The following is a 113,577-nucleotide window of genomic DNA, read 5'->3' as shown; positions in this document are numbered from 1 at the left end:
CTGAACGGGTGGTGGTGGCGACCGATGATCCGCGCATCATCGAAGCCTGCAAAGGTTTCGGCGCCGAGGCGGTGCTGACCCGCGAAGATCATAATTCCGGCACCGACCGCCTGGCCGAAGTGGCCACGCAACTGGGCCTGGCACCGGACGCCATCGTGGTGAACGTGCAAGGCGACGAGCCGTTGATCCCGCCAAGCGTCATCGACCAGGTCGCCGCCAATCTGGCGGCCCATGGCGAAGCGCGCATGGCCACCCTGGCCGAACCGATCGAAGACAGCGAAACCTTGTTCAACCCCAACGTGGTGAAGGTCGTCAGCGATATCAACGGCCTGGCCCTGACATTCAGCCGCTCGATCCTGCCCTGGGCGCGGGATGCCTTCGCCAGCAACCCCGACGCACTGCCGCAAGGTGTGCCGTACCGCCGCCATATCGGCATTTATGCCTATCGCGCCGGCTTCCTGCATGACTTCGTCAGCTGGGGCCCGTGCTGGTTGGAGAACACCGAGTCCCTGGAGCAGCTGCGGGCCCTGTGGCACGGCGTGCGCATCCACGTGGGCGATGCGTTGGAAGCGCCGCCTGCAGGCGTCGATACCCAGGAAGACCTCGAGCGCGTCCGTCGCCTGCTGGGGGCTTGATGGAGGTCCTGTTTGTCTGCCTGGGCAATATCTGCCGTTCGCCCACCGCCGAAGGCGTTTTGCGCCATAAGTTGCGCGAAGCAGGTTTGTCCGGCCAGGTTGAGGTGGCGTCAGCGGGGACTGGGCAATGGCATATCGGCAACCCACCGGACCAGCGCAGCCAACGTGCGGCGCTGGCGCGGGGTTATGACTTGTCATCCCAGCGTGCCCAGCAGGTCTGCCGCGCCGACTTTGCGCGCTATGATCTGATCCTGGCCATGGACCACAGCAACCTGCGCCATCTCAAAGCCATGCAGCCTGCACAGGGTAAGGCGCAGTTGGATATATTCCTGCGCCGCTTCGGCGGTGAAGTGGACGAGGTGCCAGATCCTTATTATGAAGGCGAACAAGGTTTTGAGCGGGTCCTGGACCTGATCGAGCGCGCCTGTGATTTATTGGTGATTGAATTGAAGGGGCGGTTATGACCTTGCAAGTACTGGCGCAGGTCTCCCTCAAGCCGTTCAACAGCTTTGGCATCGACGTGCGCGCCCAGCTATTTGCCGAGGCCCGCAGTGATGCCGACGTGCGGGAAGCCTTGGCCTACGCCGAGGCGCACAGTGTGCCGCTGCTGGTGATCGGGGGCGGCAGCAACCTGCTGCTGACCCAGGACGTGCCTGCCCTGGTGTTGCGTATGGCCACCCAAGGCATTCGCGTGCTGCACGATGATGGCCTGCAGGTGGTGGTCGAAGCCGAAGCGGGCGAAGCCTGGCACCCCTTTGTGTTGTGGACTCTGGAACAGGGTTTCTGCGGCCTGGAAAACCTCAGCCTGATCCCCGGCACGGTCGGTGCGGCGCCAATGCAAAACATCGGTGCCTACGGCGTGGAGGTCAAGGATGTGTTTGCCGGACTCACTGCACTGGATCGTCAGACCGGTGAACTGCGGGATTTCAGCCTGCAGGAGTGCCGGTTTGCCTACCGCGACAGCCTGTTCAAGCACGAAGTCGGCCGCTGGTTGATCCTGCGGGTACGCTTTGCCCTGAGCCGCGCCAGTCACCTGAAACTCGACTACGGCCCGGTGCAGCAACGTCTGGCCGGGCAGGGGATTACTGACGCCACGCCGATGGATGTGAGCCGGGCGATTTGCAGCATTCGCCGCGAAAAATTGCCCGACCCGGCGCAGCTTGGCAATGCCGGCAGTTTCTTCAAGAACCCGCTGGTACCCCAGGCCTTGGCTGCCGAACTGAAAAGCCAGTACCCGGACCTGGTGGCCTACCCGCAGGCAGACGGGCAAACCAAGCTCGCCGCCGGTTGGCTGATCGACAAGGCGGGTTGGAAGGGCTTTCGTGATGGCGATGCTGGCGTGCATAAAATGCAAGCGCTGGTGCTGGTCAACTATGGCACCGCCACCGGCCGTGACATTGCCAACCTGGCGCTGCGTATCCAGCAAGATATTGCCGAGCGCTTCGGAGTGGAGCTCGAGATGGAACCCAACCAGTACTGATCGTCCATAAGCCCCAGAAATGAAAATGCCCCGTATCTCGCGATACGGGGCATTTTTTATAGCGTTAACAATCAGTCGTCACGGCTCATGATGCCGAAGATCTGCAACAGGCTGATAAACAGGTTGTAGATCGACACATACAGGCTGATGGTCGCCATGATGTAGTTACGCTCGCCACCATGGATGATGGCGCTGGTCTGGAACAGGATGCACACTGAAGAGAACAGCACGAAACCTGCGCTGATCGCCAGTTGCAGGCCGCTGATCTGGAAGAACATGCCGGCTACCACCGCCGCCAGCAACACGAAGAAGCCAGCGGTGATGAAGCCGCCCAGGAAGCTCATGTCCTTACGGCTGATCAGCACGTACGCCGACAGGCCACCAAACACCAGCGCGGTCATGGCAAATGCAGAACTGACCACTTCCGCGCCACCGGCCATGCCGAGGTAACGGTTAAGGATCGGGCCAAGGATAAAGCCCATGAAACCGGTCAAGGCAAAGGCCGATACCAGTCCCCAGGCCGAGTCACGCAGCTTGTTGGTCAGGAAGAACAGACCATAGAAGCCGATCAACACGACAAAGATATTGGGATAACCGACGCGCATCTGCTGGGCCACGTAAGCCATCACGCCGCTGAATGCGAGGGTAAGGGCGAGCAGGCCGTACGTATTGCGCAAGACGCGGCTGACTTCAAGCTGCTCAGCCTGCGCGTTGCCATTCACTGCGTAATTCTGTTCGCGCATGGCGACTCTCCTTCAGTTTTGAAACGTTCAGTCGCAAAGATCATAACAGACGCTCTGTAACAAGCTATGCAGAGAGTTTGACAGTGTGTTTCATTCGGGTATTATTGCGCCCGCTGACGCAGGATGAGCTACTATAATCCTGTAACGCACAAGGGAAATTGGCAGAGTGGTTGAATGCACCGGTCTTGAAAACCGGCGAACGTTAATAGCGTTCCCAGGGTTCGAATCCCTGGTTTCCCGCCAAGATTCACACGAAAGCCCCGCTATTGCGGGGCTTTTGCGTTTCTGGGGTCAGGCGCAATTTCGTGGCGCGGCGAATTCAAGGGTGGCAGGCACTTAGCTGAGCCCAGCGCATGAAGGTGATGAATCATCAGCGTCATCGCCTCACTCTGCTCAGTAATGCCTGACCATTCCATCAGAGCGGCCAGGGCCTGCCGAGTGCCTGGGCTAACCCTGAGCCTCAATTCCTCTTCGGCATTCGCCACGCGCGTCCTGGCAGACTTGGTCAAGCGATCTTTCTGCGGTACTGCTGCCATGGCCTACCTCTTCTATTCCGTCATACTAACCAATAAGGTGGTTTTTAAATCCCTGCTCAATTAAGTACTTCCAGGCCGCTAGGACTTTTTTCGGTAATTCTTCTTCGATCTGAAATCCCTTTTTTGGATACAGCATAATACGCTGTATATCTCCCACCATTTCATCGATTAATCCGAGCACCCCCACCTGATTGGAAACTTGCTCAGGGAAACAATACCTCGGCGCATCAACCCAAGCGTCAAGGCCCGCCCACTGGATAGGTAAAGTCAACCTTACTCGGCGGATTGAGTTTGGCTTGGTAAGAAAAGTAGCGCTCTTTATTTGTGGAAACATTTCTTTGGTAAAGGCAATATTTTCAGCAAAGTTAGTGGCTCGTTTTTCTAAGCTGAATTGCTCATGTAAAACTCCGAGATCTAGCGCGCGCTGAGCAAAAATTTCGGCTTCAGTCTTGTCCCATAAATGTCTAGTCCAGTTGCCGGTATTGCCTGTGAACAATAAATGTCCAGCTACTCCCTTGCGAAGCAATTCGCAAGCGTAATCGCAGACACGAAGATCATATGATCCACAGACTACTAACAAATCACAGTTCTCATGCTGACGTCCTTCAGATAAGAACTCCCAAAGAATAGCGGCGTACTTTAGTGTTGATGTCATTAAGAAGGTAATCCCCTAGAGCTATGGTTGCCGAGAATCAAGAATTTATCATTAAAAAGGGAGGTTGGTGTCAAACGTTCGATTGTTGGCAGAGTGTTAAAGTCGGTATACACAGCCTTAGCGCCGTAGTTGCTTAGCGAAACGTCATTGCCGATACCGATACACCATGCGCCACTGCTTACCGCCGACTGCACACCGCTTACAGAGTCTTCGAAGACCAGGCACTCATTTATGGGGGTGTTTAGTTTTCGAGCCGCTAGCTGATAACAATCAGGAGCTGGCTTGCCATTGCTGACGTCCTCGCGTGAGACTCTACAGTCAAAGCTAGTTTCCAAGCCATGTTGTTCGAGCACGTAGGCGATACGAGCGGGCCAACTGCTAGTCACCAATGCCAACGGAACTGAGCGTTCCCGCAATTGAGAAATTAGCTCTCTCACCCCAGGTACCAACAAACAGACTGCTACCTCTTCAGCAGCATCTACTTGTTTTTTGATAATGCTGCGGGTGGGCTGATTAAAGTTAGGAAAGAGTGCGTGAAGCGTATACTCCCCTGGTCGGCCATGGATGTGTTCATGGATAAAATCTTGGCCAATTTCAATTCCGTATTCCCGTGCCACGCTCGTCCAGGCATGCTCAATAACCTGCCGTGACTGAATAAGAACACCGTCCATATCAAAACAGACCGCTGTAAACGTGTGTGTCATCATGTTTAGAGTTCCGCATTTTTTGATGAGCGATTAAAGCTAGCAGCGCGCCGAGTAAGGCTATAATGGCCATTACATAAAAAGAGCCATTGGGTATTATCTCGTAAAGGTAGCCGGAAAAAGGCGTGGCCACCCCCATCGGTATTGCTACTGCGAAAGAATAATAGAATCCCTGCGTTAAAGTCTGTATGTCTTGCGGAGCGTGATCTCGGATAAAGCGCATAATCGCCGTGTGATAAGCAGCAAAACTCAGCGCGTGCATGCATTGCCCTATAATGATTAGTGATAGGGCATCGCTATTAGAGAAAAACGCCCAGCGAAGGGATGCACATATACTGGACAGAACTACAATGGATAGCGGAGAGAAAAAGTTTAAAATTTTATTTGAGAACGCAAAGTATGTAATTTCAGCAATTACAGCGACTGACCAAAATAATCCAATTGTAGTTGATGAGTAACCTTTGATTCCCCAATTTATTGAGGCTGTGGCAAAATATAGTGTGTGGCTTAATTGAATTATACTGGCAGAGGCGATTGCAAGTAGCAGTATTTTGTTTTCGAATAGCCGTCTCCAATCTGGTTTTTTAACGATCTGAGTATTGCCGGAGAAGTTTATATTTGGAATTCGATATCTCAACCATAAGCAACTTAGCGCTGTAAAAATCATGCTTGCGGCAACGATGACAGGCACCCAGGAAAGCCCATAAACAGTAAAAAAAACACCACCAAGTGTTGACGTTAAAATAAAGGCTGAAGAGCCAACTGCTCTTACCCAGCCGTAATTTTGAATGGACTGTTTGTCTCGTTTGAGCAGATACGACTCGGACAGAGGCAGCACGACCATCCATAGTCCGCCAAACGAAATGCTTAGCGCGATAAAAGTGAATAGAGAGGGGGGTAGAAAATAAAACAGCAGAGTACTAATAGCTGCTGAAAAACTTAATAGTGCAGCCAAGTAAATTTGATCTACGCGCCAGTCCGCGACGTAAGTAATTAATACCCCTGTTACAATTTGAGGCCAATAAGCTGCCGCGATCAGCAAACCTATCTGACTGGCGCCAAATCCTAAAGTATCCAGCCAAGTTGGCCAGAACGGATAGATAATGCCCTCGGCTGCAAAAAAACCAAAAAATATCATGTACATCGGGTCACCAAATAAAACAGTTGAACACCAATCTTGAAAAAAAGGGGCTTCAGGAAGCCCCTAAGCGCGTCGGTTTTACTCAAAGCGCTGTAATGCGAAACTGTTCTTGTTTTTACGCCATATGATTAACGACTCGCTCATAACTACCAAATCGACCATACCGTCTTTAAGGGCAGCCAAGGCATCTTGTGAAGAGCATACAATCGGCTCTTCATGACGATTGAAGGAAGTGTTTATCAAAGCAGATTGCCCTGTTCGGGAGTGCCAGGCATTTAGAAGCTTGTGCATAAAACCATCCGCTTCAGGACGAATTACCTGTGGTCTAGCAGTACCGTCAATATGCACGACAGCAGGGCTAGCCTCGATAAACTGCGGATGGCAATCATATGTCATCGTCATGGTATCAGCGGCAATATGCTCTTCGGACCAGTCGATATAGCATTCGGCGGCCTGCTCGACAGCTGTCACTGGGCCAAACGGCATAAATTCAGTTCGGTGCATCCGTTTGTTGAGCCAGTCGTTCACATCAGCATCTTTGGCATGGTAAACGATACTCCTGTTGCATAACGACCTCGGGCCAAATTCCATTTTTCCTTTAAACATTCCTAGAACCTGGTTTTCCATTAAAGCATCTACGAGCGTTTCAATGATATTAGTCGGATTGTGATAACCCAATTCAGGGTAGTCACGATTTATCAGGTTTATGTTTTGTGAAACACTACGTGCCGCTGGGCCCAGCGTCATCGCCGGGTTTTTGAATCGTGTACCCTGTTCTAAGTAAGCAGCCCCCACTGCAGCAGCCAGAGCCAGGCCGCCGTCTCCCATGCATGGCAGCACATAAACGTTACGCACGTCAGGGATTTCTCGTAACCGCTGGTTAAGCTTCACGTTGCCAAATACACCACCCGCCAAGCAAAGGTTACTACTCCCTATCTTTTCTAGATGGTAAGTTACAACTTTAACTAGCATGTCTTCGACATGGCGTTGAACGGCGGCTGCGATATCTTCCGGTTTTTCCTTGGCCAGTAAACTTTGTAATATATCGCTATAACCATTATATGAAGGCAGGAAAAGATCTCCGCATTTGGCTCTAATTCGCCCGTCCTCAACATTGATCATTTGTTGCATTACGCCAAGCAATTTCTCAGGATCGCCGAATGCAGCTAAGCCTGTGATCTTGCCTTCATGACGATTAGGTTTGTAACCTAGCAGATGGGTGATGCGTCCGTAGAAGTACCCCAGGCTATCAACGCTTGTTTCACGCTGTAATACCGTGGTTTCGTTGGGTGTGTAATGTGTTAGCGTCAGTGATTGAAAATCACCTCGCCCATCACATGTTAGGGTTAAAGCTTCATCAAAGGGGGAGCATACATAAGCACCCAGAGCGTGACATTCATGGTGGTCTATGTAGTATGCGGACAGCGCGTTATCTGCGATAAATTTATCGAACTCAGCTCTTTTTTCTTTGTCGTTGGTGATTTCGTCAGTAATACGTTTTCGAAAAAGAGGTAGCCCATTAGGGTTGTTCTTAACTTCATCTACAATGCGATCGAAATATAAAGGTAAGTGCTTTTCAGCTGTGAAGCCTGCGTTCCAGCCATAGGCGACATAGTCTACGTCCTCTAAACTTATACCCGCCTCACCTAGTACAAATGAAATAGAGTGCGCAGGCCAGACTTTGTCATCTTTGATGCGGGTAAAACGTTCTTCACTCACCGCAGAGAGGATTCGGTCGTCGCGGACCAGGCAAGCACCTGATAAATCATTGTTAGTAATTCCTAAAACTATCATAACAACTCCATGTTTTGCAGTTCAGTGATTATCAGAGATCACTGCATCAGTACCGCCCATAATTCTGTCCTCAGAATATTCCCTGGCGTCCAGTGGGCCGTTTAATAGCTCCCAAGTGGGCGATCCTGCCCTCTGACACAAACAGCGTAGCAGTGGATTGTGACACCCATATGAAGATTTTTCGTAAAGAAAAATTTTGCATGGATTTTGCTTATAAGTATTGATCGTCCGAGAACGCAATTAAATTCTTGTAGCTGTACATGCTGAATATGAGCTTTGCCAACGCGAGACGCTCGGACTCAATCCCGCCAAGCCCTGCTTGATGTGCCCAGCGTTTTCACCTATTAGGAAAAAGAGCACCACGTACGTTATTACCAACCTCATTCAAGTCTTGCTTTTCGCTGTAGAGAGCCATGAGTCGACCTACCTTCCGCTTCGAAGGTAGTTGCCGTCGGGCACGACCTCCACCGCCTGCTTAGCGGCTCCATTGGTCTAAAGCCAGATCTGAGACTCTCCACCGCGACTATGCTGAATTCACCAGCAATCGAGATAGAGGCTCCCATGAGAGAGGCGCAGCGAAGACTGACCCTGACAGCATGGCGCGAGCTTTCTGCACTGGGCGGAAATCGAATGGATGCGGAAGTTAAATACTTCGAATTGCTGCGGCGGGCTGACGCCATGGAGCGAGCCGACCTCATCTCGAGTGATGAGTGGCGAAGCCTTGTCAAACACGCCGGAGCATTACTCTGCAGTACTGCGCAGTGTATGGGCGGACCGGGGTAGGCCCGAAAGACGTAGTCCGTCGCCGCGCCGGAACTGGCTGCGATCGCGCTGCTGGTCACCGGTATCGCCTAGTGTCTGAATTGCCATCGCAACCCTCACCGTACGCCAGTGAACGGCTAGTCTCCTGACGTGACGCCCCCATCGATATCGATATGAATGCCCAAATCCTGACGGCCGGGCGCAAGATGCGGTTTGAGTGTCAATGCCGGAATGTCATAGTCACCGGCATTCTGGCGACGAAATGCCAACGGCTGATCAATGAACAGGTTGTCCAACCGAGCAGCATAGGCCGTGCATAGCTGTTCGAACCGGGCGGCGTCCATTTTGCTGGTTTTATAGATGGGGAAGGGCGGCACAACGGTGAATCCAGGATAGAAGAGCATCCCATGCTGGATAGGGAATAGCAGGTCATCCAGCGCACCGTTCACCCCTCGACCACTGTAGTGGGACTCCCAACCGCCCATGCTGACCACCAGCATCGCGCGCTTTCCAGTCATGCTGCCTTCGCCGTAGCGGTCGCCCCAGTGACTTTCGCTGTGTTCGCCGACACCGTAGGCAAATCCGTAGGCGTAGACGCGTTCGACCCAGCCCTTGAGGATCGCGGGCATCGAGAACCACCACAGTGGAAATTGAAAGATCACGGCGTCCGCCCATCGCAGTTTGGCCTGCTCTTGCTCGATGTCTGCCGGTTGGGTGCCGGCGGCAAATACACGTTGCGATTCCATGGCCGGATTGAAGGGGTTTGCGTCGTCATAGCCTGGGGCGTCGTCCGTATCGATGGGCGCTTTCCAACGCATGGCGTATAGATCGGAGACCTTGACCTCGTGGCCTGCGGTTTGCAGGTGGGCGATCGCGAAATCCCTGAGAGCGCCATTGAGCGAGCGAGGTTCAGGATGGGCGTAGATCAGTAGCAGCTTCATGGTGGGCTCCGAGTGGATGTATACCTCACCGTAGCGACCCACGCGGTATGATAGAAATGAATTTCCGAAACATATGGTATTTACATGCACAATACCTTGCGACGTCTGGATCTCAATTTGCTGGTCACGCTGGATGCGCTGTTGTCTGAGCAAAACGTGACACGGGCAGCGCGCTTGCTCAATCTCGCGCAATCGACCGTCAGCCTGCAATTGGGTCGGCTGCGAGAACTTCTCGACGATCCATTGTTGCTGCCCGGCCCCCGAGGGATGTCGCCTACCGAGCGTGCCCGTGAATTGCGCGGGCCGCTGCGTGACGCGTTGGTCGCGTTGGAAGGCGCGCTGAGTCCTGGCGGCACGTTTGAGCCCGCGCTGTCTGATCAGACATGGAAGGTGGCGGCCAGTGACTACGCCGCGACGGCTTTGGTCTGGCCGTCACTGGCCCTGCTCAGGCGCCTGGCTCCGAATACCCGCTTGGCATTGCTGAACAAACATCCCGTCAGCCTCGCTAACGATCTGGAAAGCGGTCAGCTCGATCTGGCCTTGCACACGCGCGATGATGCTCCGCCAAAACTGCGTCAGCGGTCTCTGGTTCACGAACGCTATGTGCTGGCCGGGCGGCGCGGTCATCCCGCTTTGGCGACGAAGCTATCGCTCAAAGCGTTCTGCGGCCTTGAACATGCCGTGATGTCACCCAATGGCGGCGGGTTCGTTGGGAGTACCGACCAGGCGCTGGCCGCTAAAGGGCTGGAGCGACGCGTCGTATTGTCAGTGTCCAATTTCAACTCGCTCGTCTCGGCACTGGTGCACAGCGACCTGGTTGCGGTGGTGCCGGAAAGGCTGGTGCGGGATGAGCCAGCGCTGCACGTACAGGTACCTCCACTGGCCATTCCGGGTTTTGAAATGCTCATGTTATGGCCCGAGCGGCTGCACCGCGATCCCGCCCATCGGTGGCTGCGCGATCTGATTGCCTCGACGTTGCAAGCGGCTCCCGACCCCGAGGTTTGATGGGGTCGTTACTCAACCGTGCAAATCCAGCGGTGATTATGCCGATAGGGCGCGCGGGTGAAGTGCACATCTGAAACCAGATTCAGGCCGCGCTTTTTCAGCGCTTCGGTCAGCTCTACGAGTGTCTCTGCCTGGATAGTCATTGCGGTTACCTCGTCAGATTTACCGTATTCATAATTCTTGACCGAGGGGGCAACTCGCTAATTCAAATTTTCTACACGTTTAATAGTTGAAGGCCGGGCCTGTAGTCCGATGCTTATCTGGCCCCCAGGGCTGCACTTTTTTCCATTCTCCTGATCTACCTCTGTCCCAGCCACCCATATCCTGCGGGTGGCCAACAGCCACAGACCCGGTACCGATGCATCGAACGCTAACTGTTTTTATCACCCGATGGCCGCGGTGGCTGGTTGCGATACTGGCGCTGTGTGCCGTCGGTTGCAGCCAGCAACAGGGGCGCGACATTGCCAGGCAGTTCAGCGATGGCAAGCCCGATGAGTTTTTTCAAACCAGCGTTGATCGCATGGCCACCCTGGGCATGCGCGACAACCTGCAAAGCCTTTATCTGTTGATGAGCAAGCTTTACCTGCGTAACCCCAGCCAGTGGCGCCAGTCCGGTTATCCGGATGCGGTAACTGCTGCGCGCACTATTCGCCAGGCTATCGAAAACCGTCAGCCATTGCCTGCGCTGGGGGAACGTCGTGATCTGGCGGCCTTGAGTTACTCCCTGAGCCCGGAGTTTCGGGGTGATCGGGTGGGGGCGTTCATCTACGCGATCGGCAGCATGCTGGTGACCGCACACGGTGGGCGCACGCAATTTTATGTGACCGACTCGATCAATCCGCAGTTTGTCAGCAACGCCGCACGGAATATCGAGAAAGCCACCTGGTTGCTCGGCCAGCGCCAGGACGCCAATGGCGTGTTGCTGCTGTTTTCCAATGAAATATCGGAGGAGGGCAGCAACCTCAGTTTCGCCGTCGAATTCGGCAAGATCGTCGCGCGCTTGGATCTGCTGACCCAGATACTCGATGAGCGCTACCGACGCATCGGCCTCAATTATGCGCAAAGTCTGTTGCTGATGAATTTCCTGCCTGTGCAGTGACAGGGCCATTGGGTGCGGTGTTTCCCTTTCCTCTGTAGGAAACTGCCTTTCATGCCCTGGACCGCTTGAACCACGCACCGGTCAGCCCTAGCCTCGGACTTTTCTTAAACATGAGTGCCTACCTTGGGTAAGCGAAAAACGGTTTGGCCTACTGATCGCGAAATCCGTCTGCGATTCATCCTGTTTGCTGTAATCGACGCCGCGAGCGCTCAAGGAGTCGCTTCGGAAGTGTTGTTACCCGCGCACAAACTGCTGCGCGGCTCGCCTACGGAGATGCAGCTGCGCGACACGCTTGCCGAGATCCTGGCCACCGATGAAATGTATGGTTTCAGATTCCCCATCGGCTCGGATGCTGACGACTTGATGCAGACGCTGGAGTTGCCGGGCAACCAGGAGCGCACGTGACCTGACGGGTGTGGGCGTCTTCCCATGACTGTTCGCGTGCCGGCGCTGCCGTCCACGCCCCCGTATTCCAAGGACCTGCCCATGCTGTTGCGACACCCTGCGCTACTGTGCACCGCCCTGACCCTCAGTTCGCAGGTACAGGCCGAAGACCTGCAATTGGCGCCGGTCGAAGTCACTGCGTCTGAAGCCAGCGCCGGCGAAATCGCCCAGGCACAGCTCAAAAGCGTGCCCGGCGGCACTAATTTTATCGACATGGACAGTGTGCAACAGGGCCGGGTGAGCTCCAATGAGGACGTCTTCAAATACCAGGCCGGGGTGTACGCCAAGGCGGCGAACAATGAAGGGGTCAAGCTGTCCATTCGCGGTTCGGGCCTGAACCGCAGCCCCGGTGCCCACGCCTCCGGGTTGTACGAAATGTTCGACGGCCTGCCGCTCACCGGTCCTGGCGGTACGCCTTACGAACTGAAGGACCCGCTCTGGCAGAGCCGGGTGGAAGTGCTGCGCGGCGCCAACGGTTTCGATCAGGGCGCGTTGGCCTTGGGCGGCGCCGTCAATTACGTCACCCGCACCGGTCTTGACGCGCCCAAACTGCAACTGCGCTATGAAGCGGGCAGCCGTGGTTACGCCCAGCGCGAGATCAGTTCCGGCCAGGTGCTCGGGGATGCCGATTACTACATCAGCCTCACCGATTCTGCGTCCGACGGTTACCAGCACCAGAGCGCTGGCACCGGCAAGGGCGTCGCGGCCAACTTTGGCTATCGCTTCAACCCGGACCTGGAAACGCGCTTCTATTTTCGCTACCGCGAAACCACCAACGACACGCCGGGCAAGCTCACCCGTTACCAGATCAGCCATGACCCGCGTGCCGCCAACAGCCTCAACGCTGCCCGCGACTCCAAGCGCTTGCAACCGGGTTCCACCTGGATCGCCAACAAGACCACCTGGCAATTGGATGACGCTTCGCGCGTCGAAGTCGGGCTGGCCTATCACGACTACCCGATGGACCTGCGTGAAGGCACCAACCGCCTGAAAGTCGCCTACACCGACATCAGCGGCACCCTCAATTACATTCGCCAGGACAGCCTGTTCGGCCACGACAGCAAAACCACGCTCGGCCTGCGCACCACCCAGGCGATGCCGAACAACGGCGCCTCGGAGTATGTGCGTATCCCGGCGGGCAACACGGCCGGCTACGCTCCGGGCACCAAGACCCGTGACTACACCTACCTGGGTTCCGACACCGTGCTGCATATCGGCAACGAACTGGAGCTGGTGCCTGACCTATGGCTGACCAGCGGCCTGGCGGTGATCTACACTCGCCGCGAAACCCAGGTCACCTATCCAGACGGCCAAGCCCCGACCAGCCAGCACGATTGGGACTACGCGCCACGTATCGGCCTGCGCTATGACTTCACCCCGCAATTGCAGTTGTACACCAACCTGAGCCGCTCGGTAGAGCCGCCGCACGCCTGGTCTATGATCTGGGGTTCCAACAAGTATTTCGGTACCGGCAGTGGCGCGGCCACCGGCTTGCAGCGCGAAGGCGTGAAGTTGCGCAATCAGACGGCGACGACGCTGGAAGTCGGTGGGCGCGGTGAGGCGTGGCTCGGTCAGTGGGACCTGGCGCTCTACCGCTCGGAAGTGCGCCACGAGCTATTGACCGTGGAAACCCAGGCCCAGACCGCAACCAGCAATGCCATCGTCGCCGAAGCCAACGCCAGCCCCACCGTGCATCAGGGCGTGGAACTGAGCCTGCTCAGCCCGCTGTGGGAGGGCGGTCGCAACGGCCAGCTTGCGCTGCGCCAAGCCTACACCTTCAGCGATTTCCACTACCGCGATGACGAGCGTTTCGGTGACAACACCTTGCCCGGCATTCCCAAGCATTATTATCAGGCGCAGTTGCGCTACAGCCATCCGAGCGGTTTCTACACCAGCCTCAACACCGAGCATGCCTCGCGGGTGGCGGTGGACTACGCCAACTCTTACTACGCCGCGGCCTATACCACCCTTGGCGCGACGTTTGGCTTTGATGCGCCCAAGCAGGATTGGCAGGCCTGGGTCGATCTGCGCAACCTGACCAATCGGCGTTATGCCAACACCGTTACCCCGGGCTATGACGACAAAGGCCTGGATGTCGCGCGCTCCACACCGGCCGATGGCCGGGGCCTCTACACCGGCGTGTCGTGGCGTTGGCGCTGAAGCGGCATCTGGCTGACTGACGTGCTCGTTCAGCCTTCGTTCTGGCGCAGGCGCTTGTACAGGGTATTGCGGCTCACCCCGAGTTCGCGGGCGAGGTGCGAAATGTTGCCGCCTGCCGCCTTCAAGCGTTGCGTCAGGTCGATGCTGTCATCCAATCGCTCGCTGGCGGGCTGCGGTATCGGCCCCTGCAAATCCACAAAAAAGTCATCGGGCAGATGCTCCGGGCGGATCGGCTGTTCCTCAGCCATCGCCAATGCCACCTGCAACACACTGCTGACCTGGCGCAGATTGCCCGGCCATGGATGCTGTTCGAACAGCTTCAGCACCTCGGCACTCAGGCCGGCCCACTGCGTGGGGTCGCGGTGTCGCTGCCACAGTTGCTGGAACAACGCCTGCTTGTCGCTGCGCTCGCGCAGCGGCGGCAGTTCCAGGGTCAGGCCACCAATGCGGTAATACAAATCCTCCCGAAAACGCCCGGCTTGCACCAGCTCCCGTAGCGCGCGGTTGGTCGCCGAGATGATGCGCAAGTCCACCGGGAACACCTCACTGCTACCCACCGGTTGCACGCAACGCTCCTGCAGTACCCGCAACAGCCGCGCCTGGGTGGGAAGAGGCATATCGCCGATCTCATCGAGAAACAGCGTGCCCTTGTCGGCCTTGCGGATCAGGCCGATGCTGCCCTTTTGATTGGCGCCGGTGAACGCGCCTTTTTCATAGCCGAACAGTTCCGATTCCACCAGTTCAGCCGGAATCGCCGCACAGTTCACCGCGATCAATGCCTGGCGGCTACGGGAACTGGCCTGGTGCAAGGCTTTGACGAATACCTCTTTGCCCACGCCGGTCTCGCCGTGGATCAACAACGGAATGTCCTTCTCCAGCAGGCGCTCGGCCTGGCGCACGGCTTTCTCCACACGCATATCGCCAAAATGCAGGGTGGTGAGGCTCACGGCGCTCGGCTTCGACGGCGCCGGCTCATTGAACATCCGCGCCTGTACCGGCGTCTGCCTGGGCCGCTTGAGCAGGCATTGGAAGCGATTGCGTCCCGCCGCTTGCAGGGAAAAGGGCAGCCCCTCCGGCTGATTCAACAACTCCAGCAGCGACACCTTGAACAAGCTGTCGATCATCACCCTCGACAAGCTGATCCCCAGCAGGTTGTCCGCGCGCCGGTTGGCCGACAGCACCTGGCCGCTTTCATCAAAGATCAGCAGGCCCGCCCACTGGCTGTCGAGGTTGCTCAGGCCGGTGTTGAACGTCAGTTGGAAATGCTCGCCGCGAAACAGGTTGAGGATCAGCCGGTTTTCCACGGTCTGGCTCATCATCTTGACCATGCCCAGGGTGTGGGAGGGCGGCAGGTAGCTGTCGCTGGAGACATCCAGCACCGCGATGATTTCGCGTTGTGCGTCGAAAATCGGCGCCGCCGAACCGGTCATGAAGCGGTTGGCCTTGAGGAAATGTTCGTCGTGCTCGATATGCACCGCCTGGGCACAGGCCAACGCGGTGCCGATGGCGTTGGTGCCGCTGGCGTGTTCCATCCAGCTGGCGCCCGCGCTGAAACCACGGGCCAGCCCAGGCTCGATAAAGCGCTGGGTGCCCCACGACGTCAGGACCTGGCCCTGGTTGTCGGCCAACATGATCAGGCAGTTGGAATTGCTCAGGATGTTTTCGTAGTAGGGCAGCACTTCCTGATGGGTGGTCTGCACCAGTGAATGCTGACTCTCCAACAACTGCCGAATGCCCTCGGCGGGCAGTTGGTCGAAGCTGGGGACGCTCTGGTGATCCAGGCCGAACGCGCGGCAACGGCGCCAGGAGTCCTGGATGATGGTGTCGTGAGTCAGTGGTTCGGCCATGTATTGACCTTCATTCTTATTGTTATTAACCCGGTAAATGTGGGAGGGGGCTTGCCCCCGATAGCGGTGGGTCAGTCAGCACGTTTTTCACCGATGTACCGCCATCGGGGGCAAGCCCCCTCCCACATTTGGCCTTTGTTGGGATCTGAAGAGTGTTGTTCAGAACTGTTCATTGTCAACCCCCCTGGCTGTTCAGTTGCGCAGTCAAATTGTTCACTCCCGAACAGCATATTTACCCATTCTCTTACGAATCAACCACCTGCCATTTCTGGCACGAAACTCGCTCTGATAACTGGCCAGATTCATTCCAATAATAAAAAGGTCGTGTCATGTCATTGACCCTGGAACATGTCTCCCGCGTTGTCGAAGGTCAAACCTGGATCGACGACGCCAACCTGCGCTTCGAGGCGGGCTCCTTCAACGTGTTGCTCGGTCGCACCCTGTCCGGCAAGACCAGTTTGATGCGTCTGATGGCCGGCCTGGATAAGCCCGACAGCGGTCGCATCCTGATGAACGGTGTGGATGTCACGCAAAAACCGGTGCGCCTGCGCAACGTGTCGATGGTGTATCAGCAGTTCATCAACTACCCGACCATGACCGTGTTCGAGAACATCGCCTCGCCTTTGCGTCAGGCCGGTGTGTCCAACGAGCTGATCCAGAGCAAGGTGCTGGAAACGGCGCGGATGCTGCGCATCGAGAAATTCCTGCAGCGCCACCCGCTGGAACTGTCCGGTGGCCAGCAGCAGCGTACGGCCATGGCCCGGGCGTTGGTGAAGGACGCCGAGCTGATCCTGTTCGATGAGCCGTTGGTCAACCTGGATTACAAGTTGCGCGAAGAACTGCGCCAGGAAATGCGCGAACTGTTCAAGGCGCGCCACACCATCGCCATCTACGCCACCACTGAGCCGAACGAAGCGCTGGCGCTGGGCGGTACTACCACCATCCTGCACGAAGGCCGGGTGATCCAGAGCGGCAAGGCCGCCGAGGTCTATCACCAGCCACAAAGCGTATTAGCGGCCGAGTTGTTTTCCGAGCCACCGATCAACCTGATGCCCGGGCGCATCAGTGGCAACGAAGTGAGTTTCGCCAACTTCGTGCATTTCCCGCTCAATGTCGACCTGCGCCCCATCGGCGAAGGTGAGTTCCGCTTTGGCGTGCGCCCCAGCCATATCAGCCTGGTGCCGAGCAACGACGATGACCTGGAGCTGGCGGTGACCGTGGAAGTCGCCGAGATCAGCGGTTCGGAAACCTTCCTGCATGTGCGCAGCGAACACTTCCTGCTGGTGTTGCACCTGCCGGGGGTGCACGAGTACGACGTCGATGCGCCGATCCGCGTTTACATCCCCACCCATAAACTGTTTGTGTTCGATGGCCAGGGACGTTTGGTCCAGGCCCCCGGGCGCCGTGTCGCGAGGGTTGCCTGATGGCCGAGATCCATTTGCAGAACCTGGCGCACAGCTATAGCGCGACCCCGAGCGGCCCTGAGGATTACGCCATCCGGGAAATGAACCATGTGTGGGAGCAGGGCGGAGCCTACGCCTTGCTCGGGCCGTCGGGCTGCGGCAAGTCGACCTTGCTCAACATCATTTCCGGCCTGCTCAGCCCGTCCGAGGGCCAGGTGTTGTTCGATACCCAAGTGGTCAACGACCTCACCCCGGAAAAGCGCAATATCGCCCAGGTGTTTCAGTTCCCGGTGGTGTACGACACCATGACAGTGTTCGATAACCTGGCGTTTCCCTTGCGCAACCAAGGCATGGCCGAGGCGAAAATTCACAGCAAGGTGCAGGAAATTGCCGAGGTTCTCGACCTGCAAAACCTGTTGAGCAAAAAAGCCCGCAACCTCACCGCCGACGAAAAACAGAAAGTCTCCATGGGCCGTGGCCTGGTGCGCGACGACGTGTCGGCCATCCTGTTCGATGAACCGCTGACGGTGATCGACCCGCACCTGAAGTGGAAACTGCGGCGCAAGCTCAAGCAGATTCACGAGCAGTTCAACATCACCATGGTCTACGTCACCCACGACCAGCTTGAGGCATCCACCTTCGCCGATAAAATCGCCGTGATGTACGGCGGGCAGATCGTGCAGTTCGGTACGCCGCGCGAATTGTTCGAGCGGCCGAGCCACACCTTTGTCGGTTATTTCATCGGCAGCCCTGGGATGAATCTGATCGAGGTGCAGGCCGAGGCGGGCGGGGTGCGGTTTGCCAACACGCTGTTGCCGTTATCCGAGGCGTTGCAGCAACGCCTCGCTGCCACCGATTACAAAAAGCTTCAGGTGGGTATTCGCCCGGAATTCATCCATGTGTGGGACGAGCATAACCCTGACGCCTTGCAGGCCGAAGTCACACACCTGGAAGACCTCGGCACCTACAAAATCATGACCCTCAACCTCGACGGCGCCACCCTCAAAGTGCGCCTGGCCGAAGACAAACCGGTGCCCGAAGGCCGCGCCTGCATCAGCTTCCCCGCGCAATGGCTGATGCTCTACGCCGACGATTACCTGCTGGAGGAACTGCCATGAACAAGGTGCAGAACAACAAGGCCTGGTGGCTGGTGTTGCCGGTGTTCCTGCTGGTGGCGTTCAGTGCCGTGATCCCGATGATGACTGTGGTCAACTACTCGGTGCAGGACATTTTCGACCAGTCCAGCCGCTATTTCGTCGGCGCCGACTGGTACAAACAGGTGCTGCTCGACCCGCGCCTGCATGACTCGCTGCTGCGCCAGTTCATCTATTCGGCCTGTGTGCTGCTGATCGAAATCCCGCTGGGCATCGCCATCGCCCTGACCATGCCGACCAAAGGCCGTTGGTCGTCGCTGGTGTTGATCGTGCTGGCGATTCCCTTGCTGATTCCGTGGAACGTGGTCGGCACCATCTGGCAGATTTTCGGTCGCGCCGATATCGGCCTGCTCGGTTACAGCCTCAACGCCATGGGTATCAGCTATAACTATGCGGCGAACACCATGGATGCCTGGGTCACCGTGCTGGTGATGGACGTGTGGCACTGGACTTCATTGGTGGCGTTGCTGTGCTATTCGGGGCTGCGGGCGATCCCGGACGTGTACTACCAGGCTGCGCGCATCGATCGGGCGTCGGCCTGGGCGGTTTTCCGACACATCCAGTTGCCCAAGATGAAAAGCGTGCTGTTGATCGCGGTGATGCTGCGCTTCATGGACAGTTTCATGATCTACACCGAGCCGTTCGTACTCACCGGTGGCGGGCCGGGCAATGCCACCACCTTTCTGAGTCAGACCTTGACCCAGATGGCCGTAGGCCAATTCGATCTCGGCCCGGCGGCGGCGTTTTCGCTGGTGTACTTCCTGATCATCCTGTTGGTGTCCTGGCTGTTCTACACCGCCATGACCCACTCCGACGCCAACCGCTGAGGCCACCAACATGAGCAAGCGCAAGCTGATACCGCTTTTGATCTACATCCTGTTCCTGCTGGTGCCGATCTACTGGTTGCTGAACATGTCGTTCAAGAGCAACACCGAAATCCTTGGCGGGCTGACCCTGTTTCCGCAGGATTTCACCCTGGCCAACTACAAGGTGATCTTCACCGACCCCAGCTGGTACACCGGCTACCTCAACTCGCTGTACTACGTGAGCTTGAACACGGTGATTTCCCTGAGCGTGGCATTGCCGGCAGCCTACGCGTTTTCGCGCTACCGTTTCCTGGGCGACAAGCACCTGTTCTTCTGGCTGCTGACCAACCGCATGGCGCCGCCGGCGGTGTTTCTGCTGCCGTTTTTCCAGTTGTATTCGTCCATCGGCCTGTTTGACACGCATATCGCGGTGGCGCTTGCGCATTGTTTGTTCAACGTGCCGTTGGCGGTGTGGATCCTGGAAGGGTTCATGTCCGGGGTGCCCAAGGAAATCGACGAAACCGCCTACATCGACGGCTACTCGTTCCCCAAGTTCTTCGTGAAGATTTTTATCCCGTTGATTGGCTCCGGTATCGGCGTCACGGCGTTTTTCTGCTTCATGTTTTCCTGGGTCGAACTGTTGCTGGCGCGCACCTTGACCTCGGTCAATGCCAAGCCCATCGCAGCGGTGATGACCCGCACGGTCTCGGCCTCGGGTATCGACTGGGGCGTACTGGCGGCGGCGGGGGTGTTGACCATCCTGCCGGGCATGCTGGTGATCTGGTTTGTTCGTAACCACGTGGCCAAGGGCTTCGCCCTGGGCCGGGTCTAGAGGAATCGATGATGGAATGGATGGCCTGGACCACCCCGACTGCACTGTTCTTTGGCGGCATCGCGCTGATTCTGGCGGGCATGACCACCTGGGAGTTGCGCGCGCCGAGTATCCCTCGGCGTGGTTTTCTGCCGATCAGCACCACCCGTGGTGATCGCTTGTTTATCGGTCTTCTCGGCAGCGCCTACCTGCATTTGCTGGTAATCGGCGCCACCGGCTGGAGCATCTGGGTGGCGACTGCGCTGTCCCTGGTGTGGCTGTTGAGTGTGATGCGCTGGGGCTAGGTGTGCACACCCTGTAGGAGCGGGCTTGCTCGCGAAAATCGTCAACGATAACGCGGTGTTCCTGGTAGCCCGCGGTGTCTTTGAGTTTTTCGCGAGCAAGCTCGCTCCTACAAGAGAGGGGTGTCTGCGAGTCCCGTCTTGAAATTAACCAGGAGGTCTCTATGTTGAATAAAAACAATAAGCTGCGACATAGCATTTCATTGGCCGCCGTACTGGCCCTCAGTGGTTTGAGCGCTACGGCCTGGGCCGATGCGTATGAAGATGCCGCGAAAAAATGGATCGGCAGCGAGTTCAAGCCGTCCACCCTCACGGCCGAACAGCAATTGGAGGAATTGAAGTGGTTTATCAAGGCCTCGGAGCCGTTCCGTGGGATGAAGATCAACGTGGTGTCGGAAACCCTCACCACCCACGAGTATGAATCCAAGGTGCTGGCCAAGGCCTTCAGCGAAATTACCGGGATCAAGCTGACCCACGACCTGCTGCAGGAAGGCGACGTGGTGGAAAAGCTGCAAACCCAGATGCAGTCCGACAAGAATATCTATGACGGCTGGGTCAACGACTCGGACCTGATCGGTACGCACTTTCGCTACGGCAAGACCGAGTCCATCACTGACCTGATGGCCAACGAAGGCAAGGATTTCACCTCGCCGACCCTGGACCTCAAGGACTTTATCGGCCTGTCCTTCACCACCGCCCCGGACGGCAAAATCTACCAGTTGCCCGACCAGCAGTTCGCGAACCTTTACTGGTTCCGCGCCGACTGGTTCGAGCGCCCGGAGCTGAAAGCCAAGTTCAAGGAAAAGTACGGCTATGATCTCGGCGTGCCGGTGAACTGGTCGGCCTATGAAGACATCGCCAAATTCTTCAGCGAAGACGTCAAGGAAATCGACGGCAAGCGCATTTACGGGCACATGGACTACGGCAAGAAAGATCCGTCCCTGGGCTGGCGCTTCACCGATGCCTGGTTCTCCATGGCCGGCGGCGGCGACAAGGGCTTGCCCAACGGCTTGCCCGTGGACGAGTGGGGCATTCGCGTGGAGGACTGCCACCCGGTGGGCTCCAGCGTTACCCGTGGCGGCGACACCAACGGCCCGGCCGCGGTATTTGCCACGCAGAAATACGTGGACTGGATGAAAGCCTACGCGCCACCGGAAGCGGCGGGCATGACCTTCTCCGAATCCGGCCCGGTGCCATCCCAGGGCAACATCGCCCAACAAATCTTCTGGTACACCGCGTTTACCGCCGACATGGTCAAGCCGGGCCTGCCGGTGGTGAATGCCGACGGTACGCCGAAATGGCGCATGGCGCCGTCACCGGTCGGACCTTACTGGGAAAAGGGCATGAAAAAGGGCTATCAGGACGTAGGATCCTGGACCTTCCTCAAGTCCACGCCGGAGAAGCAGAAACTCGCGGCCTGGCTCTACGCGCAGTTCGTGACCTCGAAAACCGTGTCGCTGAAGAAAACCATAGTCGGCCTGACGCCGATTCGTGAGTCCGATATCAACTCCCAGGCCATGACCGACATGGCCCCCAAACTCGGCGGCCTGGTGGAGTTCTATCGCAGCCCGGCCCGCACCGAGTGGTCGCCGACCGGCACCAACGTGCCGGACTACCCACGCCTGGCGCAACTGTGGTGGAGCAACATCGCGGCCGCCGCCAGCGGCGAGAAAACCCCGCAACAGGCCCTGGACAACCTGGCCAAGGAACAGGACGCGATTATGACGCGCCTGGAGCGCTCCAAGGTGCAACCGGTGTGCGGCCCGAAAATGAACCCCGAGCGTGACGCGCAATACTGGTTCGACCAGCCAGGCGCGCCGAAGCCGAAACTGGCGAACGAGAAGCCTAAAGGCGAGACCGTGAACTACAACGACCTGCTCAAGCAGTGGGAGGCGGCGCGTAAGTAATAGGGCTACGAAAACCCTGGATGCGCTGAGTACCAGTGTGGGAGGGGGCTTGCCCTAATGCCAGTCAGTTAAGGCGACACCGATCCTGTGGCGAGGGAGCTTGCTCCCGCTGGACTGCGCAGCAGTCCCATTGTTTGGGGCCGCTTCGCGCCCCAGCGGGAGCAAGCTCCCTCGCCACAAGTTAGTTCTCGCTCCTGCTACTTCTTAACTGACCGGCATTAGGGCTTGCCCCCTCCCACATCACTTGGGGCAGAACGGAGCCGTGTGTGCCATTTTTCGTCTTGCGGGTGAGCTGGCTGCATTTCATCTGGTGGTTCAAGACAGCTTCCAGGGTTGCGGCTAAACTGCTGAGCATTCATCCAGGAGGTGACCTGATGGCAGTTCCACTTTCCCCAATTGTTTCGGAGTTTGAAACCGAAGAGCAGGCGAGTAGCCATGATCTCTGGTTTCGGAAAAAAGTCGAAAAAAGCCTGACCAATCCTGGCCCCGGTGTGGCGCATGATGAGGTCATGGCAAGGGTAGAGGCGATTATTCAACAAGCTGAGCATGATTAGCTGCCAACGCCTGCTGCTTGAAGGAAATCGCGACCGCTTATCCCCCCTTTTACAACCTCATTTGAATTTTTCGCACATTCCGATGCTCTGCATCCCATAAGCGTGTGTTTTGAAGCGCTTTTGCGGGGCCGCCTTGCAGGGTGGCCCGTTGTAACGGACTTTGCGGAAACTGCCACCATGACACTCCTCACTGCGCTGTCGGGCCAACCGGCCTCTCTCACCGACTCGGCCCCTGGCCGGCATCAACGGGTGTATCAACAGCTGTATGGCGAAGCTCCAGGCGCGGCGGCATTGGCGCGTGACTACCTGCAGGATCAGCTGACGCACGTGGAAAGCACCGCCTGCGACCTGCCCGAAGTGCCCGAGCAGTTGCTGGCCTGGGTCGAACAGCGTTGCGCCGCCGTGGCCCAGGCGTATGCCGAGTACCTGGAGCAACGCCAGCAGGGCCGGCCACGTCGCTATTTCCAGAACAAGGCGCACGCGTTGTATGTGCTGCAGCGCGTGGCCCCGACCAAACAGGTCGACGGCGCCTGGCTCTACGGCCTGCTGCGCTATTGGCAGGACCAGCGCTTCGACGGCCTGCTGACCACCTACCTCGAAGAGTTGGGCGACGGCGAAGCGGCGCAGAACCACGTGGTGATCTATCGCAAGCTGCTCAGTGAGCACGATGCCGACAGCGAGGCGGGGCTTGAGGACGGCCACTATTTGCAAGGCGCCCTGCAGTTGGCCCTGGGCCTGTGCGCCGACGAATTCCTGCCGGAAGTCATCGGTTACAACCTGGGTTACGAGCAGTTGCCACTGCACCTGCTGATTACGTCATACGAACTCAGTGAGCTGGGCATCGACCCCTATTACTTCACCCTCCACGTGACCATCGACAACGCCAGCAGCGGCCACGCCAGCAAAGCCGCGCAATCGGTGTTGAACCTGCTGCCGCTGGGCGAGGGCAGGGAGGCGTTCTACCGTCGCGTCGCGGCCGGGTATCGCCTCAACGATCTCGGCCCAGGCACCACGGCGGTCATCGCAGATTTCGATCTGCAGGAAGAGGTGGTGGCCATGCTCGAACGCAAGCGCACCTTTGGCCAGCACATGCACTCGGACTACTGCCGCTTCGAAGGCAAGACCGTCAACCAATGGCTGGCCAAGCCCGGCCAGATCGGAGACTTTCTCCGGGCGATGGAAGACAAGGGCTGGATCAAGCGCAACCAGGACCCCGCCGAGAGCCGCTTCTGGCAGTTGATCGAGGGGGCAGGAGCGGCGATGTTCGGCGTGTTCAGCGGTTATGAAAAACAGGTGCTGCACGACTGGATCGCCGGTGACTGGATCAGCAGCCAGCGCGTGCCGCCGGTTCGTCCGGGCCGTGGCAGCCGTTTCTCCCGCGAGCAGCATCGCCCTGCGGATCCTGACACCCAGGCCCTGGTGGATTCGTTATGGAACTTGCCCGATGACCAGCAGCTCACCGCGCTGATCCCGTGGATGTCAGCGCGACGCCACTGCAGTCCCGCAGGGTTGTACGCCACCCGCCGCTTTATCCAACTGCGCGCACGCCTGCGCTAAGGAAACATCCATGTCTGCACAACAACTGGCTGACCGCGCCCTGCTGAACCTCGGCCGAGGTTTGAAGGAGAGCGGTTACCGTTTTATCACGCCGACGCCGCTGACCCACGAGCGCGTGTACCGGCGCCTTGGCACGCCCTTGGCGATGAGTATGCGTGACGTATTTGGCTGGTCGATGCCGTTCGACAACGAGCTGTTGCCCGAGGCATTTCGTGACGAGTTGCAGCAGGCCGAGGTGATCGAAAAACACGACGCGCTGTGGCGCAGCAGTGTGCGCTGGTCGAGCCTGGATGACCTGTTGTTTGCCCATTCGCCGTATCCCACCGTCGAGGCGGACGCGGTGTTTTTCGGCCCCGACAGCTATCGATTCGCCCAGGTTATCCAAGCCCATCTGCAGCAGCGTTTCGAACCGCTCAAGCGTGCGGTGGACATCGGTTGCGGGGCGGGGGTCGGCGCGCTGGTCATCGCCCATGCGCGGCACGACGCCGAGGTGCTGGCGGTGGATATCAATCCCCGTGCGCTGCGCCTGACTGCGGTGAATGCCGAGCTGGCCGGCCTGGCGAATGTCAGTGTGTACCAGAGTGATGTGCTGACCAGCGTCGAGGGTGAATTCGACCTGATCGTCGCCAACCCGCCGTACATGAATGACGACCGCCAGCGCGCCTATCGCCACGGCGGTGGCGCGTTGGGCGAACAGCTGTCGGTGCGCATCGTCAGCGAATCGCTCCCACGCCTCGCCATTGGCGGGAGCCTGGTGTTGTATACCGGCGTGGCCATGGTGGCGGGCGGCGATGCGTTTCTGGAAGCGGTCAAGCCGTTGCTGACCAGCGACGCTTATGGCTGGACCTACCGTGAACTGGACCCCGACGTCTTCGGCGAAGAACTCGATAAACCGGGGTATGAACGCGTCGAGCGGATCGCTGTGGTTGCACTCACCGTTACGCGCCTGCGCTGAACGCTCATGCTCACCTTCGGTATCGAAGAGGAGTATTTCATCACTGACCTGCACACGCGCCAGATGCTCGCCGCGCCCTCGGCAGCCGTGATCGCGGCCTGCCGGGAGGCTATCGGCGAGGGCTTCACCCATGAAATGTTCCAGGGCCAGATAGAGGCCGCCTCACCAGTGTTTCACTGCGGCGAGGAGGCGGCCCACTACCTGGCAACGGTGCGCCGCGACCTGGCGCGGGCCTTGGCCAACTTCGGCCTGGGCGTGGTGTGCGCCGGCAGCCATCCCTTGGCCGATTGGCGTGAGCAACGGCCCACCGAGCACGGGCATTTCCGGCAGTTATTCGAGGACGTGCAGTACGTGGCGCGACGCAGTGTGTTGTGTGGCTTGCACGTGCATGTCGAGGTACCGGCACGGGTCGATCGCATCGCGGTGATGAACGAGGTGTTGCCCTGGTTGCCGTTACTGCTGTTGTTCAGCTGCTCCTCACCCTTCTGGAACGGTGCGCCCACGGGGTTCATGAGCTACCGCCAGGTCGCTTGCGATGAGTGGCCGCGCATGGGTGTGCCGGAGCATTTTGCCGACTGGGACGAGTACCAGCGCTACTTGGCAATGTTGCAGCGCATGGGCGCGATCGAAGCCGATGGCAACGGCTGGTGGGGCATTCGCCCGGCGGCGCGCTATCCCACCCTTGAACTGCGCATGACCGATGCATGCCCACGGCTGGAAGATGGCCTGGCCCTGGCGACGTTATTTCGAGTGATGGTCAGCCATGCCTGCGCGATGCAGCAGCCCGGTGCGGGCTTCACCCCCGAGACGCGTTGGCTGCTCAAGGAAAACCGCTGGCAAGCCAAGCGCTTTGGCGCAGCCGGTACCTTTGCGCTGGACGCCTCAGGCGCCCTTTGCAGCGCGCACCAGTGGTTGCAACGCGCTTGCCAGAGGTTCGCCGACACGGCCGACGCCCTGGGTGAAGGCCAGCTGTTCGACAGCCTGCACAGGTTGCTGCGGCGTGGTAACAGTGCAACCGAGCAGTTGCATTGGTACGCGCAGGCGCGCAGCGCGGGTGTCGATGCGTCGGGCGGCCTGTGCCGCGTGGTGGATGGGCTCCTGGCCCAGAGCCGCGGCGACCATTTATCGGTTGCCGCAGCAGGTTGAGGGAACACTGGGCACTGCGTGCGCCCTTAACTAATAAGCCCAACCACAGGAGTGCAGAGCATGCGCGCGATGACCTACCAAGGCGCCCACAAAGTCCAGGTCGATACGGTACCTGACCCGATCATTGAACAGCCCGACGACATCATTTTGCGCGTCACCGCCACGGCGATCTGCGGTTCGGATTTGCACCTGTACCGAGGCAAAATTCCGACCGTGGAGCATGGTGATATCTTCGGGCACGAGTTCATGGGCATCGTCGAAGAAGCCGGCCCGGCCGTGACGGCGGTGCAACGGGGTGACCGCGTGGTGATCCCCTTCGTGATTGCCTGTGGCGACTGTTTTTTCTGCCAGCTGCAGCAATACGCAGCCTGCGAAACCACCAACGACGGGCGCGGTGCGATCCTGAATAAAAAGGCGATCCCGCCGGGGGCCGCGCTGTTCGGCTATAGCCGCCTGTATGGCGGCATTCCCGGTGGCCAGGCCGAGCTGGTGCGCGTACCCAAGGCCAACGCCGGGCCGTTCAAGGTGCCAGGTGTGCTGGCGGATGAAAAGGTGTTGTTCCTTTCCGACATCCTGCCCACCGCCTGGCAGGCGGTGACCAACGCCGGTATCGGCAAAGGCTCCAGCGTGGCGATCTATGGTGCTGGCCCGGTGGGCTTGCTCAGCGCAGCGTGCGCGCAGATGCTCGGCGCCGAACAGATTTTCATGGTCGACGACCATCCCTATCGATTGGCCTACGCGCAAAAGATGTACGGCGTGATCCCGATCAACTTCGAAGAGGACGACGACCCCGCCGACACCATCATCCGCCAGACCGCCGGCATGCGCGGTGTCGATGGCGTAGTGGATGCGGTGGGTTTCGAAGCCAAGGGCAGCACCACAGAAACGATCCTCACCACCTTGAAGATCGAAGGCAGCAGCGGCAAGGCCCTGCGCCAATGCATCGCCGCCGTACGCCGTGGTGGCGTGGTCAGCGTGGCCGGGGTGTATGCCGGCTTTATTCACGGCTTCATGTTTGGCGACGCGTTCGACAAGGGCCTGACCTTCAAGATGGGCCAGACCCATGTGCAGCGCTTCCTGCCGGAGCTGCTGGAGCATATCGAACTGGGCCACCTGAACCCGGAAGCGATCATCACCCACCGGCTGTCGTTGGAGCAGGCGGCGCGCGGCTATGAGCTGTTCGATAAATGCGAGGAGGAGTGCCGCAAGGTGATTCTGGTGCCGGGGAGCAGCGATCGGCCGCTGACCGAGCCGCTGGAAGAACTGACGCCTGAGATCCGGGTGCAAGGCGTTCCCGGGTTTTAATTTGCTAATACAAAACCTATGTGGGAGGGGGCTTGCTCCCGATAGCGGTGGGCCAGCTAAGTAATAGGTAGCTGACACACCGCCATCGGGGGCAAGCCCCCTCCCACATTTAATGTGAACTCAAGTCATAGCCTGTGGCTGAATGTGCAATTGGTCATCCAGGTCCTTGACCAACCCGCTGGCCAGCAGCAGTGGCGCCACGCGCTTATGCAACTGTGGCTCGACGAATTCCTTGACGGTATCGAGCACCAGCACGCCGCTGAGCGGCAACTCCGCCTTGGTGTAGGACAACCAGGCTTTCTTCAGCACCATCACCACATCGCTGCCCGCCGTGGAGGCGAAGCGGCGGTGCGTGGGCTTGCCGTCGAAATTGAAGGTGTGCTGGAACGCATAACCGCTCTCATCGCCGCCGCTGGCGCTGCAGCGGATGCAGGTGCACGGGCCGTCGCCGAAAGCGCTGCGCAGGTAGGCGTTGAAGTCCACCACGGGCTTGAGTGACAGGCGCTTATCAACCTCGAACAGGTCCCCGGTCATTTTTTCGTCAGTGTTCAACGTCCATTTCCTCGCAAGTCGGTAGCGGTCTTTCAAAGCGCGGCACAATACCAGCCGAGCGCGTGTTTGGGGATTATTTGAACGTGGCGCTTGGTCAACTGGACAACGCTCAGCGAAAAAATTCACCGGGCGTGGCCTCGAACTGCTGGCGAAACGCGTTGATAAACGCCGAAGTCGATTCATAACCACAGCCCAGCGCCACATCTGTCACCCGTTCACCTTGCTCCAGGGCGGGCAGGGCGCTCAACAGTCGCAGGCGTTGGCGCCACGCGCGAAACGTCAACCCTGTGTCGCGCACAAACAAACGGCTGAGGGTCTTTTCGCTCACCCCCAGCTTGCGGCTCCACTCGCCCAGGGTGGTCTGCTGCTCCGGATGCAGATTCAGGCTGCGGTAAATCTGGCGCAGGCGCGGGTCGTGGGGCAAGGGCAGCATCAAATCCACGTGGGGCGCTGCAGCGAGTTGGTCCAACACCACTTGGGCCAGGCGGCCGTCGGGGCCATCCTCGGCATATTCCACGGGCAGTTCGCTGAAGCTGCGGATCAATTCGCGCAACAAATTGCTCACCGCCAGCACCTGGCAGCGCTCGGCCGCCCAGGCGGTCACGCGGCAATCGAGGTAAAGGCTGCGCATTTCCGTATGGGGCGAGCTATAAACGCGATGGGGCATGCCCGCCGGAATCCACACCGCACGCTGCGGTGGCGCAACGAAGCGGCCGGCGCTGGTCTGGATCTCCAGCACCCCGGAAATCGCATACGACAACTGCACCCATGGATGGCTGTGCCGCCGCGTCAGCGCGCGGTTGGGCAAGGATTCGGTGCGCCCATACACCGGTCGTGGCAGGCTGGACAGCCCGGGTACGCTGCGGCGGACGGTTTTTTCGTGTCCTTTAGGCGGCATTTACTGGCTCATTGGCGTTAGTCGGTAACAGGTCGTTACGTTAGAGTCGCCAAGATGCTCTTGGCAACCCCTGGAAGATTTGCTTATGACCCGTCCACGTTTCCTGCCCGACAACTTCACCCTGACCCTGATCGCCACGGTGATCCTCGCCTCCTTGCTGCCGGCCAGCGGCCAGACCGCTGTGGCCTTCGGCTGGGTCACCAACCTCGCCATCGCGCTGCTGTTTTTCCTGCACGGTGCCAAGCTGTCACGCCAGGCCATCGTCGCCGGGGCCGGGCACTGGCGTCTGCACCTGCTGGTGTTCAGCCTGACCTTCGTGCTGTTTCCGCTGCTCGGCCTGGCGCTCAAGCCGCTGCTGTCACCGCTGATCGGCAACGAGCTGTACATGGGCATGCTTTATCTCTGCGCGCTGCCGGCCACCGTGCAATCGGCGATTGCCTTCACCTCCCTGGCGCGCGGCAACATCCCGGCGGCGATCTGCAGCGCGGCGGCCTCGAGCCTGTTCGGGATCTTCTTGACGCCGTTGCTGGTGACCCTGCTGCTTGATGTGCACGGCGATGGCGGCTCCACCGTCGACGCGATCCTGAAGATCAGCGTGCAGTTGTTGCTGCCGTTCGTCGCCGGCCAAATTGCTCGGCGCTGGATCGGCGACTGGGTGGGCCGCAATAAAGCCTGGCTCAAATTCGTCGACCAGGGCTCGATCTTGCTGGTGGTGTACGGTGCCTTCAGCGAAGCGGTCAACGAAGGCATCTGGCACCAGATTCCGCTGTGGGAACTGGGCGGGCTGGTGGTGGCGTGCTGCGTGTTGCTGGCCCTGGTGCTGGTGGCCTCCGCGCTGCTGGGCAAGGCGTTCGGCTTTAACCAGGAAGACCGCATCACCATCCTGTTCTGCGGTTCGAAGAAAAGCCTGGCCACCGGCGTGCCCATGGCCCAGGTGCTGTTCGCCGGGGCGACCATGGGCGTACTGATCCTGCCGCTGATGCTGTTTCACCAGATCCAACTGATGGTGTGCGCGGCGTTGGCCCAGCGCTATGCGAATCGACCGGAAAGCATTCCTGAGTTGATGAGGCAGGTGGATCCGTGAGTCAGGCTTGATCGACGGGCTTGCGTCGCCTTGAGACTGCGCGCGATTGTCGCAGGATCGGCGCCAACAGCTGCATGAGAAACCTATAGAATGTTCAACGGCCTCGCCTGTGCTGCGCGGCCGTTTGATCACCGTCAGAGTACCTCGCCCGTCAATGAGCCTTTCAGCCGCAACCCCTCAAGCCAATTGGCAACCGGTCATCGCCCTGGCGCTGGCCGCGTTTGTGTTCAATACCACCGAATTCGTGCCGGTCGGCCTGCTCAGCGCTATCGGCGCCAGCTTTGATATGCCCGTGGCCAGCGTCGGCCTGATGCTCACTATTTACGCGTGGATCGTGTCGCTGACATCGTTGCCGGTGATGCTGCTCACGCGTAACGTCGAGCGGCGCAAGTTGCTGATCGTGTTGTTTGGCTTGTTTATCGCCAGTCATATTCTGTCCAGCGTGGCGACCAGCTTCGGCCTGCTGATGGTCAGCCGCATCGGTATCGCCCTGGCCCATGCGTTGTTCTGGTCGATCACCGCGTCCCTGGCGGTGCGCCTGGCACCGGTGGGCAAGCAGGTGCAAGCCCTTGGCCTGCTCGCCACCGGCACCTCCCTGGCGATGGTGCTGGGCATTCCCCTTGGCCGCCTGCTCGGCGAAGCCATGGGCTGGCGCACGACCTTCCTGGTGATCGCCGCGTTTGCGGCCGCCCTGGTGTTCTGGCTGGCGCGCACCTTGCCGCCGTTGCCGAGCCAGAACTCCGGCTCGCTGCGCAGCCTGCCGTTGCTGTTCAAGCGCCCGGCACTGGTGGCGCTCTACGTGCTGACCGCGATGACCGTCACCGCACAATTTACCGCCTACAGCTACATCGAACCCTTCGTCGAAGGTGTCGCCGGCCTGGGCGGCAGTGCGGTCACCCTGATCCTGCTGGTGTTCGGCGGCGCCGGCATTATCGGCTCGCTGCTGTTCAGCCTGGTGCATCGGTTCAATCCGCACGTGTTCGTGATCAGCTGCGTGTTCCTGCTCGCGGCCTGCCTGGCGCTGATGCTGCCGTTGAGCGGCGCCCAATCCTACCTGGTGGTGCTGAGCGTGTTCTGGGGCATGGCGATCATGGGCTTCGGCCTGGCGATGCAGTCCAAGGTACTGGTGCTCGCGCCGGACGCCACGGACGTGGCGATGGCGATGTTTTCCGGCATCTACAACATCGGCATCGGCGGCGGCGCGCTGATGGGCAGCTGGGTCGGCAGCCACTTCGGCTTCGCCTGGATCGGCGCGGCGGGCGGGTTGCTGGCGGCGCTGGGGTTGGTGGGGTATTGCCTGGCGATTCGGCGGTTTGGGACGGGGGTGGTGCAGAGCTGAACGGGAAAAATAGAGGGCGGCCCCGGGGCTAACGCCAGTCAGTCAAGGCTTTTTGTAGGAGCGAGGCGGGCGGCTAGCCCTTGCTCGCGAAAAACGTCAACGATAACGCGTGCTTCCTGAATAAACGCGGTGCCTGTGAGTTTTTCGCGAGCAAGCTCGCTCCTACAGACGGTGGTGTACGCTTAACTGACTGGCATTAGGGCAAGCCCCCTCCCACACAAAACCGGACAAGTCCTATAGGGCTCATCAATGTCCATTGCTACCGTCGCGCGGGACCGCCCACCCCCCGTGTGACGGCATGAACTGCAATGGAGTCAATTGTGCAAAAGCGTTTGATCGCAGAGCTTCTGGGTACTTTCTGGCTGACCTTCGGCGGATGTGGCAGTGCCATCCTGGCGGCGGCGTTTCCAGAGTTGGGTATTGGTTTTGCAGGGGTGTCTCTGGCATTCGGTCTTACCGTGTTGACCATGGCCTATGCAGTGGGCGGTATTTCCGGCGGGCATTTCAACCCGGCGGTGACCATTGGCTTATGGGCGGGGCGTAGGGTGTGTGGTGCTGATGTGTTGCCTTACATTGCGGCGCAGGTGATTGGCGCAATTCTGGCGGCCGCAGCACTGTACTTGATCGCCAACGGCCAGCCCGGTTTCGAACTCGGCGGTTTTGCCGCCAACGGTTATGGCCCCCTGAGTCCCGGGCACTTCGACATGAAGTCCGCTGCATTGGCAGAGCTGATCGCCACGTTCTTTTTTGTGTTGATCATCATGCGCGTCACGGCGCCGGGCGCGGTTGCCGGCTTTGCACCCATCGCCATCGGCCTGGCGTTGACCTTGATCCACCTGGTGCTGATCCCGGTGACCAACACGTCGGTCAACCCCGCGCGAAGCACGGGCCCGGCGTTGTTTGCCGGGGCGCAATACCTGTCACAGCTCTGGTTGTTCTGGCTGGCGCCAATCGCAGGCGCAGTGATGGGGGCGTTGGCGGCGCGTGCGTTGGATGAACGCGATCCGGCTTGATGCACCTGGGGCTCCTTATAGCCCGTTACCACAGCCCGACGGTTATTTCCCCGCGTGCGCGGCCAGCAACGTTGGGCGCGCAACCGCACGGGCACACTTGCCCAGTGCCTGTTGCACATCCGCCAACAGGTCGGCGACGTCCTCAAGCCCCACCGACAAGCGCACCAGGCCTTCGCTGATGCCGTGTTGCGCGCGTTCCTCCGGGGTGTAGGTGGAATGGGTCATGCTGGCCGGGTGCTGGGCCAGTGATTCGGCGTCGCCCAGGCTGACCGCACGGGTAAACAGCTTGAGCGCGTTCATGAAGCGCCGCCCGGTGTCGATTCCGCCTTTGAGCTCGAAGGCAATCATGCCGCCGGATTGCTTCATTTGCCGCGCAGCCAGTTCGTATTGTGGGAAAGACGCCAGCCCAGGGTAGGTCACCCACTGCACGGCGGAATGCGCCTGTAGGGCTTCGGCCACCGCCTGGGCGTTGCTGCAATGGCGGTCCATGCGCAGGGCGAGGGTCTTGAGGCCGCGCATCAGCAAGGCGGCGTCCTGCGGCGACATCACCGCGCCGGTCAAGTCCTTGAGCCCGTGCAGGCGGATGCGTTGCGCTATCGCGTGACTGCTCACCGCAATGCCTGCCGTGATATCGCCATGCCCGCTGAGGTACTTGGTGGCCGAGTGCACCACCACATCGGCGCCCAGTTCCAGGGGCCGTTGCAGGTAGGGCGTGCAATAGGTGTTATCGACTACCACGGTGACATTCGGTTGCTGGTGGGCGAGCCGGGCCACGGCGGCGATGTCCACCAGGCGCAGGGTGGGATTGGCCGGGGTCTCGCAGTAGATCATGCGGGTCGCGGGGCCGAGCGCCGTTTGCAGGGCGGCCAGGTCGGTGAGGTCGACATGGCGCACCTTGATGCCGAATTCGCCGATGCCGTGCAGCAGGGCGAAGGTGCAGCCGTATAGCGTCTGGCTGACGATTACCTCGTCATCGGGGCGCAGCAGGGTCCAGAACGTTGCGGCAATCGCGCCCATCCCGGAACTGAACGCCACCGCCGCCTCGCCGTTTTCCAGGGCGGCCATGCGCGACTCCAGCAGGGCGAGGGTCGGATTCGAAATACGCGTATAGAAGTGGCCGCTGGCCTCCCCGGCAAAGCAGGCCGCGCCGTACTCTGCGGTCGGAAAAGCGAAGGTGGCCGACAGGTAGATCGGCGGTACCAGGGCGCCGTGATGGTCCTTGGGATCGTAACCGTGATGAATGGCGCGGGTAGAAAAACCGAACCCAGGGCGTTTATTGTTCATGTCGGGCGCTCCTTATTTCCTACAATGCTATGCTCATAACCCCAGTTGAACGTTGCAAAAAAGCCTGGAAACGCCGGCGTTCATGGATGAAAACCCGATAAAAACAATGAATAGAGGCACGTTATGCCTGTCAGCCTGGACCGCACCGATAAAGCCCTGTTGAACGCCTTGCAGGGCAACGCCCGCCTGACCGTCGCCGAACTGGCCGAGCGCGTTGCCCTGACCACGTCGCCGTGCTGGCGGAGGGTGCGCAATCTGGAAGAGAGCGGGGTGATCAGCGGTTACCAGGCGATCCTGTCCCCCAAGGCCCTGGGCTATGGGGTGACCGCCTTCGTCAGCATCATGATGGAAAGCCACACCCAGGAAATCGCCCGGGCGTTCGAGAAGCGGCTGTTGGCGATCCCAGAGATTGTGGCCTGCCATAACGTGTCGGGGCGCTATGACTTCCTGCTGGAAGTCGTGGCCAAGGACCTGGAGTCGTTTGGCGAATTCGCCAGGGAAGTCCTGCAGACCCTGCCCTGTGTGAAAGAAATCTATTCGAGCTTTTCCTACAAGTCGGTGCGGCCGTTGCGGGTGATGCCGTTGCCGGGGTGACGGCACCGCCACTCAAGCTGCCCGTACCGCCTGCACCAACAACGCTTCGAATACCCGCTGCACCCGCGGCTCATCACTGTGGGCCACATTGAACCGCATCAGGTCGCGATGCGCCGGGTCGTAGCCGAACAGTGTGCCGGGCGCGAGCACCATGCTGCGCTTCAAGGCCTCCTGGGCCAGCAGCTCGCCGTTGACGCCGGTCGGCAGGCGCGCCCAGATAAACATGCCGCCTTCAAACGCCATCGGCAGTTCGCAACCGCAGCGCTTGAGCCACTGCTCGACACGCCCACCGGCTTCCATCAGACGCTGGACCATGCGCTTGCGGTGCTTGGCATAGCTACCCTCACTGAGCATGCGGTACACGATCTGCTCGAACAGCTCCGAGGTCACGCCGCCGCTCATCAACTTCATATTGGTCAGGTTGGCGGCCAGCTGTGGCGCGGCCACCACGTAACTGACGCGCGTGTTGGCGCTGAGGATTTTGGAGAATCCCGACAGGTAGGTGACCTGATCCAGCCCGGCGACGGCGGCCAGGCGTGGCGGCGGGTTGGGGTGCAGGTCGCCGTAGAGATCATCCTCGACGATATGGCAGTGGTACTGCTGGGTCAGTTGCAGCAGGCGAAACGCCTGGCTGGGGCTGAAGGAATGGCCAGTGGGGTTATGCAAGACGCTGGTGGTCAGGTACAGGCTGGGCCGGTGTTCGGCCAGCAGGTGTTCCAAGGCGGTGAAGTCGAAGCCGTCGGGGCGACGTTCCAGGGTCACCACCTTGACCCCGTGCAGGGCCAGGTTGGCGTGGAAGTTGAAGTAGCACGGCGCGTCCAGCAGCACCGTGTCGCCGGGACGCACCAGCAAGCGCATGAGCATGTCCAGGCCTTGCACGGTGTTGGGCGTGGTAATGATCTGTTCCACCGGCACCGACAGGCCTTCGCCGTGCAGTTTCTGTTGCAGCGCCTGGCGCAACGGCAACAGCCCGGCCGGCGTGCCGAGCCCGGCGATGCGCAGCGACGGCGCGCGCACCACGCTGCGCATGGCCTGGCGGATCGCTTCGCCGTTCAACCAGTCTTCCGGCAAGTGCCCGCCGCCGGGGCGCAGCTCGCCACTGGCGGTGGCCAGAGGGCGGCGCAACACACTGAGCAGGTCCTGAGGCAGCAGGTCGACCCAGGTCACCGACGCCGGGCGCGCAGTGTCCATCGCCACGAAATAGCCCCGGCCCTGGCGGGAGGTGAGCAGGTTGCGCCCGCGCAGGCGGTCGAGGGCCTCATTGAGGGTGAATTTGCTGACGCCGAGGATTTCGGTCAACGCCCGCACCGACGGCAACTTGCTGCCGGGCGCCCATTCACTGGCCTCGATGGCCTGGCTGAAGGCCTCGACGATCTGCTGGACCTTGGGTGTGCCTTCCACAAAGGCGATGGCGGATACCAACATGAAGCGTCCTTATGTTTGCCGGTACTTTTACCGGTGAAGTTAGGCCGTATTAGGCATTACTTTACTTGCCTGGCGCAATGCCATTCCCCTAGACTGCGCGCCATCTCGCCAGCAATTGACCGTTGTTGCCTGTCTATCCATTCAAGGTCCCTGACCATGACAAGTGCGTTAACGCTGTCTTCGTTTCTCTACTTCCTGTTGTTTTGCGCGACCATGACCTTCAGTCCCGGCCCCATGACCCTGTTGTTATTGAGCCTGGGCCTGAAGGACGGCCTGCGCAGTTCGATCCCGGCGCAGATCGGCGCCAGTGTGTCGTACCTGATTTCGATCCTGATCTTTGCCGTGGGCTTTTCCGAGCTGATCAAGGGCAACCTCGCGATTACCCAGGCCATCCAGTTTGTCGGCGTGGCCTACATTCTTTACCTGGCCTACAAGCAGTGGACCAGCAGCGGCGTGTCGATCGACAAGGCCGGCGCGGTGGAGGGCTCGCGCAGCCTGTTCGGCAAGGGCTTGCTGACCGGCTTTTCCAACCCCAAGACCATCATCATGTTCAGCGCCGTCTTCCCGCAGTTCGCCGGAGGCGGGGAGCACAGCTCGGCGGCGGATATCGCGATCCTCGGTTTGACCTTCCTGTTGCTGCAATTTGCCAGTGGCTGCCTTTACTGCTATTTCGGCCAGCGCATCAAACACCTGCTGGAAAACCCCAAGCGGCGCGTGATGTTGCAGCGGATCACGGCAATAATGTTGCTCGGCGTGGCATTGATGCTGGCACGCGGGTTTTCGCACTGAAGTATCAGCCTGTAAGCAGTGGTGGCGATTTGCCGTCGCCCTGATAGACTCCAGGGACTCACCCAGGATTACCCCCCCATCATGGCAGCCGTCGGAGGAAATGGACTTCCGCTCGCTTCGCGCTTGTACAAATCCCGCCTCCTGGGGCTGGCGCTCGGCTTTGTTTGCGTGGCGTTCGGCATGTATCCGCTGAACCCGTCCCCATGGGTGTGGGCCTGGATGCTGATCAACGCGTTTATCTGGCCGCACCTGGCGTTCCAAGCGTCTTTGCGTGCCGCTCATACCCTGCGCAGTGAGCGTCGCAACCTGCTGTTCGATTCCTTCTGCGGCGGCTTCTGGGTCGGCGCGATGCACTTCAACCCGCTGCCCAGCGTCACCACCTTGTCGATGATGAGCATGAACAACGTCGCCATCGGCGGGCCGCGCTTTTTGCTGGCGGGGTGGGTGGCCCAGGCGCTGGGCATCGCCACGGCGCTGCTGATAGTCGCGCCCGCATTCATCGGCGTCACCACCCAGGCCCAGCTGTATGCCTGCCTGCCGATCCTGACGTTGTATCCCCTGGCCCTGGGCTGGATCTGCTACCGCCAGGCCGTGACCCTGGCGCGGCACAAGCGCGAACTGTTGGCCCTGAGCCGCACCGACAGCCTGTCGGGCCTGCTCAACCACGGCGCCTGGAAGGATCAATTGGAAATCGAGTTCCACCGTTGCCGCCGCGGCCCTGCCGGTGCGGCCATCGCGCTGATCGATATCGACCACTTTAAAATCATCAACGACACCTATGGCCATGTCACCGGCGATATCGTCCTGCGCCAGTTAAGCCGGGTATTGCGCCAGAACCTGCGCGCCACCGACCTTGCCGGACGCTACGGCGGCGATGAGTTCTGCGTGATCCTGCCGGACATGCCGCTCCACCGTGCCACTGAAGTGATGGACGCCCTGCGTGATCGTTTCAACGCCCTTGCCTACGCCCAGGACCCGACCTTGCGCGCCAGCTTGAGTATCGGCCTGGCGCCATACCTGCCGAGCCACGCCGACGCCACCAGTTGGCTCAACGATGCCGACCAGGCTTTGTACGAGGCCAAAAGCAGCGGGCGCAACCGGGTCAGTTCGCTGCAGGGGGCTTGGTTGCGGTCCGTTTAGTGGGGTAGGGTGTGGCGGCCCCCCTCAATGAAAAACAAGGATCGGTCCATGCTCTTCACCTTCCCCCGCACCCTGCTGGCCGCCACCCTGGCCTTGTCCTTCGCCGTGCCGGCCTACAGCGCCGAACCCCACAAGCCGATCCAGGCGGACGCCGAACAGTACAAGGCCGAGGCCCTGAAACTGCTGGAGCGCCTGGTGAATATTGACTCCGGCTCCGGCTACGAGCCCGGCCTGACCCAAGTGCGCGACATCGCCGTGGATGAGTTGAAACAGCTGGGTTTCAGCATCGAGCTGGTGCCGGACAAAGCCGCCAACAACAGCCATGTGATCGCAACTCTCAAGGGCACCGGCAAGGCCAAAATCCTGCTGATGGCGCACATGGACACCGTGTTCAAGGAAGGCTCGGCCGCCGAACGCCCGTTCCACATCAAGGAGGGCCGCGCCTATGGCCCCGGCGTGATGGACGACAAGGGCGGCATCGTCGCCGGCATCTACGCATTGAAAGTCCTGAAAAGCCAAGGTTTCAAGGACTATGCACAAATCACCTTCCTGCTCGACGCCAGCGAAGAAACCGGCTCCGACGCCGCCTCCGAACTGATCCGCACCACCGCCAAGGGCCACGACGTAACCCTCAACCTGGAACCCGGCCGCCCAGCCGACGGCCTGGTGGTCTGGCGCAAAGGCAGCGCCACCGCGTTGGTTGAAGTCAAAGGCAAAGCCGCCCACGCCGGCGTCGCGCCTGAACTGGGGCGCAACGCCGCCATGGAAGCCGCACACCAGATCCTGCAACTGGGCAAGCTGGGCGACGCCGAGAAAAAAACCACCATCAACTTCACCGTACTCAAGGCCGGCGACCGCACCAACGTCATCCCCGACCAAGCCACCGCCAAGGCCGACGTACGCGCCGCGCAGCCGGAAGAGTTCGACCGCATCGAGAAGGACCTGGCGCGGGTCTCCGCGAACAAACTGATCCCGGACACAGAAGTGAAGACCAGCCTGCAACGCGGCTTGCCACCGATGCCGCAAACGGCGGAGTCAGACAAATTGGTCGCGATTGCCCAAGGCATCTACGGCGAATTGGGCAAGACCCTGACCATCGAAGGCAGCGGCGGCGCCGCGGATGCAAGCTTGTCGGCCGGGGTCGGCACGCCGACATTGGATGGGTTTGGGATAGTGGGCGGGAATATTCACACGCCGGAGGAATATGCCGAGGTGGAGAGTGTGGTGCCTCGGGTGTATTTGTTGAGTCGGATGATTATGGAGCTTTCCAAGCGCTGAGCGGGTCGTGTACTTGTGGCGAGGGAGCTTGCTTGCTCGCCACAAGTGGGGGTATTTCAGGGGGCTACCAGGTTGATTGGTCTTCGCGGCTGGCTTTTTCGAGGTCGTCTTTCCAGGCCTCGTTAGCGAGTCGGTAGATGTCAGCGAAAAAACCTCGGGGATCGGCTATTTCAGTTTCGTCCCAGGCCATTGTTATATATTCGTCGTAATCGCTTTCGAATTCTTTGGCGAAGTCAATTTCAGGGTTTTTTAAAGGAGTTTGAAGCATTATTATTAATATGAAGCGATGCCTGTAAGTAAGGTGCATAAGGTCTTTAAGAATAAAGTCCTTTATTATCGTTTCTCGCTCTTTGGCGTCGTTAGGATTATATCTCCAAAGCGCTTCGCCTTTGGTCTCCTCTAGGTCGTATATTGACAGTGCTGCCAAAATATAAGAGATCTTGGGCGTAAAAGGCATATTTCCAAATGGCGATTTCAATATTGTGACCTCAGTACGGAAATGCAGTGAGTGGGCGAATTGTCCTCGTTGTCGAATCTGACTTCGACGTTATTCAGGTTTTTATATATTAATTAAACTACCTGAAATACCCCATCGCCTTGATTGGGGCAGCTTCGCGGGCCAGCGCAAGCATGGCGTTGCTCGATTCTTGAGAATACGTTGTAGGATTTTTCGATTTTATCGGCTGGATCTTGTTGTCGAGGGTTTTTTGTATTAGGGGTGGGGCAATCTAAATTATTTATGCCTAGCGGTTAGATGCATTTAGCTACAAATCGGTAAAACGCACTGGCGGCGTGCGTTACAGGTCTGTGCGCAAGACATTGCGCATTTAATCTGAGGTATAACATGTTTTAACGCGAGACCACCGATCGCAGTAATCATAAGGATAAACATGCAATCCCCGTTTCTTTTAACTGTTGTTGAGCAGGAGCAAACTACCTCTTTGCGCAAACGTATGTGCACAGCAGGTTGTGTGTTTGAGTTTGTAGTGTTTTCTCCAAAGCTCAATATCGCTGTTGATGAGCATGTCCACCGGCAGGCTTTATTAGGCATGGGTTGCTATCAGGCTGCTGCATACAGAACGCCAGAGCTGGCGGAGACAGGCGACTATCTCCCTTCTCACTATGCTCCGATTCCGGATTGGGATGTGGAGCGTGCGGAGGCTACGCCGTTGACATTAGCTGAAGTCAAAAACCTGACGGTTATGCAAAAAAATCTATTCGGTCCTACTGCGCTCTATAGCGCTTTTTGCCATCCGCCTTATAGCGCTCGGTTTAAAAGAGGTGAGAGTGAGGCTCAGTCTTTATATTGTGAATGGTTGCAATTGCTTGGTATCGAAGCACAGAACGACGTTGTGGTCATAAATTGGGTGGATGCGTATGAGGAAAAATGGGGGCGGCGACCAGACGGTAGTCTGCCAGTAGAGCGGCCTTGGGATGGGTTTTTCGAGTGGGGGCTGGAGTGGTGGGGCATTTGGTGCCTGACCGTGTGGAATCCAAGGAAGAGTACTCTAAGTGTATTGGTTGCAAGCACTTCAGATTAATTCTTATCCGGCTGGCGTCGCTCGCAGCCGAGAGCGGGAAAGTTTGTGCACTGCAAGGTGGGGCGTTGTCTTGCAGAGCGGTGTTAGTTTTACCAAGTTGATTGATCTTCGAGGCCGGCTTTTTCGAGATCGTCTTTCCAGGCCTCGTTGGCTAGGCGATAGATATCGGCGAAGAAACCTCGGGGATCGGCTATTTCGGTTTCATCCCAGGCCATAGTAGAGCACTTTTCTGGGTTGTCCTCAAAATAAGAGTGGAAGTTAAAGTTTTGGGTGTTTAATGCGATAGATAAGTTTTCTATTAGTTTATATCTGTGTCGATAGGATAGTTTTTTGTATGGATCTAGGCAGTATTTTACTATGAGGCTTTCTCTATCTTTACGGTCATTAGGATTGAAGCAAGCGAGCTCCTTCCCCTTGGTTTCCTCCCTGTCATAAATATCAAAAATTCCCACAAAATAGTAAAGGCTGGCGTCGAAGTGGATAGTGTCCGAATATGGGTGAAATAGCATTTTTTATTTATTCGTTGGAAAGTTTACGGGTTTGTTTGGTGCGCGCTTATTGCTATAGGCACGGGACTTTGGCTGGCGAATTTTTTGTAGCGGACGCGCTATCTCACTCGCCAGAGGAGGTTGATTTTTTTCCGGAAAAGTGTCGGCGTTTCTACCAGGTCGACTGGTCTTCGCAGCTTGCTTTTTGAAGGTCGTCTTTCCACACATCTTTAGCTAGAAGATAAATCTCTCTTAGAAAATCTTTTGGGTTGTCCAGTTGATACCATTCGGCTCTTGGCCACGATCCTGTGTCGTCTTCGCTTATCTCAAATAAGCTATGAAAGTTGTAAGTTTCGTCATTCAGCTTGTCTTTTAAGTTTTCAATTAACGCGTATTTATGTCTATATGATAGGTAGCTTAAATTCAATGCGTAACGCTTTATTAGTTTTTCTCTGTCCGACTTGTTATTTGGGTCATATTTACTGAGCTCTATGCTGAGCTCTTGCTCGCGGTCGTAAATATCAAAGGCCCCGATAAACCACATTAGGCTTGGGTAAAATAGCTCATTTAAGAATGGGTCTTTCAACATCGTCTTTCCTCGACAAGTGATTCTGACCTGAGGAACGCACTGAGGTGGAGAGCGTGGCGCCTCAGCTTTATTTGTGGCGAGCGAACGGTTCGCTCGTCATAGGTAAGGGTTAGGGGGCTGTGTTTGATTCGTGCTCGCCGGCCTCAAGGTTGTATCTGTTAAGGCAATCTAATAGGATTTTCATGAATTGTCGTTTATCGGTTATTTCATCGTTGAAATGGGTGTCAAAAAGGTAGAACACTGACTCGAAGTTTTCGTCGGTACTTAGAAAGTGTTGAAGTGTGTTGATGTGCCATTCTCTTTCATCTCGCTTGTATCTGATAAATTCTGGTTTGGTTAGCTCGTTAAATAGTCCGGTGAGTTCCTCGTGGTTATTTACGTTTATTGAAGTGATAAGCTCTTCTCTATCTGCGCTCGTGGTATTTTCGATGCAGTATGTGAAAAGCAGACCTTGTATTATCGAGAGGCTTGGCTTGAGTTTCATTCGAGATCCGCAAATGCTGTGATAGGTTGTCCGTCTTCGTTTAAGAAAACTCTAGCCTTCTTCGTATGGTCATATTTATAATCATCTCGTTTATACCCTTGTCCAATTATTTTTCCCATATGCATAGGTTGTTTGGACGCCGATAAGTTAAGAAGCTTGAAAATTAGCTGTGCACGGTAAATGGCATTCAATTGGTCCCTATGGCTTAGAAAGTGAGTCGCAGCGCTTGGCGGTCGTGGTTTTCCTATGCGTGGCCCTTTTAGGTGTTTTTCAACTTCTCCTGTGGTGGGGTTTCTGGCTGTTATTACTCGCTCTAGTTGAGATGCGAGCGACGTCTGAGCACCGTGTTTTTCTAAAAAGTGGGCACCCGGAATTGACGCTTCAAGCTCCGATAAACGCCGATGAGCATTTGATTCTGCGAGCTCATCAATTCTAGCCTGCCGTTCCGCACGGGTCAGTTGCGGTAATGCCGGCTCTCCGTGGTCAATACTTGCCGTAGGGTTTTGGGCACTAACGCTTGGTTTACAGCCATCGCCGCCTGGGCATTTATTCAAGCCTAGCGGGTCTACCCAGCCTGTCGGATTAGGTACGTACTGATATGCGTTGATCCCACCCGCCAGCTTCACCGGATCTGGCGTCAGGTAACGACCAATATCTGGATTGTAGTAGCGATGACGGTTGTAGTGGAGGCCGCTTTCCGGGTCGAAGTATTGGCCTTGGAAACGCAGCGGGTTGTCGATTTTGCCTACGTCGAGGCGGCTGATTTCACCGTAGGCGCGGTAGTGGGCGGACCAGACTATGTCGCCTTCCGGGCTGGTGAGTTCTTGGGGTGTGCCGAGGTGGTCGAGTTGGTAGTGATAGGGCTTGGTTTCTGCTGGGCCGAAGCCTTCCAGCAGTGCCAGCGGGCGGAAGCTGTCTGGTTCGTAGAGGTAGCTGCGATGGCGTTCCGCATGATGTTCGGCAATCAGCTTGTCACCTTGCCAGAAGAACTCTGTGGTGATGCCGTCGACGGTTTTGCTGATACGCCGACCAAACGGGTCATAACGGTAACTGGCGGTTTGGCCGTTGGGCTTGGTGATGCCGATCAACCGGTGCTGGCAGTCGTAGCGGTATTCGGTAACGAGTTGATGACTCTTGCCACGCCGCTCGCGGATCAGGTTGCCGAAGGCGTCATAGTCGTAATGGTGATCGCCTTGGATCACCAGGCGGTTGCCCGCGAGGATGTCCGGGCCAGGACGATCTTGCATGAGCAGGTTGCCGGCAGGGTTGTGGCCGAAACGTTCTTGTATGTCTTGCGAGTGATCGGCGCGGGTCAGGCGGTGGAGTGGGTCGTAGCGGTAAAGGTGTTCGCCTTTGCGGGTGTCGTGCAGGCGGGTGAGGTTGCCGGTTTTGTCGTAGTCGTAGTGGCGTTGGTAGAGGTGGTTTTGCTGTTGCGTGACGGCGTGGGTGTGCAGGCGGTTTTGATCGTCGTAGTGGTAGTGGCTGAGCAGTTGGCCTTGTTGGCGTTGGTGTTCGCGGCCGGCTTTGAACAGGTGTGAGGTCAGCAGCGAACCGTTCAGTTCGACGGTGGCAAGGTGGCCGCCTTTGTCGTGGTTGAAGGCGAGGCGGTTGTTGTCTGGCAGGCGTAAATGTTGAAGTTGGCCGCAGGCGTCGTAGCCGTAGCGCAGCGTGCCCCAGCCCTGGTGTTCGGCGGTGAGGCGGTTTTGGCGGTCGTACTCGTAGGCCAGGAACCAGTGGCCGTCGTCGACACTGAGGAGGTTGCCTTGGCGGTCGTAGGCATAGTCGACAACGCTGCCATCGGGCAGGGTTTTTCTTACGAGGCGACCGGCATAGTCGCGCTGGTATTGAGTGACGAGCTGACTGCCGTCGTCGCCGTATTCGGTTTTCTCCAGCAGGTTGCCGTTGAGGTCGTAGGCGTAGGCGGTGCGTTGGCCATCAAAACCGGTTTCCTGCTGGATCAGGCCGTTGGGGTGGTAGTCGAGCTGGTAGGTTTCGCCGACTTCGTTTTCGATGGCGGTGAGCAGTAGCCGGGCATTGTCGTAGCGATACTTGACCTGGGTACCGTCGGCATTGATGCGGCGGCTGATCAGGTGCAGGCCATCGGCGTATTCGTAGTGGGTGACGTGGCCCAATTCATCGCGCTCGGCGATGATTTTTCCGTAGGGGTTGTAGCTGAATTCTCGTGTGGCACCGTCCGGCAATACCAAGCGAGTTAACCGACCCACGCCGTCCCATTGATACTGGGTCAGCGTGCCCTGTTCGTCCTCACGCGCAACCTGCCGGCCCAGGTCGTCATAGCGGTAGCGCTTGATCCCGCCATTGGGCAATTGCTCTTCAACGAGCTGCCCGCGTTCGTTCCACACCAAGCGATGGCAGCTGTTGTCGGGATACCAAACCCCGGTCAGTTGCCCCTGCTGGTCGTAGCTGTAGTCAGTCGCGTTGCCATCCGGATCGATCTGGCGAATGACATCGCCCTGGTCATTACGCTCGTATTTCCAGACCGCTTGGCCACGGCGCATAACCCGTACGAAACCGTTGTCATGCTCGTAGGACGTCGGCTCATCATCCCCCGGAAACAGCGCGATCAAGCGTCCGGCGTCGTCGTATTGATAGGCCGTCACCGCGCCCAGCGGATCCTGCTCGACCGTCAGGCGGCCTTTATCGTCGTAGGATTTGAAATGCTGGGCGCCGTCGGGATCGATGCGCTGTACCAGCCGCGCCCGCTGGTCATGTACGTAAACTTCCTGGCTGCCGTCGGCGTTGTGCACGGTGACGCGCCCGTCATCGCCCCAGGCATACCGCGTGTCCATCTGCGAAAAGCTGGCCCAATGCCTGACACAGCGCGCTGCCTTGCCAGCGCGCTCCCATTCCCAAAAGAAACTCGCCCCACCGGCCAGTTGGCGCTCAAGAATGACGTGCTGTTCGTCGTACCGATAACGCTCACACTCACCGACAGCGTTGGTCGCCGACACCAGTCGTCCGGCGCCGTCATAGGCGTAGGCAACGACGTTCTGCTCGGTCACCCAAACGAACGGTTCACGCCCCGTGGCGCGATGAACCTGGTAGTCCACCGCCACGATGCGGTCGAATTCATAACGCAACAAAAGCGAACGGCCCACGCCGTTATCCAGCCGCTCAATCCGCCCCAACCGATCCCGGAAAATGCGCAACCGGTTGTCATACGCATCGCTGATCGCCGTCAGCACGCCGTCGCAAAAGTGATAAAACCGAGAAGCCTGGGCCAGCACCAACTCGTCAGGAACCGAGCCCAAATAAATCGCCGCTTCAGCCAAGCTGTTGGTAATCGCTGGCCGAGCCACCGTCGGCAAGGGCAGGGTGGTCGCGCGATTCTCATGATCCGTCCACACCACCGAATCGCCCACAACCACAAGCCGCTGCGCCAGCGCATGACTCCAGCCAAACCCCAGCCCACAATCCACTTCCACCGCACTGCTGCGATACAAGCGCGTCCACTCGAACGGCAAGACCCCATCCAGCGCGCCATCGGTAAGGGTCAGCAGTTCCTCGCCGGTGACCATCGACACCGGGCAGCCGTGGGTGACGGTCTTGTCCGCTGGAGCCGCCGCATCGCCCTTCGGATTCGACGCAACAGCAGGCACATCATCCACATGCTCCTGCCGCACCAACGCCGTACGCTGGGTCTTGCTGCGCACCGCTGGCACCGGGTTCGAAACCAGCGTGTCACCCGCCTTCAACGGCGCCACCGGCACCGCCTTGATCGGTGTCGCCGCACTGCCCAGCAGCACCGGCTTAAGCGCTTCGGTGTGCCCCTCCAAGCGAGCTGTGCCGAACTGCGCGGCTATCTGCTCCAGCCACCTGCGCACCCGACGTGACTTGATGCCGGCCAGCACTTTGGTGCTGATGCGCACCACAAAACCCATGCCGGCCGTCGCCAGCCCCAATAACAGGGTGATGACGACCTCGGCGCCAATCGCCCCGAGCATTTCGTTCATATACGGCGGTGGCAGCATGCGCATCCAGCTGACCAGGGCCGCCAGGTGAACGAACAGCAACGGCTCATCGCTGAGCACCAGCAAACCCTTGGCGAGGGTCTCGGCACTTAACGCGAGTAATTTTTCAAGCTCGTCCTGGGAAAGGTAATGCAGCAGCTTTTCAGCGTTGGCCAGCGGGTCGGACAACCACTGGAGCAACTGCGTGATGTTGTCCCAAACCGAGTAAAGGACTTCGCCGAAGCCTTGGGCATAAGCGCGGTGCAGCGAGAGGTAGCGCTGGAGAAAATTCGCTTCGGAATAGTTCTTCCATAGCGGTTCGAAGGTGGTGTCCCATTCGCTGCGCAGCCAGCCTTCCAGTGGCGTGATGACCGACTGATAAGAGGCATACAGCGCCTTGAAATGCGCCGAGGAAACGTCGGGGTAGAAACTGATCCGGTACCGCTGGTTGCGGTCGCACTCGGTGACTTCGAGGATGCCGCTTGGGCCGATGGTTTTATGGATCGGCTCGCCCAGCGGGCCACCGCCTGGATCGATGCGCTGCAACATCACCGGCGTGTTGCCGATCGGCACGAAGCGCGAGCTCTGGAACATATGCACCAGCGTCAACGTGCCGTTGGCCTGGCATGTAGCGACGGTGCTGCTGGGAAAGATCGAACGGTTGATCGGGGCGACCAGAGCCACCTCATTCCCAACCTTGAACACCTGCTCCACATCCAGTGCCGAAGAGCTGAAGAAGTTCTGCGCCCAGCTGTCGTAGTGGTTGAGGCACCTGCGGAAATCGCTGAGCACGGATTCGACGTCCCGCGTCTTAGAATCCATCGCGGCCAGCACCAGAAAGCCGATGGCTCGGCCGGTTGCTTCGATCATGGGCGAGCCCCATCGATCGGGGCTCTCACTGGAAAAACCATCTGCACTCCCTCGCACTGTTTAATCAGGCGAGGGACTTTGCAGAGGTTTTCAGGGCAGGGGAGTAGAGCTTATCCGGCGGTTACGTGGGAAGTTTCAGCAACCCTGTCGCGCAGCACCAGGCTGCACAGCGCCGGCAGGAACAGCAGCGTCAACACCGTGCCCACCAGCACCCCGCCGATCAGCACGTAGGCCAGGGATGACCAGAACACCGACAGCGTCAGCGGAATGAACGCCAGCGCCGCCGCCAGTGCGGTGAGGATCACCGGCCGCGCTCGGCGCACGGTGGCCTCGACGATGGCCTCGCGGATCGGCATGCCGTGGTCCTGGTTCTGGCGAATCTGGTCGGTGAAGATCAGCGTGTTGCGCATCAGAATGCCGCCGATGCCGATCAGCCCGAGGATCGCGTTGAACCCGAACGGCTGGTTGAACAGCAACAAAGTCGGCACCGCGCCAATCAGGCCCAGCGGCGCGGTGGCGAAGACCATCAACATCACGCCAAAGGAGCGCACCTGGAACATGATCACCGTGAGGGTCAGCAGGATCATGATCGGGAACAGCGCCGCCAGGGCGACGTTGGCCTTGGCGCTTTCTTCCACCGGGCCGCCGATGTCGATCCGGTAGCCGGTGGGCAGCTGGCTGATCAGCGGTTGCAGGTCTTTGTACACGGCCATTTCCACATCGGGCGGTTGTACGCCGTCGATGATGTCGGCGCGCACTTCCACGGTGGTGGCGCGGTTGCGGCGCTTGAGGATCGGTTCTTCCATCACCGCCTGGAAATGCCCGACCTGGGCCAGCGGCACCGATGTGCCGGCGCTGTTGGTCAGGGTCATGTTGTTGAGGTTGCCGAGGTCTTCGCGTTGGCTGCCCTGGGCGCGGGCCACCACGGACACGGTGCGGTTGCCTTCACGCACTTCGGTGATCGGGTTGCCGCTGAGCAGGGCGTTGAGCTGCGACTTGACCTCGTCCGGGGTGAAACCCAGCAGGCGCAGGCGATCCTGGTCGAGCACCAGGCGGTAACCGCTGGCGCGCTCGCCCCATTCGAGAAAGGCGTCGCGGGTCAGTTTGTTGCCGGCCACCACTTGGCGCACCTGCTCGGACAGCCCGCGCAGCGTGTCCAGGTCCGGCCCGGACACACGGAACACCACGGGGAATGGCACCGGCGGGCCGAACACCAGTTGCGTGACGCGTACCCGCGCCGCTGGAAACTCGCCGGCAGCGATGCGCTCGCGCATGCGCACTTTCAAGGCATCGCGGGCGTGGGAATCCGGGGTTTGCACGATCAGCTTGGCGAACGCCGGGTCCGGCAGCTCAGGGTTCAACGACAGGAAAAAGCGCGGTGCGCCGCCGCCTACATAGGTGTCGACCAGGCTCGTCTGCGGTTCCTGCAACAGGGCTTTTTCCACCTGCGCCGCCACCGCTTCGGTGCTTTTGAACGCGCTGCCGGGCGGCATGTACACCTCCAGAATCAGCTCGGAGCGGTCGGAGTCGGGAAAGAACTGTTTCTTTACCACCGCCATCCCCAGGCCGCACAGCACAAACGCCGCCACCACCAGCCCGGTCACCAGCCAGCGCCCTCGCACACAGGCCTCCACCAGGCCGCGCAGTTTCTGGTAATAGCGCCCGGCATAAATCGCATCATGCCCGCCGGGCACTGGCTTGATCTGCGGCAACAGCTTCACGCCCAGATACGGCGTGAACACCACCGCCACCAACCAGGATGAAATCAAGGCAAAGCCTACGATCCAGAAGATATTCCCGGCGTACTCGCCCGCACCGGATCGCGCGAACCCCACGGGTAAAAAGCCGATGATCGTTACCAGCGTGCCGGTCAGCATCGGTGCCGCCGTGGAGCTCCAGGCATAGGTGGCCGCATGGATGCGATCAAAGCCTTCTTCGAGTTTCACCACCATCATCTCGATGGCGATGATGGCGTCGTCCACCAGCAGGCCCAGGGAAATGATCAGGGCACCGAGGGTGACGCGGTCGAATTCACGGCCGGTGACGAGCATGATCACAAACACGATCGACAGCGTCAGCGGCACGGCCGCCGCCACCACCAGCCCGACGCGAAAGCCCAGGGCCAACAGACTGATCAGCATCACCACCGCCAGGGCGACGAAGAACTTGAGCATGAACTCGTTCACCGCCAGGCTGATGTTTTTCGCCTGGTCGGACACCTTGGCAAAATTTACGCCCAGGGGCAGGTCGGCCTGGATTCGGGCTTCCTGGGCCTGCAGGCTTTTGTCCAGTTCCAGGCCGTTCCAATGCTTCTGCATGATCACCCCGAGCATCAGCGCCGGGTCGCCTTGGTGGCGGATGCGGTAGCTGGGCGGGTCTTCATAGCCGCGCCTGACGGTGGCCACATCGGCGATGCGCAGCACCCGGCCATTGGCTTGCACCGGCACGTTCTCGATCAGCGCCAGGCTGTCGAAGGCGCCATCGATGCGGATGTAGGCGCGGGCGCCGGCGGTTTCGACGAAGCCCGAGGGCGCCACGGCGTTCTGTGCGGCGAGGGCGGCGAAGATCTGTTCGGGCTTGATGCCCAGGGTCGCCAGGCGCTCGTAGGAAAACTCGACAAACACGCGCTGGGCCTGCTCGCCAAGGATATTGACCTTCTTCACCCCCGGCAGGTTGAGCAGGCCCTGGCGCAGCGTTTCGGCCATTTGCACCTGCTGGCGATGGGGCAGGTGTTCGGCCTCCAGGGCGTACAGCGCAAAGTAGACATCCGAATACTCATCGTTGAAAAACGGCCCAATCACGCCCTTGGGCAGTTTTGCGGCTTCGTCGCTGAGCTTTTTACGGGTCTGGTAGAAAAGCTCCTGTATCTCGCTCGGGCGCGTGGATTCAAGGAAGGTCATGCGCATCGAAACGAAACCCGGTTGGGCGATGGTCTCGACGCGGTCGTAGTAGTCCAGTTCCTGCAGGCGCTTTTCCAGGCGGTCGGCCACTTGCTCCTGCATTTCTTCAGCAGTGGCGCCGGGCCAGGCGGCGGTGATGGTCATGACCTTGACCGTAAACGAGGGGTCTTCGGCGCGCCCCAGTTTGCCGAACGAGAAGATCCCGGCAGCAATAATCGCGATGATCAGGAACAGCGTGACGGCGCGGTGCTTGACCGCCAGTTCCGAAAGGTTGATTCCACGCATGCTCATTGGTCCTGTTTGCGGTTGAGGGCCAGCGCCTGGGCGGGCAGCAGGCGTACTTTGTCACCGCTGTGCAACAGGTGCGCGCCGAGGGCGACGATGGTTTGGCCGGGCCTGACGCCGCTGTCGAGCAGGGCCTCTTCCTGGCCGAGACTGGCGACTTTCACCGGGGCGAAGCTGATCCGGTTGTCTTCACCGATCAGCCATACGCCGGTGCCTTGCCCCGCATCCTGCAACGCACCGATAGGCACGCGGGTTTGTTGGGCCTGGCCGTTGCCTTGCAGGCGCACGGTGATGGTGGAACCGAGGGCGAAACGTTCGAGCGGGCCATGCAGCACATAGCGCGCGCGGTAGGTGCGGGTGGTGGGGTCGGCGCTGGCGGACAGCTCGCGCAGGGTGGCGGTGACGGCCTGGTCCGCGGCGCCGAAGGGGAAGGCCAGGGCGTTTTGCGCGGCCTGGGCGCGCTGCTGTTCGGGCAGGTTGACGATGGCTTCGCGGGCGCCGTCATGGGCCAGGCGCGCGACGATCTGCCCTTCGGCCACCACCTGGCCGCGATCCGCCAGGACGTCAGTGATGACGCCGTCGCCATCGGCCTTGAGCACGCTATAAGTACGCCGGTTTTCGATCTGGCTGGCATCCGATTGCGCCGCCGCCAGTTCCGCTTCGGCGACGCGCAGGTTGGTCGCCGACTGGTCGAAAATCTGCCGCGACACCGCGCCGGTACTGGCCAGGCGCTGGTAGCGGTTTTCGTCGTCGCGGCGCTGGCGCAGTTGCGCCTGGGCGGCGTTGACGCGGTTTTTTGCCGAGCGCAACGCCAGTTCGAAATCGCCGATGTCCAGCACCAGCAGGGTGTCGCCCCGAGAGACGTGCTGGCCTGGATCGACCTTGCGTTCGATCACCTTGCCGCTGACCCGAAAGCCCAGGTTGCTTTCGGTACGGGCGGCAACCACACCGGTGTACGCGCTTTGCTGGGTGCCGCCAGCCTCGACCTTGACGGCGAGTACCGGACGCGGCGGGGAGGTTTGAGCGGCACTGTCCGCCTTGCTGTTGCAGCCACTGAGGACCATCAACAGAGCCAGGGGCGTTAAGAGGCGAAGGGAAAGGGGCGGCATGACGGACTCCAGGGTGACCACAGGGCAAAAAATTATGGACATAATTTTTCGCTCATATTATGGTCGAAATATAAATTAATCCAGCCCCCGGACATTCCCCATGGCAAACGCCCCGGCACCTTCGCGCCGCTTGTTGTTCTTACTGGTTGCGCTGACAGCGCTGGGTGAAGTCTCGACGCAATTGATCATCCCGGGCCTGGGCGCCATCGAGCAGGCGTTGGCGGCGCCGCCAGGCTCGGCGTTGATGGCACTGTCGGCATTTGTGGCCGCGTTCGGCCTGGGGCAGTTGCTGTTCGGGCCGTTGTCGGACCGTATCGGCCGCCGCCCGGTATTGATCGCCGGCCTCACGCTGTACGTGCTGGCGACGCTGTCGATGCTGCTGGTGACGGACATCCAGCAATTTATCGCCGCCCGCGTGCTGCAGGGCCTGGGGGCATGCGCCGCGTTGGTGCTGGCGCGCACGGTGGTACGCGATGTGTGGAAAACCGAGGCGGGCCCGGCCCTGGCGCTGACCATGATCGGCATGCTCTATGCCATTGTCGTGGCGCCGATGGCGGGCGGCTTGCTGATCAAGCTGTTCGGTTGGCACGCGCCCATCGTGCTCGCTGTGGTCATCGGCAGCGTCGTGTGGCTGCTGGCGGTGGCGTTCTTTCGCGAGAGTAACCCTCACCTCGATCCCAAGGCCGCGCATTGGCGCACCCTCGGCGGGCAATACCTGGATTTGCTCAGGGGCCGCCAGTACCGCGCCTATGCCGTGGCGCTGGCCTGTACCTACGGCGCGATGTTCGCGGTAATTGCTGGTTCGTCGGCGGTGTTCATCAACCTGCTGGGGTTGAGCAGCCTGGAGTACGGCATCAATTTTGGCCTGATCGTGTCGATGCTGATCGTCGGTTCCACCTATACCCGACGCAACATTTTGCGCCTGGGACCGCAGCGGATTGTGACGATGGGCGTGACGCTGGTGGCCGCCGGCGGGGTGTTGGCACTGGTGATTTATGCGCTGTTCGGGCTCTCGGTGGTCGGCCTGGACCTGCCCATTGCCCTGGCCACGCTTGGGGGCGGGCTGGTGCTGCCCGGTGCGGTCACGGGCGGGGTAATGCCCAACGCCCATCGCGCCGGTCTGGCCGCCGGGTTGATGGGGTTTGCGCAGATGTTCGGCGCCACCTGCAGCGGCGTGCTGTTGAGCCATTTACGTGATGACAGCGCTACGCCGATGATCGTTATTCAAGCCGTTTTTGCCGTCGCCGCCTTCGTCGCGTTCCACCTGTTGCGCCAGCGCACGCCCAAGGTATTGTCCTATACATAGAACGCTCAAAGCCGCGTTCGCCGCCTAGTGTTCAACGGTTGGGAGACTTATGGTGTAGGCACTTTGGAGGTACACCATGAAAAAACTGATCGGTATCTACACCAGCCCCCGCGCCCATTGGGTCGGCGACGGCTTTCCGGTGCGTACGCTGTTTTCCTACGACACGATGGGCAAACACATCAGCCCCTTCCTGTTGCTGGACCACGCCGGCCCGGTCGATTTCACGCCCACCGACGCCCGTCGCGGTGTCGGCCAGCACCCCCATCGCGGCTTTGAAACGGTGACCATCGTCTATGACGGCGAAGTCGAACACCGCGACTCCACCGGTGCCGGTGGCAAAATCGGCCCGGGCGACGTGCAATGGATGACAGCCGCCAAAGGCATTCTCCATGAAGAATTTCATTCTGAAGCTTTCGCGCGCACAGGCGGGGCGTTGGAGATGGTGCAACTATGGGTCAACCTGCCCGCCAAGGACAAAATGGCCGACGCCGGTTACCAGACCATCGTCGATGGCGACATTCCGGTGTTGGCGCTGCCGGGCGACGCGGGGCAACTGCGCTTGATCGCCGGTGAGTTCGCCGGCACTCAAGGGCCTGCGCGGACCTTCACGCCGATTGACCTGTGGGACTTGCGTCTGAAGGCCGGTAAGGCCGTTACGCTGGACCTGCACGTTGGGCGTAACACCGCGCTGGTGATACTGAGTGGAACGGTGTTAATCAATGGCGAGGAAGTCGCGCGCCAAGGGCAACTGGCACTGTTCGAGCGTGACGGTGACCGGCTCACCCTGGAGTCCAATGACGACGCCAAGGTGCTGTTGCTCAGCGGCGAGCCGATCGACGAGCCCATCGTCGGCCACGGGCCGTTCGTGATGAACACCGAGCAGGAAATCCACCAGGCCTTTGCCGACTTCCAGTCGGGAAAATTCGGGCGCATGCAGGCCTGAAAGCCCGTGGGAGGGGGCTTGCCCTAATGCCAGTCAGTTAAGAAGTAGCGGGAGCGAGAACTAACTTGTGGCGAGGGAGCTGGCTCCCGCTGGGGCGCGAAGCGGCCCCAAACAATGGGACTGCTGCGCAGTCCAGCGGGAGCAAGCTCCCTCGCCACAGGTTCGGTGTCGCCTTAACTGGTTGGCATTAGGGTTTGCCCCCTCCCACATTTTTTTCTGCGCTATACCCGCCATCGCCATTCATGCGATCTTCTCGGCATTCGCCCTGGAGTCGCCTGGATGCCCTCATTTATCGCTGATCACCCGATGTTGTGCGCCGTGGCGCTGATCCTTATCGACATTGCCGTGTGGCGCCTTATCTCGCCCACGCTCGCCAACTGGAAACTCGCGGCGCGGCTGGTGATCTTTGCGGTGTTCAGCGCGGTGTTGTTCAACGACGGCATGAACCCCATGCAAGCGGCGCCCTACGCCGATGACACCACCCTGCACCTGGCGGCCACCGCGTTGCAGATCGGCTGGTGGCTGTTCGCCGCGCGCACCCTCACGGTATTGCTCGGCGCGGTGATGATGCAGCGGGTCGGCCATACCGGGCGGTTATTGCAGGACCTGATGGGCGCCGTGATTTTCCTGATCGCGATCATCGCCGCCATGGCTTACGTGCTCGACCTGCCGGTCAAGGGCGTGCTCGCTACTTCCGGCGCCGTGGCGATCATCGTCGGCCTGGCGCTGCAAAGCACCCTGAGCGACGTGTTTTCCGGGATCGTCCTCAACACCACCAAGCCTTACCAGATCGACGACTGGATCTCCATCGACGGCACCGAAGGCCGCGTCACCGATATCGATTGGCGTGCCACGCGGTTGCAGACGTCCCAGGGCAGCCTGGCGGTCATCCCCAATTCCTTGGCGGCCAAGGCCAAGATCATCAACTTCTCGCGCCCGGCGGATATGTTCGGCCTGGCGGTCAGCCTGCAAGTGAGCCCCCATGCGCGCCCACAAACGGTGATCGAGGCCCTCGAGCGGGCGATGCAGGGCTGCCGGGCGCTGTTGGCCAAGCCGGCGCCCAGCGTGGCGTTCAAGGTGTCGAGCAGTGGCGGCGTGGAGTATGAAATCAGTGGCTTCGTGCCGGCCATGGGCCTCAAGCGCGAAGTGCGCAACCAGCTTTACGACCTGGCATTCCGACACTTGCAGGCGGCGGGCGTGGGCCTGTTGTCTGCCACCGAAGGCAGCACGCCCGCCACGGTCTCCGGCGCGCGGGCCTTGCTTGAGCGTTCGTCGATCTTTTCCACGTTGCGCCAGGAAGAAAAGGACACCTTCAGCCAGAACATGACCCTGCACACCTACCGCGCCGGCGACATGATCCTGCCGGCGGGGGAGGTCAGCGACCATTTGTTCATCATTGAATCCGGCGTGGTTTCGGTGATGTTGCTCAAGGGTGGCCATAAGTTCGAAGCCGGGCGCATGGGGCCGGGGGAGGTGATCGGCGAGTCCGGCATCTTGTCCGACCAGGCCACGCTGGCGGACTTCACCGCCAAGACTTATTGCACCCTGTACCGCATCGAAAACGAATACCTCAAGCCTTGCCTGGATGCGCGGCATGACATCGGCGAAGCCATGAAGGCGCTGTTGGATTTCCGCGTGCATGCCGCCCAGGCGCTGACCGAGGACGCGCCGGTGGTGCCGGTGAAGAAGGGTTTCCTACAGTGGTTGAAGAACCGTGGCCTGTAGATTGGTCACCTGTTCTTCGCCCGGATTGGCTATTTCTCCAGAACGCCCAGGTGACTAATCTGCTCACCAATCCCACCGTTCTGGAGTTCCACCATGCAAACCCGTACCGATTTCTACACCGCTTCCCCCGACGCCATGAAAGCCATGCTGGCCCTGGAGGCGGCGGTCGGCAAACTCTCCATCGAACTGCCGCTGCTGGAACTGGTGCGCCTGCGCGTCTCGCAGATCAACGGCTGCGCATTCTGCCTCGACATGCACACCGCCGATGCACGCAAGGGCGGCGAAACCGAGCGCCGCCTGTACACCCTGTCGGCCTGGCGTGAAACGCCGTTCTTCACCCCGCGTGAACGCGCCGCCCTGGCCTGGGCCGAAAGCCTGACCCTGCTCAGCCAGACCCACGCCCCGGACGCAGACTTCAACACACTGGCCGCTGAGTTCAGCCCGCAGGAACAGGTTGACCTGAGCGTAGCGATCGCCACCATCAACAGCTGGAATCGCCTGGCCGTTGGCTTTCGCAAGATGCCCAAGTAAACCTTAGAAATTCACCGAAGCACTCAAGCGCGCCGTCAGCGGCGCGCCCTGGAACAGGTAGTCATCGCCCATGTATTCGCCCGCGTCGCGCCAGTAGCGCTTGTCGAACAGGTTGTCGACGCTCAGGCGAAACACCGTTTCATAGCCATCGACCCGGGTGGTATAGCGGCTGCCGATATTGACCACCGCATAATCGCCCACGTCCACAGTGCCGTTGCGGTTGGCGTACTTCTTGGCGCTGTATTGCACACCGCCGAGCACCGCCAGGCCGTTGACCCATGGCAATGCATAGTCGGCATACACACTGGCGCGCAGCTTGGGCACGTTGATCGCCTGGTGCTCTTCGTATGCCGGCGTGCCGCTGCCGTTCACCCGCGCCCGGATCGCCGCGACGCTGGTGGAAACCTGCAGGCGCTCGGTGGCCCAGCCGTTGGCCGACAGTTCGATCCCGGTGTTTTTCTGCTCGCCTTGTTGCACATAGTTGAACCCACCGTCTTCGGGCTTTGCATACTGATAGGCCTGGCGTGTCTGGAACACAGCGGCGGCGAAGCTGATGCGGCGCCAGTCGTATTTCACCCCGGCTTCGATTTGTCGCGAGGTGGTAGGCGCCAGGGTTTCATCGGCGTTGTTCGCAAACCAGGGCGCGGTGCCGCCCAGGGACAGCCCTTTGCTATAGCTGGTGTACAGCGAGATGTTTTCAATCGGTTTGTAGATCAACGAAGCCTGCGGCAGGAACACATACTGTTGGGTGTGGCGGGCCTGGTTGCCGGTGACGCCGTCGAAGGCTGTTTCGTCCAGGCGTACTTCGCGGCCGCCGAGGATGGTTTGCCATTGCTCGTTGAAGCGAATGCGGTCGGTGACGAACAGGCCGTACTGGCGGCTGTCGAGGGTGCGGTGGCTGTCGTTCAACGGTTTGTCAGTCGGCGGGAAGCTCGGCGCATCTGCGTCGATATTGGCGGTGCCAATGAGCTCATTGACCGACTTGCGCTTGTCTATCACCCGGCGAAACGCGCTGGTGCCGAAGGTCAGCTCATGGCCTATGCCTGCGGTGTCGAACAGGCCGGTCATGGCGGCCTGGACTTCGTCGTCACGCCGCGTGTCGTCAGGGCTGCGGTAGTCGTAGACGTCGTAATTGCCTTCGGGGCTGAAGTAGTTCGGCACGCTTGCCGAGCTGCAGCTGGCCGAGCCGTAGCAGCCCCACGCAAATGAGCTGTAATCGTCAATCACCACCTTGCTGCGCGCCGCGCTGATGTTGCCTTTCCACTGATCGCTGAAACGATATTCGAATTTGCCGTTGAGGTTCAGTGAGTCGATGCCCACTTGTCTGGAACCGGTCTGGTGGCCAAGCAGCTTTTTCGGCGAGGCGTCGTGGGGTACCTCGGTACCGCCGAGCAATTGATAACCCGGCACCGAACGCTGCTGTTTGTTCTGGTATTCGGCATCCAGTTGCAGCACGGCATCCGGGCTGATGTTCCAGTCGAAGGCCAGGGACACAAAATCGCGCTGGCCGTTGGCATGCTCCACGTACGAATTAAGATCCTCGTGGGCGACGTTGGCGCGCAGGCCGAACTGCTGCTCACTGCCGAACCAGCCGCCGACATCAGTGGCCACATAACCGCTGCCGCGATCATCGCTGGACACCGTCACCGAACGCACGTCCTCGGGGCGCTTGGTCACGTAATTGATCACCCCGCTGGGCTCGGAAATCCCGCTTTGCAACCCGGCCAGGCCCTTGAGCACTTCCACCTGTTGCTTGTTTTCCAGGGCGACGTTCTGCTCGCCGGTGATGGTGCGCCCATTGATCTTGTAGCTGCTCGCCGCATTCAGCGAGAAGCCGCGCACCACGAAGTTTTCGTAATAGCCTATCGGTGCGTAGCTGTCGCCCACCGAGGCGTCGTTGCGCAGCACCTGACTGAGCAGGCGGGCCTGCTGGTCCTTGATCAGCGTGGCATTTATTACGCTGATCGAGGCGGGTGTATCGAGCAAGGGCGCCTCATCGAAGCCACCGACCGCGGCGGTTTGCGTGCGATAGCCGGCCTCATCCTGGCCCTGGATCTGCACCGCCGGCAGTTCAACCTGCGCCGCCAGGCTGTGACCGATGCCTCCACTGAACAACAGGCCAAGGGCGAAACGTGAAGTGACGACGGGACGAAAACGCAAAACCATGGGGCAAGGCCTTAAAGCGCTGGGCGGGGGGCGCATAAGCTAGGGGGAAGTGCGGGACTTTACAAGATGCCAGTATGGACTCGGTCAAACTGTGGGAGGGGGCTTGCTCCCGATTGCGGTATATCAGCCATAGATGAGCTGACTGACCCACCGCTATCGGGAGCAAGCCCCCTCCCACAGTTTGGATCGCGTCAGCCTTGGGGTTCGGTCAGCACTTTGCGAAACGTTTCCACCAACGGCCGCAGGTTGATCCGGTGCCAGGCCGCCCACAGCGGGGTGGTGTAGCTCAGCCAGGGCAGTTCGCGCAGCACCACGCCCGGCGGTGCGTTGCGGCTCAGGCCCTTTTGGACCATCGCCACGCCCAGTCCGGAGGCCACCAGGCCCAAGGCGGTGAAGGGCTCGCTGGCTTCCATGGGAATCTGCGGGGTGAAACCGGCACGGATGCACGCGGCGACGAAGTCGTCAGCCGGGCTGGCGCCGGGTTTGCGCTGTACGCCGATCCATTGTTGGTCGGCCAGGTGCTCGGGCAACAGCTCGTGTTGCTGTGTCAGCAAATGATGCTCGGGCAAGGCCAGCAGCATGGGTTCATCGAGCACCTGGCGGGCGGTCAGGTCCGGATCGTCGGCCGCTGGTGGTTCGCCCACCAGGGCAATGTCCAGGCTGCGCTGGCGCAGGCCTTCCAACTGTTCAAGGGAGGGCAGGTTATACAGCTTGATATGCACGTTAGGCCGGTCATCGCGCAGCACGCGCAAGGCAGTGGGCAATACCCCGGCGTGCATGGCGTTCTCGATATAGCCGATGCACAAACCGCCTTCTTCACCTCGGCCCAGGCGCTTGCCCAGGGACTCCAGGCGGTTGGCGTGGGTCAGCAGCGCCCTGGTTTCGGCGAGGAAGGTCTGGCCGTCGCGGGTCAGGCGGATGCGTTGCTGGCTGCGTTCGAACAGCGTCAGGCCCAGGCGCTCTTCAAGCTGGGCGATCTGCCGGCTCAACGGTGACTGGGAGATGTGCAGGCGCTCGGCGGCGCGGCCGACGTGTTGTTCTTCGGCGACCACTTCGAAGTAGCGCAGTTGGCGTAGATCAATCATGTAAGACCTATCGGGACTCAAGTTGGTCGTAGTATGTCTTGGACGGTCCGATCCAGGCAATCTAGGATCTGCTCAACGGTCATTGCGACCCTGAACCGATTGAGGAACCATCATGAGCTTGAAAGACAAACTGCCCGGCGTCCTGGGCTTTGGCACCGCACCGCTGGGCAATATGTTCCGCGCTATTCCTGAAGACGAAGCCCAGGCCACCGTCGAGGCCGCCTGGAATCACGGCGTGCGTTATTTCGATACCGCGCCGTTCTACGGTTCGGGGTTGTCGGAAATCCGCCTGGGCCAGGCCTTGTCCCATTACAACCGCGACGACTACGTGCTCAGCACCAAGGTCGGCCGGTTGATTCTCGACGAAGTCGAGGAAAGCGCCCGTGACCTGGGCGAGAAAAGCGGTGTGTTCGAGCACGGCCGTCCGAACAAAATGCTCAATGACTACAGCGCCGACGCCACCTTGCGCTCGATCGAAGACAGCCTTGAGCGCCTGCGCACCGACCGCCTGGACATCGTGTGGATTCACGACATTGCCCAGGATTTCTACGGCGATCAGTGGCTGGAGTACTTCAACCAGGCGCGTACCGGCGCGTTCAAGGTGCTGACGCGCTTGCGCGAAGAAGGCGTAATCAAGGCCTGGGGCCTGGGTGTGAACCGCGTCGAACCGTGCGAGCTGACGCTGGACCTGGCCGAAGCCCAACCTGACGGCTTTCTGCTGGCCGGGCGCTACACCCTGCTCGACCACGACCGTGCCTTGCAGCGCCTGATGGACGCGGCCCTCGCACAGCACGTTGAGATTGTGGTCGGTGGCCCCTACAGTTCCGGCATCCTTGCCGGCGGTGCGCACTTTGAATACCAGCAGGCCAGCCCGGCGATCATCGGCAAAGTCGAGCAGATCAGGGCGATTGCCCAGGCATTTGGCGTCAGCGTCAAGGCCGCTGCGCTACAGTTTTCCCTGGCTCACCCGGCCGTGGCCGCGGTGATTCCCGGTGCCAGTCGTCCGGGGCGTATTGCCGAAGACTTCGCGGCGTTGTCAGAGCAGATTCCAGCAGCCTTCTGGCAGGCGTTGCGCGATGCGCAGTTGATCTCGCTTCGCGCGCCTCTGCCGCTTTAACCTCAGGAGTTCCAACCATGAAAATCGATGTGAGCGGCAAAGTAGCCATCGTCAGCGGCAGCACGGCCGGGATCGGCCTGGGCATCAGCCAGGCCCTGGCGCAATCCGGTGCCACCGTGGTGGTGATCGGGCGTGACAGCGGCAAAGTCGACGCTGCACTGGCGAGCATCCGCCAGGCGGTGCCAGGCGCCGATCTGCGCGGGTGCGTGGCCGACCTGGGCACGGTCGAAGGCGCCGAGACACTGTTCGCCGCCGAACCCCGCGCCGATATCCTGGTCAACAACCTGGGCATCTTCAATGATGTGGATTTCTTCGAGGCACCGGACAGTGAATGGACGCGTTTCTATGAAGTCAACGTGATCTCCGGCGTGCGGCTGGCGCGGCATTACGTACCGGGCATGGTCGAGCAGGGCTGGGGGCGGGTGATCTTTGTGTCGTCTGAGTCCGGCGTGGCGACCCCGGCAGACATGATCAATTATGGCGTGACCAAAAGCGCCAATCTGGCGGTGTCCCATGGTCTGGCCAAGCGCCTGGCAGGTACCGGTGTGACGGTCAACGCGATCCTGCCGGGGCCGACGTTCACCGATGGCCTCGAGCACATGCTCAAGGACGCCACGCAACAATCCGGGCGCACCGCGCGGGACGAGGCCGATGTGTTCGTGCGCAACGCGCGGCCGACGTCGATCATCCAGCGCGCGGCGAATGTGGATGAAGTGGCCAACATGGTGGCGTACATTGCTTCACCGCTGTCGTCTGCCACTACCGGCGCCGCATTGCGGGTCGACGGTGGGGTTGTCGACAGCATGGCGATCTGATTTTTAACGCTCTGGAGTATTTATCGTGGCAACAGCGTCTTCTGTGATCGAAATCCCTGCGTCGGCTGACCAGGTCTGGAAACTCATCGGTGGCTTCAACAGCCTGCCTGACTGGCTGCCCTTCATCGCCAAAAGCGAGCCGAGCGACGGTGGCCGCGTGCGTCACCTGCATACTGCTGATGGCGGCCAGATTGTCGAGCGGTTGCAGACCTTCGACAACGTGGCGCGCACCTACAGCTACACCATTGAGCAGTCGCCGTTTCCGGTGAGCGCTTACTTGGCGACCGTGCAGGTCGAAGCGCTGACCGAATCGTCTGCCAAAGTAACCTGGTCCGGCGTGTTCACGCCGGCCGAGGGCACCACGGATGCAGCGGCGGAGACGTTGTTTGCCGGCGTGTACAACGATGGTCTGGAGGCGTTGCGCGCCAACTTCCCCGGCTGACGCCAACCCTCTGTCAGGGCTCGTTCCCATGCTCCCGCGTGGGAATGCCTGCTGGGAAGCTCCCCGTCCCCTTGCGCAGGTGACGCAGAGCGTCACGGGCTGCATGCCCACGCGGAGCGTGGGGACGATCAAGCAGTGCGTGGGCCGACGCGATGGCCTGTGCGGGTGTGAGCCGCGCCGTATCGAGCAGGAACGGCGGCTCATCCCAGGCTTCGTATTCATGTGCCAGCACCGACTGCCAAGTCGGCGGCAGCAACCCTGGAATATCGCTTTCACGGCTCTCGACCCTGCGCCGATGCTCCTGCTGATCAGAACAAATCACCTGAATATCGACCAGCTCAACGCCCGCCGCCCGCGCCACGCCTCGCCAGGCCTCGCGGCTCTCCCCCACCGGGTTCACACAGTCAGCGATCACTCGTTGCCCCAGGCGCACATTACTCAGTGCCAACGCATTCGCCACGCCATACCCGCTGGTACCCACATCGCCCGCCAGCGCGCCAGCCTCCCGCAACGATTGCTCGATCACGTCGATGCGCAGGTAAACCGCGCCCATCTGTCGTGCCAGCTCCCGGGCAATCGTGGTCTTGCCGGTGCCGGGCAGGCCGCTGAATACGATAAGCATGGTTGATCTCCTCGCTGCTACGGGGGTGTTAGAGTGGGGCTGTTTCGTTCGACTACAGGACCGTTCATGACCTTGCCCTTCGTCAAGATGCACGCCCACGGCGACGACTTCATCATCATCGACCGCCGTGGCCAGGATAACCCTATCACGGCGCAGATCGCCCGGCGCCTGGGCGACCGGCACACCGGCATCGGTTTCAATCAACTCGCGGTCATGCTCGACTGTGACGACGCCGCTGCCCGCATTCAGTTCTGGAACTGCGACGGCACGCCGCTGCAAACCTGTGGCAGCGCCACAAGGGGCGTGGCCGACCGTTTGATGCATGAGGCCGGCACCAATGCCGTGGTGCTGCGGACCGACCGTGGATTGCTCACCTGCGTACGCGTGGACGGGCAGCGGGTGTCGGTGGACATGGGCGAACCATCGTTGGCGTGGGAGGCGGTGCCGCTGGCGCGGGCGATGGACACCCGCGTGCTGCCTATCGACGGCGAGCCGGCCGCCTGCGGCATGGGCAATCCGCACTGTACGTTCTTCGTGGAAGACATCGCTGCAGTGGATGTCGAAGCGGTGGGCCCGGCCCTGGAATATCACCCGCTGTTCCCGGCCAGGACCAATGTGCATTTCGTGCAGGTGCTCGAGCGTAACCGTATCCGCCTGCGGATCTGGGAGCGTGGCGGCGGCGTACCGCTGGGTTCCGGGTCATGTTGCTGCGCGGCGGTGGTCAATGGCGTTCGACGCGGGCTGCTGGATGACAAAGTGGAGGTCGAATGCGATGGCGGAACCCTGACGGTGCAATGGGACGGGCAGGGTGGGGTGGTGTTGACGGGCAGCGTCGAGCCGATCATGCAGGGTGCGGCGTACCTGCCTGGAACGTCACGCTGAACGTGGTGCCGCGCGTCGCGCAGGAGTTCACCGCCACATCGCCGCCATGCACCCTGGCCAGTTCGCGCACGATGTACAGGCCCAAACCCACGCTGCGCACATCGCTGCCCTGGTGGGTGCCTCGGGTCATGGGTTCGAACAGCCCGGCCAGCAACGCTTGGGGAATCGCCGCGCCGTAGTTGTGCACCGCAACCTCACCGCCCCTGGCGCCCAGGCGCGAGGTGACGGTGATCGGCTGGTGCAGGTCACCATAGGCCACGCTGTTGGCGACGAGGTTGCCGACCATCTGCTGCACACGGTCGGCATCCAGGCACGCGTCGCCATGGCCCTCGGCCCGATGCACCAGCGTGGCCCTGGGGAAGGCTACGCGCAGTTCGTCCACGGCGTGATGAATCACCCGGTGCAAATCCAGTGGCCGGGCCCTGATAGTGATGCCCTGGCCGACCCGGGCCTGGGTGAAGTCCAGCAGGTCGGCGATCATGCGCTGGGCGCGTTCGGACGATTGGGCGATATGCCCGAGCAACTGGTGCTCCTTGGGTGTGCGCTCGCCGCGGCGAAGAAAGTCCGACGCCATGCGGATCGCGGCGAGGGGGTTTTTCAAGTCGTGGCTGACAATCGCCACCATCTGCTCGGCGAACAACGCACGTTGCTGGGCAATGGCATAGGCTTGGCTCAATTCGGCCTGGGCCTGGTGCAGTGCCTGTTCGGCGGCGGTTTTTTCCTGAAGCAGCGCTTCGGCCAGCTTGCGTGCGTTGAGCAGCTCGCGCTCGTACTTGTCGCGGTCGGTGGTGCCGAACAGCGCCAGGTCATACACCACGTCCTCGGCCTGCTGGCGTTGGCTGGCATTGAGCAGCACGGTGACCTTGTGCCCGTCACGATGGCGAATGTCGAGCTTCACCTCGTTGACGCTGCCATGCATGCGCAGCATCGGCGCCAGGTGGGTCTGGTAGAAAATCCGCCCCCCCATGGTCAGCAGGTCTTGAAAACGTTGGCCGAGCAGCTGGGCCGCGCTGAGCCCGAGCCACTCACCCAAGCGCTGGTTGGCGTGCAGAATCGTGCCGTCTTGCTGGGTCACCGCCAGGGCGCAGGCGGCGTTGTCGAACAGCGACTCAGCCGGCACTGACGCTGGCCCACGGCGCCAGGAACTCATCCATCGCCGCCGCGCATGCCTGGGGCGCACTCATGTGCGGGCAATGGCCGATGTTGTCTACCAGGTGATAGGTGCTGTTGGGCAGCACAGCGTGCAGGTATTCGCCGACGGCCACGGGGGCGATCAAGTCGTCGCTCGACTGCAGGATCAATACCGGCGTGGTCAGGCCGATCACATCGTCGCGGTTGTCCGAGAGAAAGGTCACCCGGGCAAATTGCTTGGCGATGTCGGGTTCGGTGCGGCAGAAACTCTCGGTCAGTGCGGTGCTCAGCTCGGGTTGCCCAGGGGCACCCATGATCACTGGGGCCATGCTGCTGGACCAGCCGAGGTAGTTGCTGTCGAGGGTGTCGAGCAGGTCTTCGATGTCGTCGCGCTTGAAACCGCCGACATAGTCCTCGGCGTCGATATAGCGCGGCGATGGGCCAATCATCACGTGCGCCGCGACCCGCCCCGGCGCAAGGCGGTCGGCGAGGGTGCCGATCATGGCGCTGACCGAGTGCCCCACCAGGATCACCGGGCCTTCGGCGTAGGCGTCGATCAACTCGTCGAGGTCGCGGGCGTAACCTTCCAGGGTGCCGTACTTGGCTTTGTCGAAGGCGCCAAGGTCCGACAGGCCGGCGCCGACCAAGTCGTACAGCACCACGCGAAAGCGTTCGAGAAAATGCGGTGCCAGGTAGTTCCACATCGCCTGGTTGCAGCCGAAGCCGTGGGAAAACACCAGGGTTGCAGCGCCATGGCCCATCACGTTGACGTTGTTGCGGTGACGTAGGTCCATGGCGTTCTCGTAGAGGGTTTGTTGCTATGCAGCGTGGCGGCAGTTTAGAGAGTCGCAGGGCCTGGGTCACGCGTTTGCGCGTAGATAAGGTAAAGTCGGCGCCTTCAGGAAGAAACTTCAGGTAACAGTAGATGATGGTGATTCTGCGGCAATCCGTCTTGAGCGTGCTGGTCCTGATGTTTGCCAGTTTGTTGATGACCGCCCAGGCCGACACATCGCCCATTGGCGTTGCGCTCGATCAACGGGTCATAGACCTGACCAATACCCTCGACGCAAGCAGCGTGCAGCGCCTCAAGCAGCAACTGGCCGACCTTGAGCAGCGCAAGGGCGCACAAGTTGCCGTATTGCTGGTGCCCAGCACCGGCGACACCGGCATCGAAGACTACGCCAACCAACTGTTCCGCGCCTGGAAGCTGGGGCGCAAGGACGTCGATGACGGCATCCTGCTGGTGGTGGCCAAGGAGGACCGTACGGTGCGCATTGAAGTGGGCTATGGCCTGGAAGGTACGGTCACCGACCTGCTGGCCCATCGCATCATCGAAGAGCGCATCACCCCGGCATTTCGCCAGGGCGACTTTGCCGGCGGCGTTCAACAGGGTGTGGACGCCCTGACCGTGCTGGTGGACGGCGGCGACCTGCCCAAAGTGGCCGGGCCTGGGATCAATCCACAAATCATCGCGGTACTGGCGGCGTTTGTGCTGGGCGGCCTCATTGGGGTGCTGCTCGCCGCCGGCAAGGTGCATTGGCGCAAGGCCTTGATCATCGCCGTGGCGGCCACGTTATTGCTGGCGCTGCTGGGCGGTGGTCGGGAATGGCCGATGTTTCTGTTCGTAATGCCGCTGACCCTGTTGATTGGCGGCGCCACCTTCGGCGCGTTGTGGCAGCTACGGCCGCTGTTTTACGGCGTGGTCGGGCTGCTGGTCTACAGCGCCGCGTTGGGGGTGGCGGATCGGTATGTGAACGTCAGTTTTATCCATTGGCTGGCGTGGCCGCTCGCTGTGTTGGTGGTGCTGGGGTTGTATCTGCTGCTGTTGATGATCATGAGGCACACCTGGAGGACCAGCCGCACAGGCTTTGTCGTGCGGCTGCTGGCGGCGGTCGCCGTCTATGGGGTGGCCGGGTGGATGCTGGATGACGGTCGCGACGGTTGGCTGCTGGCGTTTCCTATTGCTTCGTTCGTGGCGCTGATTATTTTCGGCAAGCTCGGCGAGGGCTCGGGATCGGGGTCTGGCGGTGGGTCGGGTTCGAGTTCCAGCAGTTCCAGTTCCAATTCCAGTAGCAGCTCGTCCGGTGGCGGTGGTTCCAGTGGCGGCGGTGGGGCGTCGGGGAGTTGGTGAAATGATCGGTGCAATGGCTGGGGCCGTTTGCCGACTGCGCAATGCGTTCTAGCGCGGCGTATTGAGCTTCATCTAGCGACAGAAATTTTCTGGGAACTGATAATACCTTAGTGGCGTTTATTCAGGTGGTTTAAGGGTTTGTCTCATGAGTGAGTTGCCAGGGTTACAGGAAGTTGCGTATCTATTGTCTAAGGCGCAAAGCGCTTCAGAGGTGGATCAAATTTGGATGTTGGCTGGCTTGAAAGAAAACATGACAGTTATCATCGCGCTGGAAGAATATAAACGAGCAAATATTCCTACTGCTGTAAAAAAGTACGCAAAAGGCAAAGATTCGGTGCTGGTTCCGTATTTTTCTGGTGGTGAAGTCTATTTTTTAAATAGCGCCATCCTGTTATCGTACTTTGAACGGGGGCGGGCGGATTTTAAAATCGATTATAGCTTGATGTTCGATACTAATATGGCATCTTACGTCGACGCGCTGATGCGGGGGCGCCCATTAAAAAGTATGCATAACAGGGTGATTTCTTTTGTCGATGATATTTTGAGTGACGACTTGAATTTTGATTATTTTTACTATATGGCGGAGAATGTAAAAGAGGTGAAAAATATTCACCAATGCCCGACGGCGTCGCCGTTGGCCTTTTGGAGAACGCTGAGTAAAGCGTTCCGGCGTAACTTGGTAAGTCTGCAACTTTTTAGAAGTATTGATTGTGCTGAATATCGGCGCAGCTCTAATCCCAAACCGAGATTCACTCACTGGGAAGCTGCACGCAGAGCTATTACCTTTAGTCATAGCTACTACGCCTCCAAAGAGGGGCGCGAGCGGGCGTTGAGTTTCGTATTGATGCAGCGTGTTATTTTGCTGCAAGTGATTGGAATAGTAAAAATCCAGCTTTCATCTAACAAGTCGGCAAAATATAAAATATCTGAGTTTTTTGATTACGTTAATGATGTGGTTGGTGTTTACTTGGATCGCGAGGCGATTGTCGCACACAAGTATTTCGTTGAGCCGCGTTTGATCAAGATGTTGGAAAAAATAAAGAGAGGTCCGAAAATACCTAGACGGCTCCTAAAAAAGTTGGACAATATTGCATGGGATATGGCCGCGCCACGGTATATGGAGACGCTGATAATGTCTCAAGGTGAGGGTGATTTTTTTATCCCCATGTTTATCAGTTTTGACGGCGGATTGAAGCAACTTATGAACGCTTACCAAGTAAAGGGCGTGGTGTTTGATAATCGCCGTGGAGGTCTTATTCCTTTACCGCTGATCAATACAGAGGAATATTTCGAGGCGCACGGATGTGCTGACGCACTTTTAAAAATCGGTGAACAAAAAAAAGCACGATCTGACAAGCTACCACCGAACAGGCACGACCTTCATCAATTGATCAAGCGCGAATATGCGGCGCTCAGAAAACTCTTGTTATAAGGCGCATTGACGGGGGCTGTGGTGCCCTGCTGTCTCGGGCGACGATATGGGGCGGTCATTACGAACTCTCGTGGTCGGAGTCTTTTCACCATCTCACGCCAAGTTATCCCGCCGTAATCCGATGACTAGGTCTCACGCTAATGTAGCCCGTGCGGATATAGAAGGCATATCCTGCTATTTGCGCAATAAACCCAGATTGGACGTCAGTACTTATTCACGTATCTATAATGCGATGACGTTCAGTTTGTTCATGTGACTTAAGAGCGCTTTCATACAGAGTCTGAATTTTGCGTTGCATGGGAAGGTGTTATTGTGCCATTCTCTCAGGAGAAAAATATGTCTAAGTTCCAAGGTTTGTGTATCTGGAGCGAAGGCCGGTTGATATCAATTAGATAGTTGGTGATCCACGGCTTAGATGTGGCAGGGTTTTGCTGGGTAATGGTACTTATAGTCTAGGTAGTAAATTGAATGTGAGCTACAATAGAAAGTAAATAGTTTTGTCATTGTAAGAATAACGCTTTAGTGCTGATTAATTTTTATATTAATCGGGTTGTGTAGGATTTTCTATTTTTGATTTTTTGCTTGGAGGGCGTATGTCTGACTCAAATAATACAAAAGACGTTATAGATGCTGTTGCCGGATTGACGAAAGAGATTCCCATATATCAAGATTTTCTTCAGCCAGCGGTTCAAGAGTTGGGAAAAGGCTTGCACACGTTGTCTAAAACGGTAAGCTTAGCTTTGTTGCCTGTCAGCGCCTTGGTTTGGGGTGTAGACGAAATTAAAGATTTTGTAGTCACTAAAGTTACTCAAAAGCTCAGAAATGTTCCAGAAGAGGACGTAATTGCTCCAAGACCAAATGTTGGTGGCCCAATTTTGGAGGCTCTTAGATATACAGGGCATGAAGATGAGTTGAGCGATATGTACGCCAACTTACTCGCGTCTGCGATGGACGTATCTACCGCTAATCATTCACATCCGTCATTTGTTGAATCAATAAAACAAATGACATCTGATGAGGCGAAGATTATGAAGCTTTTTCTCAAGCGGGATGCGTTTCCTACGCTCACAATTCGTGCAGAATTTAAAGAAAGTAATTCAGGGTACGATCATACCCTGTTAGTAAGTGATTTGGGTTCGTTAGCGATTTGTGAGAGCCCAGCTATGACCCCCTATTTTCTTGATAACCTACGTCGATTGGGCTTGGTCGAGCTATTGCGGGAGCACGGACTGCACGACGCGGCTGGTTATGAAGTTCTTGAAGAGAGTAACGGCGTTGTGCAGGCCATTTCCGAAATTTCCTACGAGGAAGAGATGAAAGCGAGGATTATACGTGGCGCAGTAAAAGTCTCTCCTCTTGGACGGTTATTTTTGCAAGTTTGTGTAGTCTCGAAAGAGTGATTCTTAGTTTGGTAAAAAGTAAGTATGTTTACGTTAACGATAACGCGTGCTTTCTGAATGAACGCGGCGCCTATGAGTCTTTCGCGAGCAAGCTCGCTCCTACAAAAGATCTGCGCGGTTTTGACCGAATCGACACGACCAATCGTTAGGCTTGAACCTTGCGAAACCCCATCGCCGACCAAAGCCAGCGACGGGATGAACTAGAAGGTGACCTTCGTACAGGCGCAACCGAGCGTTTGTATCAGACCCCCGCCGCCAACTTGCCCCCCTCCATCCGGCGCTTATACGCACTGTCCCGGCTCGCCAACCAGAAGTACAACGGCGATGTCACCACCAACCCCACCACCCAGGACAGATCCGCCCCGTTGATGTGTTCGGAAATCGGCCCAACGTACAGCGGCGTATTCATGAACGGAATCTGCACCGCGATCCCCACCGCATACGCCAGCAGCGCTTGTGGGTTGTACTTGCCATAGATCCCGCCATCCACGCGAAAGATCGAGGCGATGTCATATTGGCCTTTGTGGATCGCGTAGAAGTCGATCAGGTTGATCGCTGTCCAGGGCACCAGGACCACCAGCAGCACCAGCACCATGTCGACGAAGTGGCCGATGAAGTCCTTTGAGGCGAATACCGCCGCAATCGCGCAGGCGGCCAGTACCACCACCGAGATCACCGCGCGGCTTTTCGCCGTAGGGATCCAGCGGTAGGCAAAGGTCTGCACCAGGGTGATGATCGACAGCACCGCGCCGTACAGGTTGAGGGCGTTATGGCTGATCACGCTGAGCAGGAACAGCACCAGCATCAGCGGGCCAATGGCGCCGGTGGCGAGTTTGACGGCGTCCATGGTGTCCATGCCCTCGGGGGTGGCGAGCACGGCGACGGCACCGAAGATGAAGGCCAGGCTCGACCCCAGTACGGAGCCCAGATAGGTGGTCCAGAAGGTGGACGCGACGGGCACATCGGCCGGCAGGTAGCGGGAATAATCCGAAACATACGGCGCAAAGGCGATCTGCCACAGCGCAGCCAGGGAAACGGTGGCCAGCCAACCGGAAATGTTGAAGCTGCCGCGGGTCAGGAAATCCGTGGTCTGCACATGGGTGAAAATGTAGCCGAAGCCCAGCACGATGCCGGCGCCAAGTACCCAGGTGCCGATGCGGTTGAGCACATGGATGAAGCGATAGCCGATGATGCCGATGATGCCCGAACCGATGGCGCCGATCACGATGCCGACGGGTACCGGTACTGCATCGACCACGCCATGCAAGGATTTGCCGGCCAGCACGATGTTGGAGGCGAAGAAGCCGATATACATCACGCCGGCAATCACCACCACCAGCAACGCGCCGAGGGAGCCGAACTGGGCACGGCTCTGGATCATTTGCGGAATGCCCATTTGCGGGCCCTGGGCCGAGTGCAGTGCCATCAACACACCGCCGACCAGATGGCCGACCAGAATGGCAACGATGCCCCATACCAGGTTGAGGTGGAACAACTGCACCCCCAATGCGCCGGTGACGATCGGCAGCGGCGCGATGTTGCCGCCGAACCACAGGGTGAACAGGTCTCTTACCTTTCCATGGCGATCTTCCGGGGGCACGTATCCAATCGTGTGTTTTTCGATAAGCGGGGCGGAGGATGTTGCAGTGGTAACCATGACGAGCTCCAAGGCAAGGTGAGTACGTGGACGTACTTCGCTGTGCGCAGCAACGGCGGCGCTTTGTTGTTGGAGTGATCATCTGCAATGGGCACGGGGAGGTAAATTAGTAAGTTTGTTGCTATAGACCTTAAAAAAAGTATCTCGCGGCGGTTTTTGCTCCGGTATGTTGCATGGGCTTGAATCGATGAAATAAGCCGGTTTTTCTTGCACGTTTTTGGGGCGAAAACCCCCGTTTTCGGAGGCCCCGATGGCTGCCTACAACCTGCGCCAACTCAGATATTTCGTCACCACCGCCGAATGCGGCAGCGTCGCCGAGGCGTCGCGCAAGCTGTATATCGCCCAGCCGTCGGTGTCCACCGCCATCAAGCAGCTGGAAGACAGTTTTGGTGTGCAGTTGTTTATCCGCCATCACGCCCAGGGTGTGTCGCTGACCCCCAGCGGCGCGCGGTTTTATCGCAAGGCGCTGGAGCTGCTGCGGGTGGCCCATGAGTTCGAACAGAACGCCTTGGCCGACAATGATGTGGTGGCCGGGCAGATCGATATCGGCTGCTTTGAAACCGTGGCGCCGTTGTACCTGCCGCGCCTGATCGCCGGGTTCAAGACACGCTGGCCGGGGGTGGAAATCCGCCTGCGTGACGGCGAGCAGCAGGAGCTGGTGCAGGCGCTGACGGCGGGCACCATCGATGTGGCGATGCTGTTCGAGCACGACCTGGGCGGCGCCATCGAAACCACGCCGTTGATGCCGCCGCAGCAGCCATACGCGTTGTTGCCGGCCGATCACCGCTTTGCACGGCAGGCCAAGGTGTCGTTGGTCGACCTGGTGCTGGAGCCGATGATTCTGCTGGATGTGCTGCCGAGCCGGACTTACTTCGTGAGCATCTTTGATGAGCGGGGGTTGACGCCGAATATCGTGTTCAGCTCGCCGTCGATCGAGATGGTACGGGGCATGGTGGGGCGCGGGTTCGGGTTTTCGATCCTGGTGACCAAGCCGTTCAGCGAGTACACCTATGATGGGCAGAAGGTGGTGTGTATCCCGCTGGCGGAAACCGTCACAGGCTCGGGGTTGTCGGCGGTGTGGCTCAAGCGCGCACCGCTGACCAAGCCGGTGCAGTTGTTCGTCGATTACTGTCGCGAAGAACTCGCCCGATTGCTCGGATAAACACAGAGCCCAATGTGGGAGGGGGCTTGCCCTAATGCCAGTCAGTTAAGCGTACACCGCCCTCTGTAGGAGCGAGCTTGCTCGCGAAAAATGTCAACGATAACGCGTGCTTCCTGAATAAACGCGGTGCCTGTGAGTTTTTCGCGAGCAAGCTCGCTCCTACAAAAAGCCTTAACTTAGGGCTTGCCCCTCCCACATTTGATTTGTGGTGTATTCACATGCGTAGCGAGTCCAGCATCCGCTTCAGCATTGCGTCGCAGCCGCTGAGCTGCTCCACGCGCACAAACTCATCCGGCTTGTGCCCCTGGTCCATACTGCCAGGCCCGCACACCACGGTGGGAATGCCCACCGCATCAAACAGCCCACCCTCAGTGCCAAACGCCACGGTGCCAAACGCACTGGAACCGCAAAACGCCGCAATCAATTGCGCGGCCTGGCTGTGCTCATCGGTGACCAGACCCGGGTAAGCCGACAGCTCGGTGAACCGAATCGAACTCTGCTTGCTCACGGCCTGCATGCGCGGCAGTACTTGCTGCATGGCGTAGGTGTGCAGTTCGTGCGCCACTTCAGCGGGATCCGTCGAGGGCAGGGCGCGTACTTCGAAATCAAACCGGCAGTCGGCGGGCACGATATTCAGGGCCTTGCCGCCGCTGATCACGCCGGTTTGCACGGTGCTGAACGGCGGATCGAAGCGAGGGTCCTGGTGTGCACGCAAGCGTTGGCCAATGCGCCCCAGTTCGCCGATCAACTCGGCGGCATGCTCGATCGCATTCACTCCGGACGGTGCATACGCCGAGTGGCACGCCTCGCCCTGTACATCGCAGCGCATCGCCAGCTTGCCCTTATGGCCGAGCACCGGTTTGAGCTCGGTCGGCTCGCCAATAATGCACAGCATCGGCTTCACCGGACGTTGCGCCAACACGTCGAGCAGCGAGCGTACCCCGAGGCAGCCGACTTCTTCGTCATACGACAGGGCGATGTGTACCGGCAGGCGCAGCCGCGCCTTGACCAACTCCGGCACCAGCGCCAGCACGCAGGCGATGTAGCCTTTCATGTCGGCGGTGCCACGCCCGTATAGCTTGCCGTCATGCTCGGTCAGTTGAAACGGCGGCAGCGTCCAGGGCTGCCCATCCACCGGCACCACATCGGTATGCCCCGACAACACAATGCCGGGTAATTCCACCGGGCCGATGCTGGCAAACAGGTTAGCCTTGCTGCGCGACGCGTTGTAGATCAGCTCGCTGGCCACGCCGAACCCCTCCAGGTAGTCGCGCACGAACTCGATCAACTGCAGGTTGGACTCGCGGCTGGTGGTATCGAACCCCACCAGCGTCTGCAACAACTCGCGGCTGCGGCTCATCGCTCGTCTCCGGCCACGCCATAGCCTGGGGAGCGATCCGGGGCGAGGGCGCGGTCGATGTAGTCCTGCACTTGCGGACGGTAGGCGTCCCACAGTGTTTGCAATTGACTGATGGGGGCTTCATCGGCCCAGTCCACGCGCAGGTTGATGATCGGCCAGGTCAGCTCACCCACCACCACCAGCGCGGCGGAATGCACCGGGCCGGCTTCGCCACCGGCGCCGATGGCGGCATGCATTGCCGCGAGCAAGCGGTCCGCCAACTGGCCTTCGCCGTGTTCGAAGGCGCTGACCATTGCCTCGATCACCCCTCGGTCGGCGAGCATATTCCCCGCCGCCACACATTGCTCGCCCGACACGGCATTGTGGGTGCCGAGGGTTTCGCTGCCGCTGAAATGCACGCTGCGGCCCAAGTGATCGATTGCGGTTAATTGGCGGTATTGGCTGTAGCCGTTGCGCGTCAGGGCTGTGTCGACGGCATCCGCCGGCGTGAGGCCTTGCTCCAGGCAGTCGAGCACTTCCGGGCCAAGGGCCGGCAGCGTGATGTTCTGGGTGGCGACCGCACCTACACCCGGCCGCAGCCATGGGCAACGCGCGCCCACGGCGATGCTCGAGGAGCTGATGGCGATGCCCAGCTGGCCGGTCTCCGCGCAGCGACCCACGATTGAAAAGGTCATGGCTAGTCTCCTTACTCTGGAATAACCGCGATCACATCGATTTCCATCAGCCACTGCGGCTGGCCCAGCGCTGAAACCACCAGCCCGGTGGAGATCGGGAACACGCCCTTGAGCCACTTGCCGATTTCCTGATACACCGGTTCGCGGTAGCGCGGGTCGATCAGGTAGGTGGTGGTCTTGACGATATGCGACAGATCGGAGCCCGCTTCCTCAAGCAGTTGCTTGACGTTGCGCATGGCTTGTTCGGCCTGGGCACGCGGGTTGCCCAGGCCGATCAGGTTGCCGTCGAAATCGGTGCCCACCTGGCCGCGCACATACACGGTATTACCGGCACGTACGGCTTGGCACAGGTCGTTGTCCAGGCTTTGGTTGGGGTAGGTTTCCTGGGTGTTGAACATGCGGATGCGAGTATGAGTAGGCATCAAAAAAACTCCGGCAAAGGGATCAGGCGCTGACAGGGGAGGGGCGAGCCAGCGGGGCGGCTTCGCGGTACTCAAGGTATTGACGCTGGATGGCGATATGGTCGGCGACGTACTTGGCGTCGTGCCACACGCCCCAGATAAATGACGAGCCACGGCGCGACTGCCACGGCAACCCCAGGAAATAAATCCCGGCTTCGCTGGCTACGCCGCGCTGGTGCCGGGGCTTGCCGGCTGCGTCGAATGCGTCGACCTTGAGCCAGCTGTAGTCCACGGCAAACCCGGTGGCCCAGATGATCGAAGTGATGCCGGATTGGGCAAGGTCTAGTTCCAGGATCGGATGCTTGATGCAGTCGGCATCCGGGAATACGCGGCGGGCGTCGGGCTCAAGCGGCAGGTCGAGGCCGTTGCGCTCGATGTAGGCATCGGCCGCATCCAGCAGGGCCAGGTAGTTCTCATCGCCACGGGCCAGATTCTCTACCAGGTTCGGTTGGAACGTGGCGACGCTGCCATTAAACCCTTGGGTCAGGCCGACCAGGGTCATGCCTTGCTGGGCCAGTTCCCGAAAGTCGATGGTCTTGCCGCCGTGGGCGCCGCTCACCGCGATGGTCACGTGCTCGCGGCCGGGTTTCATCGCGGCCTGGTCCCACTCGCCCAGCACCCCCAGCCACCAGCAGAAATCCCGGTTGCGATAAGCGCGAGGCGGACGGTCATGGGCGCCGACCGACAGGTACACCTGACGACCGGAACGTTGCAGTTCATCGGCAATTTGTACGCCGGAAGAGCCCGCACCCACCACCAGCACGGCGCCCGCCGGCAGTTGCGCCGGGTTGCGATAATCGGCGGAATGCAGCTGATGCAGCGCGGTATCTGTCGGCGCAATCGCCGGAATCACCGGCTTCTGAAACGGCCCGGTGGCGGCCACCACACGGTTGGCTTCGATCACGCCTTGGCTGGTGTGTACGGTAAAGCCTGGACGGCCTTCATTGCGCACCACCGACGTCACCTCCACGCCCGTACGAATCGGCGCATTGAACTTGCGCGCATAGGCTTCAAAGTAATCCGCCACGCGCTCCTTCGGCGCAAAGCCATCGGGGGCCACATCATCGAATTCCAGGCCGGGAAAACGGTCGTGCCAGGCCGGCCCGTTGGCCACCAGCGAATCCCAACGGCCGGTGCGCCAGCGCTCGGCGATACGACTGCGCTCCAGCACCAGGTGCGGCACGCCGTGCTTGCTCAAATGCTCGCTCATGGCCACGCCGGCCTGGCCGGCGCCGACCACCAGGGTGTCGGTTTTTGTTATTGCTTGAGTCATGTGTCTGTCCTTGCGTCATGCAGTTGGATTCAACGTGGGCATGGCTTCAAGGCTAGGGGGAGGGTGGTTTTTAATAAAATATTATTAAGCTTGGGAGTGAGCATAAATATCGGATGCAGCGTCAGAGTTCGCCGTAATATTTCACCGCCGCCGCAGCCCGCGACGGTACCTTCAAACTGCGCAGCAACGACGACACATGAATGCGCACGGTAAACGGCGAGATCGCCAGGGCCTTGGCGATTTCCTTGTTGGTCTTGCCCTCGGCGATCAGGCGCAGCACTTCTCGCTGGCGGGCGGTAAGCGTATGAATGTCGAGGGGCAACAGGCCCGAGGGGGCGAACTTGACCAAAACTTCACCTTCACGGATCGCCAACAGCGCCTGGCCGATCTCGTTGGGGGCGATGTTCTTGCCGATAAAACCGTCGACGCCCAGGTTCATCACCTGTTCGATCAGCGCCGGGTCATCCACCATCGACACGACCACCAGCGTAGTGCGCCGCAGTTGTCGGCGCAGGTCGGCAAGCTGGCTCATGCAAGTCAGCCCGGGGAAGCGCAGGTCGAGGATCAGCGTGTCGATGTCGTTGGGGTCAAGCAGCAATCCATGCACGTCATCCAGGGTGCCGGCTTCCTGTACCACGGCCTCGGGCAGCAGGCGCTGTACGGTACGCGCCATGCCTTCGCGAAACATCGGATGGTCGTCGGCGATGATGATCCGGCCGGTCATGATGGGCTCCTTCCTGGGGCATGGCTGTGCTGAGGCATGTTACTTTACCACCGCGCCCGCAAAGGGCATGTCAAGGATATGACTATGAGTCTTGAGACCAACTCCGAACTCGACCAGGCCAACCTGCGCATCATGGTGGCCGCGATCGCCATTGTGTATATCGGCGTGCTGGGTTTTTTGCCCGGGCATTCGCTGGACACCTATCTGCCGGTGATTCTGTACATTTTCGTGTTCCTGCTCGCGTCCATCGCTCTGCGCCAGGTGATTGCGCGCTGGCCGGGGCATTACCCGGCGCGGCGGATTTTCGGCATGCTGCATGATTACACTGGTACCTCATTCGGCCTGGTAGTGGGTGGTGAAGCGGCGTTGCCGCTGTATGCGGTGATGGTGTGGGTCAACTTGGGCAATGGCATGCGTTACGGCTCGCGTTACCTGGCGATTGCCACCGGGCTGGCGTTGCTGGCGCTGCTGGTGGTGTACCGGCTTACGCCGTGGTGGCAGGCGCAGCCGTTCATGGTGCTGATGCTGATGATCACCAGCACGGTGATCCCGGTCTACGCGCACATACTGCTGGAGCGCACGCGCAAGGCCTCCGAAGAAGCCATCGCCGCCAACCTGGAAAAATCCCGCTTCCTGGCCCAGGCCAGTCATGACCTGCGTCAGCCGATCCACTCCATCGGCCTGTTCACCGCCTGCCTGCGCGAAGCCCGGCTGGGCGATGAAGAGCGGCGATTGGTGGACAATATCGACCGTTCGTTGCTCAACGTGTCGCAACTGTTCCGCTCGATTCTTGACCTCTACACCCTCGATAACGGTCGGCTGCTGCCCAAGTACCAGGTGATCAATCTGGGGGAGTTCCTTGCTGACCTGGTGCGCCAGAACGCCGAAGCGGCGCGCTGGGCCGGGGTGCACTTGCAGCTGCGCCCGTGCGCGCACTGGGTGCAGGTGGATCCGGCGTTGTTGGCGACCATGGTGCAAAACGTGCTGTCCAATTGCTTCAAATACGGTGCGCAACGGCCGGTGTTGATCGGCGTGCGCAGGCGTGGCGGTGGCTTGGCGGTGGAGATTCATGACCGTGGGCGGGGAATTGCCGAGGAGCATCTGTCAAAGGTCTTCGAAGAATTTTATCGGGTGCGCCACGTGCGCGACAAAGACGTCGAAGGCGTGGGCCTGGGGCTGTCGATCGTCAAGCGCCTGGGACGATTGATGGACCTGCAGGTAAGTCTGCGCTCGCGGGTGGGACATGGCACTTCGGTCAGCCTGTACGGCCTGACGCCAGCCTCCGCGCCACGTCAGCCGGCACCGCGCGATGAGGCACGCCAGGCCGGGCTGTTGACGGGTTTGAAAGTCTGTCTGGTGGAAGATGACCACAACGTACTGCTCGCTACCCAGGCCTTGCTGGAGCGCTGGGGCTGCCAGGTGCAGGCAGAGTCATCAGGGCATGACCTGGTCAGCGACTGCGACATCATCGTCGCCGACTACGACCTGGGCAATCATGCTACTGGCATCGAATGCATCGACCACCTGCGCCGGCAACGCGGTTGGGCGGTGCCGGCGCTGATCCTCACCGGGCACGACGTGGAGAAAATCCAGGCCGCGTTGCACGATCGTCAGATCGCGATCCTGTCCAAACCGGTGCGACCTGCGCAATTGCGTGGCACCCTGCGTGAGCTCAGTCGGGAACAAATTACTGCATAAATGGGGTCAGCGCGTTGCCACGTGCCCCTTTGGGTTGGCAGAAAGCGGCAGGCTTTATCAGGCCAAAGCTGCCGACTGCATGCAGTGCGCCACCCACGCCGGTTGAGAGCACGCAGTTATAGTCACCGGACGCGGTGCTCGCGATGTAATAGGTTGTCATGGAGTCGCTGCGCACATTGGCAATACGCTTCACGGGTTCACCCAAGTTGGTCTCCGACAGCGTCTTGAGATGGTCTTCGGTGGGTTTGATATTGCTGCAACCGGCGACACCGATGATCAGTGCGCCAAGCAGGGCGAGACGAGTAACGGGGGAATGGAGTTTCATAGTGCTTCTTCCTTGGGTTGTTATGGTTTTTCCAATGCGCAACGGCGCTTCACGCGCTGAATGCGTGATGTCGGTTGGGCGTTGGAAGTCCGAGGAATATAGCGCTGGGGGAGGAGCGGGTCGATTAGCACAAATGGGCTAATGGCAGTTTGAATTCTGGAGAAGGGGAGCGCTGTGCTGGAGATAAAACGAGCCACACCAGACGACGCTGACAGGGCGTTTGAGATTCGTCGCGAGGCCATTCGCAGTCAGTGCATTGGTGCCTACAGCGCTGAGCAAATGGCACTCTGGACCCGAGGTCGCGCAAGCGACGGTTACAGCACATTGATGGAAAAATTGTTCTACATGGGTTGGGTGAACGGTGAAGCCGTCGTCACGGGCATGCTTGACCTGGCCAACAATGAACTCGGGGCGTTGTTCGTAAGGTCCGCATTCACCGGGCGCGGTTATGGCAAGGCAATGCTTGACCACCTGGAAGACGTTGCGCGGCAGCGGGCGGTTGCAGAGGTGGTGCTTGACTCGACGTTGAACGCGGTGAGCTTTTATAGAGCGTGCGGGTATGTGGGGCATGAGCAGGCGGTGTATCGCTCGCCAGCGGGACTGGTGTTGGCGTGTGTGCCGATGGTGAAAAAGCTTGCGGCTGACTCCGGCGTAGCGGGCAGCGAAAGCGAGTGCTTTGTTACGTAATTGCCTCCCCGCCGGTCAGCCACAGAGCCTTGAAACCAGTGCCGGTGTTATAGTCCCGGCGCTTTTTACTGTTTGATTGCGCCGGGAGGCTCCAGGAGAATCCGCATGAATCTCTACACCGCTGGCTACGAAGGGCTGTCCATTGACGCGTTCATCGCACAGCTCAAACACGCCGGTATCGACAAGGTGCTTGATGTACGTGAATACCCGTTGTCGCGTAAAAAAGGTTTTTCTAAAAATGCTCTTGCCCAGTGCCTGGCTGTGCATGGAATTACCTATGAACACAGCCGGCCACTCGGGTGCCCGAAACCCATACGCAAGCAGTACAAGGAGGACGGCAATTGGTCGACCTATGCACGGGATTTTCGGGCTTACATCCGAACGCAGGGCGATGTATTGAATTCACTGATTTCCAATGCCGCCGTCCAACGAATTTGCATGGTCTGCTATGAAGCCGACGCAAATTTCTGCCATCGCAGCCTGATCGCCGAAGCAGCCCAGGAAGTAGCCGGCTCGCTGCAGACTCAGCATCTCGCTCAGAACAACGCTATCTGCTGATGCCCCGCATTGCCTCGCTCTGGCGGGTAGATCAAGCTGACGATAAGCCACTGGCCGGGAAAACGATGGATCGTGCCCATTAGAAACATCAGGTCCCTGGCGGGTAGATCGGTTTCCAGCTTGTGACGCAATGGAGCTTCCCATCCTGAAGCGCCATATTTGCGATGCACGTTTCTATAGAGCTGGCTGGCTTCCCAATCGACGATTTTGTGGGTATGAGATTTCAATACGCCATCAACCATGCATTCGTAGACGTAATGAAAGTCAAAAGGCACTTTTTCCAGGCGCTTTATGCCCGTGTGTTCCCATTCTTCAAACAGACTGTGTTGGCGTTGCATTGACTGCAGCTTTTCTATCTCGTCGAGTGTCCAGTCTGTGGAGGCTGACTTTCGGATGCGCAACGCGACAATCCGTGCAGGTTTGACCAGGCCTAGCGTGATGTTGTGATCGATCCTTGCCCGTTCCAGCGCGTCGAAGCTTTCATAAACCGTCAGCTTTTCCAGGAGCCGCCGCCGTTCGTGCCAGTCTCCAGCGGGCAAGATATTACCCACGCAGATACTGTCTACGCCGATCTTATGGCTTTCCGGCCTGCGGTCTGCCGGGCTTCGCTCAATATAGGCTTCGATCCATTGCCATTTGGCGAACCGTTGTTCACCGGTGATCAGGCGAAAAGGTACCGGATAAAGTCGGATGAGATTGCCGTGCTCGTCCATCCCTGCGACGCAGGACGTTTCGGCGTATTTCGCGCTGGGTGAAGGGTAGGTCTTACACAGAATCAGAATTCGAACCTTGCGTTTCATGCGGCCATATCCAAAGGTCTTTTCTGAACTGTATCCAACCGTTGGAAAGCTGCCAGGAAGACTTGTACCTCGCGTGGATATACCGTTACCGAACCCTATCGGCCCGCGAAATCAGTGCGCAATCGCTCAATCACCTGCTCCACCCCAGGCCCTTGAGTCAGCGGCGGTGTGAGGCTTTCGCCAAATTCACGCCATACAAACAGCGTCAGCTCAGCCCCATCGGTCAAGGTTTTGGCCTGTGCTTGCGAGCCGAAGCTGTGCAGCGTGCGATAGCGTTCGTCCTGCCAGAACGCTTGCTCTACCCAGTCATAGACGGGGATGAAATGAAAGTGCAGCGCAAATCCCGGCATATGCCCGTAGCGGCTGATGTAGAGCCACTTGGGCTGCAGCTGCGTTTCCATTATCCGTTGGGTTCGGGCAAGCAGACCGCCCAGTTCGGCCAGTGCGGCGTCGGGCATGTCAGCGAGGGAGGCAATTGGTGCCTTGGCGCCCAGCATCAGGTAGCCCGGCAGTTTTGAAGATTGATGATGGTTGAGCAGCCAGTGTTCGGTCTGGTGCAGGATGAAGGCGGGGTCGATTGGCATGGGCGCGCGTCCATGTGGCTGGAGCGGCAGGATAACAAGGATCCCGATAATGGGCGTGGTTTCGAATCTGTGGGAGCCTGACCATCTACGGCTATGTAACTGATACGCCGCAATCCAAATGTGGGAGGGGGCTTGCCCCCGATGAGCAAGTATCAGTCACTGCATCTGTGACTGACCCACCGCCATCGGGGGCAAGTCGAATCGTCGCACCGCCCCTCTCACATTGCTGACCGGGTTCGAGCCTCAATGCATCTTGCTGTGGTCCATCTGGCTATGGTCCATCCCGTCAATACCCCGCGCAGCAGCCTTCACTTCAATGCTTTGCTCAGCGCCCTTGGCATCTTTTACCGTCAGGGTCAGCGGCACCTGGTCGCCTTCCTTGATCTGGCCGGTCAGGCCCATCAGCATCACGTGGTAGCCATTCGGGTCGAGGGTCACGGCTTTGCCGGCGGGCAGGGCTACCGAGTCCACCGGGCCCATGCGCATCACGTCGTCCTTCATGCTCATTTCATGGATCTGCACGTCCTTGGCCACGGGCGACGCTACGCGCAGCAACTGGCTGTCGCTGTCGGCGGTGACGGTCATGAACGCGCCGCTGGAGGGCTGGCCCGGCACGGTGGCGCGGACCCAGGCGTCGGTCACTTGCACCTGGGCGCTGGCGTGGGCGGCGAGGCCGAGCAGGGTGAGGCCGAGGGTGAGACGCTTGAGGTGTTGAACGGCAGTCATTAGCAGACCTCCATGACGGTGAGCAGGTCTTCTGCGCACTCTTTAGCGGTAAGGGATGCCTGCAAGCCAAGGCGCAGGTTGCCACGGGTGTCGAACACGAAGCTGGTGGCGGTGTGGGACAGGGTGTAGGTGTCGCCGGCGGGGATCTTTTCATAAAAGATCCCGAACTCCTTGGCGGCCACGGCGATTTCCTGCGGGGTGCCGTAGAGGGCTTCGAAGCTTGGATCGAAGGCCTTGACGTATTTGTCGAGAATCTCGGGGGTGTCGCGCTCGGGGTCCAGGGTGATGAACACCACTTGCATGATTTCACCGTCGCGGCCCATCAGCTTCTTGGCCTGGGCAGCGCGTGCCAGGGTGGTCGGGCAGACCGCCGGGCATTGGGTGAAGCCGAAGAACACCACGGGCATCAGGCCACGGTACGAGCTGAGGGTGACGGTTTCGCCGGCGGTGTTCTTGAGCTTGAAGGTGCGCCCCATGATCTTGTCACTGAGGTCCTTGCCGTACTTGAAATTCAGCTTGGGGCTGTAGTCACAGCCGCCCAGCAGGCTGCCCAGGCCTAACAGGCCCATGCCGGTCAGCACTTTGCGGCGGGTGAATAACGTACTCATCAACTGTGCGTCCTGTGAAACGCCTGAATGGCTGTGCAGCGGCCCACCCGGCTTTGAAAAGGAGTAACGAGAAGGGTGCAGAGTCTACCAACCTTGGCCACCGCGCGTAATCTGCGACGTTCTGCCACAGGGCAGCATTGCGCTGCGTCCTTTTGCGGGTTCGGTGGTAGCGGCGGCGCATGAAAAGGGGCGTCTCGGTTTCCGATTAAGGCTTGGCTGACCGGTGTTCCAGTAACATCCCGAACTACTTTGCCTGCCCGGTGTGCAGCGCTGTCACTGTCGCGAGCATATTCATGATTTTCAGTCGCGATGGAACGCGACAGGGCCTGTGAGCAGGCCTGTCGCTACCGCAAAATCAGGGAAGGGCTTGAAAACAGGGATCACGCGGCCAATGGCTTACTCGCCAGAGACTTCTTGTAAGTTGCTTTCATCGCTTCCATTTGCGCGCCCAGCTCGTCCAGCTTCGCCTTGCCCAGCAGTTTCTTGGCCTGGGGAAACATCTCGGTTTCTTCTTCTTCGATATGGTGTTCCAGCAGCTCCTTGACCACTTTGACGCGGCCGGAAAACTCGGTGGAAGACGGATCGGTCTGCTTCAGGTCAGGCAGCACCAGTGAATCGACAGTGCGGTGCTCCTCCTTGGCTTCGTGGTACATGATGTCCTGTTCCTTGCCGCCGGCTTCCCTGAAAGCCGGGTAGAGGATTTCTTCTTCCAGCTTGGTATGCAGGGTAATTTCCATCTCCAGCTTGGCCAGCAACTCGGTGCGTTTTTTCACCCCGCGCTCGGTGGATTCGCTCAGTTGGGTCAGCAGGGTCTTGACGCGTTCATGGTCGGCTTTGAGAAGGTCGATGGCATTCATGTGGAACCTCACGGGTAGTAGTCGGGCATGTCGAAACGCACGCCTCGTGAGTCAGAAGATTGCATGACGCGTACCAACTTTTACGCAAAAAAAATTGTCTTAAAAATCATATATATAGAGTCAAGCTAGCGTTTCGCTGTCGTGCAGGTTGCATGATCGGTCGTTGCCGGGATTGCACAACGCACATTTACCGCGTTGGCCCAGGTTCCGGTTGAAAAAATCCAATGGAACCCTTGGCGCTTCTGCTTGACCTAAGCCTTAGACCTCAGGAGGTGAAACATGGAAATAAACTATATCTGGATCGTACTGGCGGTGATTCTGCTGCTCTTGGAATTGTGGGCGATCAATATCGTATTGCGCAGCACCGGGGGTTGGGAAACCAAGGGCTTGTGGGTGGTGGTGCTGGTCTTCGTACCGCTGCTGGGGCTGATCGCCTGGGCGATGTTCGGGCCCAAGCGTGAGATGGCGCAAGAGCGCAAAAACTAAAAACATTCAGCGATAAAAAAACAGGCGCCCATGGGGCGCCTGTTTTGGTTGCGACCTGAAGATCAGCCCGCGACTGCCTTGGCAATCGCTTCATTGAACGCCGGCAGATCGTCCGGCGTGCGCGAAGTGATCAAGGTCCAGTCATTGGCTTTGCATTCCTGCACCTGGGCATCGACCACGCCGGCGGCACCGGCGTTTTCCAGGTCGATACGCACGCTTTTATACGCGGTGAGGGTTTTGCCTTTGACCACGCCGGCGTCGATCAACGCCCACGGGCCGTGGCAGATCGCCGCGATGGTCTTGCCGGCCTGGGCGAACTCATTGATCAAGCGCAGCGCGGCGGCGTCCTGGCGCAGGGTGTCGGCATTCACGGTGCCGCCGGGAATGACCAGCGCATCGAAGTTGCCGCCGACCACGTCCGACAGTTGCACGTCGGACTCCACGGTCTGGTCCTTTTCCGTATCGCCGACAAAGGTCTGGGTGGTGCCGCCTTTGCTGGACGCGTGCGTTACCGTCGCGCCGTAGCTACGCAGGGTTTGCAGGGGCTTGAGCAGTTCGTCACGCTCGATGCCGGTGTTGGAGGTGATGACGAGGATGTGCTTGCCGTTGAGTTGCGAACTCATGGTCGAGTGTCTCCTTGGGTCATGGAAGGATTAATGGGCGTGTTTGGCTTGCAGCTCCTTGGCCATTTTCAGGTGTGCTTCCAGGGTTGGCAGAGTCTTGGTCGCGAAGGCCTTCAACTCGGCATTGTCCGAGGACTCAGCTTCCTTCTTGAACAGGTCGACGGTTTTTTGATGGGCGTCGACTTGGTTGTTGGCGTACGCCTTGTCGAACGATTCATCGCGCATTTCCAGGATGGCTTTCTTCGCCTTGTCGGTCAGGGCGGCGTCATCCGGTACTTCGATGTCGAGTTTTTTCGCCAGGGCCATCAGTTCCTGATTGGCCTTGGTGTGGTCAGTAATCATGTGTTGGGCAAAAGTTTTCACGTCTGCCGAGCTGCTTTTTTCCAGGGCCAGCTTGCCGGCTTCCACTTCGGTGATACCACCTTCGGCCGCATTGTCGACAAAGTCGTTGGACGTGGCGGCCATCGCGGTGGAAATCGAGCCCGCAACCAGCGCGAATGTCAGGCCCATTTGTTTCATCAGTCGAGTCGTCATGGTGTCTCTCCTTGGGAAATGGCGTGATGCCGTTACATCAGTGTTGAGCCGCGCCCTGTGCAAAAGGTTTAAATTTTTTTTGCGTGAATTGACCCAGCGGCCAAGCGGGCAATTTCCTTGAACTAATCCAAATTTCCAAGGTTCTGCTGCATAGGGCCGCCGCTGTGGGTGGCCTGCCATTGCCAGGAGATAGCACTGTGACCGATCACACGCCCGCCGATAAAACCCCCGCACCCATCAGTTCCGAAGACGCGCAAAAAGGCCATGCCGACGGCGCCAAGGGGCAAACCCTGGAACGTCCGAACCCCAAGACCGAAACCATCGACAAAGTCGTGACGCCGACCTCGATCAAGGACCTCGAGCGCCAGACGGATGCGATCAACGAGAAGCTCAGCAAGGGGCAGTGAGCATGGCCCGTTCCATCAGCGCGGCCGAGTTGGGCATCGCGCTCAAGCCCGGCGATGACACCGGCCTGTTCAAGTGGTTTATCGCCAGTTTCCTGATGGGCAAGCGCATTCAGGCGCCCATTGCCGCGCAAGCCTACAAGGTGATCGTTGAAGAGGAGGGCCGCGACACGCCGCGCAAATTGCAGCACTGCACATCGCGGGAGCTGGTGGCGATGTTGGGGCGCGCGCATTACGTGCGCTACGACGAAACCACGGCGCAACGCCTGTTGGACCTGAGCGCGAAGCTCAACGCCGAGTACAGCGGCAAGATCACCCGCATGCTCGAGGCCAGCGATAACCGCCAGGCGTTCGAAAAACGCTTGGGTGAGTTCGAGGGTGTCGGCCCCAAGACCATCGAGATTTTCATGCGCGATGCCGCCACTGTGTTGTTTTGACAGCACCTCTGTATGTGGGCTGCGCCGGCTGGAGCTTGCCCCGCGAGCATTGGCCGGCGTTCGCTGAGCAGGGCACGCATTTACAACGCTATGCCTCGCGTTTCAACGCGGTGGAAATCAACAGTTCGTTTTACCGACCTCACCTGGCAAAAACCTATGAGCGTTGGCGTGAGTCGGTGCCTGCGGGTTTCCGTTTTTCAGTCAAGGTGCCCAAGCGGATCACCCACGAACTGCGCTTGCAGCAGTGTGGCACCGCCTTGGACGAGTTTCTCGCGCAATGCCTGCAACTGGACGAGAAGCTGGGGTGCCTGTTGGTGCAGCTGCCGCCGTCCCTGAGGTATGAGCCGTTGGTTGCCGGCGCTTTTTTCGAGGCGCTGCGCCAACGGTTTGCCGGTACCGTGGTGCTGGAACCGCGCCATGCCAGTTGGCTCGCGGCCGGAACTTTGTTGCAGTCGCTCGAAATCGGTTGGGTCAGCGCCGACCCTGCGGTGATCGCTGCCGGTGATGCCTGGCACGGCGTGGGTTATTGGCGTCTGCATGGCTCGCCGCGGATTTATCACAGCGCCTATGGGCACGAGCGGGTGCAGGCGTATGCGCGGTTGCTGCGCCAGTCGATTGAAGAGGGCATTCCCACCTGGTGCATTTTCGACAATACCGCCAGCGGCCATGCGGTCGCCGATGCCCTCGACCTGCTCGACGTCTACCCGCACCTCGACACTCGGCAAGGCTTATAAACGCAACGGCTGGTTAGCTGGGCGAGGGCCGGGTACTCTTTGTTTTCAGTGCAGTCTGTTCTCAGTTCAGTCTGTTCACAGTTCAGGGAGAGGTGACCCGATGTCGTTGATCACAACCATCGAAGACTTACGCAAGCTTGCGCAAAAACGTGTCCCGCGGATGTTCTACGACTACGCCGATTCCGGCTCCTGGACTGAGAGCACCTACCGGGCCAATGAAAGCGACTTTGCCCGGATCAAATTCCGTCAGCGCGTGGCACGCAATATCGATGAACGTTCGATTCGCGCCAGCATGATTGGCCAGGACATGGCCATGCCGGTAGCCCTGGCACCCACCGGCCTGGCGGGCATGCAGCACGCCGATGGTGAGATTCTCACCGCCCGCGCCGCTGCGGCGTTTGGCCTGCGCTATACCTTGTCGACCATGAGCATCTGTTCGCTGGAAGACATCGCTGAGCACGTCGGCCAGCCCTTCTGGTTCCAGTTGTATGTGATGCGCGACCGTGGGTTTATCGAGCGTTTGATCGAGCGGGCCAAGGCGGCTGGCGTTGATGCGTTGGTGTTGACGCTGGACCTGCAGATCCTCGGGCAGCGCCACAAGGACCTGATCAACGGCCTGTCCGCACCGCCCAGGCTGACCCTGCCGAACATCCTCAACATGATGACCAAGCCGCGCTGGGTGATGGGCATGCTGGGCACCCAGCGACGGGGCTTCGGCAATATCGTCGGGCATGTGACGGGGGTGGCCGATATGAGTTCGCTGTCGGCGTGGACCGCCCAGCAGTTCGACCCGCGCCTGAGCTGGGACGATGTGGAGTGGATCAAGAAGTGCTGGGGCGGCAAGCTGATCATCAAGGGCATCCTCGATGTGGAGGACGCGCGCCTGGCGGCCAATACCGGCGCCGATGCGTTGGTGGTCAGCAACCACGGCGGCCGCCAGCTGGATGGCGCGCCGTCGAGCATCAGCCAGCTGCCGGCGATTGTCGAGGCGGTGGGCAAGCGGATTGAAGTGTGGCTCGACGGGGGTATCCGCTCCGGCCAGGATGTACTCAAGGCCATGGCGCTGGGCGCCAAGGGCACCATGATCGGGCGCCCGCACCTGTATGGCTTGGGGGCGATGGGCGAAGCGGGCGTGACAAAAGCGCTCGAGATCATCGCCCGTGAGTTGGATGTGTCGATGGCACTGTGTGGCTATAACGATATACGCGAGGTGAATCGCGAGATCTTGCTGCCTGGCACGTTTCCTGACAGCGCGTGATGCGAAAAAAAAACCTGAAAAAGTAAAAAGAGTTGTCCACGAAAACCGTGGGTATCTCTGTGGATAACTTTGCAAGGGCCCGGCAGCGTTGGCGATTTAACCTGCGGTCAATATTTGATCAACTTTCAATGTGGGCCAATATGGCCAGGGTTTGCGCTTGACAGGCCTGAGCGAACCCAGTGCCGAAAAGCGCATTTATGAGTCGCCCACGCGGCCTGTGGAGTGCGTGACCAGCGGTGAAGGCATGCTCGTTTGCATCAGCTTGTGCAGCGCTTGGCCATAGTCGCGCCCGGCCAGGCTCATGCTGTTGTTATGACTGGCACCCGGCACCAGTAACAGCCGCTTGGGCTCCTGGGCGGCTTCAAATAATTGCTGGCTGAAACGCGGTGGCACGTAGCGGTCATCGAGGCCATGCACCACCAGCAAGGGCATATGAATATCGGCCATCTTGTCGATGGAATCGAATTTCTGCGAGAGCAACCAGCGTACCGGCAACGAGGTATTGGCAACCGCCGTGGCAACATCTCCCAGGGAAGTGAACGTGGATTCGATCACCAGCCCGCGCACCGGCAGCGGTACCTGCTTACTCAACTCTGCGGCGAGGTCGATGGCCACTGCGCCACCCAGGGAATGCCCGTAGAGCAGGCGTTTGCCGGGGTCGGGTTGCAAGGTCTGGAAGCGCTCCCAGGCGATGCGTGCATCTTCATACACCGTGGTTTCCGAAGGCAGGTCGCCCTGGCTTTTGCCAAAACCGCGATAGTCGATGGCCAACACCGAAAAGCCCATGGCGTGCAATTGTTCGATGCGAAACAGCTGGCCGGTGAGGTTCCAGCGTACGCCGTGCAGGTAGAGGATGGCGGGCGCATCTTTCTGCGCGGCCGGGTACCACCAGCCGTGGATATTCTGGCCGGCTTTGAAGGCGGCGGGCTTGATATCGAACTCCTGGACGGCATTGGGCAGCCCGGTGTACCAGCCTGCGGTGCCCGGCTCGATACGAAACACCAGCTCGCGCTCCTTGTGTTGCAGCACGGCGCAGCCCACCGGCAGGCCGACGATCAACACGGCCATGCACAGCAGCGCCAGCCAGCGCAGGCCCCGGCGGGGCATAGAACGAGATGACATGAAGGTTCCATTACAAAGGGCGAAGCACGGGTTGTACCAGATGGCCCGGGCGGGGGAGAAATTAATGCGACGGCCGTGACCCAGGATTGCTTGCAAAGTGTTGCAGCGATGCAGCGGGGCGACCGGCTTGACGCTGCATGACCTGCACGCGATGCTCCGTTTCTTTGAGCAAAGGCCCGACCATGGACAACAGCCCCGTGCGCATCACCGCCGAAGAAACCCTTTCGGACAACTGGTACCTCCTGAAGAAATACAGCTTCGAGCTGCGCCGCCGTGACGGCAGTTGGCAAGCCCAGACCCGCGAGGTGTACGATCGGGGCAACGGTGCGACCATCCTGTTGTACAACCGCGAGCAGCGCACGGTGCTGCTGATCCGCCAGTTCCGCATGCCCACGTTTGTCAACGATTACGCCGGCTACCTGATCGAAGCGGCGGCCGGGTTGCTTGACAACGCCAGCCCCGAAGAGCGCATTCGCCTGGAGGCCGAGGAAGAAACCGGCTACCGCGTGGGGCATGTCGAGAAAATCTATGCGGCGTTCATGAGCCCGGGGTCGGTGACCGAGCGGATTCACTTTTTTATTGGTGAATACCAACCGGGCGACCGGGTTGGGGCTGGCGGCGGCCTGGCGGAGGAGGGCGAGGATATCGAAGTGCTGGAGCTGGGGTTCGAGCAGGCGCTGGAGATGGTGGCCAGTGGGGAAATCGTGGATGGCAAGACCATCATGCTGCTGCAGCATTTGGAACTGCGAATGTTGAAAGAGCGGTGGTAGCTCGATCAAGCATGAAGATCAAAAGGTGGGAGGGATAACTGCCGACTGACGAACCTGTGGCGGCTCGGGAGCCGAAGCCTCTCTAACTGATGCCCCGCGTTCCAAATGTGGGAGGGGGCTTGCCCCCGATGGCGGCCTGTCAGCCGACCAGGATGTTGGATAAGAGCGAGTACATATCCGTTGCTACGGTAACGGCGGCTTAGGGTTCGGCCCTGACGGCGGGCCCCCAATCACTGTCGACCGGCCAGCGTGGTTTAACGGGGCGCCTGAGATCAAGATCAAGAGCGACTCGCTTCGCATCGTGGTTACCGTAGGCTGCTACAAAGTTGTGTAGATACCTATGCCCCGATAGCGGTGGGTCAGTTAAAAGTGCATGACTGACACTGCGACATCGGGGGCAAGCCCCCTCCCACATTTGGACCGAGTTTGCTCAAGGTCGGCGTGCTTTGCTTCTGATTTCCAAGTCAATCCCCAGCCCCGACTGACGGCTATTGTCAGAAATTTCCCACAAGAGTACAAATGTACTCCATGACGACCCTGACCCCCCGCCGTACCGCCATCCTGACCTTCATCCGCGAGCGCATCGCGCAGCAAGGTCAGCCCCCGAGCCTCGCCGAGATCGCCGAGGCGTTCGGCTTTGCCTCGCGCAGCGTCGCCCGCAAGCATGTGGTGGCCCTGACCGAAGCCGGCTTTATCGAGGTCAACCCCAACCAGGCCCGGGGTATTCGCCTGCTCAACCAACCGCCGCGCCCGGAATGGCTGGACATCCCGGTGCTCGGCCGTGTAGCCGCAGGCCTGCCCATCGGCGCGGATGCCGAAGTGCACAATCGCCTGCAGCTCGACCCCGCCACCTTCGCCAGGACCCCGGACTACCTGCTGCGCGTGCAGGGCGATTCGATGATCGAAGACGGCATTCTCGATGGCGACCTGGTGGGCGTGCGGCGCAGTGCCGAGGCCTTGAACGGGCAAATTGTGGTGGCGCGCCTGGACGGTGAAGTCACCATCAAGCGTTTCGAGCGCCATGGCGACAAGGTGCGCCTGCTGCCGCGCAACCCGGCGTATCAACCCATCGTGGTCGGGGCCGATCAGGACCTGGCCATCGAAGGGGTGTTCTGCGGCCTGGTGAGGCAAGGCTGATGGGCGCCGTGGTTGCCCTGGACTCGCTGTTCAATGGCGGGCGAGTCTGGAAGGGCCGGCCCGCCGCGCCACCGGCCAGTGTGCATCCCACCGGGCTTGCGGCGCTGGATGCGGTGCTGCCCAGCGGCGGCTGGCCGGAGGCGGCCTTGAGTGAAATCCTGATGGCCAAGGACGGTGTGGGCGAGCTGCAACTGGTGCTGCCAACCCTGGCGCGCTTGTCGGCGATGGGCGAACGTATTGTGCTGGTGGCACCGCCCTACACGCCGTATCCCCATGCCTGGCAGAACGCCGGGGTGGATGTGGGCCAGCTCGCGGTGATCCAGGCCCAGGAGCGTGACGCGCTGTGGGCGGTGGAGCAATGCCTGCGCTCCGGCAGTTGTGGCGCGGTGTTGTGCTGGCCGCGCAAGGCTGATGACCGTGCCTTGCGCCGTTTGCAGGTGGCCGCCGAAACCGGGCAGACCCTGGCGTTTGCCTGGCGCGCCTTGAGTGAAGCGATCAACCCATCGCCGGCCGCCTTGCGCCTGGCGGTCGAGGCAAGGCCTGCGCAAGTGCGCGTGCTCAAATGCCGGGGCGGCCTGGCCCACCCGGCGCCGATTGCCCTGGCGGGGCATTGAGGTTGCCATGCGCTGGGTCTGTATTGTCTTCCCGCAATTGGCGCTGGACGGGGTGCTGCGGGCCCATCCCGAGCCCGACCAACCGCTGGCACTGCTGGCCGGTACGCCGCAGCGGCGCGTGCTGCAAACCGTCAATGCCGCCGCCCGCGCCCTGGGGTTGCGCCCCGGCCAGTCGCTGACGGCGGCGCATGCGCTGGCCAAGACCTTCGCCTGTGCCGAGTACGACCCGCTGGAAATCGAGCGCTGGCAGCAGTTTCTCGCCGCCTGGGCCTACCGCTTCAGTTCCCAGGTCAGCGTGTATTACCCACGCGCCTTGCTGTTCGAGATCGAGTCGAGCCTGGGCCTGTTCGGGCCCTGGCCGCAGTTCGAGGCGCGTTTGCGCAAAGAGTTGACCGAGCTGGGCTTCCGTCACCGCATCGTTGCCGCGCCCAACCCGGCGGCGGCACGGGTGTTGGCCAACCGTTACGATGGCCTGGCGGTGGCCGACGACAGCGCCTTGATGCAGGCCCTGGCGCCGCTGCCGGTCGACCGCGCCGGGATTGATCCGCAGGCCGCCACCGCGTTGTCGCGCATGGGCCTGCGCACGTTGGCCCAAGTGCAAGCGCTGCCCCGGCACACCCTGGCGCGGCGCTTTGACGCCAGTCTGCTCAAGCAACTCGACGCCCTGAGCGGGCAGCGGCCGTTGGCCCTGGGTTTCTATCAGCCGCCGGACCAGTTCGATGTACGCATCGAGTTGAATTTCGATGTGCAATCCCACCAGGCGCTGCTGTTTCCCTTGCGCCGGTTGACCGCCGACCTGTCCGCCTTCCTGTGCGGGCGAGACAGCGGCGTGCAGCGTTTCGACCTGCACCTGGAACATGCTCAGGCAGCGGACAGTGTGATCAAGGTCGGCCTGCTGAGCGCCGAGCGCGAGCCTTCGATGCTGTTCGAACTGGCCCGGGGGCGATTGGAGCAGGTGCAAGTCACTGCACCGGTGCGCGGGTTTCGCCTGGTGGCCCAGGACTTGCCGGTATTCGTGCCGCAGCGCCAGGACCTGTTCGACGACCGCCCGCAACAGTCCCTGCCCTGGGAGCAGTTGCGCGAACGCCTGCGCGCGCGCCTGGGCGATGAGGCGGTGCAGGGTCTGCGTTTTCACGCCGACCATCGCCCTGAATGCGCCTGGCAAGCCGCCGTCGACAACCACCCATGCCCGAGCTTGAGCAAGGTCCGGCGCCCTGGCTGGTTGTTGAACCAACCGACCTTGCTGGCCGAGCAGGGCGTACAGATCCTGATGGGCCCGGAGCGCATCGAATCCGGCTGGTGGGATGGCGCCGATATTCGCCGCGACTATTACCTCATCCAGACCCGCGCCGGCCAGCAAGGCTGGGCCTACCGCACGGTGGGGCAACAGGATGGCCTGTGGCTGCAAGGCTGGTTCGCATGAAAGCCCATAGGTCGCCACCCTCTGTAGGAGCGAGCTTGCTCGCGAAAAACTCCAGGGCACCGCATTCATTCTGGTGTCCCGCGTTATCGTTAACCCCCTTCGCGAGCAAGCTCGCTCCTACAGGGGCGGGGCAGGCATGAAGTACGCCGAGCTGCATTGCCTGACCAACTTCAGCTTCCAGCGCGGTGCCTCCAGCGCGCTGGAACTCTTCGAGCGGGCTAAACGCCAAGGCTACAGTGCCCTGGCGATCACCGACGAATGCACCCTGTCGGGTATCGTGCGTGCCTGGCAGGCGGCGAAGGCGCTGGAGTTGCCGCTGATTATCGGCAGCGAAGTGCGCATCGAGAACGGGCCGAAACTGGTGCTGCTGGTGGAAAACCTGAGCGGTTACCAGCACCTGTGCCGGTTGATCACCCTGGCCCGCCGCCGCGCCGAAAAGGGCAACTATCGCCTGCTGCAGGAAGACTTCGAACAACCGCTGCCCGGCCTGCTGGCGCTGTGGGTGGCGCAGGACAGCGACACCCAGGCCAGCATCCAGTGGCTGCGCCGTACCTTCGCCGAGCGCCTGTGGCTGGCGGTGCACTTGCACTGCGGGCAGGACGATGCACGCCATCTGGAGCAACGCCTGCAGCTGGCGGCCAGCCTGAAAATCCCGGCCGTCGCCTGCGGTGATGTGCACATGCATGCGCGCGGGCGCCGCGCCCTGCAAGACACCATGACCGCCATCCGCCATCACGTACCGGTGGCCGAAGCCGGCCTGCATTTGCATTCCAATGGCGAGCGGCACCTGCGCAGTCTCGACGCCCTGGCCGCGCTGTACCCGCAAGCCTTGCTCGATGAAACCCTCGTCATCGCGCGGCGCTGCAGCTTCGACCTCGGCCAGTTGCGTTACCACTACCCACGCGAGCTGGTGCCCGCAGGCCATGACGCCGAATCCTGGCTGCGCACCCTCACTAAGGAAGGCATCGACCAGCGCTGGCCCGACGGCATCGATGCCAAAACCCTGAAGCAGATCAACACCGAGCTGGAGCTGATCAGCGAGTTGGGCTACGAAAGCTATTTCCTCACGGTGCACGACATTGTGCGCTTTGCCCGCAGCCGTTCGATCCTGTGCCAGGGCCGTGGCTCGGCGGCCAACTCGGCGGTGTGTTTTGCCCTGGGTATCACCGAAATCAACCCGAGCCTGAGCAACGTGCTGTTCGAACGTTTCCTGTCCAGGGAACGCAACGAGCCGCCGGATATCGATGTGGATTTTGAACACGAGCGCCGCGAAGAAGTACTGCAATACGTGTTCCAGCGCTATGGCCGCACGCGTGCGGCGTTGACGGCGGTGGTCAGCAGTTACCACGCGACCGGCGCGGTGCGGGATGTGGCCAAGGCCCTCGGCCTGCCAGCGGACCAGGTCAACGCATTGGCCGAATGCTGCGGACGTTGGAGTGACGACGCGCCGCCGTTGGAGCGCCTGCGCGAAAGCGGCTTCGACCCGGACAGCCCACTGCTGCGCCGCGTATTGACCCTGACCCAGCAGTTGATCGGCTTTCCTCGGCATTTGTCCCAGCACCCCGGCGGCTTCGTGATTTCCGAACAGCCGCTGGACACCCTGGTGCCGGTGGAGAACGCCGCCATGGCCGAGCGCACCATCATTCAGTGGGACAAGGACGACCTCGACGCCGTCGGCCTGCTCAAGGTGGATATCCTCGCCCTGGGCATGCTCAGCGCGATCCGCCGCTGTTTCGATCTGCTGCGCCGCCATCGCAACCTGGACTTGAGCCTGGCAGGCATTCCCAAGGAGGATGCGGCCACCTATGCGATGATCAGCAAGGCCGACACCATCGGCGTATTCCAGATCGAATCGCGGGCGCAGATGTCGATGCTGCCCAGGCTCAAGCCGCAAACCTTCTATGACCTGGTGATCGAAGTCGCCATCGTGCGGCCGGGGCCGATCCAGGGCGGCATGGTGCACCCGTATTTGCGTCGCAGGAATAAAGAGGAGGAAGAAACCTATCCGTCGCCGGCATTGGAAGTGGTGTTGAAGCGCACCCTGGGCATCCCCTTGTTCCAGGAGCAGGTGATGCAGATCGCCATGGTCGCCGCCGACTACAGCCCTGGCGAGGCCGACCAGTTGCGCCGCTCCATGGCCGCCTGGAAACGTCACGGCGGCCTGGAACCACATCAGAAACGCCTGCGCGAGGGCATGCTGAAAAACGGCTACACCGAAGCCTTTGCCGCGCAGATTTTCGAGCAGATCAAAGGCTTTGGCAGCTATGGTTTTCCCGAGTCCCACGCGGCCAGTTTTGCCTTGCTGACCTACGCCAGTAGCTGGCTCAAATGCCATGAGCCGGCGGCCTTTGCCTGCGCGCTGATCAACAGCTGGCCGATGGGCTTCTACAGCCCGGACCAGATCCTGCAGGACGCGCGCCGCCATCGTCTGCAGATCCGCCCGGTGGACGTGCAGGCCAGTGACTGGGATTGCAGCCTGGAACCCATCGACGGCCAGCAGCCGGCGATCCGCATGGGCCTGCGCATGATCAGCGGGTTTCGCGAAGAAGATGGCCGGCGCATCGAGGCCGTGCGCCAGCGCCGCGCCTTCAGCGACATCGCCGACCTCGACGCCCGCGCCGGTCTGGATGCGCGCGCCCAAGCGCTGCTGGCGGATGCCGGCGCCTTGCGCGGGTTAGCCGGTAACCGCCACCAGGCGCGCTGGGAAGTGGCCGGCGTGCACACGCAACTGGGCCTGTTTGTCGGCCTGCCGAGCCCCGATGAAGCACCGGTGGCGTTGCCCCAGCCCACGGTCGGCGAGGACTTGCACGCCGATTACGCCACGCTCGGCACCACGCTTGGGCCGCATCCCCTGACGCTGCTGCGCGCGGAACTGCGCAGGCGCCGCTGTCGCAGTTCCCAGGAGCTGCTGACTGTGGAACATGGGCGCAATGTCAGCGTCGCCGGCCTGGTCACCGGGCGCCAACGCCCGGGCACCGCCAGCGGCGTGACCTTTGTCACCCTGGAAGATGAATTCGGCAACCTCAATGTGGTGGTCTGGCGCGACCTGGCCGAACGTCAGCGCCAGGCCCTGGTCGGGTCGCGCCTGCTCAAGGTGGACGGGCGCTGGGAGGCGGTGGGCGAGGTGCGGCATTTGATCGCTGGACGCCTGACCGACCTGACGCCGCTGCTGGACGGCATTGTGGTGCGCAGCCGGGATTTTCACTGAGGCCAGTGGTTTCTTCGGCCTAAGTTGGACAAGATGAAACCATCCGTCGCCGCTGCGCTCCAAAACTTGCGACTGTCCTCTCACTGCCCAGAGCCCGAACATGCAATTCTTATCCAACCCCCACGGCTGTGAAGGCTGGTCCGGTGAAATGGCCCAGCGGATTCGCGGGTTTGACTGGTCAACGACCGACCTCGGCCCGATTGATCGCTGGTCCACCAGCCTGGCCTGCACCGTGCAGATGATGCTCGCCTCGCCCGTACCCATGGTGATGTTGTGGGGGCGGGCGGGTTACATGATCTACAACGACAGCTACTCGAAGTTCGCCGGTGGACGCCATCCGTACTTGCTGGGCACGCCGGTGGAACTGGGGTGGCCGGAAGTGGCCGAGTTCAACCGGCATGTAGTGGATACATGCCTGGCGGGCGGCACCTTGTCGTTCAACAACAAGGAACTGGTGTTGTCGCGCAACGGCAAGCCGGAAACCTTGTGGATGGACCTCTATTACAGCCCCGTGGCCGGGGACAACCAGCAGCCGGCCGGGGTGCTGGCGATCGTGGTTGAGACCACTGAACTGGTGCAGTCCGAGCGCGTGCGCCAGGAGCTGACCCACAATCTGGAGCAGCGCGTAGCGGCCGAAGTGCAGGCGCGTTCCGCCGCCGAAGAGCAGTTGCGCCAGTCGCAGAAGCTGGAAGCGATTGGCGGCCTGACCGGCGGCGTGGCCCACGACTTCAACAACCTGCTGCAAGTGATCGCCGGCAACCTGCACCTGCTGGCCCGTCATGAGCCGGACAACGCGCAGGTGCAGCGGCGTGTTTCTGCCGCGATTGCTGCGGTGGAACGCGGGGCCACCCTGTCCTCGCAACTGCTGGCGTTTGCCCGGCGTCAGCCCTTGTCGCCGGCGGTGTACAACCCGCAACGTATCTACGCCGGTCTCGGTGAACTGCTGCAACGCGCGCTGGGCGAAACCATTCATATCGACGTGCAATTGCCGCAGGATTCCTGGTGCATCAACGTCGACCGCAACCAGCTGGAAAACGCGCTGCTCAACCTGGCGATCAATGCCCGCGATGCTATGCACGGCGAGGGCGTGATTCGTATCACCGGCGAAAACATCATTCTCAACCCGGCCGAATGCGCGGGCAAAAGCATCAAGCCCGGCGAGTACGTGCGCCTGGCTGTCACCGACACGGGCACTGGAATGCCGCCGACCGTGCTCAAGCGTGCGTTCGAGCCGTTTTTTACCACCAAGCGCGAAGGGCAGGGCACTGGCCTTGGGCTGAGCATGGTGTTTGGCTTTGTCCGGCAAAGCGGCGGGCATGTGGACATCTGGAGCGAGGAAAACAAAGGTTCGGTGGTGCAGATGTATTTCCCGCGCAGCCTGGAACCGGAGCATCTGGAGCCGGACATTGGCCAGGAGAGCCCTTGCACCGGCCAGGAAACCATCCTGGTGGTGGAAGACAATGAAGGCGTGCGCCTGGCCGTGGTGGAGCTGCTGCAACAATCGGGCTACACGGTGCTGACGGCCGAAGACGGCGACCAGGCCATGGCTAAGCTGCAGGCCGGCCTGCAGCCGGAATTGATTTTTACCGACGTGGTGATGCCCGGCCGCATCAAGAGCATCGACCTGGCCAACTGGGCGCGTGAGCAGGTGCCGCCGATCCCGGTGCTGTTCACCTCCGGCCACACCCGCGACATTCTTTCCTCCAATCATCTGCTGAGCGCTGATATTCACCTCCTGAGCAAGCCCTACAGTCCCGATGCCCTCACGCAACGGGTGCGCAGCGTTCTCACCGCCAGACAAGGTTGTCCATGACTTCACAACGCAACACCCCCGCACCGACCGCCCAGCACACCGGCTTCGTGCGGGTGCGCGGCGCCCGCGAACACAACTTGCGTAACGTCGATGTGGATATTCCCCGGGACGCCCTGGTGGTGTTCACGGGCGTGTCCGGTTCCGGCAAATCGTCCCTGGCGTTTTCCACCGTCTACGCCGAGGCCCAGCGCCGCTATTTCGAGTCGGTGGCGCCCTATGCGCGGCGCTTGATCGACCAGGTCGGCGTGCCGGATGTCGACAGCATCGAAGGCTTGCCACCCGCCGTGGCCCTGCAACAGCAGCGTGGCACGCCGAGTGCACGCTCATCGGTGGGCAGTGTGACCACTCTGTCGAGCCTGATCCGCATGCTGTATTCCCGCGCCGGCAGTTACCCGCCGGGGCAGGCGATGCTGTATGCCGAGGACTTTTCGCCGAACCTGCCCCAGGGCGCATGCCCGCAATGCCATGGCCTGGGCCGCGTGTATGAAGTGACCGAAGCGCTGATGGTGCCCGACCCGTCGCTGACCATTCGCCAGCGCGCGGTGGCAGCCTGGCCGCTGGCCTGGCAGGGGCAAAACCTGCGCGACATTCTCGTGACCCTGGGCTACGACGTGGATATCCCGTGGCGCGACCTGCCGAAAAAACAGCGCGACTGGATCCTGTTCACCGAAGAAACCCCCACCGTACCGGTGTACGCCGGCTTCACCCCGGCGCAGACCCGCGATGCCTTGAAACGCAAGCTGGAGCCCAGTTACCAGGGCACTTTCAGCGGCGCGCGGCGCTACATCCTGCACACCTTCGCCCACACCCAAAGTGCGCTGATGAAAAAGCGCGTGTCGCAGTTCATGCAAGGCAGTGCCTGCCCGTTGTGCGAGGGCAAGCGCCTGACCAAGGCGGCGCTGTCGGTTAAGTTTGCCGGGGTGGATATCGGTGAGTTGTCGCAACTGTCCCTGACCCGCCTGGCCGAGTTGCTGCGGCCGGTGGCGGCGGGGCAGGACAAGATGAAGTTGTCAGTGGAAAAACGCCTGGCCGCCCAACGCATCGCCGCGGACCTGCTCGAACGTGTGAGTACGTTGATCGAGCTGGGGCTGGGCTATCTGGCCCTGGAGCGCAGCACGCCGACGCTGTCGTCCGGAGAGTTGCAGCGCTTGCGCCTGGCCACGCAACTGGGCTCGCAGTTGTTCGGTGTGATCTACGTGCTCGACGAACCGTCCGCAGGCTTGCATCCGGCTGACGGCGAGGCTTTGTTCAGTGCACTGGCGCGGTTGAAAGCGGCCGGCAATTCGCTGTTTGTGGTGGAGCATGACCTGGAAACCATGCGCCGCGCCGACTGGCTGATCGACGTCGGCCCGGCCGCTGGCGAACACGGTGGGCAAGTGCTGTACAGCGGCCCGCCAGCGGGGTTGGCGGATATTGCCGCGTCGCAGACCCGCGAATACCTGTTTGCCGAGCCGCGCCCGGCGAACCCGGCGCGGCGTCAACCCAGCGGCTGGCTGAAGCTGCAAGGCGTGACGCGCAATAACTTGAAGGATCTTGCGGTGGATTTCCCGCTGGGCTGCTTCACGGCAGTGACCGGGATTTCCGGTTCGGGCAAGTCCAGCCTGGTCAGCCAGGCGCTGTTGGAACTGGTCAGCAGCGGCCTCGGGCGCGTGTTGGAAAACGTCGAAGAGCCCAGCCTGGAAGACGCTGCGCCGTCCGCCAGCGAGGGCCGTATCAGCGCCGGGCTGGAGCATATCCGCCGTCTGGTGCAGGTGGACCAGAAACCCATCGGCCGTACGCCGCGTTCCAACCTGGCGACCTATACCGGGCTGTTCGACAACGTGCGCAAACTGTTCGCCGCCACGCCTGCCGCGAAGAAGCGCGGTTACGACGCGGGGCAGTTCTCCTTCAACGTGGCCAAGGGCCGTTGCCCGAACTGCGAAGGCGAGGGCTTTGTCAGCGTCGAATTGCTGTTCATGCCCAGCGTGTATGCGCCATGCCCGACCTGCCACGGTGCGCGCTACAACCCCGAGACCCTGGCGATCACATGGCAAGGCTTGAACATCGCCCAAGTGCTAGGCTTGACGGTGGAGCAGGCCGTCGACGTATTTGCCGAACAACCGGGTGTGCTGCGCGCTCTGCAGGTGCTGCGCGATATCGGCCTGGGCTATCTGCGCCTGGGCCAACCGGCCACTGAGTTGTCGGGCGGTGAAGCGCAGCGCATCAAGCTGGCGACCGAGCTGCAACGCAATGCGCGGGGCGCCACGCTGTACGTGCTGGACGAACCCACCACCGGCCTGCACCCCAGGGATGTCGACCGCTTGCTCAGCCAGCTCAACCAATTGGTCGAGGCGGGGCATACGGTGGTGGTGGTCGAGCATGAGATGCGCGTGGTGGCGCAGAGTGACTGGGTGATCGACATCGGCCCGGGTGCCGGGGACGCGGGCGGCAAGGTGGTTGCCAGTGGTACGCCGCAAAAAGTTGCCAGCAGCAAAACCAGCCGCACGGCGCCGTTCCTGGCGCGGGAATTGAGATTGAGTTAGTCGCCAGGTTAGTCGCCAGAAATGTGGGAGGCGCGAACGTCCTCCCAGCTTTTCTCAAGCGACTTGCCTGGCCCGCTCGCGCTCAGCGACCAACTGGCGGGTCAGCGGTATCAGCGCCTTGCCATAGTCGATCGCGTCATTGAGCGGATCGAACCCACGAATCAGGAACGTAGTGATACCCAGATCGTAGTAATCGAGCAACGCCTGCGCGACTTGCTCGGCCGTGCCCACCAGCGCTGTGGAATTGCCCTGTGCGCCGAGCAAGGCGGCAATCCCGGTCCACAGGCGCTTATCCAGCCGTGAGCCTTGCGCTGCCGCCGCCAGCAATCGGCGCGAGCCCTCATTGGGCGGTTCGCGCCGCACAAAGCCGCTCTGTTCGGCCAGCGCCGTGGCTTGCTGCAAAATAGTGTCTGCCCGCTGCCACGCCAGTTCCTCGGTCTCGGCCAGGATCGGGCGCAATGACAAGCTGAAGCGAATCGTACGCCCATGCCGGGCCGCCTCGGCACGCACCTGGGTCACCACCTCGCGCACTTGCTCATAGGTTTCGCCCCACAGCGCATACACATCCGCATGCTTGCCCGCCACCGCGATCGCCGCCGCCGACGAACCGCCGAAGTACAGCGGGATATGCGGCTGTTGCGGCGACTTCACCGTGGAGTGCGCGCCTTCGACCTGATAGTAGGTGCCGGCGAAGTCGAAGGGCTTGTCGCTCGTCCATTCCTGGCGCACCACGCTCAAATATTCGTCGGTGCGCGCGTAGCGCTCGTCCTTGCCGATATGGCTGCCATCGGCGCGCAGTTCGCGGTCGTCGCCGCCGGTGATGATATGCACGGCGGTACGCCCACCGTTGAACACATCCAGCGTGGCGAACTGGCGCGCGGCCAAGGTGGGTTGGGCAAAGCCTGGGCGGTGGGCGATCAGGAATTTCAGGCGCTGAGTCACGCTGGCAGCATGGGCGGCAATCAGCGTGCTGTCCGGGCTGGTGGAGTGGAACGCCACCAGGGCGCGGTCGAAGCCGGCCTCTTCATGGGCGCGTGCCACACGCTCAACGTAGTCTGGCTGCAGCGTCGGGCCGCTGCGCGGGTGGATTTCGGAGGCATGGTGGCCGCCGATGTAGCCGATGAATTCGATGCTCATGGTCAGGTCCTTGTTGAAGTCGATAAACAAGCCTCCACCGGGCAAGGGGTCGGTCCGTAGCGTGAAAGTAGGGCGCACGGGCGCGTCTGTAAAAGGCCGATTAGTTCTAACCTAATTATTAAATTATGGAATTATAGTTTTTATTATTATCAGTAGATTGCATTTATCCGGCGGTCCCTCGTACGCTTTCACTTGGCGCTGCGAGTTGCTGATACTGATTTATCGGATGGTTGCCGAGCGGGTCGTGGAGATTGTGTGGGGCTATCGCGCCCATTGAAGTATCCTCCGCGCCTCGCTCACCACTGATCCAAAGAAGATGACAGGACAAGACATGCAGGCGCTGCTGGAGTCGATCCTCGACGAAGTGCGCCCCCTGATCGGCCTCGGCAAAGTCGCCGACTACATCCCCGCCCTGGCCGACGTGCCCGCCAACCAGTTGGGCATCGCGGTCTACGGCAACGACGGCGCGGCCTACTGCGCCGGTGATGCCGACACGCTGTTCTCGGTGCAAAGCATTTCCAAGGTGTTCAGCCTGGTGCAGGCCATCGACCACGGCGGCGAAACCATTTGGGAGCGCCTGGGCCACGAACCGTCGGGGCAACCGTTCAACTCCATGGTGCAACTGGAGTTCGAACGCGGCCGACCGCGCAATCCGTTTATCAACGCCGGCGCGCTGGTGATCTGCGACATCAACCAATCACGCTTCGCCGTGCCGATTCTGTCGATGCGCGATTTCGTACGACGCCTGTCGGGTAACCCGCAGATTCTGGTCAACAGCGTTGTCGCCGATTCGGAAGCGCAGCACGGTGCGCGCAACGCGGCCATGGCTTACCTGATGAAGGCTTTCGGTAACTTCCACAACGATGTGGACGCGGTGCTGCACAGCTACTTCAATTACTGCGCGTTGCAAATGAGCTGCCTGGACCTGGCCAGGGCGTTCAGCTTCCTGGCCAACGAGGGCGTGAGCGCCCACAGTGGCGAGCAGATTCTGACGGCGCGCCAGACCAAGCAGGTGAACTCGATCATGGCCACCAGTGGACTGTATGACGAGGCCGGCAATTTTGCCTATCGGGTCGGGCTACCGGGCAAGAGCGGGGTAGGCGGCGGGATTGTCGCGGTGGTGCCGGGGCAGTTTACGGTGTGCGTGTGGTCGCCGGAATTGAACGCGGCGGGGAATTCACTGGCGGGGATGAAGGCGTTGGAATTGTTGAGTGAGCGGATTGGGTGGTCGGTGTTTTAATATCGTTGCCACGCTTCTCGTGGGAACGATCCCAACACGCGCACGCGCCTGACAAAAGCCCTGCGTGACGGGTATTCTTCAACTCAACCCCAAACATCAGGTTGAGTCAGGAGACTGCACATGGACAGAGTCGTCATCATTACCGGAGGCAGTCGCGGGATTGGCGCCGAAACAGCCTTGCTGGCCGCTCGCCAGGGCTATCGCATCTGCATCAACTACCAGTCCGACGAAAACGCCGCCCAGCGTGTACTGGAACAGGTGCGCGGCCTTGGTGCACAGGCAATTGCGGTACGCGCGGACGTCAGCAGCGAAGATGAAGTGATCGCCCTGTTCAACCGTGTCGATACCGAGCTGGGCCGTGTCACGGCGCTGGTGAATAATGCGGGCACTGTCGGCCATAAGTCGCGGGTCGATGAAATGTCCGAATTCCGTATCCTGAAAATCCTCAAGACCAACGTACTGGGCCCGATCCTCTGCGCCAAGCATGCGCTGCTGCGTATGTCGCCCAGGCATGGCGGGCAGGGCGGCAGTATTGTCAACGTCTCGTCGGTGGCGGCGCGCCTGGGCTCGCCGGGGGAATACGTCGACTATGCCGCGTCCAAGGGCGCGCTCGACACCTTCACCCTTGGCCTGTCCAAGGAAGTCGCCGGCGAGGGCATTCGCGTCAACGCGGTGCGCCCCGGCTATATCTTCACCGACTTCCACGCCCTCAGTGGCGACCCGGACCGGGTCAGCAAGCTGGAGTCCGGCATTCCCATGGCCCGTGGCGGGCGCCCGGATGAAGTGGCAGAGGCGATTATCTGGTTGCTGTCGGACAAGGCCTCGTATGCTACCGGCACGTTTATCGACTTGGGCGGCGGACGCTGATCGCGCGTTTCCCCAACCGATGCATGCCGACTGTAGGAGCGAGCTTGCTCGCGAAGAACTCAGGGCCCCCGCGGTTATTCAGAATGAATGCGTTGCCTAGACGTTCTTCGCGAGCAAGCTCGCTCCTACAAAGAGCCTTGACTGGCCGGAGCGCCATTGTGCAACTCAAAACGAGCGTACGATCCGGCCCAGGGTCTCCATCGCCTGCTCCGACGCTTCGGTCCACGGGCTGCCGTAGTTCAACCGGATGCAGTTGCGAAAGCGCCGGGTTGCCGAAAAGATCGGCCCCGGTGCGATGCTGATGCCTTGCGCCAGGGCCATCTGAAACAACTTCAATGAATCGGTGTGCTCCGGCAATTCCAGCCATAGGAAATACCCGCCGGCCGGTTGGCTGACCCGGGTCTGCGCCGGGAAGTAACGGCCGATCGCCGCGAGCATCGCGCTTTGCTGTTCTTCCAGGGCATAGCGCAGTTTGCGCAGGTGCCGGTCATAGCCGCCGTGTTGCAGGTAATCGGCAATCGCGGCCTGGGCCGGCATCGACGGGCACAGCGAGGTCATCAGTTTCAAGCGCTCGACCTTCTGCGCGAAGCGACCAGCCGCCACCCAGCCAACGCGATAACCCGGCGCCAGGCTCTTGGCAAAGGAGCCGCAGTGCAGCACCAGCCCCTCGGTATCGAAAGCCTTGGCCGGTTTCGGCGCATGCTGCCCGTAATACAGCTCGGCATACACGTCATCTTCGATCAGTGGCACCTGGTGGCTGCGCAGTAGCTCGACCAAGGCGCGCTTTTTTTCTTCCGGCACCGTGGCGCCCATGGGGTTCTGGAAGCTGGTCATGCTCCAGCAGGCTTTGATCGGGTAACGCGCAAGGCTCTGCGCCAGGGCGTCAAGGTCGATGCCGTCGCGCGGGTGCACCGGAATTTCCACGGCTTTGAGCTTCAGGCGCTCCAGCACTTGCAGGCAGGCGTAAAACGCCGGGGCTTCAATCGCCACCAGGTCGCCCGGCTCGGTGACGGCCTGCAGGCACAGGTTCAGCGCTTCCAGGGCGCCGTTGGTGATCAGCAGTTCTTCCATGGGCAGCATCAGCCCGCCGACCATGTAGCGCAGCGCAATCTGACGGCGCAGTTGCGGATTGCCGGGAGACATGTCGGTGACCACCAGGCGCGGGTCCATCGCACGGCTGGCACTGGCCAGGGAGCGGGCCAGGCGCGGCAAGGGGAACAGCATCGGGCTGGGGAAGGCCGAGCCGAAGGGCACGGTGTTCGGGTCTTTGATCGAATCCAGCACCGAAAACACCAGCTCACTCACATCGACTTCGGTGCTCTCGTGCACCTGCGCGCTCACCACCGGTTCGGAAAACGGGCTGGGCGCATGAGTATTGACGAAGTAGCCGGAGCGCGGTCGCGCGCGGATCAGGCCACGGCGCTCCAGCAGGTAGTAGGCCTGGAACACCGTGGACGGGCTGACGCCGTAAGTCTGGCTGGCGTAACGCACCGAAGGCACGCGCTGGCCGGGGCCGAGCACGCCGGAGCGGATCAGTTCTGCGATGTCTTCGGCGAATTTTTCGTAGCGTTTCATGGGGGCCTTGGTGCTGATTTCCCCCGGGGACTATACCCGCACCTCTGATTGCATAACAGAATCATGTAGTGCGACAAAAAGCGGATCAGATGGCTCGACTAGCCGAGCGCTCACTGACGAAACCGACTCAAAATGTGGGAGGGGGCTTGCTCCCGATAGCGCTGGGTCAGTTGATACATCAGATAACTGACCCTCCGCTATCGGGAGCAAGCCCCCTCCCACAGGTACTGCACAGCTCAGTTAAATTACCTCAGTCAAATCACCGAGCCAGGTGCATCAGCCTTCACATGCTGACGCCCATCATGGGCCCCCGCAACGGTCAGGGCGTCGGCCTCAGCTTCGGTGATGTAGATCCGTTCAGCCGCCAATTCCACATACGACATGGATTTTTCGGTGTCGGTCGCGATATTGACTCGGGTCGCAGGCACGCTGTGTTCCTGAGCATTGTCACCGAGCGTGAAATAGCACAGCTGATCTTCGATACGTAGGGACATGCCGGTCTCCTTTGTTCATGGGCGATGAAGGTTAGGGTGTTGCGGTTGTATGCAGGTTCCGCGCAACTGACTGGCGGTCGCCGCTGTCCATCCTTTACCTATAAAAAACACAGGAGGGCATCCATGGACGCTTGGTTGCATGAAGCGTGGCGAACATTGCAGGCTGAATTTGCCGATATCGGCGACGCCAGACAGCTCACCCAGATGACCGTGCGCCTGCTGATGGCCGCGCTACTCGGTGGCATTCTCGGGTTTGAGCGGGAGAGCAAGGGCAAGGCCGCCGGGGTGCGCACCCATATGCTGGTGGCGTTGGGCGCAGCACTGTTTGTGATGGTGCCGCAGATGTCCGGCAATCAGGCCGATGCCATGAGCCGGGTGGTCCAGGGTGTGATTGCCGGGATTGGCTTCCTGGGGGCCGGCACCATCATCAAGGGCAAGGATGACGATGCCGGACACGTCAAGGGCCTGACCACCGCCGCCGGTTTGTGGATGACCGCTGCGATTGGGGTCTCGGCCGGTCTGGGCCGGGAATCGACAGCGGTACTCAGTACCTTGCTGGCCCTGGCGGTGTTCAGCGTGATGCCGAAAATCGTCAAGCGTTTCGAGAAGGACTGACGATCACAGGCGGCATCGTGGTCGGCGGTTCCTGCACCGGTGGCGGCTCGTTCTCCGGCGGTTCTTTTTCCGGAATCGGTTCTGGCTCCGTGGGGGGCAGCGTCGGGTTGTCGATGTTCGGGTCCGGGGTTTCAGCCGGGATGGGGATATTCATCGGTGTGGCCTCCTTTGTGCTTTGCTCTATGGGTGGACAGCCGTCGGTGGGAATTGATTCCCCGCCGGGTGGCGGCATATTCACCTGAACTTTTGCCCGAAGCCCAGGCTCGGACCTAATACGGGCCTGCTCAGCGAGCGCGCCGCCATCTCAAGAATTCGGATCAAGCACAGAGCGTCCACAGGGCGTAAGGGGAATATGCTCGATGACTGCTGAAACACTGGTTCCAGAAGAGTCTTTATTGCCGTTGTCCCAGGCGCTGCTATTACCCAGAATTGCGATTGAAAGCACCATGCCGGTGATCGATGGTGGCGAGTTTGCCGTCAAGGCGGTCGTTGGCCAGCGCGTCAACGTGACCAGTAAAGTATTCGCCGATGGCCATGACCAGCTGGCGGTGCTGGTGCGCTGGCGCCCGCGCGGGCAGGAAAACTGGCACAGCGTGGTCATGAGCGATGTGGGCAACAACGGCTGGGAAGGTGCATTCACCGTCACCACCCAGGGGCCCCATGAATACTGCATCGAGGCCTGGATCGATACCTTCGCCAGCTTCTGCTATGAATTGCGCAAAAAGCACGAAGCCGGGGTGCCGGTCAGCCTGGAACTGCAGGAAGGCCGCAGCCTGGTGCTGCAGGCCGCCGAACGCAGTGACAACGAACTGCGCGACCGCTTGATGCTGCTGCATCACGAACTCTCCGGCCTGCTGGAAACCGAGCAGGTCGCGCAGTTCCTGCACGAAGACAGTGCACACCTGATGACCCAGGCCGACCACCGTGCCTATTTGAGCATCAGTCGCGTGTACCCGATCGACGTGGAGCGCGAGCGCGCCCAGTTCGCCAGCTGGTATGAGCTGTTTCCCCGCTCGATCACCGACGATCCGGCCCGCCATGGCACCTTCAACGATGTGCATTCACGCTTGTCGATGATCCATGACATGGGCTTTGACGTGCTGTACTTCCCGCCGATCCATCCCATCGGCCGCAGCCATCGCAAGGGCAAGAACAACTCCCTGAACGCCGGCCCCGATGATCCCGGCAGCCCCTACGCAATCGGCAGCGAAGAGGGCGGGCACGAGGCGATCCACCCGCAACTGGGCAGCCGCGAGGATTTCCGCCGTCTGGTCAAGGCCGCTGCCGACCACGGCCTGGAAATCGCCCTCGACTTCGCTATCCAGTGTTCCCAGGACCACCCGTGGCTCAAGCAGCATCCAGGCTGGTTCAACTGGCGTCCGGACGGCACGATCAAATACGCGGAAAACCCACCGAAAAAGTATCAGGATATCGTCAACGTCGACTTTTACGCGGCGGATGCGATTCCCGGCCTGTGGACCGAACTGCGCGACGTCGTGGTGGGCTGGGTGGAAGAGGGCGTGAAGACCTTCCGCGTGGACAACCCACACACCAAGCCGCTGCCGTTCTGGCAATGGTTGATCAGCGACGTGCGGGCCAAATACCCGGAAGTGATCTTCCTGGCCGAAGCCTTTACCACCCCGGCAATGATGGCGCGCTTGGGTAAAGTCGGTTATTCCCAAAGCTACACCTACTTCACCTGGCGCAATACCAAGGCCGAACTGAGTGAGTATTTCACCCAGTTGAACCAGTCGCCGTGGCGCGAATGCTACCGGCCGAATTTCTTCGTCAATACGCCGGACATCAACCCTGGCTTCCTGCACGAGTCCGGCCGCCCAGGCTTCCTGATCCGCGCCGCGCTGGCCACCATGGGCTCGGGCCTGTGGGGCATGTACTCCGGGTTCGAATTGTGCGAGTCCGCGCCGGTGCCGGGTAAAGAGGAATACCTGGACTCGGAGAAATACGAGATCCGCCCGCGCGATTTCACCGCGCCCGGCAACATCATTGCCGAGATCGCCCAGCTCAATCGCATCCGCCGGCAAAACCCGGCGTTGCAGACGCACCTGGGGCTCAAGCTCTACAACGCCTGGAACGACAACATCCTGTACTTCGGCAAGCGCAGCGAGGACGGCAGCAATTTCGTGCTGGTGGCCATCAACCTCGACCCGCACAACGCCCAGGAAGCGCACTTCGAGTTGCCGCTATGGGAGATGGGCTTGCCGGACGACTCCCAGACCCAGGGTGAAGACTTGATGAACGGCCATCGCTGGACCTGGTATGGCAAGACCCAATGGACTCGGCTGGAGCCGCAGATGCCGTTCGGGATCTGGCGCATCACTGCTTCCTGAATCTTGCGCAGATCAACTGTGGGAGGGGGCTTGCTCCCGATGGTGGTGTGTCAGTCACTGAACATCTATCTGAAGCGCCGCCATCGGGAGCAAGCCCCCTCCCACATTGAACGCGTTCAGTCTGTAAGAGTTTGAGCATTTCAGGAGTTTCCAATGGCGAAAAAACCCAAGGCTGCCACCTTTATCAAGGACCCGCTCTGGTACAAGGACGCGGTGATTTACCAGGTGCATGTCAAATCCTATTTCGATTCCAACAACGACGGCATCGGCGATTTTCCGGGGCTGATCGCCAAGCTCGACTACATTGCCGACCTAGGCGTGAACACCATCTGGCTGCTGCCGTTCTACCCTTCGCCACGCCGCGATGACGGCTACGACATCGCCGAATACCGTGGCGTACACAGCGACTACGGGACCATGGCCGACGCCAAGCGCTTCATAGCCGAGGCCCACAAGCGTGGGCTGCGGGTGATTACTGAGCTGGTGATTAACCACACGTCCGACCAGCACCCCTGGTTCCAACGCGCCCGCAAGGCCAAACCGGGTTCGGCGGCGCGGGACTTCTACGTGTGGTCGGATGACGACCAGAAATACGACGGTACGCGGATCATCTTCCTCGACACCGAGAAGTCCAACTGGACCTGGGACCCGGTGGCCGGCCAGTACTTTTGGCACCGTTTCTACTCGCACCAGCCCGACCTTAACTTCGACAACCCCCAGGTGATGAAAGCCGTGCTGTCGGTGATGCGCTACTGGCTCGACCTGGGCATCGACGGCCTGCGCCTGGATGCGATTCCCTACCTGATCGAGCGGGACGGCACCAACAACGAGAATCTCCCCGAAACCCACGGGGTGCTCAAACAGATCCGCGCCGAAATCGACGCGAATTACCCAGACCGCATGCTGCTGGCCGAAGCCAACCAATGGCCCGAAGACACCCAACTCTATTTCGGTGACAGGAAGGGCGACGACGGCGATGAATGCCATATGGCCTTCCACTTCCCGTTGATGCCGCGCATGTACATGGCCCTGGCCCAGGAAGATCGCTTTCCGATTACCGACATCCTGCGCCAGACCCCGGAAATTCCGGCCAATTGCCAGTGGGCGATTTTCCTGCGCAACCACGATGAACTGACCCTGGAGATGGTCACCGACAAAGAGCGCGACTACCTGTGGAACTACTATGCCGCAGACCGTCGCGCGCGCATCAACCTGGGCATTCGCCGGCGCCTGGCGCCGTTGGTGGAGCGTGACCGGCGCCGCGTGGAACTGCTCAACAGCCTGTTGCTGTCGATGCCCGGCACGCCGACCCTCTACTACGGCGACGAAATCGGCATGGGCGACAACATTTACCTGGGCGACCGCGATGGCGTGCGTACGCCGATGCAATGGTCCATCGACCGCAATGGCGGTTTCTCCCGCGCCGACCCGGCCAGCCTGGTGCTGCCGCCGATCATGGACGCGCAATACGGCTATCAGTCGGTCAACGTCGAAACCCAGGCCCAGGACCCGCATTCACTGCTGAACTGGACGCGGCGCATGTTGGCGGTGCGCAAGCAATCCAAGGCGTTTGGCCGTGGCAGCCTGAAAATGCTGTCGCCGAGCAATCGCCGCATCCTGGCCTATACCCGTGAATACACCGGGGAGGACGGCCGCACTGAAACCATCCTGTGCGTGGCCAACGTCTCGCGCAGTGCCCAGGCGGCGGAGCTGGACCTGTCGGCGTTCGCCGGCATGGTGCCGGTGGAGATGCTCGGCGGTAACGCGTTCCCGCCCATCGGCCAGCTGAATTTCCTGCTGACCCTGGCGCCCTATGGCTTTTATTGGTTCGTGCTGGCGGCGGAAAACCAGATGCCGAGCTGGCATGTGGAACCGGCCCAGAGCATTCCTGACTTCACGACATTGGTGTTGAAAAAACGTATGGAAGAGTTACTGGAAGAACCCTGCCGCACCACCCTGGAGCACACTTCGTTGCCGGCCTGGCTGCCCAAGCGCCGCTGGTTCGCCGGTAAGGACGCCACCATCGACAGCGTGCATATCGCCTACGGCGTGCGCTTCGGCGACGCCCAGCACCCGGTGCTGCTCAGCGAGATCGACGTCACCAGCGCGGGCCAGACCAGCCGGTATCAACTGCCGTTCGGCTTCCTTGGCGAAGACCAGCTCACCAGCGCCTTGCCGCAGCAATTGGCAATGGCCCGGGTACGGCGCAGCCGCCAGGTAGGGCTGGTCACCGACGCGTTCAGCCTCGAGCATTTTGTGCGCAGCGTGATCCAAAGCCTGCAGGCCGGTACCGTGCTCAATAGCAGCGAGGGTGACCTGCGCTTTGAAGCCACGCCGCACCTGGCTGCCTTGCAACTGACGGATGAATCAGCGGTGCGCTACTTGTCTGCCGAGCAGTCCAACAGTTCGGTGGTGGTCGGCGAGAGCCTGGTGCTCAAGCTGATCCGCAAAGTCAGTGCCGGGGTGCACCCGGAACTGGAAATGAGCGCCTACCTGACCGCAGCCGAATACCCGAACATTTCGCCGTTGATGGGCTCGATGAGCCGGCGCGACGCCGAGGGCCAGGACAACCTGCTGATGATCGCCCAGGGCTACCTGAGCAACCAGGGCGACGCCTGGAGCTGGACCCAGAACAACCTCGAACGCGCCATTCGCGACGAACTGGCCGAGGCGATTTCCGAACAGGAGCAGCACTACAACGCCCTGGGCGAACTGGCCGACTTTGCCGGCCTGCTCGGCCAGCGTCTGGGCGAGATGCACGTGGTGTTGGGCGCGCCTACCCAGAACAAGGACTTCAAGCCCGAAGTCACTTCGGTCAAGGACACCCAGGCCTGGGCCAAGGACGTGGGGGCGCAGATCGAGCGGGCCCTGCAGTTGCTCAAAGTAAATCAAAGCCAGTTGAACCCCGCCGATCAGGCGTTGGTCAGTGAATTACTGGCGCAGAAAAAAGCCATCGGCAGCCATGTCCAGGCGCTGGCGAAAGCCACGCTGGGCGGGTTGCGGATTCGCGTCCACGGTGACTTGCACCTGGGCCAGGTGCTGGTGGTCAAGGGCGATGCCTATTTGATCGACTTTGAAGGCGAACCGGCGCGCCCGCTGCATGAACGACGCGGCAAGCACAGCCCCTACAAGGACGTGAGTGGGGTGTTGCGCTCCTTCGATTACGCAGCGGCCATGGCCCTGAATGTGCAAGGGGTTGATCAATCGCCGGAAGCCGACGCCGCGCGTCGTCGCGTGACCGAGCGTTACCTGAGTGAAGCCCGCCAGGCATTTACCCAGGCTTATCAGGCGGCGACGGCTACACTGGCGCATGACTGGCAGGATGCCAACGGCCAGGACGCCGCGCTGACGTTGTTCAGCCTGGAGAAGGCCGCGTATGAAGTGGCCTACGAAGCGGAAAATCGCCCGAGCTGGTTGCCGGTGCCCTTGCAAGGGTTGCACGGTTTGCTCAGCGGGCTTACACCTGAATCGAAAACTGCACGCGGTGGGGAGACGTCATGAGTTTTACGCATAGAGAACCGCTGCAGCCCAAGTTGACTGCAATGCCGGCGTCCAAGGACGTCGAGGCGCTGGTACGCGCCGAGCACCACGATCCATTCTCGATCCTTGGGCCGCATGATGATGAGCAGGGCGGGCAATTTATCCGCGCATTCCTGCCCGAAGCCTTGAGTGTCCAGGTACTGGCACGTGACAGTGGCGAGCCGATCGGCAGCCTCGACGCCAGCCAGGTGCCGGGGCTGTTCGTCGGGCACTTCAGCACGCGTCAGGCCTACCTGCTCAAGATCCAGTGGGCCGGCGGCGAGCAGATCACTGAAGACCCGTACAGCTTCAACCAATTGCTGCTCGGTGAAATGGACCTGTACCTGTTTGCCGAAGGCAACCACCGCGACCTGGGCAGTTGCCTGGGCGCCCAAGTGACCACGGTCGACGGCGTGCAGGGCGTACGTTTCGCCGTGTGGGCGCCGAATGCCCGACGGGTCTCGGTGGTCGGTGACTTCAACATCTGGGACGGTCGCCGGCATCCGATGCGCCTGCGCCATCCGTCTGGCGTGTGGGAGATTTTCATCCCGCGTCTGCAACCGGGGGCGGCCTACAAGTACGAGATTCTCGGTGCCCACGGCATTTTGCCGCTCAAGGCCGACCCGATGGCCCTGGCCACCCAGCTGCCGCCGGACACCGCTTCGAAGGTCGCCGCGCCATTGCAGGTGGACTGGCAGGACCATGAGTGGATGCAGGCTAGAGGTGACAAACAGAAATCCACCGCGCCGCTGTCGATCTACGAACTGCACGTAGGGTCATGGCAATGCGAGCTGGACGAGGCCGGGGAAGTGTCACGCCAGTACGGCTGGCGCGAACTGTCCGAGCGGCTGATTCCCTATGTGCAGCAACTGGGCTTCACCCATATCGAGCTGATGCCGATCATGGAGCATCCCTTCGGCGGTTCGTGGGGCTATCAGGCCTTGTCCCAGTTCGCGCCGAGCGCACGCTTTGGCTCGCCGGAAGATTTCGCGTATTTCGTCAACGCCTGCCACCAGGCGGACATCGGCGTGATCCTCGACTGGGTGCCGGCGCATTTTCCGACGGACGCCCACGGCCTGGCGCAGTTCGACGGCACCGCGCTGTACGAATACGCCAACCCGCTGGAAGGTTTCCACCAGGACTGGGACACGCTGATCTACAACCTGGGCCGCACCGAGGTGCACGGTTTCATGCTCGCCTCGGCATTGCACTGGCTCAAGCACTTCCACGTCGACGGCCTGCGCGTGGATGCGGTGGCCTCGATGCTGTATCGCGACTATTCGCGCAAAGCCGGTGAATGGGTGCCCAACCGTCACGGTGGCCGCGAAAACCTGGA

102 protein-coding genes, 1 tRNA gene and 2 pseudogenes (2 of these 105 only partly in view) are annotated in these 113,577 nt (G+C 60.3%); 61 read left to right on the top strand and 44 right to left on the bottom strand.

Annotated elements, in window-relative coordinates; all coding sequences use genetic code 11:
• The 3 genes in view from kdsB to murB are tightly spaced (each overlapping or abutting the next) and all read left to right on the top strand, a layout consistent with a single transcriptional unit that may run on beyond the window.
• On the top strand, nt 1-635 hold the 3' portion of the coding sequence (kdsB, locus tag C4J86_RS15395) for a 3-deoxy-manno-octulosonate cytidylyltransferase (RefSeq protein ID WP_124363254.1). It extends 130 nt beyond the left edge of the window; 635 of the gene's 765 nt are visible here — the last part of the coding sequence; its start codon lies off the left edge, out of view; the stop codon is at nt 633-635.
• Complete coding sequence (locus C4J86_RS15390) at nt 635-1,099, top strand: low molecular weight protein-tyrosine-phosphatase (RefSeq protein ID WP_124367380.1); 465 nt, start codon at nt 635-637, stop codon at nt 1,097-1,099. Before kdsB ends, C4J86_RS15390 begins: the two co-directional genes overlap by 1 nt.
• Nucleotides 1,096-2,115: a UDP-N-acetylmuramate dehydrogenase gene (murB, locus tag C4J86_RS15385; RefSeq protein WP_124371041.1), complete on the top strand. Its 1,020-nt coding sequence runs from the start codon at nt 1,096-1,098 to the stop codon at nt 2,113-2,115. Before C4J86_RS15390 ends, murB begins: the two co-directional genes overlap by 4 nt.
• A gap of 71 nt (nt 2,116-2,186) precedes the next feature.
• On the opposite strand, the gene C4J86_RS15380 is transcribed toward murB, so the two are convergent.
• On the bottom strand, nt 2,187-2,858 hold the full coding sequence (locus tag C4J86_RS15380; RefSeq protein ID WP_053256786.1) for a Bax inhibitor-1/YccA family protein: 672 nt from the start codon (nt 2,856-2,858) through the stop codon (nt 2,187-2,189).
• A gap of 152 nt (nt 2,859-3,010) precedes the next feature.
• Between C4J86_RS15380 and C4J86_RS15375 the strand changes: the two genes are divergently transcribed.
• Nucleotides 3,011-3,101 (top strand) — tRNA-Ser (locus C4J86_RS15375).
• Nucleotides 3,102-3,121: 20 nt separating this feature from the next.
• On the opposite strand, the gene C4J86_RS27090 is transcribed toward C4J86_RS15375, so the two are convergent.
• The 6 genes from C4J86_RS27090 to C4J86_RS15340 form a co-directional block, all read right to left on the bottom strand.
• Entirely contained in the window at nt 3,122-3,394 is a 273-nt protein-coding gene (locus tag C4J86_RS27090) for a hypothetical protein (protein ID WP_124371040.1), read from the bottom strand.
• Between the two features lie 25 nt (nt 3,395-3,419).
• Nucleotides 3,420-4,049: a YdcF family protein gene (locus C4J86_RS15365; RefSeq protein WP_124371039.1), complete on the bottom strand. Its 630-nt coding sequence runs from the start codon at nt 4,047-4,049 to the stop codon at nt 3,420-3,422.
• Nucleotides 4,049-4,756 carry an HAD family phosphatase gene (locus C4J86_RS15360; protein ID WP_256681703.1) on the bottom strand — a complete coding sequence of 236 codons (708 nt, stop codon included), beginning with the start codon at nt 4,754-4,756 and terminating at the stop codon, nt 4,049-4,051. The genes C4J86_RS15365 and C4J86_RS15360 overlap by 1 nt, the downstream gene beginning before the upstream one ends.
• On the bottom strand, nt 4,722-5,897 hold the full coding sequence (locus C4J86_RS15355; protein ID WP_124371038.1) for an MFS transporter: 1,176 nt from the start codon (nt 5,895-5,897) through the stop codon (nt 4,722-4,724). Before C4J86_RS15355 ends, C4J86_RS15360 begins: the two co-directional genes overlap by 35 nt.
• Before the next feature lie 75 nt (nt 5,898-5,972).
• Nucleotides 5,973-7,688, bottom strand: coding sequence for a carbamoyltransferase C-terminal domain-containing protein (locus C4J86_RS15350; RefSeq protein WP_124371037.1), 1,716 nt, complete (start codon nt 7,686-7,688; stop codon nt 5,973-5,975).
• An 899-nt stretch (nt 7,689-8,587) separates the two neighbouring features.
• On the bottom strand, nt 8,588-9,391 hold the full coding sequence (locus C4J86_RS15340; protein WP_124371036.1) for an NAD(P)H-dependent oxidoreductase: 804 nt from the start codon (nt 9,389-9,391) through the stop codon (nt 8,588-8,590).
• An 84-nt stretch (nt 9,392-9,475) separates the two neighbouring features.
• On the opposite strand from C4J86_RS15340, the gene C4J86_RS15335 reads away from it, so the two are divergent.
• A complete protein-coding gene (locus tag C4J86_RS15335; protein WP_124371035.1) occupies nt 9,476-10,396 on the top strand; it encodes a LysR family transcriptional regulator in 921 nt (306 codons plus the stop codon).
• An 8-nt stretch (nt 10,397-10,404) separates the two neighbouring features.
• Here C4J86_RS15335 and C4J86_RS27085 read toward each other — a convergent pair whose 3' ends face one another.
• Nucleotides 10,405-10,539 carry a hypothetical protein gene (locus C4J86_RS27085; RefSeq protein ID WP_256657416.1) on the bottom strand — a complete coding sequence of 45 codons (135 nt, stop codon included), beginning with the start codon at nt 10,537-10,539 and terminating at the stop codon, nt 10,405-10,407.
• Between the two features lie 215 nt (nt 10,540-10,754).
• Between C4J86_RS27085 and C4J86_RS15330 the strand changes: the two genes are divergently transcribed.
• From C4J86_RS15330 to C4J86_RS15320, 3 genes are all read left to right on the top strand, one after another.
• The gene (locus tag C4J86_RS15330; RefSeq protein WP_124371034.1) at nt 10,755-11,495 is read left to right on the top strand and encodes a hypothetical protein; all 741 of its coding nucleotides are present in this window, start codon (nt 10,755-10,757) and stop codon (nt 11,493-11,495) included.
• A 123-nt stretch (nt 11,496-11,618) separates the two neighbouring features.
• Nucleotides 11,619-11,900, top strand: a complete 282-nt coding sequence (locus C4J86_RS15325) for a hypothetical protein (RefSeq protein ID WP_124371033.1) — start codon at nt 11,619-11,621, stop codon at nt 11,898-11,900.
• Between the two features lie 81 nt (nt 11,901-11,981).
• Nucleotides 11,982-14,099 carry a TonB-dependent receptor domain-containing protein gene (locus C4J86_RS15320; protein WP_124372440.1) on the top strand — a complete coding sequence of 706 codons (2,118 nt, stop codon included), beginning with the start codon at nt 11,982-11,984 and terminating at the stop codon, nt 14,097-14,099.
• Nucleotides 14,100-14,128: 29 nt separating this feature from the next.
• On the opposite strand, the gene C4J86_RS15315 is transcribed toward C4J86_RS15320, so the two are convergent.
• Nucleotides 14,129-15,946, bottom strand: a complete 1,818-nt coding sequence (locus tag C4J86_RS15315; RefSeq protein WP_124371032.1) for a sigma-54-dependent Fis family transcriptional regulator — start codon at nt 15,944-15,946, stop codon at nt 14,129-14,131.
• Nucleotides 15,947-16,275: 329 nt separating this feature from the next.
• Here C4J86_RS15315 and C4J86_RS15310 point away from each other — a divergent pair, with 329 nt between their 5' ends.
• The 6 genes from C4J86_RS15310 to C4J86_RS15285 all read left to right on the top strand — a co-directional run bounded on the left by C4J86_RS15310 (nt 16,276) and on the right by C4J86_RS15285 (nt 22,329).
• Nucleotides 16,276-17,370, top strand: a complete 1,095-nt coding sequence (locus C4J86_RS15310) for an ABC transporter ATP-binding protein (RefSeq protein WP_124363240.1) — start codon at nt 16,276-16,278, stop codon at nt 17,368-17,370.
• Nucleotides 17,370-18,467, top strand: coding sequence for an ABC transporter ATP-binding protein (locus C4J86_RS15305; protein WP_124371031.1), 1,098 nt, complete (start codon nt 17,370-17,372; stop codon nt 18,465-18,467). Before C4J86_RS15310 ends, C4J86_RS15305 begins: the two co-directional genes overlap by 1 nt.
• The gene (locus C4J86_RS15300; protein WP_124363238.1) at nt 18,464-19,330 is read left to right on the top strand and encodes a carbohydrate ABC transporter permease; all 867 of its coding nucleotides are present in this window, start codon (nt 18,464-18,466) and stop codon (nt 19,328-19,330) included. The genes C4J86_RS15305 and C4J86_RS15300 overlap by 4 nt, the downstream gene beginning before the upstream one ends.
• A gap of 10 nt (nt 19,331-19,340) precedes the next feature.
• A complete protein-coding gene (locus C4J86_RS15295; RefSeq protein ID WP_003232361.1) occupies nt 19,341-20,141 on the top strand; it encodes a carbohydrate ABC transporter permease in 801 nt (266 codons plus the stop codon).
• Nucleotides 20,142-20,152: 11 nt separating this feature from the next.
• Nucleotides 20,153-20,425, top strand: a complete 273-nt coding sequence (locus tag C4J86_RS15290; protein WP_124363237.1) for a DUF2160 domain-containing protein — start codon at nt 20,153-20,155, stop codon at nt 20,423-20,425.
• A 161-nt stretch (nt 20,426-20,586) separates the two neighbouring features.
• On the top strand, nt 20,587-22,329 hold the full coding sequence (locus C4J86_RS15285) for an ABC transporter substrate-binding protein (protein ID WP_124363236.1): 1,743 nt from the start codon (nt 20,587-20,589) through the stop codon (nt 22,327-22,329).
• A gap of 84 nt (nt 22,330-22,413) precedes the next feature.
• On the opposite strand, the pseudogene C4J86_RS27425 reads toward C4J86_RS15285, so the two are convergent.
• Nucleotides 22,414-22,509, bottom strand: a pseudogene (locus C4J86_RS27425) (N-acetyltransferase); the annotation flags it as partial.
• A 194-nt stretch (nt 22,510-22,703) separates the two neighbouring features.
• Between C4J86_RS27425 and C4J86_RS15280 the strand changes: the two are divergent.
• The 5 genes from C4J86_RS15280 to C4J86_RS15260 all read left to right on the top strand — a co-directional run bounded on the left by C4J86_RS15280 (nt 22,704) and on the right by C4J86_RS15260 (nt 27,846).
• Entirely contained in the window at nt 22,704-22,883 is a 180-nt protein-coding gene (locus tag C4J86_RS15280) for a stability determinant (protein WP_124372439.1), read from the top strand.
• 177 nt (nt 22,884-23,060) lie between these two features.
• Nucleotides 23,061-24,440 (top strand): iron-containing redox enzyme family protein, encoded by a 1,380-nt coding sequence (locus tag C4J86_RS15275; protein ID WP_124371030.1) that lies wholly within the window; start codon nt 23,061-23,063, stop codon nt 24,438-24,440.
• Nucleotides 24,441-24,450: 10 nt separating this feature from the next.
• A complete protein-coding gene (locus tag C4J86_RS15270) occupies nt 24,451-25,395 on the top strand; it encodes a class I SAM-dependent methyltransferase (protein ID WP_124371029.1) in 945 nt (314 codons plus the stop codon).
• 6 nt (nt 25,396-25,401) lie between these two features.
• Complete coding sequence (locus C4J86_RS15265) at nt 25,402-26,541, top strand: carboxylate-amine ligase (protein ID WP_124371028.1); 1,140 nt, start codon at nt 25,402-25,404, stop codon at nt 26,539-26,541.
• A 60-nt stretch (nt 26,542-26,601) separates the two neighbouring features.
• Nucleotides 26,602-27,846: a zinc-dependent alcohol dehydrogenase gene (locus C4J86_RS15260; protein WP_124371027.1), complete on the top strand. Its 1,245-nt coding sequence runs from the start codon at nt 26,602-26,604 to the stop codon at nt 27,844-27,846.
• 120 nt (nt 27,847-27,966) lie between these two features.
• Here C4J86_RS15260 and C4J86_RS15255 read toward each other — a convergent pair whose 3' ends face one another.
• A complete protein-coding gene (locus C4J86_RS15255) occupies nt 27,967-28,398 on the bottom strand; it encodes a hypothetical protein (protein ID WP_124371026.1) in 432 nt (143 codons plus the stop codon).
• Between the two features lie 109 nt (nt 28,399-28,507).
• Nucleotides 28,508-29,296 (bottom strand): helix-turn-helix domain-containing protein, encoded by a 789-nt coding sequence (locus C4J86_RS15250; protein ID WP_124367360.1) that lies wholly within the window; start codon nt 29,294-29,296, stop codon nt 28,508-28,510.
• An 85-nt stretch (nt 29,297-29,381) separates the two neighbouring features.
• Between C4J86_RS15250 and C4J86_RS15245 the strand changes: the two genes are divergently transcribed.
• The 3 genes from C4J86_RS15245 to aqpZ all read left to right on the top strand — a co-directional run bounded on the left by C4J86_RS15245 (nt 29,382) and on the right by aqpZ (nt 32,732).
• Nucleotides 29,382-30,380: a bile acid:sodium symporter family protein gene (locus C4J86_RS15245; protein ID WP_124371025.1), complete on the top strand. Its 999-nt coding sequence runs from the start codon at nt 29,382-29,384 to the stop codon at nt 30,378-30,380.
• A gap of 154 nt (nt 30,381-30,534) precedes the next feature.
• Entirely contained in the window at nt 30,535-31,719 is a 1,185-nt protein-coding gene (locus C4J86_RS15240; protein ID WP_124371024.1) for a sugar transporter, read from the top strand.
• 308 nt (nt 31,720-32,027) lie between these two features.
• Nucleotides 32,028-32,732: an aquaporin Z gene (gene aqpZ / locus C4J86_RS15235; protein WP_124371023.1), complete on the top strand. Its 705-nt coding sequence runs from the start codon at nt 32,028-32,030 to the stop codon at nt 32,730-32,732.
• A gap of 42 nt (nt 32,733-32,774) precedes the next feature.
• On the opposite strand, the gene C4J86_RS15230 is transcribed toward aqpZ, so the two are convergent.
• Complete coding sequence (locus tag C4J86_RS15230; protein WP_124371022.1) at nt 32,775-34,016, bottom strand: methionine gamma-lyase; 1,242 nt, start codon at nt 34,014-34,016, stop codon at nt 32,775-32,777.
• 123 nt (nt 34,017-34,139) lie between these two features.
• On the opposite strand from C4J86_RS15230, the gene C4J86_RS15225 reads away from it, so the two are divergent.
• Nucleotides 34,140-34,610 (top strand): Lrp/AsnC family transcriptional regulator, encoded by a 471-nt coding sequence (locus C4J86_RS15225; protein ID WP_124371021.1) that lies wholly within the window; start codon nt 34,140-34,142, stop codon nt 34,608-34,610.
• Between the two features lie 12 nt (nt 34,611-34,622).
• On the opposite strand, the gene C4J86_RS15220 is transcribed toward C4J86_RS15225, so the two are convergent.
• Nucleotides 34,623-36,035 carry a PLP-dependent aminotransferase family protein gene (locus C4J86_RS15220; RefSeq protein WP_124371020.1) on the bottom strand — a complete coding sequence of 471 codons (1,413 nt, stop codon included), beginning with the start codon at nt 36,033-36,035 and terminating at the stop codon, nt 34,623-34,625.
• 156 nt (nt 36,036-36,191) lie between these two features.
• Between C4J86_RS15220 and C4J86_RS15215 the strand changes: the two genes are divergently transcribed.
• From C4J86_RS15215 to C4J86_RS15205, 3 genes are all read left to right on the top strand, one after another.
• Nucleotides 36,192-36,824, top strand: coding sequence for a LysE family translocator (locus tag C4J86_RS15215; RefSeq protein ID WP_124371019.1), 633 nt, complete (start codon nt 36,192-36,194; stop codon nt 36,822-36,824).
• An 81-nt stretch (nt 36,825-36,905) separates the two neighbouring features.
• On the top strand, nt 36,906-37,964 hold the full coding sequence (locus C4J86_RS15210; RefSeq protein WP_124371018.1) for a diguanylate cyclase: 1,059 nt from the start codon (nt 36,906-36,908) through the stop codon (nt 37,962-37,964).
• A 48-nt stretch (nt 37,965-38,012) separates the two neighbouring features.
• A complete protein-coding gene (locus C4J86_RS15205) occupies nt 38,013-39,242 on the top strand; it encodes a M20/M25/M40 family metallo-hydrolase (protein ID WP_124371017.1) in 1,230 nt (409 codons plus the stop codon).
• Between the two features lie 64 nt (nt 39,243-39,306).
• On the opposite strand, the gene C4J86_RS15200 is transcribed toward C4J86_RS15205, so the two are convergent.
• The gene (locus C4J86_RS15200) at nt 39,307-39,720 is read right to left on the bottom strand and encodes a hypothetical protein (protein WP_305955286.1); all 414 of its coding nucleotides are present in this window, start codon (nt 39,718-39,720) and stop codon (nt 39,307-39,309) included.
• Between the two features lie 412 nt (nt 39,721-40,132).
• Here C4J86_RS15200 and C4J86_RS15195 point away from each other — a divergent pair, with 412 nt between their 5' ends.
• Complete coding sequence (locus C4J86_RS15195; RefSeq protein ID WP_124371015.1) at nt 40,133-40,783, top strand: hypothetical protein; 651 nt, start codon at nt 40,133-40,135, stop codon at nt 40,781-40,783.
• A gap of 89 nt (nt 40,784-40,872) precedes the next feature.
• On the opposite strand, the gene C4J86_RS15190 is transcribed toward C4J86_RS15195, so the two are convergent.
• From C4J86_RS15190 to C4J86_RS15165, 5 genes are all read right to left on the bottom strand, one after another.
• The gene (locus C4J86_RS15190) at nt 40,873-41,292 is read right to left on the bottom strand and encodes a hypothetical protein (RefSeq protein ID WP_124371014.1); all 420 of its coding nucleotides are present in this window, start codon (nt 41,290-41,292) and stop codon (nt 40,873-40,875) included.
• A 151-nt stretch (nt 41,293-41,443) separates the two neighbouring features.
• On the bottom strand, nt 41,444-41,860 hold the full coding sequence (locus C4J86_RS15185; RefSeq protein WP_124371013.1) for a hypothetical protein: 417 nt from the start codon (nt 41,858-41,860) through the stop codon (nt 41,444-41,446).
• Nucleotides 41,861-42,340: 480 nt separating this feature from the next.
• The gene (locus tag C4J86_RS15175; protein ID WP_124371011.1) at nt 42,341-47,185 is read right to left on the bottom strand and encodes an RHS repeat-associated core domain-containing protein; all 4,845 of its coding nucleotides are present in this window, start codon (nt 47,183-47,185) and stop codon (nt 42,341-42,343) included.
• 110 nt (nt 47,186-47,295) lie between these two features.
• A complete protein-coding gene (locus tag C4J86_RS15170; protein WP_124371010.1) occupies nt 47,296-50,370 on the bottom strand; it encodes an efflux RND transporter permease subunit in 3,075 nt (1,024 codons plus the stop codon).
• Nucleotides 50,371-50,372: 2 nt separating this feature from the next.
• Nucleotides 50,373-51,479, bottom strand: a complete 1,107-nt coding sequence (locus C4J86_RS15165) for an efflux RND transporter periplasmic adaptor subunit (protein ID WP_124371009.1) — start codon at nt 51,477-51,479, stop codon at nt 50,373-50,375.
• A gap of 100 nt (nt 51,480-51,579) precedes the next feature.
• Here C4J86_RS15165 and C4J86_RS15160 point away from each other — a divergent pair, with 100 nt between their 5' ends.
• From C4J86_RS15160 to C4J86_RS15145, 4 genes are all read left to right on the top strand, one after another.
• Entirely contained in the window at nt 51,580-52,785 is a 1,206-nt protein-coding gene (locus C4J86_RS15160) for a multidrug effflux MFS transporter (RefSeq protein WP_124371008.1), read from the top strand.
• Between the two features lie 76 nt (nt 52,786-52,861).
• On the top strand, nt 52,862-53,728 hold the full coding sequence (locus C4J86_RS15155) for a pirin family protein (protein ID WP_124371007.1): 867 nt from the start codon (nt 52,862-52,864) through the stop codon (nt 53,726-53,728).
• Between the two features lie 279 nt (nt 53,729-54,007).
• Nucleotides 54,008-55,453 (top strand): mechanosensitive ion channel family protein, encoded by a 1,446-nt coding sequence (locus tag C4J86_RS15150; protein WP_124371006.1) that lies wholly within the window; start codon nt 54,008-54,010, stop codon nt 55,451-55,453.
• A 93-nt stretch (nt 55,454-55,546) separates the two neighbouring features.
• A complete protein-coding gene (locus C4J86_RS15145; RefSeq protein ID WP_124371005.1) occupies nt 55,547-55,984 on the top strand; it encodes a carboxymuconolactone decarboxylase family protein in 438 nt (145 codons plus the stop codon).
• Nucleotides 55,985-55,987: 3 nt separating this feature from the next.
• On the opposite strand, the gene C4J86_RS15140 is transcribed toward C4J86_RS15145, so the two are convergent.
• Both C4J86_RS15140 and C4J86_RS15135 read right to left on the bottom strand, forming a co-directional pair.
• Nucleotides 55,988-58,150 carry a TonB-dependent siderophore receptor gene (locus tag C4J86_RS15140; protein ID WP_124371004.1) on the bottom strand — a complete coding sequence of 721 codons (2,163 nt, stop codon included), beginning with the start codon at nt 58,148-58,150 and terminating at the stop codon, nt 55,988-55,990.
• A 191-nt stretch (nt 58,151-58,341) separates the two neighbouring features.
• Nucleotides 58,342-59,235 (bottom strand): LysR substrate-binding domain-containing protein, encoded by an 894-nt coding sequence (locus tag C4J86_RS15135; RefSeq protein WP_124371003.1) that lies wholly within the window; start codon nt 59,233-59,235, stop codon nt 58,342-58,344.
• 112 nt (nt 59,236-59,347) lie between these two features.
• Here C4J86_RS15135 and C4J86_RS15130 point away from each other — a divergent pair, with 112 nt between their 5' ends.
• From C4J86_RS15130 to C4J86_RS15120, 3 genes are read left to right on the top strand one after another with little or no spacing between them, the layout of a single operon-like run.
• Entirely contained in the window at nt 59,348-60,352 is a 1,005-nt protein-coding gene (locus tag C4J86_RS15130) for an aldo/keto reductase (protein WP_124371002.1), read from the top strand.
• Nucleotides 60,353-60,369: 17 nt separating this feature from the next.
• A complete protein-coding gene (locus C4J86_RS15125) occupies nt 60,370-61,167 on the top strand; it encodes an SDR family NAD(P)-dependent oxidoreductase (RefSeq protein ID WP_124371001.1) in 798 nt (265 codons plus the stop codon).
• Between the two features lie 25 nt (nt 61,168-61,192).
• Complete coding sequence (locus tag C4J86_RS15120) at nt 61,193-61,609, top strand: SRPBCC family protein (protein ID WP_124371000.1); 417 nt, start codon at nt 61,193-61,195, stop codon at nt 61,607-61,609.
• Nucleotides 61,610-61,622: 13 nt separating this feature from the next.
• Here the strand turns inward: C4J86_RS15120 and C4J86_RS15115 are convergent, their stop codons facing one another.
• Nucleotides 61,623-62,231 carry an AAA family ATPase gene (locus C4J86_RS15115; RefSeq protein ID WP_124370999.1) on the bottom strand — a complete coding sequence of 203 codons (609 nt, stop codon included), beginning with the start codon at nt 62,229-62,231 and terminating at the stop codon, nt 61,623-61,625.
• Nucleotides 62,232-62,297: 66 nt separating this feature from the next.
• Between C4J86_RS15115 and dapF the strand changes: the two genes are divergently transcribed.
• Entirely contained in the window at nt 62,298-63,113 is an 816-nt protein-coding gene (gene dapF, locus C4J86_RS15110; protein WP_124370998.1) for a diaminopimelate epimerase, read from the top strand.
• Here dapF and C4J86_RS15105 read toward each other — a convergent pair.
• Both C4J86_RS15105 and C4J86_RS15100 read right to left on the bottom strand, forming a co-directional pair.
• Nucleotides 63,073-64,233 carry a PAS domain-containing sensor histidine kinase gene (locus tag C4J86_RS15105; protein WP_124372438.1) on the bottom strand — a complete coding sequence of 387 codons (1,161 nt, stop codon included), beginning with the start codon at nt 64,231-64,233 and terminating at the stop codon, nt 63,073-63,075. The two genes, dapF and C4J86_RS15105, sit on opposite strands and share 41 nt — an antisense overlap.
• Entirely contained in the window at nt 64,223-65,038 is an 816-nt protein-coding gene (locus tag C4J86_RS15100; protein ID WP_124370997.1) for an alpha/beta fold hydrolase, read from the bottom strand. The genes C4J86_RS15105 and C4J86_RS15100 overlap by 11 nt, the downstream gene beginning before the upstream one ends.
• 131 nt (nt 65,039-65,169) lie before the next feature.
• On the opposite strand from C4J86_RS15100, the gene C4J86_RS15095 reads away from it, so the two are divergent.
• From C4J86_RS15095 to C4J86_RS15085, 3 genes are all read left to right on the top strand, one after another.
• Nucleotides 65,170-66,375: a YgcG family protein gene (locus C4J86_RS15095; RefSeq protein WP_124370996.1), complete on the top strand. Its 1,206-nt coding sequence runs from the start codon at nt 65,170-65,172 to the stop codon at nt 66,373-66,375.
• 145 nt (nt 66,376-66,520) lie between these two features.
• Entirely contained in the window at nt 66,521-67,807 is a 1,287-nt protein-coding gene (locus C4J86_RS15090; RefSeq protein WP_124370995.1) for a hypothetical protein, read from the top strand.
• Between the two features lie 593 nt (nt 67,808-68,400).
• Complete coding sequence (locus tag C4J86_RS15085) at nt 68,401-69,207, top strand: DUF4393 domain-containing protein (protein ID WP_124370994.1); 807 nt, start codon at nt 68,401-68,403, stop codon at nt 69,205-69,207.
• A 241-nt stretch (nt 69,208-69,448) separates the two neighbouring features.
• On the opposite strand, the gene C4J86_RS15080 is transcribed toward C4J86_RS15085, so the two are convergent.
• Entirely contained in the window at nt 69,449-70,864 is a 1,416-nt protein-coding gene (locus C4J86_RS15080) for a cytosine permease (protein ID WP_124370993.1), read from the bottom strand.
• A 250-nt stretch (nt 70,865-71,114) separates the two neighbouring features.
• On the opposite strand from C4J86_RS15080, the gene C4J86_RS15075 reads away from it, so the two are divergent.
• The gene (locus C4J86_RS15075; RefSeq protein WP_124363197.1) at nt 71,115-72,026 is read left to right on the top strand and encodes a LysR substrate-binding domain-containing protein; all 912 of its coding nucleotides are present in this window, start codon (nt 71,115-71,117) and stop codon (nt 72,024-72,026) included.
• A gap of 214 nt (nt 72,027-72,240) precedes the next feature.
• Here C4J86_RS15075 and argE read toward each other — a convergent pair whose 3' ends face one another.
• The 5 genes from argE to C4J86_RS15050 all read right to left on the bottom strand — a co-directional run bounded on the left by argE (nt 72,241) and on the right by C4J86_RS15050 (nt 76,518).
• A complete protein-coding gene (gene argE / locus C4J86_RS15070; RefSeq protein WP_124370992.1) occupies nt 72,241-73,386 on the bottom strand; it encodes an acetylornithine deacetylase in 1,146 nt (381 codons plus the stop codon).
• On the bottom strand, nt 73,383-74,060 hold the full coding sequence (locus C4J86_RS15065; protein WP_124363195.1) for a DUF1028 domain-containing protein: 678 nt from the start codon (nt 74,058-74,060) through the stop codon (nt 73,383-73,385). The genes argE and C4J86_RS15065 overlap by 4 nt, the downstream gene beginning before the upstream one ends.
• A gap of 11 nt (nt 74,061-74,071) precedes the next feature.
• On the bottom strand, nt 74,072-74,482 hold the full coding sequence (locus C4J86_RS15060; RefSeq protein ID WP_124370991.1) for a RidA family protein: 411 nt from the start codon (nt 74,480-74,482) through the stop codon (nt 74,072-74,074).
• 22 nt (nt 74,483-74,504) lie between these two features.
• Nucleotides 74,505-75,794, bottom strand: coding sequence for an NAD(P)/FAD-dependent oxidoreductase (locus C4J86_RS15055; protein WP_124370990.1), 1,290 nt, complete (start codon nt 75,792-75,794; stop codon nt 74,505-74,507).
• A gap of 121 nt (nt 75,795-75,915) precedes the next feature.
• Nucleotides 75,916-76,518: a response regulator transcription factor gene (locus tag C4J86_RS15050; RefSeq protein ID WP_124370989.1), complete on the bottom strand. Its 603-nt coding sequence runs from the start codon at nt 76,516-76,518 to the stop codon at nt 75,916-75,918.
• An 84-nt stretch (nt 76,519-76,602) separates the two neighbouring features.
• On the opposite strand from C4J86_RS15050, the gene C4J86_RS15045 reads away from it, so the two are divergent.
• Nucleotides 76,603-78,216, top strand: coding sequence for a hybrid sensor histidine kinase/response regulator (locus C4J86_RS15045; RefSeq protein WP_124370988.1), 1,614 nt, complete (start codon nt 76,603-76,605; stop codon nt 78,214-78,216).
• Here C4J86_RS15045 and C4J86_RS15040 read toward each other — a convergent pair.
• Nucleotides 78,206-78,541 (bottom strand): hypothetical protein, encoded by a 336-nt coding sequence (locus tag C4J86_RS15040; RefSeq protein WP_124367328.1) that lies wholly within the window; start codon nt 78,539-78,541, stop codon nt 78,206-78,208. The two genes, C4J86_RS15045 and C4J86_RS15040, sit on opposite strands and share 11 nt — an antisense overlap.
• Nucleotides 78,542-78,715: 174 nt before the next feature.
• Here C4J86_RS15040 and C4J86_RS15035 point away from each other — a divergent pair, with 174 nt between their 5' ends.
• Together C4J86_RS15035 and C4J86_RS15030 are read left to right on the top strand one after the other, a co-directional pair.
• On the top strand, nt 78,716-79,228 hold the full coding sequence (locus C4J86_RS15035) for a GNAT family N-acetyltransferase (protein WP_124370987.1): 513 nt from the start codon (nt 78,716-78,718) through the stop codon (nt 79,226-79,228).
• Between the two features lie 105 nt (nt 79,229-79,333).
• Entirely contained in the window at nt 79,334-79,786 is a 453-nt protein-coding gene (locus C4J86_RS15030) for a DUF488 family protein (protein WP_124370986.1), read from the top strand.
• On the opposite strand, the gene C4J86_RS15025 is transcribed toward C4J86_RS15030, so the two are convergent.
• The 4 genes from C4J86_RS15025 to C4J86_RS15010 all read right to left on the bottom strand — a co-directional run bounded on the left by C4J86_RS15025 (nt 79,765) and on the right by C4J86_RS15010 (nt 82,504).
• Nucleotides 79,765-80,586, bottom strand: a complete 822-nt coding sequence (locus C4J86_RS15025; RefSeq protein WP_124370985.1) for a hypothetical protein — start codon at nt 80,584-80,586, stop codon at nt 79,765-79,767. The genes C4J86_RS15030 and C4J86_RS15025 overlap by 22 nt on opposite strands.
• Before the next feature lie 95 nt (nt 80,587-80,681).
• On the bottom strand, nt 80,682-81,170 hold the full coding sequence (locus C4J86_RS15020; RefSeq protein ID WP_124370984.1) for an HIT family protein: 489 nt from the start codon (nt 81,168-81,170) through the stop codon (nt 80,682-80,684).
• Between the two features lie 243 nt (nt 81,171-81,413).
• Nucleotides 81,414-81,896 (bottom strand): copper chaperone PCu(A)C, encoded by a 483-nt coding sequence (locus tag C4J86_RS15015; RefSeq protein ID WP_124370983.1) that lies wholly within the window; start codon nt 81,894-81,896, stop codon nt 81,414-81,416.
• Nucleotides 81,896-82,504, bottom strand: a complete 609-nt coding sequence (locus C4J86_RS15010; RefSeq protein WP_124370982.1) for an SCO family protein — start codon at nt 82,502-82,504, stop codon at nt 81,896-81,898. Before C4J86_RS15010 ends, C4J86_RS15015 begins: the two co-directional genes overlap by 1 nt.
• A gap of 209 nt (nt 82,505-82,713) precedes the next feature.
• On the opposite strand from C4J86_RS15010, the pseudogene C4J86_RS27420 reads away from it, so the two are divergent.
• A pseudogene (locus C4J86_RS27420) lies at nt 82,714-82,803 on the top strand (DUF2946 domain-containing protein); the annotation flags it as partial.
• A gap of 81 nt (nt 82,804-82,884) precedes the next feature.
• Here C4J86_RS27420 and C4J86_RS15000 read toward each other — a convergent pair.
• Nucleotides 82,885-83,361, bottom strand: coding sequence for a hemerythrin domain-containing protein (locus C4J86_RS15000; RefSeq protein WP_124370981.1), 477 nt, complete (start codon nt 83,359-83,361; stop codon nt 82,885-82,887).
• A 279-nt stretch (nt 83,362-83,640) separates the two neighbouring features.
• Between C4J86_RS15000 and C4J86_RS14995 the strand changes: the two genes are divergently transcribed.
• On the top strand, nt 83,641-83,847 hold the full coding sequence (locus C4J86_RS14995; RefSeq protein WP_124363189.1) for a hypothetical protein: 207 nt from the start codon (nt 83,641-83,643) through the stop codon (nt 83,845-83,847).
• A gap of 62 nt (nt 83,848-83,909) precedes the next feature.
• Here C4J86_RS14995 and C4J86_RS14990 read toward each other — a convergent pair whose 3' ends face one another.
• Together C4J86_RS14990 and C4J86_RS14985 are read right to left on the bottom strand one after the other, a co-directional pair.
• A complete protein-coding gene (locus C4J86_RS14990; RefSeq protein ID WP_124370980.1) occupies nt 83,910-84,470 on the bottom strand; it encodes a type 1 glutamine amidotransferase domain-containing protein in 561 nt (186 codons plus the stop codon).
• A gap of 30 nt (nt 84,471-84,500) precedes the next feature.
• The gene (locus C4J86_RS14985) at nt 84,501-85,004 is read right to left on the bottom strand and encodes a DUF4142 domain-containing protein (RefSeq protein WP_124363187.1); all 504 of its coding nucleotides are present in this window, start codon (nt 85,002-85,004) and stop codon (nt 84,501-84,503) included.
• A 197-nt stretch (nt 85,005-85,201) separates the two neighbouring features.
• Here C4J86_RS14985 and C4J86_RS14980 point away from each other — a divergent pair, with 197 nt between their 5' ends.
• From C4J86_RS14980 to C4J86_RS14965, 4 genes are all read left to right on the top strand, one after another.
• On the top strand, nt 85,202-85,411 hold the full coding sequence (locus C4J86_RS14980) for a hypothetical protein (RefSeq protein WP_124370979.1): 210 nt from the start codon (nt 85,202-85,204) through the stop codon (nt 85,409-85,411).
• A gap of 2 nt (nt 85,412-85,413) precedes the next feature.
• Nucleotides 85,414-85,845, top strand: coding sequence for a DNA methylase (locus C4J86_RS14975; protein ID WP_124370978.1), 432 nt, complete (start codon nt 85,414-85,416; stop codon nt 85,843-85,845).
• Entirely contained in the window at nt 85,842-86,579 is a 738-nt protein-coding gene (locus tag C4J86_RS14970) for a DUF72 domain-containing protein (protein WP_124370977.1), read from the top strand. Before C4J86_RS14975 ends, C4J86_RS14970 begins: the two co-directional genes overlap by 4 nt.
• A 100-nt stretch (nt 86,580-86,679) precedes the next feature.
• Complete coding sequence (locus C4J86_RS14965; RefSeq protein ID WP_124370976.1) at nt 86,680-87,837, top strand: alpha-hydroxy acid oxidase; 1,158 nt, start codon at nt 86,680-86,682, stop codon at nt 87,835-87,837.
• A 195-nt stretch (nt 87,838-88,032) separates the two neighbouring features.
• On the opposite strand, the gene C4J86_RS14960 is transcribed toward C4J86_RS14965, so the two are convergent.
• The gene (locus C4J86_RS14960) at nt 88,033-88,959 is read right to left on the bottom strand and encodes an alpha/beta hydrolase (protein ID WP_124363182.1); all 927 of its coding nucleotides are present in this window, start codon (nt 88,957-88,959) and stop codon (nt 88,033-88,035) included.
• A gap of 182 nt (nt 88,960-89,141) precedes the next feature.
• Between C4J86_RS14960 and C4J86_RS14955 the strand changes: the two genes are divergently transcribed.
• The 7 genes from C4J86_RS14955 to uvrA all read left to right on the top strand — a co-directional run bounded on the left by C4J86_RS14955 (nt 89,142) and on the right by uvrA (nt 100,446).
• Nucleotides 89,142-89,729 (top strand): NUDIX domain-containing protein, encoded by a 588-nt coding sequence (locus C4J86_RS14955; protein ID WP_124367319.1) that lies wholly within the window; start codon nt 89,142-89,144, stop codon nt 89,727-89,729.
• 519 nt (nt 89,730-90,248) lie between these two features.
• The gene (lexA, locus tag C4J86_RS14945) at nt 90,249-90,866 is read left to right on the top strand and encodes a transcriptional repressor LexA (protein WP_124370974.1); all 618 of its coding nucleotides are present in this window, start codon (nt 90,249-90,251) and stop codon (nt 90,864-90,866) included.
• Complete coding sequence (imuA, locus tag C4J86_RS14940) at nt 90,866-91,480, top strand: translesion DNA synthesis-associated protein ImuA (RefSeq protein ID WP_124370973.1); 615 nt, start codon at nt 90,866-90,868, stop codon at nt 91,478-91,480. The genes lexA and imuA overlap by 1 nt, the downstream gene beginning before the upstream one ends.
• Nucleotides 91,481-91,487: 7 nt before the next feature.
• Complete coding sequence (locus C4J86_RS14935) at nt 91,488-92,903, top strand: DNA polymerase Y family protein (protein ID WP_124370972.1); 1,416 nt, start codon at nt 91,488-91,490, stop codon at nt 92,901-92,903.
• Nucleotides 92,904-93,039: 136 nt separating this feature from the next.
• Nucleotides 93,040-96,111, top strand: coding sequence for an error-prone DNA polymerase (locus tag C4J86_RS14925; RefSeq protein WP_124370970.1), 3,072 nt, complete (start codon nt 93,040-93,042; stop codon nt 96,109-96,111).
• Between the two features lie 100 nt (nt 96,112-96,211).
• Nucleotides 96,212-97,924 (top strand): ATP-binding protein, encoded by a 1,713-nt coding sequence (locus C4J86_RS14920; protein ID WP_124370969.1) that lies wholly within the window; start codon nt 96,212-96,214, stop codon nt 97,922-97,924.
• A complete protein-coding gene (gene uvrA / locus C4J86_RS14915) occupies nt 97,921-100,446 on the top strand; it encodes an excinuclease ABC subunit UvrA (protein ID WP_124370968.1) in 2,526 nt (841 codons plus the stop codon). The genes C4J86_RS14920 and uvrA overlap by 4 nt, the downstream gene beginning before the upstream one ends.
• Nucleotides 100,447-100,500: 54 nt before the next feature.
• On the opposite strand, the gene C4J86_RS14910 is transcribed toward uvrA, so the two are convergent.
• Nucleotides 100,501-101,583 (bottom strand): LLM class flavin-dependent oxidoreductase, encoded by a 1,083-nt coding sequence (locus tag C4J86_RS14910; RefSeq protein WP_124365165.1) that lies wholly within the window; start codon nt 101,581-101,583, stop codon nt 100,501-100,503.
• 331 nt (nt 101,584-101,914) lie between these two features.
• Here C4J86_RS14910 and glsB point away from each other — a divergent pair, with 331 nt between their 5' ends.
• Both glsB and C4J86_RS14900 read left to right on the top strand, forming a co-directional pair.
• Nucleotides 101,915-102,823, top strand: a complete 909-nt coding sequence (gene glsB, locus C4J86_RS14905; protein WP_124365164.1) for a glutaminase B — start codon at nt 101,915-101,917, stop codon at nt 102,821-102,823.
• A 120-nt stretch (nt 102,824-102,943) separates the two neighbouring features.
• Nucleotides 102,944-103,690: an SDR family oxidoreductase gene (locus tag C4J86_RS14900; protein ID WP_124370967.1), complete on the top strand. Its 747-nt coding sequence runs from the start codon at nt 102,944-102,946 to the stop codon at nt 103,688-103,690.
• A gap of 165 nt (nt 103,691-103,855) precedes the next feature.
• Here the strand turns inward: C4J86_RS14900 and mapR are convergent, their stop codons facing one another.
• Nucleotides 103,856-105,265 (bottom strand): GntR family transcriptional regulator MpaR, encoded by a 1,410-nt coding sequence (gene mapR / locus C4J86_RS14890; RefSeq protein WP_124370965.1) that lies wholly within the window; start codon nt 105,263-105,265, stop codon nt 103,856-103,858.
• A gap of 254 nt (nt 105,266-105,519) precedes the next feature.
• A complete protein-coding gene (locus C4J86_RS14885; RefSeq protein ID WP_124367309.1) occupies nt 105,520-105,759 on the bottom strand; it encodes a DUF3203 family protein in 240 nt (79 codons plus the stop codon).
• 123 nt (nt 105,760-105,882) lie between these two features.
• Between C4J86_RS14885 and C4J86_RS14880 the strand changes: the two genes are divergently transcribed.
• Nucleotides 105,883-106,374, top strand: coding sequence for an MgtC/SapB family protein (locus tag C4J86_RS14880; protein ID WP_124370964.1), 492 nt, complete (start codon nt 105,883-105,885; stop codon nt 106,372-106,374).
• On the opposite strand, the gene C4J86_RS26870 is transcribed toward C4J86_RS14880, so the two are convergent.
• Nucleotides 106,352-106,528 (bottom strand): hypothetical protein, encoded by a 177-nt coding sequence (locus C4J86_RS26870; protein WP_164487537.1) that lies wholly within the window; start codon nt 106,526-106,528, stop codon nt 106,352-106,354. The genes C4J86_RS14880 and C4J86_RS26870 overlap by 23 nt on opposite strands.
• Before the next feature lie 205 nt (nt 106,529-106,733).
• Here C4J86_RS26870 and C4J86_RS14875 point away from each other — a divergent pair, with 205 nt between their 5' ends.
• From C4J86_RS14875 to glgB, 3 genes are all read left to right on the top strand, one after another.
• Nucleotides 106,734-108,722, top strand: a complete 1,989-nt coding sequence (locus C4J86_RS14875; protein ID WP_124370963.1) for an alpha-1,4-glucan--maltose-1-phosphate maltosyltransferase — start codon at nt 106,734-106,736, stop codon at nt 108,720-108,722.
• Between the two features lie 153 nt (nt 108,723-108,875).
• Nucleotides 108,876-112,223 carry a maltose alpha-D-glucosyltransferase gene (treS, locus tag C4J86_RS14870; RefSeq protein ID WP_124370962.1) on the top strand — a complete coding sequence of 1,116 codons (3,348 nt, stop codon included), beginning with the start codon at nt 108,876-108,878 and terminating at the stop codon, nt 112,221-112,223.
• Nucleotides 112,220-113,577, top strand: the 5' portion of a protein-coding gene (gene glgB / locus C4J86_RS14865; protein ID WP_124370961.1) for a 1,4-alpha-glucan branching protein GlgB. Its footprint extends 880 nt past the window's final position; the window shows 1,358 of its 2,238 coding nt (coding positions 1-1,358); the start codon lies at nt 112,220-112,222; its stop codon lies beyond the right edge, outside the window. The genes treS and glgB overlap by 4 nt, the downstream gene beginning before the upstream one ends.

Source organism: Pseudomonas sp. R2-7-07 (assembly GCF_003852355.1).
Lineage (GTDB): Bacteria > Pseudomonadota > Gammaproteobacteria > Pseudomonadales > Pseudomonadaceae > Aquipseudomonas.
Note: the sequence above shows the minus strand (reverse complement) of the source record. Positions and strands in the feature narration are given on the sequence as shown.

Bases quoted from the DNA above. Each gene is read 5' to 3' on its own strand.
- C4J86_RS15390 (WP_124367380.1), top strand. From the start codon at position 635: ATGGAGGTCCTGTTTGTCTGCCTGGGCAATATCTGCCGTTCGCCCACC.
- murB (WP_124371041.1), top strand. From the start codon at position 1,096: ATGACCTTGCAAGTACTGGCGCAGGTCTCCCTCAAGCCGTTCAACAGC.
- C4J86_RS15380 (WP_053256786.1), bottom strand. From the start codon at position 2,858: ATGCGCGAACAGAATTACGCAGTGAATGGCAACGCGCAGGCTGAGCAG.
- C4J86_RS27090 (WP_124371040.1), bottom strand. From the start codon at position 3,394: ATGGCAGCAGTACCGCAGAAAGATCGCTTGACCAAGTCTGCCAGGACG.
- C4J86_RS15365 (WP_124371039.1), bottom strand. From the start codon at position 4,049: ATGACATCAACACTAAAGTACGCCGCTATTCTTTGGGAGTTCTTATCT.
- C4J86_RS15360 (WP_256681703.1), bottom strand. From the start codon at position 4,756: ATGATGACACACACGTTTACAGCGGTCTGTTTTGATATGGACGGTGTT.
- C4J86_RS15355 (WP_124371038.1), bottom strand. From the start codon at position 5,897: ATGTACATGATATTTTTTGGTTTTTTTGCAGCCGAGGGCATTATCTAT.
- C4J86_RS15350 (WP_124371037.1), bottom strand. From the start codon at position 7,688: ATGATAGTTTTAGGAATTACTAACAATGATTTATCAGGTGCTTGCCTG.
- C4J86_RS15340 (WP_124371036.1), bottom strand. From the start codon at position 9,391: ATGAAGCTGCTACTGATCTACGCCCATCCTGAACCTCGCTCGCTCAAT.
- C4J86_RS15335 (WP_124371035.1), top strand. From the start codon at position 9,476: ATGCACAATACCTTGCGACGTCTGGATCTCAATTTGCTGGTCACGCTG.
- C4J86_RS27085 (WP_256657416.1), bottom strand. From the start codon at position 10,539: ATGACTATCCAGGCAGAGACACTCGTAGAGCTGACCGAAGCGCTGAAA.
- C4J86_RS15330 (WP_124371034.1), top strand. From the start codon at position 10,755: ATGCATCGAACGCTAACTGTTTTTATCACCCGATGGCCGCGGTGGCTG.
- C4J86_RS15320 (WP_124372440.1), top strand. From the start codon at position 11,982: ATGCTGTTGCGACACCCTGCGCTACTGTGCACCGCCCTGACCCTCAGT.
- C4J86_RS15315 (WP_124371032.1), bottom strand. From the start codon at position 15,946: ATGGCCGAACCACTGACTCACGACACCATCATCCAGGACTCCTGGCGC.
- C4J86_RS15310 (WP_124363240.1), top strand. From the start codon at position 16,276: ATGTCATTGACCCTGGAACATGTCTCCCGCGTTGTCGAAGGTCAAACC.
- C4J86_RS15305 (WP_124371031.1), top strand. From the start codon at position 17,370: ATGGCCGAGATCCATTTGCAGAACCTGGCGCACAGCTATAGCGCGACC.
- C4J86_RS15300 (WP_124363238.1), top strand. From the start codon at position 18,464: ATGAACAAGGTGCAGAACAACAAGGCCTGGTGGCTGGTGTTGCCGGTG.
- C4J86_RS15295 (WP_003232361.1), top strand. From the start codon at position 19,341: ATGAGCAAGCGCAAGCTGATACCGCTTTTGATCTACATCCTGTTCCTG.
- C4J86_RS15290 (WP_124363237.1), top strand. From the start codon at position 20,153: ATGGAATGGATGGCCTGGACCACCCCGACTGCACTGTTCTTTGGCGGC.
- C4J86_RS15285 (WP_124363236.1), top strand. From the start codon at position 20,587: ATGTTGAATAAAAACAATAAGCTGCGACATAGCATTTCATTGGCCGCC.
- C4J86_RS15280 (WP_124372439.1), top strand. From the start codon at position 22,704: ATGGCAGTTCCACTTTCCCCAATTGTTTCGGAGTTTGAAACCGAAGAG.
- C4J86_RS15275 (WP_124371030.1), top strand. From the start codon at position 23,061: ATGACACTCCTCACTGCGCTGTCGGGCCAACCGGCCTCTCTCACCGAC.
- C4J86_RS15270 (WP_124371029.1), top strand. From the start codon at position 24,451: ATGTCTGCACAACAACTGGCTGACCGCGCCCTGCTGAACCTCGGCCGA.
- C4J86_RS15265 (WP_124371028.1), top strand. From the start codon at position 25,402: ATGCTCACCTTCGGTATCGAAGAGGAGTATTTCATCACTGACCTGCAC.
- C4J86_RS15260 (WP_124371027.1), top strand. From the start codon at position 26,602: ATGCGCGCGATGACCTACCAAGGCGCCCACAAAGTCCAGGTCGATACG.
- C4J86_RS15250 (WP_124367360.1), bottom strand. From the start codon at position 29,296: ATGCCGCCTAAAGGACACGAAAAAACCGTCCGCCGCAGCGTACCCGGG.
- C4J86_RS15245 (WP_124371025.1), top strand. From the start codon at position 29,382: ATGACCCGTCCACGTTTCCTGCCCGACAACTTCACCCTGACCCTGATC.
- C4J86_RS15240 (WP_124371024.1), top strand. From the start codon at position 30,535: ATGAGCCTTTCAGCCGCAACCCCTCAAGCCAATTGGCAACCGGTCATC.
- aqpZ (WP_124371023.1), top strand. From the start codon at position 32,028: ATGGAGTCAATTGTGCAAAAGCGTTTGATCGCAGAGCTTCTGGGTACT.
- C4J86_RS15230 (WP_124371022.1), bottom strand. From the start codon at position 34,016: ATGAACAATAAACGCCCTGGGTTCGGTTTTTCTACCCGCGCCATTCAT.
- C4J86_RS15225 (WP_124371021.1), top strand. From the start codon at position 34,140: ATGCCTGTCAGCCTGGACCGCACCGATAAAGCCCTGTTGAACGCCTTG.
- C4J86_RS15220 (WP_124371020.1), bottom strand. From the start codon at position 36,035: ATGTTGGTATCCGCCATCGCCTTTGTGGAAGGCACACCCAAGGTCCAG.
- C4J86_RS15215 (WP_124371019.1), top strand. From the start codon at position 36,192: ATGACAAGTGCGTTAACGCTGTCTTCGTTTCTCTACTTCCTGTTGTTT.
- C4J86_RS15210 (WP_124371018.1), top strand. From the start codon at position 36,906: ATGGCAGCCGTCGGAGGAAATGGACTTCCGCTCGCTTCGCGCTTGTAC.
- C4J86_RS15205 (WP_124371017.1), top strand. From the start codon at position 38,013: ATGCTCTTCACCTTCCCCCGCACCCTGCTGGCCGCCACCCTGGCCTTG.
- C4J86_RS15195 (WP_124371015.1), top strand. From the start codon at position 40,133: ATGCAATCCCCGTTTCTTTTAACTGTTGTTGAGCAGGAGCAAACTACC.
- C4J86_RS15190 (WP_124371014.1), bottom strand. From the start codon at position 41,292: ATGCTATTTCACCCATATTCGGACACTATCCACTTCGACGCCAGCCTT.
- C4J86_RS15185 (WP_124371013.1), bottom strand. From the start codon at position 41,860: ATGTTGAAAGACCCATTCTTAAATGAGCTATTTTACCCAAGCCTAATG.
- C4J86_RS15175 (WP_124371011.1), bottom strand. From the start codon at position 47,185: ATGATCGAAGCAACCGGCCGAGCCATCGGCTTTCTGGTGCTGGCCGCG.
- C4J86_RS15170 (WP_124371010.1), bottom strand. From the start codon at position 50,370: ATGCGTGGAATCAACCTTTCGGAACTGGCGGTCAAGCACCGCGCCGTC.
- C4J86_RS15165 (WP_124371009.1), bottom strand. From the start codon at position 51,479: ATGCCGCCCCTTTCCCTTCGCCTCTTAACGCCCCTGGCTCTGTTGATG.
- C4J86_RS15160 (WP_124371008.1), top strand. From the start codon at position 51,580: ATGGCAAACGCCCCGGCACCTTCGCGCCGCTTGTTGTTCTTACTGGTT.
- C4J86_RS15155 (WP_124371007.1), top strand. From the start codon at position 52,862: ATGAAAAAACTGATCGGTATCTACACCAGCCCCCGCGCCCATTGGGTC.
- C4J86_RS15150 (WP_124371006.1), top strand. From the start codon at position 54,008: ATGCCCTCATTTATCGCTGATCACCCGATGTTGTGCGCCGTGGCGCTG.
- C4J86_RS15145 (WP_124371005.1), top strand. From the start codon at position 55,547: ATGCAAACCCGTACCGATTTCTACACCGCTTCCCCCGACGCCATGAAA.
- C4J86_RS15140 (WP_124371004.1), bottom strand. From the start codon at position 58,150: ATGGTTTTGCGTTTTCGTCCCGTCGTCACTTCACGTTTCGCCCTTGGC.
- C4J86_RS15135 (WP_124371003.1), bottom strand. From the start codon at position 59,235: ATGATTGATCTACGCCAACTGCGCTACTTCGAAGTGGTCGCCGAAGAA.
- C4J86_RS15130 (WP_124371002.1), top strand. From the start codon at position 59,348: ATGAGCTTGAAAGACAAACTGCCCGGCGTCCTGGGCTTTGGCACCGCA.
- C4J86_RS15125 (WP_124371001.1), top strand. From the start codon at position 60,370: ATGAAAATCGATGTGAGCGGCAAAGTAGCCATCGTCAGCGGCAGCACG.
- C4J86_RS15115 (WP_124370999.1), bottom strand. From the start codon at position 62,231: ATGCTTATCGTATTCAGCGGCCTGCCCGGCACCGGCAAGACCACGATT.
- dapF (WP_124370998.1), top strand. From the start codon at position 62,298: ATGACCTTGCCCTTCGTCAAGATGCACGCCCACGGCGACGACTTCATC.
- C4J86_RS15100 (WP_124370997.1), bottom strand. From the start codon at position 65,038: ATGGACCTACGTCACCGCAACAACGTCAACGTGATGGGCCATGGCGCT.
- C4J86_RS15095 (WP_124370996.1), top strand. From the start codon at position 65,170: ATGATGGTGATTCTGCGGCAATCCGTCTTGAGCGTGCTGGTCCTGATG.
- C4J86_RS15090 (WP_124370995.1), top strand. From the start codon at position 66,521: ATGAGTGAGTTGCCAGGGTTACAGGAAGTTGCGTATCTATTGTCTAAG.
- C4J86_RS15085 (WP_124370994.1), top strand. From the start codon at position 68,401: ATGTCTGACTCAAATAATACAAAAGACGTTATAGATGCTGTTGCCGGA.
- C4J86_RS15080 (WP_124370993.1), bottom strand. From the start codon at position 70,864: ATGGTTACCACTGCAACATCCTCCGCCCCGCTTATCGAAAAACACACG.
- C4J86_RS15075 (WP_124363197.1), top strand. From the start codon at position 71,115: ATGGCTGCCTACAACCTGCGCCAACTCAGATATTTCGTCACCACCGCC.
- argE (WP_124370992.1), bottom strand. From the start codon at position 73,386: ATGAGCCGCAGCCGCGAGTTGTTGCAGACGCTGGTGGGGTTCGATACC.
- C4J86_RS15065 (WP_124363195.1), bottom strand. From the start codon at position 74,060: ATGACCTTTTCAATCGTGGGTCGCTGCGCGGAGACCGGCCAGCTGGGC.
- C4J86_RS15060 (WP_124370991.1), bottom strand. From the start codon at position 74,482: ATGCCTACTCATACTCGCATCCGCATGTTCAACACCCAGGAAACCTAC.
- C4J86_RS15055 (WP_124370990.1), bottom strand. From the start codon at position 75,794: ATGACTCAAGCAATAACAAAAACCGACACCCTGGTGGTCGGCGCCGGC.
- C4J86_RS15050 (WP_124370989.1), bottom strand. From the start codon at position 76,518: ATGACCGGCCGGATCATCATCGCCGACGACCATCCGATGTTTCGCGAA.
- C4J86_RS15045 (WP_124370988.1), top strand. From the start codon at position 76,603: ATGAGTCTTGAGACCAACTCCGAACTCGACCAGGCCAACCTGCGCATC.
- C4J86_RS15040 (WP_124367328.1), bottom strand. From the start codon at position 78,541: ATGAAACTCCATTCCCCCGTTACTCGTCTCGCCCTGCTTGGCGCACTG.
- C4J86_RS15030 (WP_124370986.1), top strand. From the start codon at position 79,334: ATGAATCTCTACACCGCTGGCTACGAAGGGCTGTCCATTGACGCGTTC.
- C4J86_RS15025 (WP_124370985.1), bottom strand. From the start codon at position 80,586: ATGAAACGCAAGGTTCGAATTCTGATTCTGTGTAAGACCTACCCTTCA.
- C4J86_RS15020 (WP_124370984.1), bottom strand. From the start codon at position 81,170: ATGCCAATCGACCCCGCCTTCATCCTGCACCAGACCGAACACTGGCTG.
- C4J86_RS15015 (WP_124370983.1), bottom strand. From the start codon at position 81,896: ATGACTGCCGTTCAACACCTCAAGCGTCTCACCCTCGGCCTCACCCTG.
- C4J86_RS15010 (WP_124370982.1), bottom strand. From the start codon at position 82,504: ATGAGTACGTTATTCACCCGCCGCAAAGTGCTGACCGGCATGGGCCTG.
- C4J86_RS15000 (WP_124370981.1), bottom strand. From the start codon at position 83,361: ATGAATGCCATCGACCTTCTCAAAGCCGACCATGAACGCGTCAAGACC.
- C4J86_RS14995 (WP_124363189.1), top strand. From the start codon at position 83,641: ATGGAAATAAACTATATCTGGATCGTACTGGCGGTGATTCTGCTGCTC.
- C4J86_RS14990 (WP_124370980.1), bottom strand. From the start codon at position 84,470: ATGAGTTCGCAACTCAACGGCAAGCACATCCTCGTCATCACCTCCAAC.
- C4J86_RS14985 (WP_124363187.1), bottom strand. From the start codon at position 85,004: ATGACGACTCGACTGATGAAACAAATGGGCCTGACATTCGCGCTGGTT.
- C4J86_RS14975 (WP_124370978.1), top strand. From the start codon at position 85,414: ATGGCCCGTTCCATCAGCGCGGCCGAGTTGGGCATCGCGCTCAAGCCC.
- C4J86_RS14965 (WP_124370976.1), top strand. From the start codon at position 86,680: ATGTCGTTGATCACAACCATCGAAGACTTACGCAAGCTTGCGCAAAAA.
- C4J86_RS14960 (WP_124363182.1), bottom strand. From the start codon at position 88,959: ATGTCATCTCGTTCTATGCCCCGCCGGGGCCTGCGCTGGCTGGCGCTG.
- C4J86_RS14955 (WP_124367319.1), top strand. From the start codon at position 89,142: ATGGACAACAGCCCCGTGCGCATCACCGCCGAAGAAACCCTTTCGGAC.
- lexA (WP_124370974.1), top strand. From the start codon at position 90,249: ATGTACTCCATGACGACCCTGACCCCCCGCCGTACCGCCATCCTGACC.
- imuA (WP_124370973.1), top strand. From the start codon at position 90,866: ATGGGCGCCGTGGTTGCCCTGGACTCGCTGTTCAATGGCGGGCGAGTC.
- C4J86_RS14935 (WP_124370972.1), top strand. From the start codon at position 91,488: ATGCGCTGGGTCTGTATTGTCTTCCCGCAATTGGCGCTGGACGGGGTG.
- C4J86_RS14925 (WP_124370970.1), top strand. From the start codon at position 93,040: ATGAAGTACGCCGAGCTGCATTGCCTGACCAACTTCAGCTTCCAGCGC.
- C4J86_RS14920 (WP_124370969.1), top strand. From the start codon at position 96,212: ATGCAATTCTTATCCAACCCCCACGGCTGTGAAGGCTGGTCCGGTGAA.
- uvrA (WP_124370968.1), top strand. From the start codon at position 97,921: ATGACTTCACAACGCAACACCCCCGCACCGACCGCCCAGCACACCGGC.
- C4J86_RS14910 (WP_124365165.1), bottom strand. From the start codon at position 101,583: ATGAGCATCGAATTCATCGGCTACATCGGCGGCCACCATGCCTCCGAA.
- glsB (WP_124365164.1), top strand. From the start codon at position 101,915: ATGCAGGCGCTGCTGGAGTCGATCCTCGACGAAGTGCGCCCCCTGATC.
- C4J86_RS14900 (WP_124370967.1), top strand. From the start codon at position 102,944: ATGGACAGAGTCGTCATCATTACCGGAGGCAGTCGCGGGATTGGCGCC.
- mapR (WP_124370965.1), bottom strand. From the start codon at position 105,265: ATGAAACGCTACGAAAAATTCGCCGAAGACATCGCAGAACTGATCCGC.
- C4J86_RS14885 (WP_124367309.1), bottom strand. From the start codon at position 105,759: ATGTCCCTACGTATCGAAGATCAGCTGTGCTATTTCACGCTCGGTGAC.
- C4J86_RS14880 (WP_124370964.1), top strand. From the start codon at position 105,883: ATGGACGCTTGGTTGCATGAAGCGTGGCGAACATTGCAGGCTGAATTT.
- C4J86_RS26870 (WP_164487537.1), bottom strand. From the start codon at position 106,528: ATGAATATCCCCATCCCGGCTGAAACCCCGGACCCGAACATCGACAAC.
- C4J86_RS14875 (WP_124370963.1), top strand. From the start codon at position 106,734: ATGACTGCTGAAACACTGGTTCCAGAAGAGTCTTTATTGCCGTTGTCC.
- treS (WP_124370962.1), top strand. From the start codon at position 108,876: ATGGCGAAAAAACCCAAGGCTGCCACCTTTATCAAGGACCCGCTCTGG.